Genomic DNA, 115343 nt, shown 5'->3' on the forward strand with positions numbered 1-115343 from the left:
GCTGGAAGAGCTCGGCCTGCTCGCGGACACGGTGCGGGTCGAGGTCGATCTCTACGGCTCGCTGGCGCTGACGGGGAAGGGGCATGCCTCCGATACCGCAGTGCTGCTGGGGTTGATGGACGAGACGCCGTCCGAGATTGATATCGACGCGGCGCCGGCGAAGATTGCGGCGGTGCACGAGACGGGGCAGATCGAACTGCTGGGCCGCCATTCCGTGCGCTTCGTCCCTGCGGATGATCTCCATTTTCACCAGCGTGAGCGACAGCCGTTCCACAGCAACGCAATGGCGCTGTCCGCTTTCGGGGCGGATGACGGCGTGCTGCTGCGGCGGTTCTACTATTCGGTGGGCGGCGGCTTCGTGCTGGATGAGGACGAGGCAGGCCGCAATGCGCCTGCGGGCGATGCCGCGCCGGTGCCCTATCCCTTTACCACCGGTGATGAACTGATCGCCATGGCGGGCGCGGCGGGCCTCACGATTGCCGAACTGATGCTAGCCAACGAGACGGCGCTGCGGCCTTTGGCGGAAGTGGAGCAGGGCCTCGATCTGATCGCCGATACGATGGCAGCCTGTATCGACCGCGGAACCTCGCAAGGCGGCGTGCTGCCCGGCGGTCTGCGCGTCAAGCGCCGCGCGCAGGGCATTGCGGCTGAACTTGTCGCGCGCCAGCAGGCGGCGCTGAGCGATCCGCTGGTAGTGCTCGACTGGATCAACCTCTGGGCCATGGCGGTCAACGAGGAGAATGCTGCGGGCGGCCGCGTGGTGACCGCGCCGACCAATGGCGCGGCAGGGATCATCCCGGCGGTGCTGCGCTACTACGAGCGCTGCTATCGCGGCGATCAGGCGGGGCGGCGCGTGTTCCTGCTGACGGCGGCGGCGATCGGCGCGCTCTACAAGCGCAATGCCTCGATCTCGGGCGCGGAAGTGGGCTGTCAGGGCGAGGTCGGTGTCGCCTGCTCGATGGCGGCGGCGGGGCTGACCGCGGTGCTGGGCGGCAGCAATGCGCAGATCGAGAATGCGGCGGAAATCGGGATGGAGCACAACCTCGGGCTCACGTGCGATCCGGTCGGTGGGCTTGTCCAGATCCCCTGCATCGAGCGCAATGCGATGGGCGCGGTCAAGGCCATCGATGCCTCGCGCCTCGCACTGCTGGGCGATGGCGAACATATGGTCAGCCTCGACAAGGTGATCGAGACGATGCGCCAGGCCGGGTTCGACATGCGCGACAAGTACAAGGAAACCTCGCAGGGCGGGCTCGCGGTGAACGTGGTGGAGTGCTGACGCCCCGACGTCAAATGCCTCTCCCCTCGCTCGTCATTGCGAGCGTAGCGAAGCAATCCAGAGCGGTTGTACCCAGCCGCTCTGGATTGCTTCGTCGCTACGCTCCTCGCAATGACGAAAGTTGTGTGTGAGGTCTAGGTCGACAGCCCCTTGCCTGCTTGATACGTTCTAGGACACGTGTTCAGGATCGGGGGGTGTCGACATGGGAGTTTCGCGGCGGATCGGGCTTTTGGGTGGACTGATTGCGGCAACATTGGCGCAGCCTGCTTCGGCCAAGGAAGCTGTCGACCTCATCCTCCACAAGGGCCAGGTGATCACCGTCGACCGCGCGTTCACGCTCAAGACGGCGGTGGCGGTGAAGGGCGAGCGGATCGTCGCGGTGGGCGGCGAGGAGCTGCTGGATGCCTATTCGGCGCCGAAGGTGATCGACCTTGCGGGCAAGACGCTGATGCCGGGCTTTATCGACACGCATCTGCACCCCAAGCCCGTTTCGCCCAACGACATCGCGGTGCAGGATGCCAAGAGCATCGCCGAAGTGCAGGCCATGCTGCGCGCCAAGGCGAAGGAGCTCGGGCCGGGCAAGTGGATCACCGGCTATGGCTGGCAGGAATCGAACTTTGCCGAAAAGCGCAATCTGAGCCGCGCCGATCTCGATGCCGCCGCGCCGAACAATCCGGTGGCGCTGCTGCGTGCGGGTTCGCACTCGGCGGCCTACAACACGGCGGCTTTCAGGATCGCCAAGGTGGACAAGTCCACGCCCGAGCCGGCGACGGGCCTGATTGAACGCGGGCCGGATGGGGAGCCGAGCGGGATCATCCGCGAGCGCATGGACGTCGTCTCGAAGTTCATTCCCGATCCGGGCTGGGAAGCGATGCGCGGGCCGACGATCACCTGGCTCAAGCAGATGCTCGCGCTCGGCATCACCAGCTTCCACGATGCCAGCGGCACGATCGACGACGAGCCGGTGGGCAAAGGCGGTACTGCAAGCAAGGACCTCGACCCGCTGTGGGGCGCTTCCAACATGACCTGGAAGCGCGCGCGCGAAGTCTACGCCACGATGGGCGCCGAGCTGCCGCGTATCACGATGTACATTATCCATCCGGGGGCGGAGCGCCTGAAGGCGTTTCCCTATCACACCGGTTATGGCGACAATCACCTGCGGCTCGGCGCGATCGGCGAGAACGCGGTGGATGGCGGCTTCACCGGGCCGACCGCGTGGCTGCTGGCGGACTACAAGGGCCAGCCGGGCTTCCGCGGCAAGGGGCGCTTCACCGATGCGGAACTGCAGGAACTGGTCGACAGCGCGGCAAAGCTGGGCTGGCAGATGGGCATCCACGCGATTGGCGATGCGGCCATCGTGCAAGCGGTGAAGGCCTATCACACCGCGCTGACGACGATCCCCGATCCCGCGCATGCCCCCAGTGACCGGCGCTGGTTCCTGGATCACTTCACCATCATGCCGCCCGACGAGACCATGGCGACGATGGCGCAGGATCATGTGATGATCTCGCAGCAGCCCAACTTCCTCTACAATCTCGATGACCGCTATGCCGCGCTGCTCGATGACTGGCGGCTTGCGCACAACAATGCCGTGGTGACGCCGGTGAGTAAGTTCGGCCTGTTCATGGCCTTTGCCAGCGACAATCTGCCCATCGGGCCGCTGGTCGGGCTCTATGCCGCGACGACGCGGAAAGGCCCGAGCGGGGTAGCGCGCGGGCCGGAGGAAGCGGTCAGCCGCGCCGAGGCGATCCGCATGTATACCGCGAACGGCGCGTACCTTTCCTGGGAGGAGAACGAGAAGGGCACGCTGGAGCCGGGCAAGCTGGCGGACATGATCGTGCTGCCGTTCGATCCGCTGACCGCGCCGGAGGAGAGCTTCCTCACCGGCAAGGTGGACATGACCTTCGTCGGCGGGAAGCTGGTCTTCCAGTGCGAGCGTAGTGGCAAAAAGGTCGCACTCGCCAAGTAATGGCCTGTGGATAAGTCGGGGGATACCGCCAATATTGCAGTCCTGCGGCAGATTCCGAGAACTGCCACGCAGATGCCTCTGAACATCGTCACCGGGGCGCCGAAACCCAAGGGCTTCGGAAAGCATTACGACGATGATCGGCAAGCTTCTACGTGGCGGTTTTCTGGCCGTGCTCAACCTCGCTTCGGGCATTTCCCTCTCGGCTTCACCCGGATCGTTCAGTCCCGCGACTTATGACGGAGAGCTGGAGCACGGCAGATATGTCGGGGCGCTGCAGCTGCAGGGCGAGGTGTTCCATGTTCAGGGGCTGGCGCTCGATCCCAAGCATGTCTGGGTGACCTCGGTCGATCACGCCGGGCAGCGGGCGTTCCTGCACCTGTTCGACCGGGCGAGCGGGCGCTTCCTGCGGCGGCTCGAACTGACCGACGGCGCGCGGTATCACCCCGGCGGGCTTTCGCTGTCGGGCGGTTCGCTGTGGGTGCCGGTGGCAGAACTGCGGCCGGACAGCTCGGCAGTGCTGGTGGAGATCGATGCCGAGACGCTGACGGTGCGCCGCCGGATCGCGGTGGCCGACCATATCGGCTGCGTCGCGGCGGACGGCACGAAGCTTGTCGCGGGCAATTGGGACAGCCGGCAGCTCTATACCTTCGATCTGGCACGCGGGACGAGGCCGGTTCAGGTCGTCGACAATCCATCGGGTACGCACTTCCAGGACATGAAGTTCGTGGACGGCAAACTGGTGGCGGGCGGCAATACCAGCTGGCTGGGGGGCACGCTCGACTGGATCGATCCCGCGACCATGCGGGTGACGCGTTCGCTCAAGGCGGGTTCGATCGGTCCGGTGCGTCCGTTCGGGCGCGGCGGGCCGGTGACGGGTGAGGGCATGGCCATCGAAGGCCGCGAGGTCTACGTGCTGCCGGAGGATGGGCCGAGCCGGGTGTTTCATTTCCGTTTGGACGCCTGAGGGTCCACGGCGGCTATCGCAATTTTCTATGGGTTTTCCGCAAAGGGTGCTTCCGGAGGCCATGCCGGTTGGATAGGCAGGGGCAAACGGCGCAAGGCCAAGAGAGGAGACCCATGCAGCCCCCCTATATTCTCGCCATCGATCAGGGCACCACGTCGAGCCGCTGCATTGTATTTGATTCCGCCGCCAAGCCGATTGCGGTGGCGCAGCGCGAATTTGCGCAGCACTATCCGGCCTCGGGCTGGGTCGAGCACGAGCTCGAGGATATCTGGCAGGACGTCGTCACCGTGCTGCGCGAGGCGGTCGGCAAGGCGGGAATCGACGTGGCGGACATTGCCGCCATCGGCATCACCAACCAGCGCGAGACCGTGGCGGTGTGGGACCGCGCGACCGGCAAGCCGATCCACCGCGCCATCGTGTGGCAGGACCGGCGCACGGCGGATACGTGCGCAAGGCTCAAGGCGGACGGGGCGGAGCCGCTGTTTGCGGCGAAGACGGGGCTGCTGCTCGATCCCTATTTTTCCGGCACCAAGCTGGCGTGGATCCTTGACGAGGTTGCGGGTGCACGGGCGGCGGCGGACCGCGGCGAGCTGGCGTTCGGGACCATCGACTGCTTCCTCCTGTCGCGGCTGACGCGGGGCAAGGTCCACGCGACCGATCCGACCAATGCCTCGCGCACGCTGATGTTCGATATCGGCAGGCAGCAGTGGGACGAGGAACTGCTGCGTCTGCTCCGCGTGCCCGCCTCGGTCCTGCCCGAAGTGCAGGACAATTCGTACATCTTTGGCGAGTGCGACCCGGCGATCCTAGGTCGCGCGATCCCGATTGCCGGCATGGCGGGGGACCAGCAGGCAGCGCTGTTCGGGCAGGCGTGCTTCCGTCCGGGCATGACCAAATCGACCTATGGCACCGGCGCCTTTGCGCTGATGAACATCGGGAACAAGCCGATCCCTTCCAAGAAGCGCATGCTGACGACGGTGGGCTACCGCCTGAATGGCGAGACGACTTATGCGCTTGAGGGAGCGATCTTCGTGGCGGGTGCGGCGGTCAAGTGGCTGCGCGATGGCCTCAAGATCATCACACACGCCTCGGACACGCATGACATGGCGGTGCGCGTGCCGGACAACCACGGCGTCTATATGGTCCCGGCCTTCGTGGGCCTCGGCGCGCCGCACTGGAATCCCGATGCGCGCGGACTGATCTGCGGTCTGACGCTGGATGCAGGCGCGGCGCATGTCGCCCGCGCCGCGCTGGAGTCGGTCGCCTACCAGACGTTCGACCTGATCAATGCCATGCGCGAGGACGCCAATCCGGGCGATGCCGCGCTGCGCATCGACGGCGGCATGGCGGCGAACGACTGGCTGGGGCAGTTCCTGTCCGATGTGCTGGTCGCACCGGTCGAGCGGCCCGTCAGTGTCGAGACCACGGCGCTGGGCGCGGCCTTCCTTGCGGGGCTGGCGACGGGCGTGTGGAGCGATCTCGCCGCCCTGGAGGCGACCTGGACGAGTGACCGCCGCTTCGAGCCGAAGATGAGCGCGGCGCTCCGCAGTGACCTCGTCGCCGGGTGGCACAAGGCGGTGGAGCGCGCGTTGCTCTGACTCCAAACCTGTCGTCATTCCCGCGAAGGCGGGAATCCAGAGCGACCTACGCTGTGCTTGCCGCTCTGGGCCCCCGCCTTCGCGGGGGTGACGAGGTTATGTTATCGAAAAAGCATTGCGGCCCGGGCCAGGTCCTCGGGGCGGTCTACGTCCAGCGCCAGTTCCGGCTCGAGCGCGACGGTCGGCGCCCCCTTTAGCCGGACCGCGCCGCCCCGGTCTCCGTCGAGCGCGGTGAGGGCCGCAAAATGCGCGAAGCCGAAAATGGCGGGCGGCATGGTGATGCCGTCTGCCGCAGTGGCGATGCGATCCCCGTCGAACCGGGCGACGAGTGCTGCGATATGCGAGGCAGGGATGAGCGGCATATCCGCCAGCGCGACCAGCGCCGCGCGGGCGCCGCTGACCTGTGCGGCGGCCATGCCAAGTGCGAGTGAGCGTGCCTGCGGGGCTCCGGACGGGGTCAGCGGCACGGTCTGGTAGCCGAGCGCCGCAAGATCCGGCACATCCGGTCCGATCACCGCAAAGCGCGCTGCAAAGGGCAGGGCGGCCAGCATCCCGGCGGCGTGGAGGGCAAGCGGCTTGCCGCCTAGCGGGGCGAGCAGTTTTGGAGCGCCGAACCGTGCTGATTGCCCGCCCGCCAGCAGCACCAGCGCGAGGCCGGCAAACCCGGCCTCAGTTGCGGGTGGGGACATGCGAGGCGGGATCGTGCCCCATCCGGCCCGGCGCACGGCCGCTCCAGCCCGGCATGCCCGCGCAGGCCTGATAGTCCTGCACAAGCTCGCCAACGATCGAGAGCGCCAGCGTGGCGGGATCGCGCGTCGCCGGGATCAGGCCGATGCCGCCGCGCAGCGCATCGAGGCTCGCCTGCGGCACGCCGATGGTGCGAAGGCCCGCAAGCCGGGCGCGGTGCGTGCGCGCGCTGCCGACAGCGCCGTGGTAGAACCCTTCCTGCGCGAGCGCGTGGGGCAGGAGCTGCTCTTCCCAATCGTGATCGTGGAACACGAAGACGAACGCCGTCCACGGATCGCCAACAAGGTCGGGAAGTGCGGTGCGGCTCGTGAGCGGCTGAACGCCCGGTTCGGCAGCGGCCAGACGGTCGCTTGCGGGCGCATAGGCCTCGACCGCAAGGCCGAAGGCCCGTGCGAGGCGCACTAGGGCGGTAAGGTCTTCGCCATGACCCAGCGCGACGAGGCGCAGCGGCGGGGCATAGGCGCGCTGGAAGCCGTGGAAGCCGGGCGTATCCGACAAAGCGGCGCCGCCTTCATTGAGGCGAAGCGCGGCAGCCTTGCGCTGATCGAGCCGTGCGAGGACCTGCGTGAGCACTGCGGGATCGGGGCGCGGGGTGAACAACAGGTCGATCCCGCCGCCGCAGGGCAGACGGATATCAAGATAGGGCGAGCCGATGCCGTAGCGAACGGTGCGGCCATGGCCCCGCGCCAGCACGTCCTGCGCTTCGGCGATGACGGCCGCCTCGACGCAGCCGCCCGAAAAGGAGCCGGCGCTGCGGCCATCCGCCAGCACCGCCATCTGCGCGCCAATCCCGCGCGAGGAGCCGCCTTCGATGCCGGTCAGCGTGACGAGCACGCCTTCCACGCCGTCCTCCGCGCGCTCGATCAGAAGGCGGAGGATGCTGCGATCGTCATGCGCGATCATTGCGTGGAACCCGGATATTGCAGGCGAAGCGAGGCGGGCGCCCGGCACTTGGCAATGGCGACATTGGCAAGACGCAGCCGTTCTGCCTTTAGCGAGACGCTGGTGAGCGCGAACTGGCGCTCATGGGCGACTTCCTCGCCGGTGAACGGCTTGGTGCCTGCCGGCACGCTCTTGCCGCCGAGCACGAAGACCACATAGTTCATTAGATCGGCGAGCTGCGCGTTATCCGTGATGCGGCTGTGCGCGACATTGGGCAGACGCAGCAGATAGGCGCGGCTTTCCGGCGTGCACATGAACCAGCCGACGCGGTCCTTGATCTCGGGCAGGTGGGCCGGGACGGTGGTGCCGCGAAGCCCATGACAGCCGGCGCAGTTCTCGATGAAATCGCTCTGCGCAAGTTCGGGGTCCGCCATCTTCGTGCGGATGTCGGCAGTCATTTCGGGCGAGTGATTATCGGGCTCGGCCGCGCGCAGCGTGCCGAGCGAAAGTGCGCCGAGCAGCGTGGCAGCGGCGAACAGGCCCATGCGCTTCTTCATACGCCCTTCCTTAGACCCGTTCGCCGCTCGCCGGAACCCCTGCCGTGCCCGCCGATCAGGCGGTGCCGACGAGAACCGCCGTCGAGCAGTGGTATTCCATGCTCGTCGTGCCGAAGCACCAGATCACATCGTTGTTAAGCTGCGGCACATAGAGCTGCGTCTCACGGTCGGTGCCGTCGCAATCGCACTTGTTGCAATAGGCCTTGCCGCAGCAATCGCGGTAGGCGATCAAGTAGGCGCGGCCGTCATCAGGATTGATGCAGGTGCCAACCCAAGAGACGGGCGAGTGCTCCGCGCCCGGCGGGCAGCGATTGAGCCCGCCGCCGCAGCACGAGCAGAGCGAGCCGTCGATCGCGCAATAGCGCCAGTAATCGCACTTGGTATCGTCCTTGCTCTGCGCATTGCGGGCGAAGGTGGTCTTCGCCTCGGGCGAGCGGTCCGGTTTCGCAGCGCTGGCGCGGCTGACCGGCAGGACCGGGAATACCGGCGCGGCGACCAGCGCGAGGCCGAGCCGGGCGAGAATGCCGCGGCGTGAGGTGCCGCCGGCAAAGCGGCGGAGCAGCTTCTCGCCCATGGCGTCGGGATTGAAGGTCTTCATGAGCTTGTCCCCTGTTGTGCGCTGGAACCGTGTTCTTGTGAGTGGATGAGGGCGATCAATTGACGACGGCCTTGAGCTTGCCGATGTAGTCCTGAACCGAGCGAATGCCCATTTCGTGGGCGATCACGAGGCTTTCGAGATGCTCGCGGCTGTTGACGAGGCCCTTCGAGAGGATCGTGCCGTGCTCGTCCATCAGGACGGCATAAGGCAGCTTCGCCACTTCGTAAGCCTGGCCGACTTCGGGGCCATTGATAAACGAATAGCCGCCAAGGCTGTGCTCCGCGATCATCTGGCGCTGCGCAGCAACGTCGTCATCGCCGATGAAGACGAGTTGCAGGCGCTCATCACGGGCGAAGGACTTCGCCACCGGAATGAGGTTCTTGCAGAGCGGGCAGGAGGGCGAGACGAACATGAGGAGGCGCAGCGGCACGCCGTGGAGGTGGCCACCGACCGTGGTCTCTGTGCCTTCGATCGTCGTGGCCGGGATCGCAGCGGCGGCGCTGCCGACAGCGGGGCCTGCGGACGTCGTCAAAGCACCGGCAGGGGCAACGCGCATGTGCAGGACGCCGACCTGACGGGCCAGCGCAAGCAACGCCACACCCAGCAGGAGGATCACGACCCAGGACAGGACCGTCGAGACGAGCAGGGCTTGCAACATTCGGTTACCTCCGCGAGGCGGCGAGCGGTGATGCCGCAAGCGCCCCGATGGCGTTGAAAAGCTGGACGATCACGAACATGGCCAAGCCGCCGGCCAGTGCGATGGCGAGATCGGCATAAGTGGACGCAGCGGCCGGCAAAAGGCGCGGGACAAGCAGCGCCGCAAGCAGCAAGTTGCGTGTAACAAGCAGCCAGCTGAGCGGCTGCCGCAGCTGCGAACGACCGCAGCCGCAATCGATCTCGCGCCGCCCCCGCATGATATTGATAGCCATGGCAGCGGCAAAAATCACCAGCAGCGCGATGGCGACCGCCGCAGCAAGGGCCTGTCCGCCCAGCAACAGGCCAAAGGCGACGGCAAGTTCAGCCGGAGCCAGCAGCATGGCTGCCGGACCGACGAGTGCGGCAGGCAGCAATCGGTAGTTTGCGATGACACCCGACAGAATCTCGCGGTGGCGCAGCTTGGCGAGGGCGGCCTGCAGGAAGACGAGGCCAACCCCCATCGCTCCCGCAAGACCGAGAACGCCAATGCCGGTTCCGCCAATCGCAGCCAGTGTCAAGGCGCTGCTGTCTGCCATCAGGGCTCCAGCGTCCGCAGCACGCCGCCAGCGGACTTCTCGAGCTTGAACTTCTCTTCGAAGGTCTTGGCATCGAGGATATGAAGCGTGCCGCTTTCACCCGAAAGGATGAGCTTGGCATTGGGTTCCTGCGTGACAGCGACGGCAGAGGCCGGATCTTCCAGCGGGATACGCTTCACGACCTTCTTGGCCGCGACATCGAGTTCCCACAGTTCGGTGCCGGATTCCTTGTGTGTCCAGTATTCGCCGGTGTGCATCAGCACGAAAGCGTGGCCGGTGCCTAGGTGATAGGCAAGGCCCTGCCGCGCACCAGGATACCAGTGTACATCGAGCGGCTTGGTATCAGCGGGCGAGACGCCGGCGGCGGCCTGGATCGAGAACGGCTCCGAAATTGTCGGCGTTGCGCCCAGCTTGGCGGTGTAGACCTGCCCGGTATAGGTCAGGAACACGGCGGTCTGCTTGGCACCGTCGTAGCCGAAGTTGTCGAAGATCGGATCGTTGGTGGCCGAGAAGAACGGGGCCGAACGCGTGATCTCCGGTTTGGCAGCGGCGGTCTTGACCGTGGCCAGAGATCCGTCCGAGCAGAGCGCCGAGAAACCGACGCCGGTGACCGGCATCAGGCTGGCGCAGCCGGGCAGCTCGATCTTCTTGACGAACTTGCCCTTGGCGAGATCGACGACGTTGACCGACGAGGCCGGATCGAGATTGTAGACGTAGGCCGTCTTGCCCTCGTCCGCGATCACGAAGTTGAACTTGCGCCCGCCAATCAGGATGCGGCCGGGAATGGCGATTTCGGTCTTGAGCTTGAGTGTGGCGGAGTCATAGACCGTGATCATGTCCTGCCGCGTGCCGCGCCAGCCCTTGGTCCAGATGCTTTCGGACACGTAATAGGCCTTGCCGGCCGGATCGATCGAGAGGTCCGACAGCGTGGAAGCCTCGACCATACCGAGCATCTTGCCGGTTTCGGTATCGTAGATCGAATTGCCGGGAACGACGAAGCCGCGCTCGACAAACACCCAGCTCGGCTTCGGTGCGGAGAGCGTTACGGCCTCAAGCTCCGGGTCCGGCTGCAGCGGATCGGCTGCGTGGGCGGCGGGAACGCTGCCGAGCAAAGCGAGTGCGGAGACAGCCGCGGCGGTATACCTGGCCCTAGCGGAGAGCGGAGACTTGCCCTGAACCTTCATCATCTTCATCTGGCCTGGCCCCTTCTGTCTGAAACGCCTGAACCCCATGCACTTTGTGCGCTTGCGAAGAAGATTTGACGAGCGTCCAGTTTTAGTCAAGCGCTTTGTAACGCCGATCGCGCGGTTCCGGTGGAGAGCTGCAAAAAAAGCGCGCCTCGGGTCAGGTGCGGGCCGCGATCTGCTGCTGGGTGATCGATTTCACCAGCGATACCATGGCCTCGGCGGCGATGGCGGTGATCTGCGGCATTTTTGCGGCCCAAGGCTTCTCGAATCCGAGGAACGGAGTCGTGCCTTCCATTGAGGCGCTGATGTAAAGCGCGACCGTGGCCACCTCGTCGGGTGCGAGCACGGGATTGAGCTCTGTCACCACTTCGCCGATGAAATCGTGCACGCGCTGATAGAAGACACGCACCCGATCCGCGACGAAGGTGTTGTGGTTGGCGAGCGCCCAAAGCTCGGTAAACAGGCGCGTGGTGCGCTTGCCGGCAATATCATCGAGGCACAGCTTCACGATCAGGCGGAGGCGGTCTTCCGGCGAGATTCCGGGCTGGCGGACCTGGCTTTCGAGCAGCTTGTCGTAGCTGTCGAGCAGCTCGTCCAGCATGATCTTGATGAGCATTTCCTTGCGCGGGAAATGATAGCTGACATTGCCGACCTTCATGCCGCTCTTGGTGGCGATGCGGCGGATGGTGAAGGCGCTGGCACCTTCCTCGATCAGCACGTCATGTGCGGCCTTGAGGATGGCATCGACGGTTTCGGTCCCGCGGGCATAAGTGCCGGGGCGAGGACCGGTGACCATGCCTTCATCGCCTGCGAAACCACCTTCGCGGTGTGCCTCGACTAGCGTGACGGTATTACGATCCATGGATCATGCGTAGCATGCGCGCCGGAACCTCACCAGAGCGCCCTTGCGGCAAATCGCTCTTGACGGAATCCTGAACTTTGTACAGACTTTGTTCAGGTTTTTTAAGTCTCTGAAAATAAACAATTATTACTCGGCTAAGCCTCTATCGATACCGCGTTGTATCCGGGGCATACAGGGCCCGATTTTCCCCGCATTCGCCGGTTTGGCGCGCATTTGCCGCCCCGGCTGCTCGAAAGGACCGCAATGGCGATCTCGCTGACCGTTAATCGCAAGCCCCGGACCGTGGATGTCGAATCCGACAAGCCGCTGCTCTGGGTGCTGCGCGAAGACCTCAATATGCCGGGCACCAAGTTCGGCTGCGGCGCCGGGCTCTGCGGCGCCTGCACGGTGATCCTGAATGGTGAGGCGGTGCGCTCTTGCCAGACGCCGCTGGCCGATGCCGCCGGCAAGGATATCGTGACGATCGAAGGCGTGACGGCCTCGCCGGTCGGCGCCAAGGTGGTCGAGGCGTGGACTGCGCTCGACGTGCCGCAGTGCGGCTATTGCCAGGCGGGGCAAATCATGTCCGCCACCGCGTTGCTGACCGCAACGCCCAAGCCTTCGGCGGACGAAGTGACCGCCGGGATGGCCGGCAACATCTGCCGCTGCGCCACGTATCTGAGGATACAGAAGGCCATCGCCGAAGCGAGCAAGGCCATTTCGGGAGCCGCCGCATGAACGCCGTTTCCGTCTCCCGCCGCTCGTTCATTGCCGCTTCGCTTGCCGGTGGGGCCGCGCTGACGTTCGAAGCGAAGCTCGCCTTCGCTGCCGCACCGGGCGGCGCCGAGCCCGCCATGCTGGGTGTGTTCGTGAGCATCGCGCCGGACAATTCGGTGACGATCCTCGCGAAGAACCCAGAGATCGGCCAGGGCGTGAAAACCATGCTGCCCATGCTGATCGCCGAGGAACTGGACGTTGCCTGGAGCCAGGTGAAAATCAAGCAGGCCGATGACAATGCGGCCGCGTATGGCCCGCAGTTTGCCGGCGGCAGCATGACGACGCCGCTCAACTGGCTCCCCGCGCGGCAGGCGGGTGCCGGTGCCCGCGCCATGCTGGTGTCCGCCGCAGCGCAGCAATGGGGCGTGCCTGCCGCAAGCCTGACGACGAGCGAGGGCAAGGTGCTGCACGCAGCGAGTGGCCGTTCGATCACCTATGCCGCGCTCGCGCCGGTTGCGGCGAAGGTCGCTGCGCCCGATCTCGAAAAGGTGCCGCTCAAGTCGCCCAAGGACTTCAGGATCGTCGGCAAGTCGATGAAGGGCGTCGATACGCCCGCCATCGTGAGCGGTGAGCCGTTGTTCGGCATCGATGCACATCCGGCAGGCATGCTCTATGCCGCGATGGTCAAGTGCCCGGTGATCAGCGGGACGCTCAAGAGCTTCGATGATGCCGCCGTCCGCAAGGAAAAGGGCGTGCTGGCCGTGGTGCCGGTCACCGATGGCGAGATCCCGGCGGGCAAGCACAATGCCGTGGCGATCGTCGGCGACAGCTGGTGGCGGGTCCACAAGGCGCGCGAGAAGCTGGCTGTGGAGTGGGATACGGCAGGCTTCGACGGCTATTCGACCGATGGGTACAGCGCCATGGCCAAAGCCCTGATGGGCGCGGCGCCGACGGCGGATCTGTTCAAGGCGGGCAATGCCGATGCGGCGCTGGCCAAGGCGGCGAAGGTGGTGACGGCGGACTATGCCTATCCGTTCCTCGCCCACGCCACGCTCGAGCCGCAGAACTGCACCGCGCTGTGGCATGCGGACGGCAAGCTTGAATTCTGGGCACCGACGCAGGATCCGGGCACGGCGCGCGGCGATATCGCCAAGGTGCTCGGCATCGATCCTGCCTCGATGACGATCCACATGACGCGTATCGGCGGCGGTTTTGGCCGGCGTTTGATGAGCGATTTCATGATCCTCACCGCCTGTGTGGCGAAGGCCGTACCGGGTCGTCCAGTCAAGCTGCTGTTCGATCGCACCGACGACATGCGCAACGATTACTACCGGCCGGGCGGATGGCACCGCATGACGGCAGGGCTTGATGCGAGCGGCGCGCTGGTGGCGCTGAAGGATCACTTCATCACTTTCGGCGCAGACGGGAAGCCGATGCGGGCTGCGGAAATGCGGGCGACCGAGTTTCCGGGGCCGGTGCTGCCCGATGTGCATTTCGGCATGTCTTTCCTCAAGACCAACCTCACCACGGGCTGGCTGCGCGCGCCGACCTCGAATGCGGTCTCCTTCGTGTTCCAGGGCTTTCTCGATGAAGTGGCCGAGGCGGCGGGGACGGATCTGCCCGAACTCATGCGCCGCACGCTGGGCGCCACGCGGCAACTTCCGCCGGAGCCCGATGATACGCCCTTCGACACTGGCCGCGCGCGCGGGGTGATCGATGCAGTGTGCAAGTTTGCCGGGTGGACCGGCAAGCGCTCGGCCCCGTCCGGAGCCAATGGGGGCAAGGGGCGCGGTTTCGGGTTCTACTTCAGCCACCGTGGCTACTTTGCCGAGGTGGTTGACCTCACCGTGACTGACGGCACGATCACGATCGACAAGGTCTGGGTTGCGGGTGACATCGGCAGTCAGGTGATCAATCCCCTGAATGCTGAGCACCAGATGCAGGGCGCGGTGATCGACGGCATCGCGCAGGCGATGGTGTGGCAGCCGATCGAGCAGAAAGCCGGCGCCGTGACGCAGGAAAACTTCGGCGATTTCCCGCTTCTCCGCATCAACCAGACGCCGGGCGAAGTTGCGATCACCTGGGTGGTGACCGACAATCCGCCTACCGGTCTAGGTGAACCGACGCTGCCGCCGGTGATCCCGGCGATTGCCAACGCGATCCGCGATGCGACCGGCAAGCGACTGCGCAGCCTGCCGCTCTCGCTGGCGTGATACCTCACTGATCGAGCCCCAAATCCGGGGCATCAAGAACCCCTCTCGCGTTGCGGGAGGGGTTTTTTCTGGCCACCCCAACCTTCGTCATTCCCGGGATGGCTGGAATCGAAAGCCGCGTGCGCCGTGTGCGGCGCTTTGGATATCCGCCCGCGCAGGACTGATGAAAAGGTGGCCAAAACAAAACCCCCCGCGGCCGAAACCGCGAGGGGCTGTCTGTTTGCTTCAATCTGGCCTGCGCCTCAGTAGCGATAGCCGATCTTGAGCCCGAAGAACTGCGGGCGGATGATGAACGTGCGGCTCGAACCGGAGCAGACCGAGACGGAGCAGAACGTGTTGCGGGTCAGCTGGCCACGCCGGTCGAAGGCGTTCTGGATGAACGCATCGATCGTCCAGTGCTCCTTCTTGACGCCGGCCGCAAAGTCGAAGCTGACAAAGCCCGGCGTATTGCCGAGGAAGTTGTTGTTTTCGACGTTGAGGTCCTGCGTGGCGCCTGTCTGATACAGGGCAGCTGCCTGGAAGTAGGTCTTGTAGTCGCCGATATCCGTGTCGTAGCGGATCGTGGTCGTGCCCTTGAACTTGGGCTGGCGTGGCAGGCGGGTGCCGTTTGCCGCGGCAACCGTCGGGGTGCCGAGGTTGGTACCGCCGTTGTTGTCGTTCACGATATTGCCGTCGGCATCGATGAAGGTGCCGAGCGAGCAAGTATCAAGCTGCGCGATCGTCTGCGCGGCGCGGTTTGCGACGAAGTTGCAGAAATCGCCCTTCAGCTTGCCATCGTTGAAGGCGCCGCTGGAGGTAATCGTCCACTTGCCGAGGCGCAGGTCGGCATCGAACTCGATACCCTTGACTTCGGCCTTGCCGGCGTTGCCGGTGTAGCCAGCGCCCTGGGCGCCCGCGACGACCACGCCGTACTGGATGTTGTTCCACTTCTCGAGGTAGATCGCGCCATTGAGGCGGAAAATGTTGTTCCACGTCGTCTTGAAACCAAGCTCGAAGTTGGTCAGCGTTTCCGACTTGAAGGCAGGAGCGGCCACGACCACCGACGGCTGCGTCGTGGTGGCGCGGATGCGCAGCGGACGGTTGTAGCCGCCGGGGCGGAAGCCGGTCGAGTAGTTGAAATAGACCAGCTTCTGGTCAGCAACCTGCCAGTCGACGACGACCTTGTGGGTCTCGCCCTTCTCACTGTAGCGGCCGATGCTTTCCGGATCGAGCCGGTTGGTGTTGCGGCATTCGAGCCGCGCACCCGTGAGCGGCAGCGGGCAGCCGACCGCGCCGGTGGGCGTGAAGATCGAAGGTGCGTTGAGCGCGGAGCTGGCCACGCCGGCGAAACCGGTGATCTGGTAATCGGTCCAGAAGTAGCGGATGCCGCCGGTCACCTTGATCGCCGGGGTGATGTTGTAGTGCGCTTCGGCGAAGGCTGCCGTATCGTGATAGAGCGTGTCGTTCTCGGTGATGTAGAACCCGTCGTCGCGCACGGCAGGCGTGCCGAGGATCATCGTGCCGCCCTGTGCTTCGGGAATGCCGAAACCTTCGAAGTTGCTATCGCCGCCGCCGGCTGCGGTGTAGCCGACGATCTTGTCAAGCCCGCGGATCGCGTAGAAGTCGTTCGTGTTGTTCTTCTGGCGCTGGTAGAACCCGCCCACCGTCACGTCGAACGGCCAGGACTTCGGTGTCGTCAGGCGCAGTTCCTGAGTGAACTTCCGTTGGCTGTTGTCGGCATGGTAGTACTGCGTCGGATTGAGCAGAGTGGTGCACTTGAGCGAGGCACCGCTGCCAGTGCAGCCCGCCTTGTCGAAGAACTGCAGATAGCTTTCATACCCCGGCCCGAAGCCGTCATAGGCCACGGTGTAGTAGGTATAGTCGTTGTTGATCTTGCGGTTGCGGTGATAGTAGCCCGTCGCCGAAACGAGATCGAAATCGCCGATATGGCCATGGATGGTGAGCGCGGCCTGATACCACTTGTCGTCGCTGCGGGTCAGATCATAATCGTGGACCTGAAGATCGCCGAGCCGCTGGTCGAAGCCGAAGTAGCCGTAGGAAATCTGACGCTGCGCGGTGATCGACGGCGTGATTTCCCAACCGTCAGCCACGTCCCACAGCATCGAGAGGCGGCCGCCGTATTCGTAGACGGGGTTGTAGTTGTCCTTGGCGATCGACGCGTTGTTGAGCGTGTACGTTGTCAGCGGATTGTCGTCGCCCAGGTTGAGCACCGCCGGCCGGCCATCGTTGAACTTGCCGTTGTTGGGCGTGTTGTCGATGTAGCCGCCTTCCTTGCGGTAGTAGCCCATCGCGCGGACGGCGAGCGTATCGCTCACGGGAATGTTGACGAAGCCCTTGAAGGTGCCGCCCATGTCACCCTTGCCGAACTTGTTGACTTCAGTGTCAACGCCCATTTCGAATGAGCCGATCTTGGGCTTGGCGGTGATGAAGCGCAACACGCCGGCGAGCGAACCGGCGCCGAACAGGGTGCCCTGCGGACCGGAAAGCGCCTCGATACGCTCCATGTCATAAACCTGGATGTCGGGGACTTCGGCGCCGGTGATGGGGATTTCGTCGAGGTAGTAGCCGACCGAAGCATAGGCGCCGCCGGCGGGAACGATACCGCGGAAATAGACCTCGCTGCGGCCCGGCCCGATGCCGGCGAACGAGACCGAGGGAAGCAGGGCGGCGTAATCGGCAAGACCCTTGACCTGCCGCTGCGCAAGGAAATCGGAGTTGAGTGCCTGGATTGCGATCGGCACCTTCTGCACGTTTTCCGACTTGCGCGTCGCGGTGACGATGATCTCGTCGAAACCGCCGGCCGGCTTGGTATCGTCAGCGGGAGCAGCCTGCGGCGCGAGCGCTTCCTGCGCAAACGCGGCGTGCGGCGCGGCAATGCCAGTAAGAATAGTAGATAGGCACAGCGCCCTCAGCGTGTGCGACCGGCGACCGGTTTTCTTTGTCATATCGTGTGTGGCTCCCTGGGTCGATACTCTGGTCTGCAAAAGCTCCTTCGTTCGTTCCTGCGAAGCGACTCGTGGCCGCAAAGCGCACTGCCGAAGCAGCGCAGTCACCGGGGTCTTCGCTTGCGAATTCGCATTATCGCGAAAAACCCTTGAGCCATGGACGCTTAGCGACCTCTGGCTGACCGTGCGCGAGCACGGCGTGAAAAATGCAAAATTGCCCCTGGATCGGCTCATTTCTTGACGCCTGTCCTAAAGGGCAAGATGCTACATTGTTGCCGAGAGTCAACATTCTTTTTCGCATTTGCAGCATGTCCCGGTCATCGGCGTTGCACCTGTGTCAAAACCTGCACATGATGCAGCATGTGCGAGGGCGGGAACTAACGATGGATATAGGAAACCCTGCCAGATCGGGACAGAGGCTCCCGGCGCAGGCAGCTTTGCGGGCGGCGCTCGATGCGGCGGCGACGCAGGTCGAGGCGAGGCCCGACTTCGCGCTTGCGGCAGCCGAAGAGGCGCTGCGTGCAGTACCCGGATTGCCGCCCGCACTGTTCGTCGCCGGCCAGGCGTTGCGGCGCCTGCGCCGCCCTGCAGAAGCCTGCGCACGGCTCATGCTGATCCCCGGCGGCCCACGCCGCCCTGCGATGGTGCTGTGGGAACACGCGCAGGCTGCGAGCGAGGCGGGGCGGAGCGACGAAGCAATTACCTCGCTTGAGGCGCTGACGCGCACGCAGCCGGGTGTTGCCAGCGGGTGGATCCTGCTCGCCTCCGAACTGCGCAAGGCGGGGCGCGAGGAAGATGCCTGGCGGGCCGACTTGTCCGCTGTGCACGCCGCTTCGCGCGATCCTGAATTGCTGGCCGCCGCTGCCGATATCAACGCGGGCAAGCTGGACGAAGCCGAGGCGAAGCTCGCTGCACGCGCCTCGCGCCTGCCGGACGATCCTGTCGGTACGCGCATGCAGGGCGAGCTGATGTGGCGGCGCGGCGACATGACCGAAGCGCTGAGGCTGGTGGAACGGGCGGTGACGCTCGCGCCCGGGTTCGATCTGGCGCGCGATTTCCTTGTGCGGCTGCTGATGCAGGTCAACCGCCTGCCAGATGCGCTTGTCCATGCCGAGATGCTGGCACGCAGTCCGGTCGCAGGTGCGGCGGCGGACCTCATTCTCTCCTCGGTGCTGGTCCGGCTCGGCGATCAGGACCGCGCGCGCACGATCTACGAGCGCATGCTCGAGGCACAGCCGGAGCAGCCGCTGCTGTGGCAGAACCTGGGCCACGTGCTCAAGACGCTGGGCGAGCAGGGCGAGGCGATCAAGGCCTACCGCACAGCTGTTACGCAGCAGCCTAGCCTGGGTGAAGCGTGGTGGAGCCTTGCCAACCTCAAGACTGTGAAGCTGGAAGGCGACGATATCGCACGCATGGAGGCCGCGCTGGCGGGGCTGACGGGCGAGGCGGGCCGCGACGAGGATGTGTTCCACCTCCATTTCTCGCTCGGCAAGGCTTACGAGGATGCGGGCGAAGTCGCGCGGTCGTTCGAGCACTACGACAAGGGCAACCGCCTGCGCCGTTCGCTGGTGCGCTATGATCCCGATCTGCTTGCGGCCGAGGCGGATGCAACTGCATCGACCTTTACCAGCGCCTTTATCGCCGGGATGGGGGAGGACGGCTGCCTGGCGGAGGATCCGATCTTCATCGTCGGCCTGCCGCGCTCTGGCTCCACGCTGGTCGAGCAGATCCTTTCCAGCCACAGCGCGATCGAAGGCACGATGGAGCTTTCGGAAATGATGGTGATTGCAGCGCGGCTGCAATCGCGCGTGGATGAAGGCGAGTTTGCGGATTTCGCGGCGATGGTGCGCTCGCTGGGGCCGGCCGAGCGCTTGCGTCTGGGCGAGGAGTACATCGAACGCACACGGGTGCACCGGAAGACGGACCGCCCGCGGTTTACCGACAAGATGCCCAACAACTGGCAACACGTCGGGCTGATCCGGCTGATCCTGCCGAACGCGAAGATCGTCGATGCGCGGCGGCATCCGATGTCGTGCTGTTTTTCGGGCTGGAAGCAGCATTTTGCGCGCGGGCAGACGTTCACGTACGATCTTGGCGAAATCGGGCGGTACTACTGCGACTATGTGAAGCTGATGGCGCATTACGACGCGGCCGCGCCGGGGGCGGTGCACCGGGTGATCTACGAGCGGATGGTGGCGGAGACCGAGCACGAAGTGCGGCGTCTGCTAGGCTATCTGGGGCTGCCGTTCGAGGAAAGCTGCCTCGAATTCCACCGCAACACGCGTGCGGTGCGCACGGCGAGTTCGGAGCAGGTGCGCCAGCCGATCTACACCGATGCGGTGGAGCACTGGAAGGCGTTTGCCGAGTGGCTCAGTCCGCTTGAAGCCGCGCTGGGCGACGTGGCCACCTGCTATCCCGAGGTGCCGGCGACGCTGCTGCCCTAGCGGAACGCCACCCGCACCCCGGCCCAGAGCGTGCGCGGGGTGCCGAGATCGATTGAGCCGCCCGAATTGCGCGTCACCACGGTCTCGTCGAACAGGTTCTCGCCGCGCAGCACTAGGCTGAACGGCCCAGCGATGGGCGCTTCGGCATAAGCATCGAGCGTGGTTGCGGCGGGCAGGATGTCTGTCTCCAGATCGTCCTCGAACTGCGCGCCGGTGTGCCGCACGGTGAGCGAAAGCGTGGTGCGCGGCGAGGGACGCCAGGCGGCGGTTGCACTGGCGGCATAGCGCGGTGTCTGCGAAGGGCGCTTGCCATCAAGCGCGGTGCCGGGGGCTTCGACCTTGGCGTCGGTATAGGCGAAGGAGCCGCTCAGCGAGAACGCGCCGAGCTTTGCTTCCGCGCCCAGTTCGATCCCTTTGGCGTGGACGGCATCGACGTTCTGCCGCTCGCGCACGTTGGGCGCGATGGTGACATTGGCGATGGCATGGCGGACCTTGTTGTCGAACGCCGTGGCCGAGAACGAGAGGCCAGGTGCGGGGCGCCAGTCAAGCCCGCCTTCGAACCCGCGCAGCTTCTCGTTTTGCAGTGCGGCGTTGGCGCGCGTGACGATGGGGAACACGGTGAAAGTGCGGTAAAGCTCGTTGAGAGTCGGCTGGCGCAGGCCGGTATAGGCCGATCCGCGCAGGGCGAGGCCGCCGCCGAGCTTGACCACCGCACCGCCGCGGAAGCTGCCGTCCCAGCCGGAGCGGTCCGGATAGAGCGTGGTCACGGTGTTTCCACCGAGCGGCGTTTGCTCGAACAGGCCATTGCGCACCGACCAGCGGTCCGCGCGCGCGCCAGCGGTGAGGATCACCGGGCCAAGGGTCCAGTCATCCTCGATGAACAGGCCGAGATCGCGGTTGGTGCCGCCCGCGCGGCGCTGGCCGCTGATCCTGCCGGCGGTGTAGACGTCCTCCTCGGTCTTCCCTTCGGCATAGCGCCAGTCTGCACCGAGCCGCAGGACATGCGCCTTGCCCACCGGTGGGCGCAGTTCGAACTTGCCGCCGATGCCGGTCGAGGGCGTGGCGCGCTGGTTGAGCGTGGGGAGGAAGTTGCGCGCGCTGATCACCACATTGTTGAAATCGCGGCTCTGCACATAGGCGAGGGCATCGAACTGCCACGCTCCGCGCCCGACGAGGCGCAGGCTGGCGTCCTGGCCGCTGGCGGCGGTGTCGGCTCCGGCAAAGCGGAGCATGCGCGCATCGTTGAAGGCGGCGACGCGGGCCTGCAGTTCGACAGTGCTGGTGAGCGGGGCGACCGCGCGCAAGCTGGTGGACCAGCTTTCATAGCGGGCACGCACGCTGGCGGGGACACGCTGGTCCACCGGCGTGGTCCAGAAGCCGCGGCCACGGTCCCATCGGCCCGAGGCGACCAGATACCCCGCGCCAAGCTTGGGTGCGAGCGTGGCGGAAACCTCCGTCTCGCCGCGATCATCGACGAGCGCACGCCCGCCGAACAGGCCAAGCTGGTCCGGGCCTGCGCTGGTCAGGTCGATGGTGCCAGCGACCGCACCCGCGCCGAACGCGCCTGAGCCGCCACCACGGGTGACGCGGGCTATTGCCAATCGCTCCGGCGCAAGCGCGGAGAGCGGGACGTAGCCGAAGAACGGATCAGCCATCGGCACGCCATCAAGCAGCAGCAGCGTGCGGCTCGTGGCATTGCCGCCGAGCGCGCGCAGTGTGATGCCCTGTGCGGAAGGATTGGATGCGCGGCTGTCCGAACGGCGGAACTGCTGGAAACCGGCAGCGGCGGAGAGCGCATCCTCGAGCCGGCCCGAGGCGGCGACGGCCAGCCGGTCACGGTCGATATCCTGAACATCGTAGGCGACAGCCGCCGGAGCAGCATCGAGCCCGCGCCCAGTCACGACGATCTGATCCGGCGCAGCCTCGTCAGCCAAGGCGAGCGACGGCAGGGCGATGCCGGCAAGCAACGGAAACAGGGCAGCATGGCGGAGGCAGGGTTGCACGAGGCTGTGGCTTTCGATGGGAATGGCGTGTGGGGGGCGTTGCCTTGGCAGGCCCGCCTGTCAAGTGCGCGGGCAGGCAGACGTTGTAACCGGTGAAAGGAACGCAGCGAACCTGCAGGCATTCCCCCCAGACCTTGTGAAGGTTTTTCCGATGTCCCGATCTCCGTCCCTTGTCCGCCGTCTTGCCGCGATTGCGCTGCTGCTGGGTCTTGTTGGTTCGGCAGTGCTTGCGGGCCACGCCTTGATCAGCACCGCCATGGCGAGCGCCCCTGCGGCTCCCCGCGTGGCCGCTGCTCCTGCCGCGCCCGTGCTGGTCGAGCTCTACCAGAGCGAGGGCTGCTCCAGCTGTCCGCCCGCCGAGGCTTGGCTCAATGGCCTTGCAGGCCGCCCCAACGTGATCCCCCTCGCGTTCGAGGTGACCTACTGGGACTATCTTGGCTGGAAGGACAGGTTCGCCAGCCCCGCCTATACCCAGCGCCAGCGCGATTTCGCGGCGCGTTCGCCAAGTCACGAGGTGGCGACTCCGCAGTTCTGGATCAACGGCCAGCAGAGTGTGAGCGGTGCCAACCCGCGCGCGGTGGAGGCCGCGATCGCTTCGGTCATGACCACCGCGCCGGTGCCGAGCGTTGGCGCTGGCAGCGTGACGATTGCGAAGGGCGCTGCTCCCGCGCGCCCGGCCGATGTCTGGCTGGTGCGCTATGATCCGCGCACGATCGAGGTGCCGATCAAGGCGGGTGAGAATGGCGGTCGCTCCCTGCCGCACAGGAACCTCGTGCGCGAACTTATCCGGCTTGGCACGTGGAGCGGCGCGGCAGTGCGCTTTGCCTATCCACCCGCGACCGGCGGGCTGCGCAGCGCGGTGTTCTTGCAGGATGGCCGTGGCGGCGCGGTGCTGAGCGCGGGGAGCGACGCGCGGTAGGTCTGCCAGGCTGGGGGAAGGTCGGACGGAAGACCGGCTATCGTCGGGCCAAGGAAATGTGCCTGCCCCTTGGCGGGCGGCTTGGGCAGGGTTGGTGCTGGCGGGCAAATAGCGCCCGCAAAGCAAAGAGGTCCTGCATGATCGAATTATCCGAGGCGTTCCCCGAGACGGGTATTGGCGAGGAGGCTGTGCTCGATCTGCTGGGGGCGGCGGCGATGGCGCGGGCCGCCGATCTCGCCGCGCCCGATGCGCTGGCGCATATGGACCCGCCTTCCGCTCCGGTGGCTGCGCGGATGGCCTATTTCGTCGCGCAGGCCAACCAGAACATGCTGCATCCGGCGACCAGCCCTTTCGCGACCCTGGTCGAGGCGCGCGTGCTGGAGTGGATCGCGCCGGCGTTCGGCATGGCTTGGGGCCAGTTCTGCAGCGGATCGACACTGGCCAACCTGACCGCGCTCTGGGCTGCACGTGAGGCGGGAGCGCGCACGGTGGTTGCATCGGCTGAGGCGCATATTTCGGTGCCCAAGGCGGCGCGGATCCTTGGTATGGACTATCACCCCGTGCCGGTTGGCGATGATGGCCGCCTGATCCGCGCGGCCCTGCCCGATCTTGCCGATGCGGCGCTGGTGTTGACGGCCGGGACAACCGGGCGCGGGGTGATCGATGATCTGACCCCGGTTCCCGCAAGGTGGCTTCATGTCGACGCGGCCTGGGCCGGGCCGCTGCAACTCACGTCCTATCGGGACCGGCTGGCGGGCATCGAAGCGGCGGACAGCATCGCAATCTCCGCGCACAAGTGGTTCTTCCAGCCCAAGGGCGCGGCGCTTGCTCTGTTCCGATCGGAGGCGGCGCGGGCCTCGATCACGCTCACCTCGTCGTACCTCGCGCGGCCCAACTGCGGGGTTGAAGGCACACGCAGCGCGGCGGCGCTGCCGCTGCTCGCGACCTTGCTGGCATGGGGCCGCGAGGGGCTGGCACAGCGGATCGAGCGTTGCATGGCGATCACCGAGGAGCTTGCGCAGCGTCTCGATGCCGATCCGCGCACGGTGCTGAAGCATTGGCCGGAAAGCGGGGTGCTCAATTGGCGCCCGGTGGAAAGAGATACCGGCGCCGTGATCGCCGCCCTTGATGGCACGAGTTCGGCCTTCACCATCGGCGAGACCGTGTGGGTGCGGCAGGTCGCGGCCAATCCACATGCCGATGTCGATGCGATCTGGGTGCGGATTTGCACAGCACTGGGCTGAGCGCGGCTGGAGTTTGACGAGTGCGGTGCGATGACGATGCTTACGTTCGGCTCTGAAAAGGGCTAGGCCTGTCGCCATGACACTGCTGCCCGGAACCGACTTTCTCGAAACGGAGCGGCTGATCCTGCGCCGCATGACCGAGGACGATCTCGCCTTCCTCATCGCCATACACGCCGATCCCGATGTGGCGCGCTATATCGGATCGGGTAACCCGCGCACACCCGCCGAGACCGAGCAGTGGTTGGCCGATGTGCTGCACGGTTATGTCCATGCCAGCCTCGGCCCCCTGCTGGTAACGCGCAAGGCCGATGGCAAGCGCCTCGGGCGATCCGGGCTGAGCGACGGCGTGCTCGAAGCGGACCCGCAGCCGGGGCACCTGCGCCGGATGTGGTTCTTCCGCACACATGTGCCGGAGGGGGTCGCGTTCGAGAAGCAGCCGGAGTTGGGCTATACTTTCGCCCGCGAGAACTGGGGGCAGGGCTATGCTTCGGAAGCCGCGCGCGCAGTCTGGACTTATGCGCAGGAGCATCTAGCCCATCCCGCGATCATGTCCGTGATCTACGCAGACAACGTGGCCTCGCGCTCCGTCGCGCTCAAGTTCGGCGTGCGCTACGCTGACGATGTCGACATGAACGGGCGCGTTTATCAGCGCTTTCTCTGGCCGGTATCTGCACCCCTCTGACGGAAAGGGGCCCATGCCGCGCTGGCGGCATGGGCCCCTTCCATTCGAGCGTTGGAGTGCTCGGGATCAGAACTTGGCGCCAAGCTCCACACCGATCATGCGGCGCGCGCCGGGCGAGATGAACGAACCGCCGAACTCGATCGCGGGGATCACTTCGGCGAGGTACTTCTTGTCGGTCGCGTTGTTGGCGAAGACCGCGATGCTGTAGCGATCGGTCTGCAGCGCGGCGCGCAGGTTGAGCACGCCGAAGGTGTTGCGGCGGGCGACGTCGTACTTCGCATCGCCGACAACGGCCGGGAGCTGCAGCGCGGAGATCGGCAGGAGGCCCGAGAACAGCGTCGGCGCGGTCTGGTTCTGCACGGTCGAGAACCAGGTCGGGCCGGTCACGCGGTAATCGGCACGGGCGATGAAGCGCACGCCATCGCTGATCGGCTGCTCGATCTCGGCGCCCAGGTTGATCGTGTAGTCGGCGGTATAGGGCGACTTGTTGCCGATGGTGTTCGGGCGCGCCGAGTTCTTCTTGATCTCGCTGTCGGTGTAATTGACCGAGCCGAACAGCTTGACCCCGCGCACGGGCTTGACCGCAACATTGAGCTCGACGCCCTTGAGATCGACCTTGTCGATGTTCGAGACGACGCGCAGCAGGCCGAAGCTGCCGACGAAGAACTCGAAGAACTGCATGCCGTGGACCTGGGTGTAGTAGCCAGCCAGATCAAACGTCAGCTTGCCATCGAGCAGGTTGCCCTTGAGGCCCGCTTCCCATGCGCTCGACCATTCCTTGCCGTACTGGTCGTTGATGTTCACGTTGGCGTTGATGAACTGCTTGAAGTTGGCGTTGACGACCGCAGCCGAGCCCTGATTGTTGAAGCCGCCCGATTTGAAGCCGATACCCCAGTTGGCATAGAGGTTGAGTTCCGGGATCGGCTTGTAGCTGAGCGTGACCTTGGGTTCGAACTGCTTGAAGGTCGCCGCCTTGTCGGTCACCGGACCGAAGGCCTGGCCGGGGTTGATCGGGCCGCCGGTGAAGGGATCGGTTGCGGTCGGCACGAGGCTCGAGGACCGGCGACGCTCGATGTCGTAGCGCAGGGCGACGCCCGCCTCGAACTTCTCCGAAGGCTTGTATTCGACGCTGCCGAATGCGGCGTAGACGTTGGTCTTGAACTTGTCGGCCAGCAGCAGCGAGGTGGGGTTGGCGCTGTCCGGCGCGTTGTAGAGCTGCTTGATCACGCCCTTGCCGGTGTCGGCGCCCAGGCTGACGCCGGTCGAGCGGTCAATGTGCAGATAATAGGCACCGATCTGCCAGGTGATCGGACCGCCGGGCTCGCCGATCAGGCGCCACTCGGTCGAAATGTCCTTCTGCGTACGGACCTGGTACTGCGTGCCATCGCAGGTCGTCGGGCTGTAGGGGCCGAAGGTCGAGCCATTGGCGGGTGCGAAGATGAAGGGCACCGGGATCGCGCCGATGAAGCCGGGCTGGTTGACCGGGAAGCCGGTGTTGGCAGCGGTGCTGGCGAAGCACGCATTGACTGCTGGCTGGGCCGCCGGGTTCACCGCGCTGATATAGCGGGCGAAGTCCGCCGAAGTGCCATCCGCGACGAGATCCTGATCGACGTTCGAGTAGAGCACCCAGCCGACCAGCTTGAGGCCATCGGCAAGCTGCTTGTCGAGCTTGGCCGAGAAATCGAAGCTGTTCTGATCATTGGTGGCGCGAATGTTCGGGTAGAAGCGGAACTCGTGCTGGTTGACGTTCTCGTAGAACTTCGGGTTCACCGCCGCAAAGTTGGGCAGGTGGAACGAGGCGTTGAACGGAAGCGAAGCACCGCGGAACTGGGCGTAGCGTGCCTTGAGATCGATCTGGGTGTCGGTGCCCTTGCCGATCAGCACGCGGCCATCGATCGACCAGTCTTCCTTGTCGGCGATGGTCTTGCTGCCATCGCGCTCGTTGCGCCAGAAACCGTCCGTCTTGTAGTAGGTGCCCGCGAGCACGAAGCCGGCGTTCTCGCCCAGCGGGCCGGCGATGTGTGCGGCGCCGTCGAAAGTGTTCTGCTCGGCATAAGAAGCGCGCACCGCGCCGGTCAGCGTGTCGGTGGGCTTGATCGTCTGGAGGACGATGGCGCCGGCCGCCGCGTTGCGGCCGTAGATTGCGCCCTGCGGGCCCTTCAGCAGTTCGACCTGCGAAAGCGTGCCCTGGCGCTGGTTGAGCTGCGCGGTGTTGGTCTTGAGAATGCCGTCGACGACGAGCGCGACCGAGCTTTCCGCGTCGCGTGCGCCGTTGATGCCGCGGATGTTGATCTGGGTGTCACCCGCCTCGGCGGTGCCGGTCACGATGGTGACGCCGGGGGTGAGGTTCGTGAAGTCCGCTGCGCGGGTCGAGCCGGTGTTGGCCAGCGTCGCTGCCGTCAGCACCGAGACCGAGGCCGGAACATCCTGCAGCCGCTCGTTCTGGCGGCGGGCGGTGACGATGATCGCGCCTTCCTCGGCGGGGGCTGGCGTGTCGGCAGCCTGCGCCTGCGGCTCGCTCTGCGCGAAGGCCGGAGTGGCGGCGAAGGCAAGGCCTGCGACGGAAGCCGAAAGGAGGCTGGCGGTGTTCAGCCATTGCGAGATGCGCATCGGTGGTACTCCCTGTCAGTATGATGGCCGTTTTCGGCTGCCGTGTTGTTGATCGTGCCCCCATGGCATTCACGGCTTGATAGGCGACATGGATATTGTATACAAATGCCATCGGTCAAGCCGATTGGTTGCAGAAATCTCGGGAGCCTAAATGTCGCGCGCCTCTGATCGTGCCTACAGCGCGATCCGGAACATGATTCTTTCTGGAGAGCTCCCCGCCGGCGCGCAGCTGGGCGAGGAAGCGCTCGCGGAAATGTGCGGGGTTTCCCGCACCCCGGTGCGCGAGGCGCTGCGCCGTCTGGAGGCTGATATGCTGGTCGGCCGCACCGATACGCAGCGCACGTTCGTGGCGGATTGGTCGATCGACGACGTGGCCGATGCCTTTGAATTGCGGGCGATGCTGGAAGCCCGCGCGGCACGGCGCGCGGCAGAGCGGATGACCGAGCCTGCGCTGGCCCGAATCAGGGCGGCGAATCGGACCCTTTCGGCAGCGATCCAGCATCCTTCACCAGACGTTGCCGGGTTCCTTGACGGGAACCGCGAGTTTCACGCGATCATCCTCGAAGTGGCGGGTTCGCGGCGTCTTGCTGCCCTCTTGGGCACGCTGATCGAGCAGCCTGTCGTGCTGCGCACTGCGCGGCAGTACTCTCGTGAGGAGCTGCGCCGCTCGCATGCCGAGCACGAGGAACTGACGGCCGCTTTTGCGCGGCGGGACGGGGCCTGGGCCGAGGCGATCATGACCAGCCATATCCTGCGCGCCTACCATGCCTACGCCGATGCGCACCGGGCCCGTCTCGATGCCGGAACGCAACAGGAAGCGGCCGAGTAAATGTATACAAATTCAATCGAAATGGTCGAAGTCAGCCCCCGCGACGGGCTGCAGAACGAGAAGGCCATGGTGAGCACAGCGGACAAGCTCGCGCTCATCGACCGGGCGCTTGCGGCCGGCGCGCGGCGGATCGAGGTGGCGAGCTTCGTGAACCCCAAGGCCGTGCCGCAGATGGCCGATGCCGAAGCGGTCTGCGCCGGGCTGCCGGTGCGCGGCGACGTGACCTACATCGGCCTCGTGATGAATGCGCGCGGTGCAGATCGCGCGCTGGCGACGGGGCGCATCGACCAGCTCGGCGCGGTCTCCGTGGCGACGGATACCTTTGCCATGGCCAACCAGGGCCAGACTTCGGACGGTTCGATCGAAGCCGCCAAGTGCATCATCAGTGCTGCGCGCGACGCAGGCAAATTCGGGCAGGTGACGATTGCCGCCGCGTTCGGCTGCCCGTTCGAGGGTGAAGTGTCCGAAGCGCGCGTGCTCGCCATGGCCGAAGCGCTCGCTGCCGCCGCGCCGGTCGAGATCGCGCTGGCGGACACGATCGGGGTCGCCAATCCGGCGCATGTGTCCCGGCTCGTGACGGCGGTACGCGAACTGGTCGCGCCGATCCCGGTACGCGTGCACTTCCACAACACGCGCGGCACCGGGCTCGCCAATGTCTGGGTAGCGGTAGAAGCCGGTGCGCGGACGATTGACGCTTCGATCGGCGGGCTGGGCGGCTGTCCTTTCGCGCCGGGTGCGGCGGGGAACGTTTCGACCGAAGACGTCGTTTATATGCTCGAGCGCGCCGGCGTGCGCACCGGGCTCGATCTTTCCGCGCTCATCAGCGCCAACCACTGGTTGGCCGAGGTGATGGGACGCACGCTGCCGGCCATGGTCTCAAGGGCGCCAGCATTTCCGAAACAGCTTCAAGAGGGATAGGGCATGGGTTACCGTCTGGGTGTCGACGTTGGCGGCACGTTTACCGATCTGCTGCTGTTCGACACGTCGAGCGGCGCATTCTGGCGGCACAAGACGCCGTCGACGCCGCATGACAGTTCCGAGGGCATCCTCAATGGCGTGACGGCGATCTGCGCCAAGGCCGGGATCACGACCGGGGATATCGATTACTTCCTCCACGGGACTACCGTGGCGACGAATGCCGTGCTCGAAGGCAAGGGTTCGCGCGTCGGCCTCGTGACGACCGAGGGCTATCGCCATATCCTCCAGATCGCGCGCAGCTTCGTGCCGGGCGGCCTTGCAGGCTGGATCATCTGGCCCAAGCCGCAGCCGCTGGCCGCGCTCGAAGACACCGTGACGGTCAAGGGCCGCATCGATGCCGAGGGCAACGAAGTGCGCCCGCTCGATGATGCCGATATCCGCACGCAGCTGGGCCTGCTCAAGGCGCAGGGCGTGGAGGCGGTGACGGTGAGCCTGATCAACGCCTATGTGAGCGGCGCGCATGAGGTGCGGGTGGGTGAACTTGCGGCAGAAATCCTCCCCGGCGTGCCGGTTTCGCTGAGCCATCAGGTCCTGCCCGAAATGCAGGAATACGAGCGTACGCTGACGACCGTCGCCAATGCGGCGGTGCGTCCGGTGGTGGGGCGCTATGTTTCCAACTTGCGTGACCGCCTTGCGGCTGAGGGCATGACCGGCAAGCTTTCGCTGCTGCGCTCTGACGGCGGGCTGATGTCTGCCCAGAAGGCTGAGGAGCATCCGGTCAACATCCTCATGTCCGGCCCTGCGGGCGGCGTGACCGGCGCGATCTGGGTCGGCCGCAATGCGGGGATCCGCAATATCCTGACCCTGGACGTCGGTGGCACCTCGACCGACGTGGCGCTGATCGAAAACCTCGAGCCGCGCCGCCAGCGCACGACCGAAGTGGGCCACCTTTCGGTGCGCGCCTCGGCGCTCGATGTGAAGACGGTGGGCGCGGGTGGCGGCTCGATTGCCTATGTTCCCGAACTGACCAAGGCTCTTCGGGTAGGCCCGCAATCGGCAGGCGCGGTGCCGGGGCCGGCGGCTTATGGCAAGGGCGGTGAGTTGCCGACCGTGACCGACGCCAATGTCGTGCTCGGCTATCTTCCCGAAAACTTGCTCGGCGGGACCTTCCGGCTTGACCGCGAAGCTTCGACCAAGGCCGTGCAGACCATTGCCGATGCACTGGGTATCGACCTGATGGCGGCAGCGCGCGGGATCATCGATATCGTCAACGAGAACATGTTCGGTGCGCTGCGCATGATCTCGGTGCAGCAGGGCTATGATCCGCGCCACTTCGCGCTGATGGGCTTCGGCGGGGCGGGGCCGCTGCATGTGAACGCAATTGCGCGGCTGCTGGGCGCATGGCCTGCGGTCTCGCCCGTTTCGCCGGGCGTGCTCTGCGCGCTGGGCGATGCGACAACGCGGATGCGCACCGAAACCGCGCGCAGCTTCTCGCGGCTTGCCACGCAGACCGAGGCGAGCGAACTGATCGCGATCCTTGCCGAGATGGCAGCTCAGACGCGCGGCGAGTTGCTCTCTGACGGCGTGCCCGAGGACGAGATCACCACGGAGTTCGAAGTCGACGTCCGCTATGCAGGGCAGGCCTTCGAAGTGCCGCTGACGATTTCGGCAGACGTGCTGGAGGCGGACGGCATTGCCGGCATTCTCGCGCGCTTCGATGCCGAGCATAAGCGCCTCTTTACGTTCAACATGGATACCCCGCACGAGATCGTGAACCTGCGCGCTGTGGCGCTGGGCCGCGCGCTCGATCTGCCGGCTGCCGAACTCCCCAAGGGCGATGGCAACCCGGCGGCAGCCAAGATGCGTGACCATACCTTGTGGATGGACGGGCGCGAACAGGCGGCGGTGATCTATGACCGCGCCCTGCTGCGCGCCGGGGATGTGATCCCGGGTCCGGCCATCGTCTGCGAGATGGACTCCACGACGCTTATCGAAAGCGGCTGCGTCGGCACGGTCGATGCTGTCGGCAACATCCTGATCAATCTGGCCTGAGGGAGCAAAAACCATGCCCGCAACCATCGTCCAGACGAACCCCGTCCCCTTCAACCGCGTTCCCATTGATCCGGTGACGCTCGACATCATCGAGAACGCGCTGCGCAACGCGCGCATCGAGATGGACGCAACGCTCGTACGCACTGCGATGTCGCCCGGCATCCGCGAGCAGGGGGACGCGTTCCCGCTGATCGCCGATCACACCGGCAAGATGATCGTCGGCCAGTTTGGCAGCTTCATCGGCGGCTTCCTCGACAACTTCGACGGCACGCTGGAAGACGGCGACATGATCTTCCTGTCCGACCCCTATTCTGTCGACGGCGCGATCAGCCACTCGAACGACTGGCTCGTGCTGCTGCCGGTGTTCAAGGAGGGGCGGCTGATCGCCTATACTTCGATGTTCGGCCACCAGAGCGACATCGGCGGCAAAGTCGTCGGCTCGATGCCAATCAACGCGCGTTCGATCTTCGAGGAAGGCGTGCGCATCCCGCCGGTGAAGATCTGGAAGAAGGGCGAATACAATGACGACCTGATGAAGCTCGTCATGCACCAGACGCGCAAGCCGGATTGGTGCCAGGCAGACCTCAACGCGCTGATCGCCGCCTGCCGCGTCGCCTCGCGCCGCGTGATCGAGATGGCCGAGCGTTTTGGCGATGACGTCTATGTCTCGGCCACGCAGGACCTGCTGGCCCGCAACCACCGCGCGATGCAGGCGCTGATCGGCATGGCGATTGCCGAGGAGCCGGTGAGCTTCGAGGACTACATCTGCGACGATGGCATGGGCTACGGCCCCTACAAGATCAAATGCACGATGTGGCGCGAAGATGGAAAGGTCGTGCTCGATTTTGCGGGCACCGATCCGCAGAGCCAGGCCTCGATCAACTTTTTCCTCAATGAAAACATGTTCAAGATGTTCTTCGGCATCTACATGATCATGGTCTTCGATCCGCAGATCCTGTTCAACGACGGGTTCTACGATCTGATCGATGTGCGCATTCCCGAAGGCAGCTTGCTCAAGCCGAAGTTCCCCGCAGCCCTTTCGGGTCGCACCCATGCGCTGGGGCGGATCTTCGACATTCTGGGCGGTTTGCTGGGCCAGAAGACTCCCGAGTTTCTCAATGCAGCCGGGTTCTCGTCTTCTCCGCACCTGTTCTATTCGGGCAACGACGCGCGTCCGGGCAAGAAGGGTGAGTGGTTCCAGCTGTTCCAGATCGGCTTTGGCGGCATTCCGGGCCGTCCGATGGGCGATGGGCCGGACGGCCACTCGCTGTGGCCGGGCTTCACCAACGTGCCCAACGAGTTCCTTGAACGCTACTTCCCGATGCGGATCGAGCGCTATGAATGCGCAGCGGACAGCGGCGGGGCGGGGCTCCACCGCGGCGGCAACGGCATCCATATGACCTACCGCTTCCTCAGCGCCGGCACGATCTCTATCCATGACGACCGCTGGTTCGTGCCGCCTTGGGGCGTGAACGGCGGCGAACCGGGCCAACGCGCGCGCAAGGTGCTCGAGCGCGCCGATGGCACGAGCGTTATCGTGGGCAACAAAGTCGAGGACGTCGAGGTTGAGGCGGGCGATCAGCTCCACTTCATCACCTGGGGCGGCGGCGGTTGGGGTGACCCGCTGGCGCGCGATCCGGCGCTGGTGGGGCTTGAGATCACGCAGGGCCTCGTGACCGCTGAAGGCGCGCGGGACTATGGCGTGGTCGCGAGCGCTGCGGGCGTTGTCGATGCGGCTGCAACTGAAGCGCTGCGGGCCGAGCTGCGCGCAGGCCGGGGCGAGCTGCCGTTGTTCAACTATGGCCCGGGTATCGAGGCGCTGCGCAGCGCCTGCGAAAGCGAAACGGGCCTTGCCGCGCCGATCCAGCCCGTATGGCCGCATCTCGAAGCGGCGGAGTAAATGTCGATGAGTGCAGGTGCATTGAACGACGTTCGCGTCGTCGAGCTGGGCCAATTGCTGGCGGGTCCGTTCTGCGGCCAGCTCTTGGGCGACATGGGCGCCGACGTGATCAAGGTCGAACCGCCGCACGTGAACGGAAAAGGCGGCGGCGACCCGATGCGCGATTGGGGCCAAGGCGCGGAGAAAGTGCAGTGGGAAGTGATCGCGCGCAACAAGCGCTCGGTTTCGGCCAACTTGCGCATTCCGGAAGGTCAGGCGCTGGTGCGGCGGCTGATCCGCGAGGCCGACGTGCTGATCGAGAACTTCAAGCCGGGCACACTTGAGAAGTGGGGCCTTGGCCCCGATGTGCTGCTGGCCGAGCAGCCGGGCCTCATCATCGCGCGCATGTCTGGCTATGGGCAGGACGGGCCCTATTCGGACCGTGCCGGCTTTGGCGGCATCGGTGAGGCGATGGGTGGCTGGCGCTATATCGTGGGTGAGCCGGATCGGCCGCCCAGCCGGATGGGCGTCTCCATCGGTGACACGCTGACAGCGACTTACGGGTGCATGGGCGTGCTGGCTGCGCTCCACGTGCGCGAAAAGACCGGCAAGGGGCAGGTGATCGATGCGGCGCTTTACGAAAGCGTGCTGCAGGTCATGGAAGGCCTCGTGCCGGAATACGACCGCATGGGCCTGATCCGCGAGCGTTCGGGTTCGATCCTCAAGGGCATTGCGCCGTCCAACGTCTATTCGTGCAAGGACGGCGAGTTCATGATCGGGGCGAACAAGGATTCGCTGTGGAAGCGGCTTGCCACAGTTATGGGGCAGCCAGAACTCGGCGATGATCCGCGCTTTGCGACGCATCTGGCGCGCGGCGCAAACCAGACCGAGATCGACAATCTGATCAACGACTGGACCCTGACCAAGACGGTCGATGAAGTCGATGCGCTGATGATCGAGGCTTCGATCCCGGCGGGCCGCGTCTACCGTGCGCCTGATATGCTCGCCGATCCGCACTTCGAGGCGCGCGGCGCGATCATCGAGGTGGAGACCGAGCGGTTTGGCGCACTCAAGATGCAGGGCGCGTTTCCCAAGCTTTCGGGCACGCCAAGCGGCGTGCGCCGTCCGGCCCCGGCGACGGTCGGCCAGCACAATGCCGAGATCTATGGCGGGCTGCTGGGGATGAGCGAGGCGGAACTGGCCGCGCTTGCCGCAGGCGGCGTGATCTGATGGCGCGGGGCGAGCCCGATCTTTCCGGCAACTACGCCGGGGCCTTTGACGGCTCGCTGCCGTTCGGCGCGCGCCCCGCAGTGATCGTGATCGACATGGTCGAAGCCTATCTGCAGCAAGGCTCGCCGCTTTATGCCGGGGTCGAGGATGCCGTGGCTAGCGCGGTGCGGCTTGTTGCGGCAGCGAGGGAATGCGGCGCGCCGGTGATTTTCACCAATGTGGAATACCAGCCCGGCGGCGCGGATGGCGGGGTGTTCTTCCGCAAGGTGCCCGCGCTCAAGGTGTTCGAGAAGGGTTCGCCGCTTGGTGCCTTCCCGGCGCAGTTGAGCCCTGTGGACGGCGATTTCGTAATTACCAAGCGCTATGCCTCGGCGTTCTTCGCAACGCATCTGGCAGCGACCCTGACTTCGCTCGGCGTCGATACGCTGGTGATCGCCGGAGTCTCGACCTCGGGCTGCGTGCGCGCCACCGCGCTCGATGCGTGCCAGAACGGTTTCCTGCCGTTCGTGGTGCGCGATGCCTGCGGGGACCGGCATACCGCGCCGCATGAGGCAAACCTGTTCGACCTTCAGGCCAAATATGCCGAAGTCGTCAGCGAAGCGCGCGCGCTCGAACTCATGGCGGCAACTGTCACGCGCTGACCGGCTCTGCCAGCGGGGCGAGCAACTGGGCCAAGGCTGCGCAGTCTTCGTCTTCCATCCGCGCGCCGAGTACGGTCTCGATGGCCTCGGCATAGATCGGCCACATCGCGGCCCGCATCGCGCGGCCTTCGATGGTGAGGTACAGCAGATAGCCGCGTGCATCTTCGGTGCAAGGCACGCGGGTCAAGAGGCGCGCCTTGACCATGCGATCGACGAGGCGGGACAAGGCATATTGCTCGGTCCCCAGCATGGCCTGCAAATCGCGCGGGCGCTGTGCACCGCGGCGCTCTATGGCCAGCAGCACATCGTACCATTCGGGCGGCGGCAGGCCGAGTGCGCGCAAGGTCGCGGCGCAGTGCTGGCTGGCGAGATCGGCTGCGCGGAGCAGGCGGGTCCACGCAAGCAAGGTGGTAGCGGCCGGCATGGCCATGGCGGGCAAGCCTTTCGATGCGGGTGCATGGGAAATTCCATGCCGATGCATCGAGAAAATGATGCGACTGCATGGGAATGTCCATGCAAGTGCAACTACTTAGCGTGGTCTCTAGCCGGGCTCGCCTTCCAGTTCCTGCGGTTCGGGGGCGGTGAGAATACGGTCGCGGGCGACGCGGGGATCGCCGGCTTCGACCTGCAGGGCGAGGCGTTCGCTGTCGCGCGCCCGGAACAGCGTTTCGGCCCGCGTGATCGCCTCGTTGCTGAGGCCGGCATTGTCGAGCGCGGCGCGGGCCATGGCGATGGCGGATTCGAAAGTTTCGCGCATGATCAGCGTGACGGGGGCATCGCGCAGCTTGATCACTGCGCGGCGATCGAAGGCGCGGACGAAGACGGCGGCGCGCGGGAAGGCTTCGTGGACAGCGGCAAGCATTGCCGCATCGAGCTGGTCCCCGTCGATGCAGAAAAGGATCATTTCGGCTTCGGCAGCGCCCGCCTGCCGGAGCATGTCGATCCGCGTGCCGTCGCCGAAATAGACCTTGGCACCGAAGGTGCCGGCAACGTCGATCATCTCGACATCGGTATCGATCAGCGTGACGGTGATGCCGCCCGCCTGCAGCACCTGACCCACGGCCTGCCCGAAGCGGCCGTAGCCGACGATCAGCGCATTCGCGCCGTCGTTGCTGGGGCCTTCGCGGGTGGCGGTCTTGGCCGTCGGCTCGGCGCGGAAGCGGCGGGTGGCCATCATCAGGAACGGTGTGGTCGCCATCGAGAGCGTGACGACCGCGCCGAACAGGCTGGCCGCTTCCGGGGCGATCAACAGGGCATGGCTCGCCTGTGTGAACAGCACAAAGCCGAATTCGCCGCCCTGACTGAGCAGCAGGCCGAGCGCGAGCGCGCCGCGCCACGGTACGCCGAACAGCCGCGCAAGGCCGAACATGACCGCGGCCTTCACCGTGATCAGCATCAGCGCCATCGAAATGACGAACAGCGGATCGCGCGCGATGGCGCCGAGATCGAGCATCATGCCAACCGCGAGGAAGAACAGGCCGAGCAGGATCGAGCGGAACGGCTCGACATCGGCTTCGAGTTCATGGCGGTAGGGGCTGTCGGCCAGCATGACCCCGGCGATGAAGGCGCCGAGCGCAGTCGAGAGGCCAAGCAGTTCCATCACCGCGCCAGCTGCCATCACAGTGAACAATGCGGCGACGATGAACATCTCGCGCTCACCCAGATTGCCGATCAGGCGGAACAGCGGGCGGATAAGGAAGCGCCCCGCCGCCACGAGGCCCGCGATGGCCGCCACCGTTTCGAGCGCGAGCAGCCAGCCCGGCGGGCCGCCGAGATCGGCCGGATTGCGGCTCAGCGCGGTGATGATCGTGATCAGCGGGATGATCGAGAGATCCTGGAACAGCAGGATCGAAAAGGCGCGCTCGCCAAAGCGGGTTTTGAGGCGCCCGGACGATTGCAGCATCGGCAGGACCTGCGCCGTGGACGACAGCGCCAGCGGCAGGCCCAGCGCGAGCGCGGCAGCGGAAGAGAAGCTGGTCGTCAGCATGATCGCCCCGGCAAGAGCCAGCCCGCAGATCGAAACCTGCAGCAGGCCGAACCCAAGGATATCGCGCTTCATCTTCCAGAGTTTGGAGGGATCGAGTTCCAGCCCGACGAGGAACAGCAGCAGCGTGATGCCAAGCTCGGCAAAGCCCAGCTTCTGCTCTGCATCGCCGACCATATTGAGCACGAATGGCCCCAGCATCGCGCCTGCGACCAGATAGCCCAAGGTCGCACCGAGGCCGAGGCGGCGGAACAGCAGCACGAAGGCCAGCGCGAAGCCGAGCAGCAGGAAACCGTCGTGCATGATCGAGGCGGGGTGGGGAGAGGTCACCCGCCGGTTGTCAGGCTTCGCGCTCTCAAGGTCAACAGTCCTTGCCGGACCTAGTCTATTGACATTGATGTAGACAGCGTGGTTCCTTGCCGTCCAGGACTACAAGGGAGATATCCATGTCTGTTGCCGGGAAGTATGAATGCGTGACCCGTTCGCCGATGGGCGATCAAACCTCGATCCTCACCGTCGATGTCGACGGAAGCAGCTTCAGCGGCAGCAATTCCGGGCCGATGGGCAATATGGAAATCACCGGTGGCACGGTTGATGGCAACACCATCAGCTGGTCGAGCAACATCACCGTGCCGATGCCGATGCAGCTCGATTGTACCGCGACGATCGACGGCGATGCCCTGACCGGTACTGTGACCGCAGGCATGTTCGGCAGCTTCCCGATGACCGGCAAGCGCATCGACTGAGAATGTCCGGGGGAGGGCGCTGTCCTCCCCCGCTTTCGCCTAGCGCGCGTGAATCCGCTTGAACGTGCCGGAGAACGCCAGCGCCGGCTCGCCGTCCGCAGTAATCAGGCCGCGCGCGAAGACCAGGCTGCGGCCAGCGCGGATCACTTCGCCGCGGGCTTCCAGCATCTGGCCCGCGCGCGCAGGACCCACGAATTCGGCATTGAAGGTGACGGTGACGCCGCTCATCTCCTCGCCCGTCGCGCTGGCGATCATGAACAGCGAGAAATCGCCGAACGTCATCATGCAGCCGCCGTGGATGCTGCCATGTGCGTTGCAGTTCTTCGCGCGCGGCCTGAAGCCGGTCACCACCCCTTGCTCGTCGCGGCGGACATAGAACGGGCCGACGTCATCCTCGAACGGATCGTTGCCCGCCCAGTGATACCATCCGGCCCAATCCGGATCGGTCGCGGGTTCCAGCTTTCCTGCAAATGGCGGCGTTTCGGTCGTCATGGGGTCGGTCTATCCGTAATGATGGCGTGCCTGCCCTAGGGAAAGAATTGGATTTCGGCCAGCATGAGCCGCCGGGACTGGATGGGTTTTGCGCGTGACAGCAAAGCGCTCCTGCCTTTCCTGATAGCCCACTGCGTAAACGTCCTGTGCCGGATTTGTGCTTTTCCGGTTGAATCGGCGGGATAAGTGTGATTCTGTCAAATTGATGAAACGCCGCAGCACTTCCCTCAAGTTACCGCGCGAAAGCATGACGCAGAGCTTTGCGCTCGTCGCGTTGCTGCTGCTGGGCGCGGTGGCGCTGGCAGGGCCGAGCGGCGTGCTGGCGTGGACAGAGAACGCCCGCCTGCTCGAACAGCGGCAGGCCGAGGTGAAGCAACTCCAGGCCGAGCGTGACCGGCTCCGCAACCGGGTCAATCTCCTCGATCCGCGCCATGCCGATCCCGATCTGGTCGGCGAATTGCTGCGGTCGGATCTCAACGTGGCGCATCCGGACGAGATCGTCATCCAGCGCAAGTAATGCCATAGGGCATCCCCAGCGCGATTCTCTCGGAGCACCACTGACCATGACCGCCCACCACGGACACGATGATGACGATCCGGTTGAGGACGGAAAGATCCCGGTTCCCGCGCATGTGCAAGATGCGATCCGCACGCTGATCCGCTGGTCGGGCGACGATCCGGAGCGCGAAGGCCTGCTCGATACGCCGCGCCGCGTGGCCCGCGCCTGGAAGGAATACTGCCAGGGCTATGCCGAGGATCCGGCGTCGCACCTCGCACGCCAGTTCGAGGAAGTGGGCGGCTACAACGAGCTGGTGCTGCTGAAGGACATTCCCTTCCAGTCACACTGCGAGCACCATATGGCGCCGATCATCGGCAAGGCGGCGATTGCCTATCTGCCGCGCGACAAGGTGGTGGGAATTTCCAAGCTGGCCCGCGTGCTCAACGCCTATGCGCGGCGGCTGCAGATCCAGGAACGGTTGACCGCCGAAGTGGCCACCTGCATCTGGGACAATCTCAAGCCCCACGGTGTGGCCGTGGTGATCGAAGCGCAGCACGGCTGCATGACCGGGCGCGGCGTGCGCACGCCGGGTGTGGGCATGGTGACGAGCCGCATGATGGGCACGTTCCTTGAAGACAATCGCAGCCGCAAGGAAGTGCTCAGTCTGATGGGCTACTGACATGCAAGGGATCGGCGGACATATGCGGGGATTTGTTAGACTGGCCGCCGTATCACTTGCGCTTGCCGCACCCGCCGCGTGGGCGGCACCGGCCATCCCGCCAGCGATCTACACCGATCCCCCCGCCGATCCGGCGCATCCGGCGCGGATGGAAGTGCTCCATATCCCGATCGGCGGGGTGGAGATCAACGGCGTGGCTTATCTGGCCGCCGGGGCCGGACCGCATCCGACGGTGGTGATCTGCCACGGCCTTCCGGGCAACGAGAAGAACCTCGATCTGGCCCAGGCGCTGCGGCGGCAGGGCTGGAATGCGATCACGTTCAACTATCGTGGTTCCTGGGGAAGCCCGGGCAATTTCCGTTTCTTCCAGAATCCGGAGGACGCCCGCGCTGTGCTGGCTTTCCTGCGGGTGCCCGCGAACGCCGCGCGCTTTGGCATCGACACCGCGCGGATGGCGATGGTCGGTCACTCGATGGGCGGGTGGGTTACGGCCATGGCCGGTTCGCAGGAACCGGATCTGCGCGGCCTAGTGCTGATTTCTGCCGCCGATTTCGGGTATGTCGGCCAGATGCCGGACTCGGAGCGGACCAAGCTGGTTGCTGACAACAGCGAAACGCTCAACAATTCGGTGCAGGCGCTCTCGGCCGAACTCGCGGCGCATGCCAGAGAGTGGGATTACGTGAACCGTGCCGAGGCACTGAAGGCCATGCCGCTGCTGGTGCTCACGTCGGACGATGGTCTTGCTCCGGACGGCGATGCGCTCGTTGCCGCCGTGCGCAAGGCGGGTGGCACCAGGGTCCAGGCCGCCCATGTCGCCACCGATCACGGCTGGTCCGACCACCGCATCGATCTTGAGGCGCGCGTGATCGGCTTCCTGGAGCCGCTGCTCGCGCCGGCCTGACTGGCGCACAGCAATCAAATATTACCAAGCAGTCGCTTTCTGCACATCGGACCATGCCCATCTTTCGTTTGGACCCGGCCATAACCGGGCCAAGGCAGGAGACAGGACAATGAGACGATGCACGCTTGCCGCCGCAGCGGCGGCAACTCTGGCGCCGGGTGCTCCGGCGCTGGCCATGGAACACAAGACCATCATCGATCATCCCGTGGGCACGATCGCGGCGGACTATTCGGGCACGAGCCGGGTTTCGCTGCAGCAGGTCGGCAGCGTGAGTGTCGGCGGACGACCGGAGACACTGCGCTGCCGCTGGACGGTCTCGCTGGTGGTGAAGCGGCAGGCACGGCTCGGTTCCGGGCAGGAGGCGCGGCGAACGCTGGCGCAATCCGATGTGGTGAAGGGGTCCGTGCCAGGCTGGTGCCCGCAGCGCGATCATGCGGCAGAGCGCTTCGCGGCGAAGCACCGCGACGACCTTCACGCCGCGCTGATGGCGCTGGCCGAGGCAGACAGGATGCGGGGGACGCCGCGCGAGGGCTAGAGCCGGGGCCGTGACAGTCCGGATAATGCTGAGGCTGGCCGGAGCTATCATGCTTCTGCCAGCCGGTGCGGCATGGGCGCAACCGCTTGAGGCCGGAGCGGAAGCGGCCAGCGATGATGTGCGCGCCGGCATCAGCTGGAGCGGCGGCCGGGCCTCGGCCTCTGCCGATGCGCGGCTTGATCTTGGCGCCATGGATACATCGCTGCGGCTGGCCACGTTGCGACGCGCGCCGCGTCATGCGGGCGCGGATCTCGTGGCAGATGTGGCCATCGGCCGCGACTGGACGCTCGGTCCGGTCATTCTCCGCACCGAGGCGGTGGGCCATGTCTTTGCCGGCGCATCCCAGAGCATGGACTTCGGCGAACTGGTCCTGGGCGTCCGGTACGGGCTTGGTCCGCTGCGCCTTGCCGCGACTGCGTGGTATGCGCCGCATCAGAGCACGATCGGCGGCGACAACCTGCATCTGCGTGCCGGTGCGGATGCGGGCCTTCCCGGCATGCCCATAACTCTGTTGGCGAGCATCGGCCATACGGCGGGGGGCGGGCATGGTCCCCGTGCTGCGCGGCTCCGTCCCGCGGGTGACTACACCGACTGGAAGCTTGGCGCAGAGTATGCGCGCTACCCGCTGAGCCTTGGGCTCGAGTATGTCGGGACGACGATTGCGGCGGGCGGGGCTGCCGCTGGTCCGTTTGCCGATCCATCTGGCGCAGGTGACCGGGTTGTCGCGCGGGTGCGCCTGTCGTTCTGAGGGGCCGGTTACTCTGAAATTGCATCGATCATTGTGCGAGTTTTGATAGCAAAACCCGATTACTGCGATGAACTTTACTCGCTTCCGGCTGAAAGCGTGTAGGCGTAGTTTTGTTCCATCGAATACGCGATGGAGTCATTCACCATGAACATGCAGACCGGCGATGCAGCGGGCGGTTGCCCAGTCCACAAGGACGCCGCGCGCGCCCTTCTGGGCCGTACCAACAAGGACTGGTGGCCCGAGGCGCTGCCGGTCGATATTCTCCATCAGGGCGGCGTTTCGCCCGATCCGACCGATCCCGGCTTCGATTATGCCGAAGCCTTCAAGGCGCTCGACTACGCAGCGCTCAAGGCCGATCTCACCGCGTTGATGACCGATAGCCAGCCATGGTGGCCGGCGGATTATGGGCACTACGGCCCGTTCTTCATCCGCATGGCGTGGCACGCGGCGGGCACCTATCGCACCGCTGACGGGCGCGGCGGCGCCAATAGCGGGCAGCAGCGGTTTGCCCCGCTCAATTCCTGGCCCGACAATGGCAACCTCGACAAGGCGCGGCGGCTGCTCTGGCCGATCAAGCGGAAGTACGGGAAGCACATCTCGTGGGCGGACCTTTTCGTGCTCGCGGGCAATGTCGCGATCGAATCGATGGGCGGGCCGGTGTTCGGCTTCGGCGGCGGCCGGGCCGACGTCTACGAGCCCGAGCGCGACATCTACTGGGGGCAGGAATCGAAGTGGGTCGATTCCGCCGAAACGCGCATCCAGCCTGACAAGGGCACGGAGCTCGAAGAACCGCTCGCTGCGATCCAGATGGGGCTGATCTATGTGAACCCCGAAGGACCGGGCGGGGTGCCCGATCCGCTGGCGTCCGCGCGCGACATCAAGATCACGTTCGCGCGCATGGCGATGGATCTGGAAGAAACCGCCGCACTCACCGCGGGCGGCCACACCTTCGGCAAGGCCCACGGCGCAGGTGATGCCGCGCTGGTCGGCCCGGCTCCGGAAGCGGCGGACATCACCGCGCAAGGGTTCGGTTGGCTGAGCACCCACGGCAGCGGCGTCGGCGGCGATGCGATTACCAGCGGCATCGAGGGCGCGTGGGTCAACACGCCGACGGAATGGTCGGGCAACTACTTCCGCCTGCTGCTCGACTATGACTACGAACTGGTCCGCTCGCCCGCAGGTGCGCACCAGTGGCAGCCGGTTGACCAGCGCGAGGAGGACATGGCGCCGGCGGCGGATGATCCGGCGCGGCGCGTGCCGACGATGATGACGACCGCCGATATGGCGCTCAAGATGGACCCCGAGTTCCGCGCGATTGCCGAGCGGTTCCGCCACGATCACGAAGCGTTCAAGGATGCCTTCGCGCGGGCCTGGTTCAAGCTGACCCACCGCGACATGGGGCCAAAGGCGCGCTACCTTGGCCCCGAAGTCCCGGCGGAAGATCTGATCTGGCAGGATCCGGTGCCGGCTGGCCGGATGCCGCTTGAAGGCGAGATCGCGGCGTTCAGGCAAGCGATCCTTGCATCGGGCCTGGCACCTGCGGCGCTGATCAAGGCGGCCTGGGCTTCGGCTTCGACCTATCGCCGCACCGATCACCGCGGCGGCGCCAACGGCGCGCGCATCCGCCTGGCCCCGCAAAAGGACTGGGCGGTGAACGATCCCGCAGAACTCGCCCAGGTCCTCGGCGTGATTGATAGCCTTCGCGGGAACCTCTCGTTGGCCGATGCCATCGTGCTGGCCGGCACGGCCGCTGTCGAAGCGGCGGCGAGGGCAGGCGGTTTCGATGGTGCGGTGCCCTTCACCGGCGGACGCGGCGACGCGAGCGCTGAATGGACCGATGCGGCAAGCTTTGCAGTGCTGGAGCCACGCGCCGATGGCTTCCGCAACTACCTCGCGGCAAAGCACTCGGTGAAGACGGAGGAACTGCTGATCGACCGGGCTTCGCTGCTGGGTCTGTCGGCGTCGGAAATGGCCGTGCTCGTGGCGGGTCTGCGGGTGCTGGGTGCAAACCAGGGTGGCAGCGACCTTGGGGTGTTCACCGACCGGGTGGGCGTGCTGAGCAACGACTTCTTCGTCAATCTGCTCGACATGGGCACTGTGTGGAGCGCGGTGGAAGGCAGCGGCGAGGAGCTCTTCACTGGCCGCGACCGCGCGACCGGCGAAGTGAATTGGCGGGCGAGCCGGGCCGATTCGGTGTTCGGATCGAACAGCCAGCTGCGCGCGGTGGCGGAAGTCTATGCCGAAGCGGGCGGCAACGCGAAGTTCCTGCGCGATTTCGTGAAGGTCTGGACCAAGGTGATGAACGCGGATCGCTTCGATCTGCCGTGATGGTTGAACCCGCCGGGCACATCGTGTGCCCGGCGGCTCAGTCCGCGAGGCTGCGCTTGAACAGCCGCTTGATCAGCCATGGTTCAAGCACCCGGCCGAGCAGCCAGAGGGCTGCGAAGATGCTGGCAAAGACATAGGCAGGCGTGGGCGAGAAGCCCTTCTTCTCCTCATCCCCGTCCTTTTTCTTGTCCCCGGCGCCCTTCGCGGCGTGCTTCTTCTCATCCTTGGGCTTTTCGGGAGCGGGCGCGCCGAGGAACTTGTCGACCGGGTTGAGCTGGATCTCGCCCTTCTTGTCCTTCTTGGCGTCGTCCTTCTTCCCCTTTTCCTCGGTCTTGGGCTTTTCGAGCGTGCCGAGGAAAACCGTGAGCTGGCCAACCGCGAGGAACAGCAGCGGGGCAAGGAAGCAATAGAGCAGCGCACGGCTGACGAGATGGTAGCGCAGCACAGCGCCTTCGCCCGCTGCCTCGATCCGCAGCGTGCCGGAATCGACGATCGACAGCGGATCCTGCGCCAGTTGATGCTTCTTGGTCACCCGAAGCGTTTCACCCATGCGGGCGTGGGTGGTTCCAGCATGGGCGAAGAGCGGATCGAGCCGCGCGAACGCCTCTTCCGCGCTCTGGCCGGCGGGAAGCGGAACTTCGCCGCGGATCTGCCAGATCCATGTGAGCAGCCGCCGGAGCGAGGCCTTTTCGGCAGGGGAGGGGCGGGCTTCCATCCCCGATACGCCGAGCGATGCCACGTGCTATTCCGCCGGGACCGCAGTGTGATCCACGAAGAACGGCTCGCGCGATCTGCGCTCCTTCCACGCTTTCAACCCTTCGGTGAACGGATAGAGCATCTGCTCGCGGATCGACATGCGGCGGCCGCCTTCCATGCCGAGCAGCTCTGCCTCACCATCGATGCAGGTGCCGAACATGCGGTCGATGAAGATGAAGGTGTTGGCGTAGTTGCTGCGGGTCGATTCAAAGTCCTGCGAATGATGCAGGCTGTGATGCTCGGTGGTGTTGAACGTCCAGCGCCACCAGCGCGGGCTGTTGAAGCGCACATTGATGTGCTGGTAGGCGCCCACCGACATGCCGATGGCACCCGCCAGCAAGAACGCGCGCGGCAGGAAATCGAACAGGCCGCCGATGCCGAGCCCGATCAGGAACAGCTCCACCGGATTGCCCACCGCGCCTTTATGAACGTTGAGCTGGGTGATGTAGTGGTGCACCGAGTGCGGCAGCCACAGCGGGTACCAGTTGTGCATCCCGCGATGCATCCAGTACTGGCCGAAATCGAAGATGAAGATGATCAGGAAAGCCTGCAAAAGCAGCGGCAATCCCGTAAACCACGCGAATTTTTCAAGATGCAGGCCGCCCTGGATCGCCTCGATCGCGACATCGCTGCCGATGTAGTTTTCCGCAAGATTCACCATGGTGGCCGATACGCCGACATAGAACAGGTCGGTCGCCAGTTCTTTCCAGGTGATCTGCCAGCTCTTGTGGCGCGGGTTGGTGAGTTCGAGGATCTGCAGGATTACGCGGAAGCCGATCCCGATACCGATCGCGGTCGATGCCTTCGCGATGGAATTCGGCGCATAGTACCAGAAAGCGATCATCCCGAAGAAGACGGCGGGCTGAAACCAGGTGAAGAACAGGCGCTTGAACGGCCCGCCCTCGACCTTGGGAATGTTGTCCCACCCGATCGTTACCGGCGACTGGGTGCCAACAATCCGTTTTCCGACTCGAATACCGTCCATCACGCGTCCCCATGGTGCGGTGCAGCGAGCGGGAGGATGGCAAATATTTGACGGTCGTCAAGCCCGTAGCATCGGCGCTTTAGGGCCAGTTCATGCCGCAGTGCCGCGCCGTATGCGCTGCACTGCGGCATGAGTATTACGATTTATTACGTCACAGGTTCTCGAGCACATACTCGGCCGAGGAAACCTTGAAGTCGCCCGGCGCTTCGACATGGATCTGCTCGACTGTGCCATCGTTGACGACCATGGCGAACCGCTGGCCGCGAATGCCGAGGCCGAAGCCGGTGCCATCCATCGTGAGGCCGAGCGCCTTGGCGAAATCGCCGTTGCCATCCGCCAGCATGGTGACGTCGGCCGAACCGGCGGCGGCGCCCCAGGCCTTCATCACGAAGGGATCGTTCACGGCGGTGCAGGCGATCTCGTCGATGCCCTTGGCGCGGATCTCGTCGGCCTTCTGCACAAAGCCGGGCAGGTGCTTGGCCGAGCAGGTGGGGGTGAAGGCGCCGGGGACCGAGAACAGCGCAACGCGCTTGCCGGCAAAGTATTCAGCGGACTGCACCGCATCGATGCCATCGGCAGTGGCTTTCACCAGCTTCACGTCAGGCAGCTTGTCTCCAACCGCAATCGTCATGGGCAAGGATCCTCTTTGTTGTGTTGATCTGTGCGTTGATGCGCATGGGCCGATATAGGCCCGGTATGTGACAGCGCAACCGCCGCCGGGATGGTAAGTCCGCTTCGCCGCGAGTCTTGAAGGACGGGTGAATCCCGAGCGCGCTTCCGGTTCCCGAAGTCGGGAGGCTTTGTGGGCAATTTTGGGACATGCGGCTGGACAGCCTTGCGCCGATCACCGCGGCGCTTGCGGAATATGGCGGCGAGGAGTTGGCGCAGGTGGCCGAGCATCCCATCCGGCGAATACGATCAGGTACCGCCCGAAGGTGATATAAAGACTTCTTTATATCCCCATTGCGCATTGGTGAGAGGCCCGCTAAGAGAGTGGCAATCCTGCCATCGTCTTGGCGGGCTTTTTCGTTTGATCTGCAATCTTGGAGACTGCCTCGTGGCCAGCGTGCTTGACGCCCGGAAAGACTATGTGATCGCCGATATCGGCCTTGCCGATTTCGGGCGCGCCGAAATCAGGATTGCCGAGACCGAAATGCCCGGCCTCATGGCCCTGCGCGAGGAGTTCGGCGCGTCGCAGCCGCTCAAGGGCGCGCGCATTACCGGCTCGCTCCACATGACGATCCAGACCGCCGTGCTGATCGAGACGCTGACTGCGCTCGGCGCCGAAGTGCGCTGGGCGACTTGCAACATCTTCTCGACGCAGGACCACGCCGCCGCCGCGATTGCCGCGTCGGGCGTGCCGGTCTTCGCGATCAAGGGCGAGAGCCTCGCCGAGTACTGGGACTATGTCGGTTCGATCTTCACTTGGGACGCCGAAACCCCGGGCCAGACTGCCAATATGATCCTCGACGATGGCGGCGATGCCACCATGTTCGCGCTGTGGGGCGCCCGCGTTGAGGCTGGCGAGACGCTGTTCGAGCCGAGCAACGCCGAAGAGATCGAGTTCGTCCGCGCGCTCAAGGCCTTCCTCAAGGCGAAGCCGGGCTACCTGACCGAGACGGTCAAGAACATCAAGGGCGTCTCGGAAGAGACCACCACGGGCGTCCACCGGCTCTATCAGATCGCCAAGGAAGGCAAGCTGCCGTTCCCCGCGATCAACGTGAACGATTCGGTGACCAAGTCGAAGTTCGACAACCTTTATGGCTGCAAGGAATCGCTGGTCGACGCGATCCGCCGCGCCACCGATGCCATGCTCGCCGGCAAGGTCGCCTGCGTTGCCGGCTTCGGCGATGTCGGCAAGGGTTCGGCCGCTTCGCTCCGCAACGGCGGCGCGCGTGTCATGGTCACCGAAATCGATCCGATCTGCGCGCTGCAGGCGGCGATGGAAGGCTATGAAGTCGTGACGATGGACGAGGCGGTCAAGCGCTGCGACATCTTCGTGACCGCAACCGGCAACGAGGATGTGATCACCGCCGATCACATGAAGGCGATGAAGCCGATGTCGATCGTGTGCAACATCGGCCACTTCGACAGCGAGATCCAGATTGCGGCGCTCGACAACTACAAGTGGACCGAAGTGAAGCCGGGCACTGACCTCGTCGAGTTCCCGGACGGCAAGCAGATCATCATTCTCGCCAAGGGCCGCCTGGTGAACCTGGGCTGCGCCACCGGCCACCCCAGCTTCGTGATGAGCGCGAGCTTCACCAACCAGACGCTGGCGCAGATCGAACTGTTCACCAACCCCGAGCAGTACAAGAACGACGTGTACGTGCTGCCCAAGCACCTCGACGAGAAGGTCGCGGCGCTGCACCTCGCCAAGCTTGGCGTGCAGCTCTCGAAGCTGAGCGAAAAGCAGGCGGCCTACATCGGCGTGCCTGAGCAGGGCCCGTTCAAGCCGGACCACTATCGCTACTAAGCTTCGCTGGAGGTCTGCGGCCTCCACTGGACGGAACGAGGCCCGCGCTGATGCGCGGGCCTTTTTCGTGCGCCCACCCCACAGCTTGTGGCCTGCCTGACATTGTAATTTGCCGCGCCGCACCCTAGCCAAGCAGGGATGGTCCTGCCGCCGTTTGCCCTTGTTCTTGTTGCGCTTGTCCTTGCGGCCTGGACGCTGGGAGCCGCGTGGGCGGTGCTGTCTGCCCGCGCGCGCCTCGCCCGGGCCGAAGCGACGCAGCGGCTGGCCCGCCGGCTTTCGCGCATGATCGAGGAAGCGCCCGCGCTGCCCCTGCTTGTGCGGGCGGACGGACGAATCGAGGGGCCCTCGCGGCTTGCGAGCTGGCTCGGCCTCGACGCAGTGCCCGGTTTCCTCAGCGAACTGGATGCCGGTGAAGTGGGGCTCGACGAAGTTCAGCTCTCGCAGCTCAGCGATGCGGTGCGCAAGGCGCAAAAGACCGGCGCGCCATTCGAGCTGGCGCTGAGCCCGCGCGGCGGCAAGCGCAGCCTTGGTGCGCGGGGCCATCTCGCCGATCCGCAGGTCTCCCCGGGCGGCGCGGCGCTGGTGTGGTTCTTCGACTTTACCGAAAGCGTGGCAGAGCTGCGCCGGTTGCGCGCCGAGGCCGCCTCTGCGCGGGCCGATTTTTCCGCGCTGGCAGGCCTGATCGAGGCGGCACCGCTGCCGATGTGGTTCCGCGGACCGGACATGGCGCTGCGGCTCGTCAACAGCGCCTATGTCAAGGCAGTCGGGGCCTCCAGCGCGGCGGATGTGGTCTCCGCAGGAACCGAACTGATCGAGCCGATCGATGGGGTGAGCGCGGCCAAGATCGCCCAGCAGGTCTTCAACCGCCGCCTCGCCGTCGAGCGGGTGGTCTCGGCGACCATCGGCGGGCAGCGCCGGTCGATCCGCGTTTCGGATCTCCCGTTGGGCGACGACGGGGTTGCCGGCTATGCGGTCGATACCGAGGAAATGGAGGAGTTGCAGCGCCAGTTCCGCCGCTTCCGCGAAGCGCAGCGCGAGATGCTCGATACGCTCTCGGCGGGGATCGCGCAGTTCGACGAGAAGCGCAATCTGGTCTTCGCCAACCAGCCGTTCCTGCGCATCTTCAGCGTGCCGCAGGCCTGGGTGGTCGATACGCCGCCGTTCGACCGCGTGCTCGACCGCATGCGCGACAGCGCGCGCCTGCCCGAAGTGCGCGACTTTCCGGAATGGCGGCGCGAGCGGCAGGGCTGGTTCCTTTCGCGCGAGCCGCGGGAGGAATCATGGCACCTCGGCGACGGCACTCATCTGCGCGTGATCGGTCAGCCGATGCCGGACGGCGGCCTCCTCATGATCTTCGAGGATCGCACCGAGCAGCTCCAGCTTTCCGCGACCCGCGATACCTTGCTGCGCACGCGCACGGCAACCTTCGACAATCTGTTTGAATCGCTGGCGGTGTTCGGCCCCGATGGCCGCCTGCAGCTGTGGAACCGGCGCTTTGCGAGCGAAATGGGGCTGGAGGAGGAATTTCTCGCCACGCATCCGCGCGCCGATGCGCTGCTCAGCCGGATGGCCAAGATGCTCAAGCGCCCCGCGCAAGTGAGCACGATTGGCCAGGTGATCCAGTCCGCATCGCTGGAGCGCAAGCAGCAGAGCGGGCGCATCCTGCTCGCCGATGGACGCTCGTTCGCGATCGCGGGCGTGCCGCTGCCCGATGGCAACGGGCTGCTCACCGTGCTCGACATAACCGATTCCGAGAAGGCCGAGGCGGCGCTGCGCGAACGCAATGCGGCGCTGGTCGAAGCGGATGCAGTCAAGACGCGCTTCATCGCCAACATGAGCTATGAATTCCGCACCCCGCTCACCTCGATCGGCGGGTTTGCCGAACTGCTGCAGAGCGGGATCGCAGGCGACCTCACCCCGCAGGCGCAGGAGTACGTGAGTGCAATCCTCACGTCGGTCGAGCGGCTTGGCGAGCAGATCGAGAATGTGCTCGATCTTTCGCAGAGCGAGGCGGGTACGCTGCCGCTGGCGGCCGAGCCGGTCGATCTGTTTCCGCTGCTGGGCGATGTGGTGCGCGAGCGGGCGGAGCGGCTGACCGAGGCCGGGATCACGCTCGACTTGCGGGGGAGTGCCGCCATCGGCAGCGCAACCGGTGACCGCAAGCGACTGCGGCGGCTGTTCGGCCAGCTGATCGACAATGCGATCACCGCGACCCCAAAGGGCGGGCGCATTCTTGTCGAAGCCTCGCGCCGAAAGGGCGGCAAGGCCGGGAAAGGTGCGCTGCAGGTGGTCGTCTCCGACAATGGGCAGGGGATGGACCCGGCGCAACTTGCCCGCGCGCTCGAAGGACTCAAGATCAGCGCTGACGGTCGTTCGGTCGAGCGGCGCGGCGGGGTCGGCCTGCCACTCGTTCGCCAGCTTGTCGCCGCGCATGGCGGTTCGTTCGAACTGCTTTCTGAAAAGGGTGAGGGAACCAGCGCCGTGGTGACGTTACCATAAGAGAATTTGGACCATGAGGGAATTTGGGCCGTGAAGGAGTTCTGGCCATGATCATACCGCTCCCGGACCTTTCCGCGACCGACGCACTCGCCCGCCGGATTGCCACGCTGCTGCATCCCGGCGATGTGATCGCGCTCAGCGGCGGGCTCGGCGCGGGCAAGACAACGCTTGCGCGCGCGATTATTGCGGCGCTTGGCTACCAGAGCGAAGTGCCCAGCCCCAGCTTCGCGATCATCGAGGTTTATGATCCCCCGGCGCTGCGGATGCGCGTGGTCCATGCCGATTTCTACCGGCTTGAAGACCCCGAGGAGGCAGCCGAACTCGGCCTCGACGACTACCGCGCCGATGCCGTGCTGATCGCGGAATGGCCTGAACACGCCGGCGGTTTCGCGCATGAACCGGCGTGTTTGTCGATAAGGCTGGAAATCCTTGAAAACGAGCGCGTCGCCATTGTCGAGGCGGGGCCGGATTGGCTAGAGCGCAGAGGATGGACGTGACCTCCACTGCAATGCAGGCCCCTGAAAGCGCTCTTCCCGAGGGCGCGCACCCGTTTCTTGCCGCCGCTGGCTGGGGCACTGCCGTGGTCGAGCCGATCCCCGGCGATGCTTCGGCGCGGCGCTATTTCCGTCTGCGACGTCCCGGCGCGACCGCCATGCTTATGCATGCGCCGCCGCCGGGTGAGGATCCCGAACCGTTTCTGCGTGCCGCGCGCTGGCTTGACGCCAACGGCATGCGCGCGCCGCAGATCTTTGCCGAGGATGCGGCAAAGGGATTCGTGCTGCTGCAGGATTTCGGCGAAGTGCGCATGCGCGAATACGTCGATGCCTGGCCGCAGGACGAGCGCGAGGTCTACACTCATGCGGTCGATGCGCTGCTGCAATTACACCGCCTGCCGCCCGGGCCATTCACGCTCTACTCGCTTGCCGAGTACCAGCGCGAGGCGCGGTTGTTCGTCGAATGGTATTGCCCGGTGCAGGGGCTTGGCGTCGATCATGCCGGTTGGACGCAGGCGTGGGAGCAAGTGCTCGGCCCGCTGTTATCGCGCCAGCGTCCGGGTGTGACGGTGCTGCGCGACTATCATGCCGAGAACATCATGCTTCATGGCGGGATCGACAAGCAGGGCCTGCTCGATTTCCAAGACGCGCTGGTCGGACACGCGGCCTACGATCTCGTATCGTTGCTGCAGGATGCCCGGCGCGATGTCGATCCGGCAATCGAGCAGGCCATGCTCGACCACTATATCGCGGTAAGCGGCGCGGACGCCCATTTTGCTGAGGACTATGCGCGGCTCGGCGCACAGCGCAATGCAAAGATCGTGGGCATTTTCGTACGGTTGTGGCGGCGCGATGGAAAGCCGCGCTACCTCGATTACATCCCGCGCGTATGGGGCCTGCTGGAGCGTGATCTGGCGCATCCGGTGCTGGCCCCTGTTGCGCGCTGGTTCGATGCCAACGTGCCGGCGGACCTGCGCGACCCGGCGAAGCGGCTTGGCGGGACATTCCCGGCATGACGAAGCTCGATCGTTCTTTGGCCAGCGATGTCGCGATGGTGCTCGCAGCCGGAATCGGCAAACGGATGCGTCCGCTGACTGCCACCCGGCCCAAACCGCTGGTTCGCGTCAATGGTCGTGCCCTGATCGACCACAGCCTCGACAAGCTGGTCGAAGCGGGAGTTTCGCGCGCGGTGGTCAACGTGCATTACCTGCCCGGGCAGATCGAGGCGCATCTTGCCCAGCGCAGCGCGCCTGCCTTCGCCGTTTCGGACGAGCGCGAGGCGCTGCTCGAGACGGGCGGCGGCATGGTCAAGGCGCTGCCGCTGATCGCTGCCGATCCGTTCTTCTGCCTCAATAGCGACAACGTTTGGCTTGATGGGCCGCAGAACGTGTTTGCGGCCTTGAGCGCGGCGTGGGATCCGGCGCAGATGGACGCGCTGCTGCTGCTCGTCAGCCACGCGCGGGCATTCAACTATACGGGGCGCGGTGATTTCCACCTTGATCCCTTGGGCCGAATCAGCCGCCGCAAGCCCGGCCGGGTGGCGCCGTTCATCTATACGGGCATTCAGATCGTCTCGCAGCGCTTGCTGCGCGATGCCCCGCAGGGGGCCTTTTCCACCGGTGTGTTGTGGGACCGCGCCATCGCGGAAGGGCGGCTCTATGGCATTTCGCACAACGGCCTCTGGTTCGAAGTCGGCGCGCCCGAGATGATCGCGCCGACCGAGGCCGCCTTGCAGCGTGGCTGAGCGAGGGCCCGGCGTCTATTCGATTGCCGCGCACCGCGGCTTTGCCGACGCACTCGTGGCGGGGCTCATCCCCCGTTATCGCGAGGAAGGCTTCGGCTTGGCGCGGCTGACTCTGCTGCTGCCAACCCGCCGCGCCGTGCGCATCGTGACCGAGGCTTTCATCCGTGCGAGCGGCGCAGAAGGCGGCGCTGGCGGCCTCCTGCTCCCGCGCATGGCAGTGGTGGGCGATCTCGATCTCGACGAGACGCTGGGGCCGCTGCTCGATCCGCTGGGTGAGGGCGCCGACCTGCCACCGGCGGCCGATCCCACCGCGCGGCTGCTGGCGCTGGCAGACATGCTCCGCAGCGATCCCGATACGCGCGCAACATCCGCGCCGGGGCTCTTGCGGCAGGCGCGTTCGCTGGCACAGGCGATGGACAGGCTCGCGGTCGAGGATGTCGCGCTGGAGGCGCTGCTCGACCCTGAAGTGGTCGGGCTGGTCGGCGAACTGGCGGAGCACTGGCGGCGAGGGACTGCGCAATTCGCCCGCATTCTGGCGCATTGGCAGGCCCGGTGCGAGGAGCGCGGTGAGATCGATGCGCCGGTGCGGCGGGGCCGCCTGCTGGCACATGTGGCCGAGCGTTGGCGGCGTGAGCCACCGCCTTTTCCGGTTGTGGCTGCGGGCGTGACATCGGCAGCGCCTGCGGTCGCGCGATTGCTACGGGTGGTTTCGGAATTGCCGCAAGGCGCGGTGATCCTGCCCGATCTCGATCTGGCATTGCCTGATGCAGTCTGGGACGCGCTGGGCGTAGCGGGCAATACCGAGCGGCCCGATGCGCCCGTCTTCGCGCGCGGCGATGTGACGACGCATCCGCAATATCACCTCAAGCTCCTGCTGGCGCGCATGGGAATTGCGCGCGGGGAAGTGCAGGCGTGGCACCGCTCCGGTCCGGCGGCCGCGCCACCTGCGCGCAGCCGGGCAATCTCGAACCTGTTCCTGCCGCCCGAGGCGAGCACGGTCTGGGCCGAGCTGCCCGCGGAAGCCCGGCGGCTTTCGGGCGTGCGCCTGATGGAGACCGCACACCCGGAAGAAGAGGCGCAAGCGGTTGCGGTGATGGTGCGGCAGGCCTTGGCCGAGCCGGAAAAGCGCGTGGCGGTGATCACGCCGGACCGCGATCTGGCGCAGCGGCTCGTCGCGCATCTGGAGCGCTGGGGGATCGCGGCAGACGACACGGCGGGCCGGCCACTATCGCAAATGCCGGCGGGGCGGCTGCTGCTCCAGCTCGCCGAGATTGCCGCGACCGCTGCGGCCCCGGTGCCGCTGCTGGCGCTGCTGGGCCATCCGCTGGTGCGGCGCGGCGAAGAGCGCGCGGCGTGGCTGGAGCGTGTGCGACAGCTCGATCTCGCGCTGCGCGGGCCGCGTCCGGGGCCGGGACTGGAGGCTGTGCGCAGCGCCGTGGCAGCGAGAGAGAAGGCCTACCCCGGCCTTGCTGCATGGTGGGACGAGGTAGCGGCCATTCTGGCGCCGCTGACGGACGATGCGGTGCCGCCTTCGCTGGCTCTTGGGCTCGATACCTTGGCCGAAGTGGCAGAGGCCCTGTGCGGTGCGGCGATCTGGGGTGAGGCCGACGGGCGCGCGCTGGCAGCTTTCATCGAACAATGGCGCGAGGCGGCGCAAGGCATCCCGCTGCCGGTGGAGCCAGCCGATCTGCACGCACTGCTAAGCGATGCGCTTGCCGAGATCGCAGTGCGCCCTCCCTATGGCGGCCATCCGCGCCTTTCCATTTACGGCTTGCTCGAAGCGCGGATGAGCCGGGCCGAGTTGGTGATCTGCGCCGGGATGACCGAGGGCAAATGGCCCGCTGCGCCCGCGCCCGATCCCCTGCTGGCACCCCCGGTGATGCGCGCGCTGGGCATTCCCGGCGCCGACTTCCGCATCGGGCTTGCTGCGCATGATCTGGCCGCAGCGCTGGGCGCGCCGGAAGTCGTGCTGAGCCATGCGGCGCGCGACGCGTCCGGGCCGGTAATCCCCTCGCGCTTCCTGCTGCGCTTCCGCGCGATGCTGGGGCGTGAGCTGGAGCGCGAGACGGAAGCGGTGCGCATTGCCCGCGCGCTCGACAAGGCTCCGGCTGCGTCAGCTTATCCGCAGCCCGAGCCCATGCCGAGCGCGGAGCAGCGCCGTGTCAGCATCGCCTCGACCGCGCTCGACCGGCTGCGGGGCGATCCCTACCAGTTCTATGCTCAGGCGATCATGGGCCTGCGCAGGCTCGATCCGCTCGATGCCGCGCCGACAGCGGCGTGGCGCGGCACGGTGGTGCACGCGGTGCTGCAGCAGTGGCACGATGGCGGCAGCACGCGCGGCGAACTCTTGCCGCTGGCCGAGCGCACTCTGGCCGACCTGAGCGCACACCCCTTCATGCGCGGGCTGTGGCGGCCCAGGCTGCTGGCGGCGCTGCAATGGGTGGAGGACCACAACGCCGAACTCGCCGTGCAGGGCCGGCAGCCGGTGCTGTGGGAGAAGACCGGTGCGACCGAGATCAAGGGCGTGACGATCCATGGCCGGGCAGACCGGATCGACCGCCTCGCCGATGGCACGTTGGCGGTGGTCGATTACAAGACGGGCAAGCCGCCATCGGGCAAGATGGTGCAGGAAGGCTATGCGCTGCAGCTTGGCCTTGTCGCGCTGATCGCCGAGCGCGGCGGGTTTGCAGCGCTGGGCGGCAAGGCGCATGGGTTCGAATACTGGTCGCTGCAGAAGAAGGTGGACACCTTCGGCTATTGCGAGGAGCCGGTGCCAGGCGGTCGCAAGATAACCGGCCTGCCGCGCGAGGAGTTTGTGGCGACGACGGAGGCCTTCCTGATCGAGGCCATCGACAAGTGGATTTTGGGCTCGGAACCCTTTACCGCGCGGCCCAATCCGGATCTGCCCGGCTATACCGACTATGACCAGCTGATGCGGCTCGAAGAGTGGCAGGGGCGGGGGGCGACGTCGGCATGAGCAAGGTCTATCCGCTTCAGGACAACCAGCGCCTTGCCGTGCAGCCCGAGCGGACGGTGTGGCTATCGGCCTCTGCCGGTACGGGCAAGACGCAGGTCCTGTCTGCACGGGTGCTGCGCTTGCTGCTGCAGGACGGGGTCTCGCCGGATCAGATCCTCTGCCTCACGTTTACCAAGGCGGGCGCCGCCGAAATGGCGACGCGCGTCAATGATGTGCTGGCGCGCTGGGTGCGGCTGCCGGAAATCGAATTGGCCGCAGAACTCAGGGCGATCGGCGCGTCCTATGGTCCGGCGGTGACCGCGCGCGCGCGCAGCCTGTTTGCCGCGGTGCTCGATTGCCCCGGTGGTGGCCTTAGGATCGAGACGATCCATGCGTTTTCGCAGTGGCTGCTCGGTGCGTTCCCGGCCGAGGCGGGACTCGTCCCCGGCACGCGCGCGATGGAGGACCGCGACCGCGATCTGCTGCTGCGCGAAGTGCTGGCGGACTTGCTGATCACCGCGCAGGAGCAGGGCGACGATGCGCTGTTCGCCGCGCTGGAGGACCTCAGCCTGCGCATGGGCGAGGATGCCGTGCCGGCGTTCCTGCTGCGCTGCGCCTCGGCCCACGCGCTGTGGGAAGGGCGGGGGGCATGGCAGCCGCCGCTGCGCCAGCGCATCAACCGGCTGCTGGGTCTGGATGCCGAGGAAGACGGTTCGGGGCTCGCCGCTCTGCTGCACGACGCGGCATTCGATGTTTCCGCCGTCGAAGTCTGCATGGAGGCCAACCAGCGCTGGGGGGCACGAACCGGCCTTGATGCCGCATCGATCATGCGCGATTGGCTGGAAGCAAGCCCGGCGGCGCGGATGGCCGGGCTCGATGATTTTGCCGGGCAGTTCCTGACCAAGGCTGGCACCGCGCGCTCGTCGAAGAACCTTGAAAAGCATGAGCCAGCATATGCCGACTATCAGGCGCGTGTGATCGCGGCGCTGGAGCCGGTGTTCGAGCGCCGCGCGCTGGTCGCACTCGCCGCGCGGCTCGATCCCGCGCTCACGCTGGGCCGGCGCTTTGCGCTGGCCTGGGCCGAGGCGAAGGCGCGCGAGGGCTTCATCGATTTCGATGACCAGATCCGCGCGGCGGCCGATCTGCTGACGAAGCAGGCTCCGGCGGAATGGATCCGCTACAAACTGGATCGCCGCTTCGATCACATACTGGTCGACGAAGCGCAGGATACCAACACCGCGCAATGGCGCATCGTGCTCGATGGTCTGGTCGGCGATTTCTTCAGCGGCGAAGGGCAGCGGGAAGATGTGAACCGCACGCTGTTCGTGGTCGGTGACTACAAGCAGGCGATCTTCGGCTTTCAAGGCACGAGCCCGGAGAACTTCGCTGCCGCGCGCGAACGGGTGAAGCGGCAGCTTGATGAGCTGGCCGAGGCCACGGCAGACCCGGCGAAGGCGCTGCTGCCGCTGGGGCTGGGCCGGTCCTATCGCACGGCGGCTTCGGTGCTTGCCTTCGTCGACCGCGCGATCCACGCGATCGGTCCGGATCGGTTCGGCCTGCCCGAAGCGCCCGAGGTGCATCGCGGGGACGAGGCGCGTCCGGGCCTTGTCACGCTTTGGCACACTGTCGGCGGCGCGGCTGACGACGACGATGACGCGCCGCCGGGCGAGGGCGATGAGGGCGCAGAGACCTGGCTCTCGCGGCCGGACCGGGTGATGGCCGACCAGATCGCGATGCAGGTACGCCGCTGGCTCGATACCGACTTTCCGCTGCACAAGGGCGGTCCGCGCCGGGCGACACCAGGCGATATCATGGTGCTGGTGCGGTCGCGCAAGGCGCTGGCGGGCCTCATTGTCGCACGGCTCCACGCGCGCGGGGTGCCGGTGGCGGGGGTCGACCGGTTGCGGCTCGGCGCGCCGCTGGCGGTGAAGGATCTGGTCGCCGCATTGCGCTTCTGCGCGCAGCCGCTTGACGACCTCAACCTCGCTTCACTTCTGGTTTCTCCGTTGGTGGGCTGGTCGCAGGACATGCTGCTGGAGCATGGCTACCGCGCCAAGGGCGTGCGTCTGTGGGATCACCTTCGGCAGACCGAGGGCCCCGCGACCTATCCGGCGCTGGAGCAGCTGCGCGGTGCGCTCGCCCGCGCCGATTTCGGCACGCCGGCGCAATTGCTGCACTGGCTGCTGGTGGGGCCGTGGCAGAGCCGCTGCAAGCTGGTGGCGCGGCTCGGCGAGGAAGCCAATGATCCCATCGATGAGCTGATCAATGCCGCCATGGCCTATGCGGGCGGCCAGACGCCGAGCCTTGTCGGCTTCCTGCAGTGGTTCGACGCGGGCGATGGCGAGCTGAAACGGGAGGCGGGCCAGAAGGCCGATCTTGTCCGCGTGATGACGGTGCATGGCTCGAAAGGCCTGGAGGCGCCGATCGTGATCCTGGCTGATGCGGCAGCCGATCCGGACAAGTCCATGCCGCGCGGGCTGGCGCTTGAAGAACTGGTGGTGGACGAGCGGCGCAAGGTGCCGCTGCCGCCCTTGCGCAAGGGCGAACAGGCGGGGCCGGTCCGCGAAGCCGCCGAAAAGGCGGCGGCAGACGAGCGGGAAGAGCACTGGCGCCTGCTCTATGTCGCCATGACCCGTGCCGAGGAAGCGCTGTTCATCGGCGGCGCGCTGGGCAGCAAGGCGAAGGAGCCGCCGCCGGAAAGCTGGTACGCGCAGCTTGCGCCGCTGTTTGGTGAGGAAGACGGTGTATGGCGCGACGATCCGATCTGGGGCGCCTCGCGTCAGTTGGGCGGGCTCGGCCCGCTCCCGGCGGCAATCGCTGCTGCGCCTCCGCCGGCTGAGCCGGACCAAGACCTGCCCGCCTGGCTTGCCGCGCCGCTCCCTACCGAGCCGCGCCCGCCGCGTCCGCTCGCGCCATCTGGGCTGGGCGAGGCGGGCGAAGCCTCCGATCCGCCTTCGCCGCCGGGGCCTGCCGCCCGAATGGCGGCGCGGCGCGGCACGCTGCTGCACAAGCTGATCGAACGCCTGCCGGAACTGCCCCCTGAAGCCCGCGCGGGGGCCGCGCGAAAGTGGCTTTCGCGCATGGCCGCCGATTTCGACGACGATGCGCGCGAAGCCATGGCGGCGGCGGCGCTGCGCGTGCTGGGCGAACCTGCCTGGGCCGAAGTGTTCGGCGCCGGATCGCTCGCGGAAGTGCCGATTGCCGCTGTCGTCGGCGAGCGGGTGGTAAGCGGTACGCTCGACCGGTTGCTGCTGGCAGAGACCCACGTTCGCGTCGTCGATTTCAAGACCGACCGCCGCCCGCCGGAGGGCATAGCCGAGGTGCCGCTTGCCAGCCTGCGCCAGATGGCTGCCTATGTTGCTGCGCTGGAGGTGATCTATCCGGGGCGCCGCGTGGAAGCCGCTTTGCTTTACACGCACACGCCCCGGCTGATCGTGATCCCGCCCGAGGTGATCACGGCGCACAAGCCTGCCCTTCAGGCCGCGCAGGAAAGCTTTTAGCGCTGTTTTCTTGCGCAGCGCGCCAGACCGCTTACATACCGCACCAACCCCAAGGAGTTTCCTGATATGGCCACCAAAGCCGTTACCGATGCCAGCTTCGCCGCCGATGTGCTCGGCTCTGACAAGCCCGTTCTCGTCGATTTCTGGGCGGACTGGTGCGGCCCCTGCAAGATGATCGCGCCTGCTCTGGAAGAGATTTCAGAAGAATTGGCCGACAAGGTTTCCATCGTGAAGATGGACATCATGGAAAACACCGGTGTTCCCGGCGAGATCGGCGTGCAGTCGATCCCGCTGATGGTGCTGTTCAAGGACGGCAAGCCGGTTGCCCAGAAGCTCGGTGCCGCGCCGAAGAGCCAGCTCAAGGGCTGGCTGGAGAGCGTTCTTTAAGACACCGGGTTGGCAAGGCGCGAGCGGGGTGCAAGACTGTACGTCTGCACCCCTGCTCCCGGAGCCTCACCTTGATGCCGACCCTTCCTGATCGCCGCTTTGCCGTTTTGCTTGCGGCCGGCCTGCTTGCTTCTGCCGCGCCGCTGACCGCACAGGCCGCGCCTGATGGCGAAAACGCTGCGATTGCCCGCATCATCGATGAAGGCATGAACCGCAGCGAGGCGATGACCACCGCCTCCGCGCTGATGGACCGCATAGGGCCGCGCCTCACCAATTCCGAGAACCATCGCAAGGCGGAGAGCTGGGCGATGGAGCAGATGCGCAAGCAGGGACTTGCCAATATCCATGTCGAGCCGTTCGATTTCGGGCTCGGATGGAATCTCGACAGCTATTCGGTGGCGATGGTCAGCCCGCGCGTGCTGCCGCTCACCGCCATACCGGTCGCTTGGTCGCCGGCCACTGCCGGAACCGTGCGCGCGTCGGTCGTGATCGCGCCGATGTCGCGCGAGGAGCACTTTGCCGAGTGGAAGGGCAAGCTGGCCGGCAAGATCGTGCTGGTTTCGCTGCCCGGGCAGACGAGCGAGAGCAAGGGGCCGGTCTTCCAGCGCTATACCGACGCAGAGATTGCCGAGCTCGATACCTATACCAAACCGGCGTTCGATCCTGACGCGACGGCGCTGCAAGTCCGCAATCGCCGTTTTCTGGGCAAGCTCGCCGCATTCCTCAAGGCCGAGGGCGCAGTGGCGCTGGTCAAGATGAGCTACCGCGATGGCAAGCTGATCCACGGCGAGGGCTATGATTTCCAGCCCGGCGATACTCTTGCGGTTCCGGCGATCGAACTGGCGCAAGAGGACTATCGCAGGCTCGTGCGCCTCGCCAAGACGGGCGCAGCGCCTGAGATCGCGATTTCCGTGGCGGCCCGCTACGACGAAAGCAACTTGCGCGCAGAGAACGTGGTGGCCGAAATCCCCGGCAGCGATCCCAAGGCCGGCTATGTCATGGCTGGTGCGCATTTCGACAGCTGGATCGCGGGTGACGGCGCCAATGACAACGGCGCGGGCAGCGTGACGGTGCTCGAGGCCGCGCGCCTGATTGCCAAGCTCGGCGTGAAGCCGAAGCGCACGATCCGCTTCGTGCTGTGGAGCGGCGAAGAGCAGGGCCTGCTGGGCAGCCGCGCCTATATCGAGCAGCACCTTGCGACCCGCCCGGTCGATCCCGCGCTCAAGGGCATCGATTCCTATGCGGCATGGCGCAATGCCTTCCCGATCACGCCGAAGCCGGAATACAGCCAGCTCAAGGCCTATTTCAACATGGACAACGGCTCGGGCCGGTTCCGGGGCATCTACAGCGAGGGCAATCTCGGCGCTGAAAAGCTGCTCAAGGAATGGCTCAGCCCGTTTGACATGCTGGGTGCGGACAAGCTGGTGGTGAGCAAGACCGGCGGCACCGACCATGTGTTCATGCAGGCGATCGGGCTGCCGGGCTACCAGTTCATCCAGGACCCGCTGGATTACGACAGCCGCGTCCACCACTCCAACCTCGATACCGTGGACCACATGCGCGCCGACGACATGCGGCAGGCGGCGGTGGTCATGGCGGGCATGCTGTGGCAGGCCGCCAACAGCGACAAGGAACTGCCGCGCGCCGTGCTGCCGAGCCAGCCTGCGCCGACTGATCCGTTCAAGGTGCGTGATCCCTCGCAGTAAGCGCCTAGTCGGCGGCGCTGCTGCGCTTCACAAACTCTTCGAACAGCGCGGGTGAAGAGGCTGCAAACAGGCCTTTTTGCCCGTGCTGGTCGGTGCGGTAGGGTGAGCCGTCCGGCCGCGCGGCCATGCCGCCCGCTTCGTTGACGAAGAGCACGCCGGCCGCGTGGTCCCACGGTAGGGTCCTCTCGAACACCGAGATATCGTTCACGCCCAGCACGAGGCGGGGATACTGTTCGGCCGCGCAGCGCGGGATATCGACAAGCGTGTACCATGGCGCGATCCGAGCCTGTACGGCGGCGCGCTGGGCGGAATCGAGGAACACGGTGCTGATGGCGGCGATGGGCGGCGTCTGGCCGGTGGGCCGGGCCGTGATGCGTTCGCCGTTTACGAGGGCACCCGTGCCCAGATGCGCGATGCATAGCCGGTCTTGCAGCGGATCGTAAATCCACCCGCTTTGCGTCACGCCGCCATCGCTAAGCGCAAGAATGATGCCGAAGGGCGGCTTGCCGGCGGCGAAATTGTTGGTGCCATCCACCGGATCGATAATCCAGCACAGCCCGCTATCGAGCCGCGCGGAAAGTGCAGGATCGGCATGAACCGCTTCCTCGCCGACAATCGCGGCCTCGGGCATGATCGCGGCAAGACCCTCTGCCAGCATGACTTCCGCTTCGGTATCGGCAATCGTCACCATGTCGTTTGCCGCCTTGGCGATGACTTCATGCGCGGCGAGCGTCTGATAGCGCGGCAGGATCGCTTCGGCGGCAACGCGCCGCATCAGCGCGGCAACGGCGGTGTCCAGTGCAGCGCTCATGAGCGGTAATCGGCGTTGATCGCGATGTAGCCGTGAGTGAGATCGCACGTCCACACGGTGGCACGGCCTTCGCCGAGGCCGAGATCGACCTCGATGGTGATCTCCTGCCCCTTGAGATGCGCGGCGACGGGTGCCTCGTCGTAATCAGCGAGCGGCTGGCCCTCGCGCGCGGCCCAGGTGCCACCGAAGCCGATCGAGAGGCGGTCGCGGTCCGCTGGTTCGCCCGCCTTGCCGACCGCCATGACTACGCGGCCCCAATTGGCATCCTCGCCAGCAATCGCGGTCTTCACCAGCGGCGAATTGGCAATGGCGAGGCCGACGCGGCGCGCGCTTTCGTCGCTCACCGCGCCGCTGACGGTGACTGCGATGAACTTCTGCGCGCCTTCTCCATCACGCACCACAAGGTGTGCGAGCTGGCGGCAGACATCGTGGAGCGCGGCGGCAAAGGCATTGGCGCCGGGGCTGTCTGCCGAGGCGAGCGGAGTATTGCCCGCAGCGCCGGTGGCGAAGGCCAGCACGGTGTCGCTGGTCGAGGTGTCGCTGTCGACCGTGATGCAGGAGAACGTGCGCCGGTTGGCATCCGACAGGCAGGCCTGCAGGAAAGCGGGATCAACCGCCGCATCGGTGAAGACATAGCCCAACATCGTCGCCATATCGGGCGCGATCATGCCCGAGCCCTTGATGATGGCGCTGAGCGTAACCTTGACGTCGCCGACCATGGCCGTGGCAGTCGCGCCCTTGGCGAACGTATCGGTGGTGCCGATGGTGTTGGCAGCCTCTTCCCACGAGCAGGGCTGAGCGCGCAGCGCAGCCTCGATGCCCGCACGGGCCTTTTCCTTGGGCAGCGGCACGCCGATCACGCCGGTAGAGGAAACGAACACCTCCTCACGCGCGCAGCCGAGGTGGCCTGCGACTTGCTCCATGATCGCCTCGACCGCCTCGCGCCCGCGGTATCCGGTGAAGGCATTGGAATTGCCGGCATTGACCACCAGCGCCCGCGCGCGGCCCTGCGCGACGTTCTGGCGGCCGAGTTCGACTTCTGACGAGCAGCAGACATTGCGGGTGAACACACCGGCAACTGCGGTGCCCTCGGCCAGCTCCACGAACGTCAGATCGCAGCGACCCCAGTCCTTGTACCCGGCGCGGGCGATGCGCGGAGTGGCACCGGCGATGGCCGGAAGCGCGGGGAAGGGCTGAGCGAGGGGAGAGCGATCATGGGCCATAGCTGCGGCCCTAGCGCGGGCGGCGGCGCGCTTCAATCGCTGTGGCAAGCGGCGCGGCTTGCAATAATTCTTCGCCGTGGAGGTGGACCTTCGCGGCAAATCGCCCTATCTGCGCCGATGATGCGGCTCCTGCTCGTCCTTCTTGCCCTTCTTTCCGGCCTCTCGCTTTCCGAGGTGGGGTTTTCTACTGCGCGTTCGGAAGTCGTGGGTGCGGCGGCTGGCACGGTGTTCGTGGCCAGTCAGGAGCGCAAGGCTGAAACGGGTCTCAGCAAGGCACAGCGGCCTGCGTGCGAACAGCGCACAATCCGCACTATGGTGCTCCCGGCTCTCGCGTTCATCCACGCGATCAGCATCAGCATCTGGGACCGTCCGCGCGAATAGCGCGCCGCGTTCGATACCAATCCCGCTCCGCCAACGCGCGGACGCCTGACCTGCGCGGCCATTTCGCGCACCCCATTTCACAACAGGAATCCAGCCATGCTCGGCAGCATTGCCAAGGCCATCTTCGGGTCGTCCAACGATCGCTACGTCAAGTCGCTCGACAAGATCGTGCGCGCCATCGCCGCTTATGAGCCCGAGATGCAGGCGCTCAGCGATGAGGAACTGCAGGGCCAGACGGCCAAGCTGCGCGCGCAGCTCGAAGCCGGCAAGACGCTCGACGACATTCTCCCCGAAGCCTTTGCCACCTGCCGCGAGGCTTCGCGCCGCGTGCTGGGCATGCGCCACTTCGATGTGCAGATGATCGGCGGCATCGTGCTCCACCGCGGCGAGATCGCGGAAATGCGCACGGGCGAGGGCAAGACGCTCGTGGCGACGCTCGCCTCCTACCTCAACGCGATCGAGGGCAAGGGCGTCCACGTCGTCACCGTCAACGACTATCTCGCCAAGCGCGACGCGGAATGGATGGGCCAGATCCACAAGTTCCTCGGCCTCACCGTCGGCGTGATCGTGCCCAATATGAACGAGTACGAGCGACGGCAGGCCTATGAGGCCGATATCACCTACGCCACCAACAACGAGCTCGGCTTCGATTACCTGCGCGACAACATGAAGCACGAGCGCAGCCAGATGGTGCACCGCCCGTTCAATTTCGCCGTCGTCGATGAGGTGGACTCTATCCTGATCGACGAAGCGCGCACGCCGCTGATCATTTCCGGCCCGACCGACGACAAGAGCGAGCTTTATGTCTCGGTCGATGCGGTGGTGAAGCAGATCGATCCTTCGCTCTACGAGGCGGACGAGAAGACCAAGAACATCTCGCTGACGGAAGACGGGGTCGAGTGGGTCGAGCGCAGGCTGGAGGACGCCGGGCTGCTGGTCGGCTCGAACCTCTATGACGTCGAGAATACCATGGTGGTCCACCACCTTGATCAGGCGCTCAAGGCCAATGTCATGTTCAAACGTGACATCGACTACATCGTGAAGGACGACAAGGTCGTCATCATCGACGAGTTCACCGGCCGCATGATGGACGGGCGGCGCTGGTCGAACGGTCTGCACCAGGCGGTGGAAGCCAAGGAAGGCGTGCAGATCGAGCCCGAGAACCAGACGATGGCCTCTATCACCTTCCAGAACTACTTCCGCATGTATCCCAAGCTTTCGGGCATGACCGGCACCGCCGCCACCGAGGCGCCGGAATTCTTCGACATCTACAAGATGAACGTCGTCACCATTCCGACCAACGTGCCGGTGCAGCGCCGTGACGAGGAAGACGAGTTCTACAAGAACACGGCTGACAAATTCCAGGCCATCGCGAAGCTGATCCGCGAGCGTTACGAGAGCGGACAGCCGGTGCTCGTCGGCACGGTCTCGATTGAAAAGTCGGAAATGCTGTCTGAATTCCTCAATAAGGAAGGTGTGAAGCACAACGTGCTCAATGCGCGCTTCCACGAGATGGAGGCCCATATCGTGGCGCAGGCCGGACGGCTCGGTGCGGTGACGATCGCCACCAACATGGCCGGGCGCGGCACCGACATCCAGCTCGGCGGCAATTCCGAGTTCCGCATCGAGGATGAGCTGCGCGATGTGCCCGAGGGGCCGGAGCGCGAGGCGGGGATTGCCCGGATCAAGGCAGAAGTCGCCGAGGAAAAGGCCAAGGTGCTCGCCGCTGGCGGCCTTTGCGTGATCGGCACGGAACGGCACGAAAGCCGCCGCATCGACAACCAGTTGCGCGGCCGTTCGGGCCGTCAGGGCGATCCGGGTCTCTCGAAGTTCTACCTTTGCCTCGAGGACGACCTGCTGCGCATCTTCGGGCCGGACACGCTGTTTTCCCGCATGATGAACTCCAACCTTGCCGACGGCGAGGCGATCGGGTCGCGCTGGCTCTCCAAGGCGATCGAGACCGCGCAGAAGAAGGTCGAGGCGCGCAACTACGACGTGCGTAAGCAGGTTGTCGAATACGACAACGTGATGAATGACCAGCGCAAGGTGATCTACGAGCAGCGCGCCGACATCATGGACGCCGAGGCGGTGGATGATGTCGTGCTCGACATGCGTCAGGACACGATCAACGCCGTCGTCGCCGACGCCTGCCCGCCGGGGTCCTATCCCGAGCAGTGGAATGTTGCCAGCCTCGCAGAGCGCGTGGACCACGTGCTGGGTCTTGAATTGCCGCTCGATGCCTGGCTTGAGGAAGAAGGCCTGGAGCCCGAAACCATCGAGGAGCGTATCACTGCGCTTGCCGAGGCGAAGATGGCGGCCAAGCTGGAAACCGTCGATCCGGCATCGTGGCGCAATCTCGAGAAGTCGGTGCTGCTCGAGCGGCTCGACCACCACTGGAAGGAGCATCTGGCAACGCTCGACGCGCTGCGCCAGGTGGTGTTCCTGCGCGCCTATGCGCAAAAGACGCCGATCAACGAATACAAGCAGGAAGCCTTCGGTCTGTTCGAGAAGATGCTCGAAGTGATCCGCGAGGATGTGACCCGCATTCTCATGACGAGCGAAATCCGCATGGGGCCGCCTGAAGACTTCCAGCTGCCTGAACTGCCCGATTTCCTGACCAGCCATCTCGACCCGTTGACCGGCGACGACGATGCCCGTGCGGTGCCGACTGGACAGCTGTTCGGTACCTTCACGCCGCCGATGGCAGGCTCGGGCGCGCCTGCACCCGCAGGGACGGACCCCTATGCCGGGATGGACATCAGCCGCAATGCGCCCTGTCCGTGCGGTTCAGGCCAGAAGTACAAGCACTGCCACGGTACGCTGGCCTGACCGGGCGCACTTCCATCACGCGAGCACCTTCGTGTGATGGAAAAGAAGCCTGATCCAAAGACCTGTTATCGGACGATTTTGATCCGATGGGGGTATGGCTCATTCCGGGTGATGGATGGCCCGGATGCGCCTTTGAAGGCGTGTTCGGGCCATATTGGGCTGCGAGCCGAGTCGATCCGAACATTGTTCCGCTTTGGCGCAGCTTGGGAAAAATTGGATTTAAAACAGCATCTTGGCGATGCCCTAAAGCGTTTGACTCGCAGTCTCGCCGCTTGCTACGCGGAACTGAACCAGAACAGTGGGGCCGCGACGACCGCAGCAGGGAAGATTGGGGCCTCGATGACGGACGAGGGTGCGAGGGCCGGTAGACGAAGGGCAGGACCACAATGCGGTCTCTGGCTCACGTTGGCCTTTGCCGCATCGATCGGGAGCGGGCTGGTCGGCCTGCCCTCCAGCGCGCTCGCGCAAGTCAGTACACCATCGATTGCCGGACCGAGCCGGGATGAACTGGGCGGCATAACCCGTGCCCCGTCGGTGCAGGCTCCGCGTCTTACCGTGTCCGGCGGGATCGAACGATCGGGCTGCCCGCTTGCCGATCCGCAGTTCGCGAAAATCACCACGACGATCAGCGCCGTAACGTTCAACGGGCTCAAGGGCGCGACAGCGGCCGAGATGGAAGCGGCGTGGAAGCCGCTCGCAGGAACGCCGCAGCCGATTTCGGTGCTGTGCGAGATCCGTGACGCGGCGGCGACGATCCTCAGGAGCAAGGGCTACCTTGCGGCGGTGCAGGTACCCGTCCAGCGGATCGAGAACGGTGAAGTGCGCCTCGAGGTGCTCTATGCCCGGATCACCGCGATCCGCGCGCGGGGGGAGACACGCGGGGCCGAACGCAAGTTGATGGCCTATCTCGGCAGGCTGACCCGGGACGACATTTTCGATCGCAACAAGGCCGAGCGCTATCTGCTGCTGGCGCGCGATCTGCCAGGTTACAACGTGCAGCTCACGCTCCGCCCGGCCGGAACGGCTCCGGGTGATCTCCTTGGTGAAGTAACCGTTCTTCGCCAAGCATTTGCCGCCGATTTCTCAGTACAGAACCTCGCTTCTGCGGCAACCGGGCGGTGGGGCGGCCAGTTGCGCGCACAGGCTTTCGGCATCACCGGTGCAGGCGATGCGACAACGCTTTCCTACTACACCACCTCGGATTTCCGCGAGCAGCGCATCCTGCAGGCCAGCCATGAGTTCCGCCCCGGCAGCGAGGGCCTTCTTGTCGGTGCGTCGCTGACCTACGCTTGGACGAGGCCGGATCTGGGGCAGGCAACCGGCGGTGCTCCGCTGCAGGCGACGACGCTGCTTGCCAGCCTCTACGCCCGCTATCCGCTCGTCCGTTCGCAGGCCGGCGATGTCTGGCTGGGCGGCGGCTTCGATCTGCTCGATCAGGATACGACCCTTATTCTGCCGCTCAGCCGCGACCGGTTGCGGGTGCTCTGGGCCCGGCTCGACTTTGACCGGATGGACCTGACCCGGGCCGAACCGGCCTGGCGGATCGATGGATCGCTGGAAGTCCGGCAAGGGCTGGCGGGTCTTGGTGCTTCGCTCTCCTGCCTCGGCGTCGCCTGTGGCAGCCAGGTGCCAACAAGCCGGTTCGACGCGTCGCCAGCGGCAACCGTAGTGCGCGCTGAGGTCGAGTACGAACGCGCGCTCGGCCGGTTCTCGCTCGTGGTTCATCCACGCGGACAGTATGCCTTCCGAAAAGTGCTTGGTTTCGAAGCCTTTGCGCCGGGAAACTATACCGTTGGGCGCGGTTATGATCCGGGAGCGATCACCGGCGATAGCGGGGTCGGTCTGTCGACCGAACTGCGCGGACCGCACCTTTCGATCGGTCGCGGCAACGGGCCGTTGGTGCAGCCGTTTGTTTTCGCCGATGCGGCATGGGCGTGGGATCGCGGCGCCGGCAAGCCCCAGCGCCTGAGTTCGCTTGGCGGCGGGGTGCGGGCTGAACTCGGCAATCGCTTCCGGCTCGATGCCAGTCTGGCGGTCCCACTTGACCGGGCAGGATTCATCGGCCGCAAGCCGGCGCCAAGGCTGCTGGTGTCGCTCACCACCCGTCTCGTGCCCTGGGGAGGCCGCTGATGCGCCTGAGGTTTGCCAGCGCTCCATCCCTGCTGGCCATGGCGGCCATGCTGACCGCCGCGCCGATGGCGGCCCGTGCGCAATCGTTCAACGCGACTGGGACGATCGTCGCCGGTCTGGGCGACATTTCCGTGGCTCCGGGCACCACCACGGTTGCGACGGACTCGCCCAATGTGGTGATCAACTGGTCACCGAGCGACACGGCCAGCGGCGGCGGGCCGATCGATTTCCAGTCCGCAGGGACCAGCGCGCTGTTTTCCAACCGGGACGCGACTTCGCTGACGGTGCTCAACCGGATCCTGCCCAAGGATCTGACCCGCCCGATCACGTTCAATGGGACAGTGACATCCCAGCTGATCGATCTCGCCACGGGCGCGGCGAGCCGGGGCGGGACGGTGTTCTTCTACAGCCCCGGCGGCATGCTGGTGTCTGCGACGGGCGTCTTCAACGTCGGCAATCTCGTGCTGACCACGTCTGATCTGAACTTCGATGCAGCCACCGGCGTTTTCGGAAATGCAGGCACCTACAAGTTCTTGCCCGCCAATGCTGGCAGCCGGGTTGAAATCCAGAAGGGCGCACGGATCACTGCCGGACCGAACAACGCCTACGTCGCGCTCATTGCGCCGCAAGTGATCAATTCGGGCTTGATCAACGTCGATGGCTCGGCGGTGATCGTGGCGGCGGACGCATCGACGATTACCTTCCGGCCCAATGGCCTGTTCGATATCCAGATCGACCAGGGCACGAGCACGACCGGCGAAGTCGTGACCAACGACGGTGCGATCACCGGGCCGGTGGCGAATGCCAACGCAGTCCACCGCGTCTACATGGTCGCCGTGCCCAAGAACGATGCCATCACCATGGCGATCAAGGGCGGCAGCGCGCTTGGCTTCGATGTGGCGGGGGCCGCAAATGTCGACGGCAATGCCATCGTGCTGTCTGCCGGATACAACATCGCGAACGGCCTCATCGATACCGTGCGCGCCAAGGCGAGTGCGGCTGTTCCGGCTGCGCTCGAAATCGGTGCGATCACCGCGACTTCGCAGGTAACCGGCAAAGCCACCGGTCAGGCCTCGCTGGTGGTCGATGGCGGCAATGCCGCGAGCTTTGCGTCCAATCTCTCGCTGTCAGGGGTGCAGGATCCCGCAGCGGCCTCCAACGACGGCGCCTTCATTTCGGTCGGCGGCATTGGCTCTACCCTCGATGTGACAGGTAATCTGGAACTGACGGCGCTCGACGCGGGGCAGGTTACGGGAAGTTTCTCGACCGACAGCGGCAATGCGGTGATCACTGTCGATCAGGGCAGCCTTACTGTTGGCGGCGCTGCCTCGATCAGCAGTGCGCGCGCTCCTCTCGTCGAAGTCGATACGCTTGCCGGCAGCGCCGCGCTAACCGCCCGAGGCGGCGCAGTAGTCAATATCGGCAGCGATCTCTCGATCAATGCCAACGGGATCGGCAAGAGCACCGACGCCGCCTCAAACCTGGGTCCCAATTCGGCAAAGGGCGGTGCGGCGCAGCTTTCGCTCGAAGGCGGATCGAACGTCACCGTTGGCCGCGATCTTGTGCTCGATGCCTCGGGAGCGGGGGGTAGCGCTTTCCTCAACGACTTTGCCGGTGCGAATGGCGCCGGCGGACAAGCCATCATCGAGGGCAAGGCGAACGGGGGCGTGCTCGAGGTCACCGGCGTGACCACGCTCGATGCGCGCGGCATCGGCGGCATTGGCCAGCGCTGCATTGCCTGCACGGTCGAGGGCGGCACGGGTTCAGGCGGCAATGCCAGCATCCTGGCTGCTGCGGGTACGAATTTCCGGTTCGGCGATGTCGTCACGGTCGATGCCACGGGCCAGGGCGGTGCGGCAGCGGCTACCTTCGGCAAGGATGGCGGCGCCGGTCTGGGTGGAACCGCGGCGGTCCGCTCTACAGGTGGTGCGGTCACATTCGTGCAGAGCCTTGATGTTCTGGCCGATGGTCGGGGCGGTGCGGGCGCGACTGTCAATTCGGTCCTTTCGGGCGCGACCGGTTCTGGCGGAACGGGCGGCAGCGGCATCGGTGGTACAGCAAGCATTGCGGCAGGCGATACTCTGACCCTTGGCGCTGGCGGCAGCATCGGGATCGCCGGGGCAACTTCGATATCGGCAGCCGGCACGGGTGGTGATGGCGGAAATGGCGGTGCAGGCAATGGCGGCACCGCAGCACTCACGGCGCGCAATGGAACGGCCAATGGCACCGGTCTCTCCGTAAAGGCCAATGGCACCGGCGGATCGGGCGGCAACGGCGGCATTGGCGGCGCAGGAACCGGCGGCAGCGCCGATGTGATCGGTTTCGCGGCCCTTGAAGGCGGTGCGACCCTGAGCTTTGGCGATACCCTGATCGACGCGCGGGGACGTGGCGGCGCGGGCGGTGCGCCCACCTTGTTCCCGGACGATGGCGGCGCGGGCGGCAGCGGCACGGGCGGGCAGGCGCGCGCGCTGGCTCAGGCCGGAAACGCCAATCTCGCGCTTGCCGGCACCACCGTGACGGCAAATGGCATCGGTGGCAGTGGCGGCACGGGTGGGAGTTCGATCAGCGGCGGTCCGGGTGGCACTGGCGGGTCTGGCGGCAATGGTCGCGGCGGTTCGGCAACGCTGGGTGTGATCGCCGGACCGGCTGCTGGTGCGTCCACCGGTTCTGCCAGTTTTGCCGCGTCCGGCGTTTCCGCGAACGGGATCGGCGGGGCAGGCGGCGCGGGCGGGATCGGCCAATCAGCGTCAATCGACGGCAATGGCGGAAATGCGGCGGGCGGAACCACGACCATCACGGCCGAGGCGGGTGTCCTCAACCTGAGCGGCTCGATCCTGGGCCAGGCCGATGCCACAGGCGGCAACAGCGGGTTCAGCACCGGCGGCAATGCGCAAGTTGGCGGCACCGCCGATGCTGGCGATCTGCGCGGGGTCCGGCTGCTGATCGGGACTGGAAAGATCTCCGGCCAGACCATGACGCTCAGCGCCAATGCGACAGGTGGCACGGGGGCGACTGCAGGAACGGCGTCCATTCTGGGCCATCCGCTGAGCTGGCTGCTGGGCGGCGGCTCGATCAATGCCGGCAGCCTCAGCTTCAACAGCTCGGGCACGGCGGCCGCGGGAGCACCGGCCTCGACCATCGCGCTGACGGGCGGCAATTCCGTGCTGACCGGCGATTTCACGTTCAATACACCGGCTGACCTTACCGCTACGCTCGACGGGGCTGATATCTCCACAGTGTCCGCCACGATCTCGGCCGGGAACTGGTTGCCCGGTGCTGCCCCCGCTGGCACCGTCGGCACGCTTTCGGGCACGACAGCGGTCAGCCTGACTACCGGCGGGGACCTGTTTGCACATATGTCGGCACGCAGCGGCGGCGCGCTTACGGTCTCCGCGCCGGGCCTTGTTCGCCTCGATGATCTGACGTCGCTCGGCGCTGTCGGCGTAGCTGCGGGCACGACCGTTTCACTCGGTGCGATCCGTTCCGGAGGGGACGCGACGGTCGATGCGCCGGGCAACATCAGTGTGGGCAATGTTTCCGCCGTTGGCGCGGCCCTGCTCACATCGGGCGCGGCGTTGACGACCGGTGCGGTGACGGCGGGGCAGCGGGTTGCCCTCAGCGGCGCGACGTCGGTTGCAGCGGGCGGTGCTATCCAGGCCGGTGACAGCGTGCAACTCGTTTCGGACGGGACAGTGAGCGCATCGTCCGTTTCGGCGGGGCTGGTCAGCCCTTCCGCCCTATCTGGCGCGACTTACGGGATTACGGTGCGCGGCCTCGATGGCGTAACGCTCGGCAATCTGGCTGCTGCGCGCGATATCGTGCTGCTGTCCCCCCGGGCGATCACCACGGGTTCGCTGGCCGGGCGGGAGATCGTTGCCCTTGGCGGCGGGGCGCAATCGCTCGGGGCGATCACCGCACCGGGACGCGTGCTGCTGGCCGACTACGAGATGTTCGGCATCGGCGGCAATCCGCTCAGCGACTATAATCTTGATGCGGTGCTGACCGCACAGCCTCTGCCAGCAGGCGCAACGATCACGGTGACGGGCGCGATCAACGCCGGTGCGCTGACGGCGGTGTCGCTTGGCGACGTCTCGGTCAGGAACGTGACGACGAAGCGAGCGCTTCCGGCGAGCGGCGCGATCACTCTGCAAGCGGGCGGGGCACTGGCCGCCGGAGCGCTTGTTGCTGACAACCGGATCGACCTGACATCCGGCACGACCATGGACGTCACCTCGGCGAATGCGGGTGATTCCCTGTCGCTCGATTCGGTCGGTGCGCTCACGGCGGGCAATCTTGCCGGTGGTGCGGGCGTCAACGTGAAGGGCGGCGCGGCTGTCATCGTGGCGGGCTCGGTCAATGCTACCGGCGGTTCGATCTCGGTGAATGCAGTTGGCAATCTGACCGGCGGAGCGATGTCATCTACGGGTACGATCACGCTCGGCAGCAACGGTGGCAGCATTGCTGTGGGCGATCTCGATGCCGGCAGCACTATCCTCATCGGTGCAGCAGGTGATCTGCGGACCGGGAACGTCAGCGCGAAGGGTATCCTTGTCGATGCGGGCGGCACGGTGCGGCTCGGCGGATTGTGGCAATCGCCTTCGATCGAACTGCGCGCCAGCGATCTCGATATGCCGGCAGGGTCTGGCCTCAACGCGGGCATTTCGGGCACGATCACGCTTGTCTCGCGTAATGCGGCGGGCTTGCGGATCGGCGATGGGCTTGATGGCAGCGTGGTGCCGACCAGCGGCTTCACCATCGACAACGCCGAATGGAGCCGGATCAACAGCGGTTCGCTCAGCGTGTTTGCGCCGGATATCGCCGGGCCGGTGGATATCCTGATTGGCAAGCTGGACGTGACCGGCCCCGATGCGGGCAGCACCATCGATGATCCGCTCGGCTCCATGCAATTCAGGACCGGCGGGTCGGTGGCCGGTGCACCGAGCGGGACGATCCGCGTTGCCGGGGCGCTCAAGGCCGCCGGCTTCCGGGCGAGCAATGCGCTGGTGTTCCGCACCGGCCAGTTCCAGCTCGCGTCCGATACCGGCAGCCTCACCGTGCTGGGCAAGGGCGACACGGCGACCGGCACGCTGCAGATCGAGGCGCGGGATATCCACGTGGCGGCAACGCCGCTCCTGGCGCAGCTTGCCGCCGATCCGTTCTTCTCCGGGGTCGAACCTGCGCTCGACAATGTGAGCGCGGGGAGCAGCGGGCCTGTGCTCAGGGCCGGGGCGCTTGATTTCACCGTGGGCCGCAGTTTCTACATCCAGCGCACGGGAAGCGGCTTCGATCCGCTGGGGTTTGAGGAACCGCTCGACGGCTTCGAGGTCACATCGGCAGGCGCAAGCCCGATTGCGGTGATCATCAATGGCACCTTCCGCAGCGCTACCGGCCTCATTGGCGGGCCGCAGGCGTGGTTGCAGTTCAAGCAGAGCGGTTTCAATTTCTCGGGCTTCACGGCCGATAGCCGCCTCAATGGTTGCCTGCTCACGGCGGCGACGTGCGGTCTCGACAGCCGCGGCCTGCCCGATCCCGGCATTCGCACCGTGATCGAGGGTATCGGCACGCCCGCAATCGGTGATACGCCGCCCGATCCGGAAGGGCCGCAGCCGAAGGTCCAGTCGGCCATCCTGCCGCCGCCATTGCTGCTCCCCATCCAGCCTGATGCGCTGCCCGGCCAGGTCGACGAAGCGATTGCCGGTAGCGGCAATCCGGCGCTGATTGGTGGCTCCCTAACCGAGGGGGGCCGGCCGTGAAGCGTGTGATCGGCTTGCTCGCCTCGCTGGCTGCGGCCGCGGGTGCTTTGGTCCCCGTCGATCTTGCTGCGCGCGAGGTGCCGATCTCGGTCCGCAGCACCTTCCGGCTCGGCTCTGCGGGGGTGATCTGCAGCGCACAGTTCGCTCCGCGTGATCCGCGCCTCAGCGGCATGTTCGACCGCGGCTATACGATTTCATGCCGCGATGCCGCCGGACCGGTGGGGACGCTCATTGCCGTGCGGCATGCCTTCCCGATCGACGCCGCGCCCTTGGCCGGCGTTCCCGCCTCGGCGGGGCTCCAGCGCGCGTGCGGTGCGCCGGGGGGCGCGGTGATTGAGGCGCTCGGCAATGCCAAGGCGATGATCTGCCGCGATCCGGCCAGCGGGCTTGACTATCGGCGCTATGCCCTGGTGCGCGGGGATACCAGCTATTTCGTCGAAGGCCTTGCCGCCTACGATGCAGCGCTGCGCCTTGCGCTGGCCAGCGTGGTGCTGAACAAGGCGATGCCGGGCGAGATCAAGGTGGCCACCACCGAAGTCACCGACGCGGCGGCCTTCGCGCGGCTGCAGGCGGGCCTGCTCGATCCGCTGGGGGTGCGCGGGGAAGGGTATCTGCGCAACAACGGTAGCAGCTTTGCCGAATCCGCCGCGTTCTTCGAAGTCCTCGCGGAGAAGGCGCGGAGCCGCAGAGGCGAGCAGGCCGAGATGGCCGAGGCGCTCGCCAACGAGGGGCTCCAGCAGTCCAATCTTGGCAATTTCGATACGGCTGCACGCCTGTTCGGCGAAAGCGAACGGGCGCAGCTTGCGGGCGATGGCCTTGGCCAGCGGCTGCTGCGCAACTATCGCGCGCTCGATCAGCTCAACCAGCGCCGCCCCGATGCATCGGCGGCCGAGCTGGCAAGGCCCGTCGATCCGGTCAACGCCGTGTTCAACAGCACGAAGCTGGCGGATGGCGAGATCAATCTGCCGTTGTCGGACGCGATCAACCGCGAAGGTAGCGCTGCCCGCCGCATGGGCACGCCCGATCCTTCGCTCACGCGCGCGGAAAAGGCCGAGATTCTGGATGGACAGGCCATCGCCATCGCCGCCACCGCCGCACGCATGGCGGGCCGCACCGATGATGCCGCCGCCGGTTTCGCCAAGGCGCGCGAGCGGCTCGGGGCGGTGCGCGGCGGCCAGGTTGCCTCGATCATCTGGCTTTCGGCCGAGATCGATATCGAGATGGCCGGGATTGCCGGGGCAGCCGGGCGAAGGAGCGAAGCCGATGCCGGCTTTGACCGCGCGATTGCCGCGCTGGAGGCTACGTATCCGGCTTCGCCGGCGGTGCTTTCGGCCAAGGCGCGCAAGGCGGCTTTCCTGCTTGCGGCTGGTGATCGCGCAGCGGCTGCCAAGCTGTTCGGCGCGGTGGTCGAGGAAAGCGCAGCGGTTCCGGATAGCGGCACTACTTTGCGCGATCTGTTGGCGCCCTACTTCGCCTTGCTGGCGGGCGAGGGGGGCGAACCCTCTGCCCGCGCCTCCGCCGCTTTTGCCGCCGCGCAAGTGCTCGAACGCCCCGGCGTTGCCCAGACCCAGGCGATCCTCGCGCGCCAACTCGCCAAAGGCAACGATGCGGCTGCGGCATTGTTCCGCCTGTCTCTCGCCCGCAGCCGCGATATCGCGCGTGCAGAGGGCGAGGTCGCGCGGCTCGGCGCGCTTGGCAATCCCGGTGCCGCCGAAATGGCCGAGCTCGGTTCGCAGCAGGGAACGCTGGCGGCCCTGCGGCGCGAACAGACCGAAATCCTCGCCAAGTTGGCCGCATATCCGCGCTACACCGCGCTTGCGCCCAAGCGCGTGTCGCTGGCCGAACTGCAGGCCGCGCTCAAATCCGGCGAGGCCTACTTCAAGCTCGTGGCGGTCGGGCAGGACCTCTACGGCCTCTACGCGACAGCCGGATCGGCGCGTCTCTATGCCGTGCCGCTGACACGCAGCGAGATGGCGCGTGACGTGCAGAATATCCGGAACAGCATCGTCACCATCGAGAACGGCAAGGCGGTCAATCGGCCCTTCGATCTTGATCGGTCGCGCGGCCTTTACAAGGCGCTGTTCGGCCCGGTCGATGCGGAGCTGGGCGGGGTGCGCCACCTCGTATTCGAGCCTGATGCGGCGATGCTCCAGTTGCCGCCCGCTGTGCTGGTGACGGCGGACGCTGGGATCGCGGCCTACAAGGCCCGCACGGTCGATATCGATGCCGATGCCTTCGATTTTACCGGTATCGCGTGGTTCGGGCGGGGGCGCGCCATTTCCATCGCCGTCAGTCCGCGCGCTTTCCTTGATCTCAGAGCCCTTACGCCCTCCACCGCGCGGCGGCCCTATCTGGGGCTGGGCAGCAACGCCGCCCCGCAGCAGCGACCGGTCACTGCCGTGGCGGACAGCTGCGATTGGCCACTGGCGGTCTGGCAGCGTCCGGTAAAGCCCGATGAATTGCTGTTTGCGGCCAAGGCGCTCGGCAGCATGAGCGTGGTGAAAACGGGCGGCAGCTTCACCGACACCGGCCTCCTCGACGATCCGTCGCTTGATCAGTACCGCGTGCTCCATTTTGCAACGCACGGCCTCGTTTCCGCGCCGCGCAAGGATTGCCCGGCCCGCCCGGCGCTGGTGACGAGCTTTGCCGCCAAGGGCTCGGACGGGTTGCTGAGTTTCCGCGAGATTTTCGATCTCAAGCTAGATGCCGATCTCGTGATCCTCTCGGCCTGCGATACGGCTGGCATGGCCACTGTCGCCGCGAGCCGCGAGGCTGGCGTGACGACCGGCGGCAACTATGCGCTTGATGGACTCGTGCGCGCCTTTACCGGCGCGGGGGCCCGCGCGGTGATTGCCAGCCATTGGCCGGTGCCCGATGATTTCAACGCGACCCGGCGGCTGATCGGCGGTCTCATTGCAGGCAAGGCCGGAGATTCGGTTGGCGATGCGCTGGCCGGAGCCGAGGCGGCCCTGATGGATGATCCGCAGACCTCGCACCCGTTCTACTGGGCTGCCTTCGTCGTGGTGGGCGACGCTGCCAAGCCTGCTGTGGCCGCGGCAACACCGCGCTGAGCGATCATCCGGGGGTAACGGCTTTAGGGGCTGGACCAAATCCCTTCGCTGTTGCACAATGAACTTGTGAGATGAGGTCATGCCTGCGAGTCATGGCTTTGCTCATCAGGACCGGTTCGGGCCGCCATGGCCTTCGCAAAGAGGAGATCGCCGCAACCATTGTCTTGATGACCGCATGGGAGAGTCCGGATGGAACCTGTGTTTCGATCCGGCGCCGACGGAGCAACCCCCCAGGAAACTCTCAGGCACCAGGAACCGTGTGGTCTTGACACTCTGGAGAGTGATGGCGCGGCGGGCTCAATGCCCTGGCGCAGCCATCCGCCGACGGAGAAAGCCGTAGTGTAGGGTCATGTGCAGCACGCGCGTGATACCGAAACGGTCAAGCTCTCAGGCACAAGCGACAGAGATGGGGAAATGAACGCCGCACTGGTCCTTACGGGCCGGTTGAGACTCATTTCACTCATCATGGAGCACAGCTCATGTCGCATTTTGCGGTTATCGGCGCCGGTATTACCGGCATTACCACGGCTTACGCGCTGCTTGAACGCGGCCATCACGTCACTGTCATCGATCGGCAGCCCCTTCCGGCCATGGAAACCTCGTTCGCCAATGGCGGGCAGCTTTCGGCCAGCAATGCCGAGGTGTGGAATTCGGTTGGCACCGTGTTCAAGGGCCTGCGCTGGATGGCGCGGCGCGATGCCCCGCTGCTGTTCAACCCGCGTCCGGGCTGGCACAAGTTCTCGTGGATTGCCGAATTTCTCGGTGCGATCCCCCGGCACGATGTCAACACGATGGAAACGGTGCGGCTTGCAATCGAGGCGCGCAAGTACCTGTTCGATCTTGCAGAACGCGAAGGTATCGATTTCGACTGCGAGAAGCGCGGCATCCTCCATATCTACCGCAACGCCGCCAGCTTTGCCGATGTTGCGCGCACCAACGAGCTAGTCCGTGCCGGCGGGCTGGACCGCTTTCAGGTGACACCTGAGGAAATGCGCCGGATCGATCCCACGGTGACCGGTGACTACTGCGGCGGATACTTCACGCCCTCCGACGCGACCGGCGATATTTGCAAGTTCACCCGCGGCCTTGCCGCCGCGTGCGAGCGCAAGGGCGCGGTGCTCCAGCTTGATCGCGCGGTGCAGGCGATTGCCGTCCATGAGCGCGGCGTCACCATCCGCACCGCCAGCCTGACCGATGCACGGGTCGAGGATGTCGGCCATTTCGACGGGCTGGTGATCTGCGCCGGGGTAGGCAGCCGCCGCCTTGCCGCGATGATCGGGGACCGGGTCAATATCTATCCGGTCAAGGGCTATTCGATCACTGTCATGCTGCGCGACGAGGCGAGTCAGGCGGCAGCGCCGTGGGTCAGCCTGCTTGATGAGGACGCCAAGATCGTCACCTCGCGGCTTGGCAAGGACCGCTTCCGCGTTGCCGGCACAGCCGAATTCAATGGCGAGAACCGCGATATCCGCGCCGACCGCATCGCGCCGCTGGTGCAGTGGGTGCGCCAGCTCTTCCCCGGTGTCGGCGTCGGTGAAGTCCTGCCCTGGGCCGGGCTGCGGCCCATGCTGCCCGACATGATGCCGCGCGTTGGCGCCGGACGGCGTTCGCGCGTGTTCTACAACACCGGCCACGGCCATCTGGGCTGGACGCTGAGCGCGGTGACGGCCCAGATGGTGGCCGCCACCATCGATCAGTCGCTCGAGACCGAAGCCGCGCTTCGCGTGGCCTGAGGCGAGCGGACCTAAGTAGAAAACCGCATGCGCGGCCCGGTGATCCTGCTTGCCTAAAAGGCAGGGTTACCGGGCCGTTCTTCCTTGTGAGCAGGGATCATCCGATCCTGAGCAGGGAACACGCGCCATGCTGGTCAAGCACGCTGCTGTAGACAAGGCCAATCCGTGGGGTTCTGCGCCAAGCAGGCCGGTGATCATTGCCGCCTACCGCCGCGGCATATTGCGGGCGAAGGTTGCCTTGAGCGACCTGACCTGCCGCTCGGCGCGCATTGATTCGATGGACGCCGTAAAGCCCGGCATGCTGGTGTGGATCACGCTGCCGGGCCTTGAAGCCCGCCCTGCCACTGTTGATTGGACGAGCGGCTTCACTGCCGGCCTGCGCTTCGAGGCACCGCTGCACCCGGCCGTGCTCGACGCGATCCTTGATGGCCGGATCGGCTCGGTCCATTGACCTTGCGCGTTGGCCGATCCCGTTCGGCCAACCTTCCATCGGCGCGAAATGCGGGTTCGCTCCCTCCTGACCCTAGCTATCCGGGGACAGGGCCAACATTCCCACGCGGGCGAGCTGCTGCAAGCCGAGGTTGACATCGATCTCTGAAGACAAGCCCATGCGGCGGGCATCGGCTGCGATCTCGGCTGCGGTGCGGGTGCCGTCCATCAGGGCCATCAGGCGGCGCGGTGCGTCGTCGGTCAGATGGACGACGCGGTGGTCCATCGTGACGAGGTTGGGCACCTCATGCGCAAGCAGGGCGCGTACCAGCGCGCTGACCACGGGCCGTTCGCCCGGTAGCAATGCGCCGGGAAACGGTAGTGAATGGGGTTCGATGATCCCCTGGTTGATCAATTCGAGAATGGCGGCTGCGTGGTCCTCCGAAGCTGCAAGGTCGGCCAGTGGAAACCGCGCCGGCGCAATGCGCACCAGCTTTTCAAGAAAATCGGCGAGGACGGGATCATCAAGCTGGAAGCTGCCGGCACTTGATGTGAATTCGCTTTCGCTGGTCCGTCGCAGGCTGTCCGGCACACCCGCCAGAAGCGTGCCGAGCCATGCAGGATCGGGAACGCGGGCCGGATGCCGCTCGGGGCGCACGAAGAGCGATTGGTGAAAGAAACAGACTTCGTCGTTGTCGCGGCGCTGCGCACGCCGCACGGTCTCACGATCGTCGACCTGTTCGCCCGGAAAGCCGTGAAACAGTCCGCCGGGCTGCGCTTCTGTAAGGTAGGCCAGATTGTGGGCCGCTGCCTCTTCCGCCACCGTCTGCAGCGCTTTGGGATCGTAGACCGGGCCGAGTTCGTCGTGGAACAGGGTGTGGCGGTCCTTGCCGACAGTCAGCCGCGCCGCTCGGCGCAACGCTGCCTGAGAGACCGAATCATCGTCGCGCGGTTGGCCGAACGCGTTCAGCACCTCGATCGCACGGTCGATCCGCGCTTCCGGATCGTTCACGCCCTCGAGTTCGAACAGCAGCATGTCCCGCAGGGCCATGCGCAAGTGCCCGCCGGGCAGCGCGTTGTAACTGATGAAGACAATGCCCTGCGGCGACAGCACACGGTCGATCAACGCCAGCGTAGCCTGCTGGACATGGGGTGGCACCCACGCATACAGGCCATGCGCAATCACGTAGTCGAACGGCCCCTCCATCGAACCGGCTGCTTCGAGGATATCAGTGGTTTCGATCCGCACATTGGCCAGCCCGGCCGAGGCTATCAAGGCCTGACCGTGCGCAACCGCACTCGCGGCAAGGTCGAACGAAACGAACTGCGCCCCGGGATAGGCGGCTGCCATTGCCAGCACGTTGAGCCCATCGCCGCCGGCAATCTCCAGCACGCGCGCACTGCGCGGATCAGCTGCGTCGAGACCATGCAACCGAGCGATCGCGGCCAGATGTTCAGGCGTGGTGGTGCGGTAAACCGCTGATGGATAATGAACCCTGTCGTAACTCGTCGTGCGGTCATCCAAGGTCTGGTCTCTCGCTATTGCGCAAAGTTTGCGTCCAACTAATAATGCGGCTGCAAACACCGGAGGCAAAATGCCGCTTATTCTCGCCGTGCGCAAGTATCCGGGGACACAACCGCCAGCCCCGCTGCAACTGGAGTGCGGAGAGGCGAGCGTGGGGCGCGGTGCAGGAGCGGACCTCCTGCTCGAGGATCTCTCGGTCTCGCGCCGACATTGCACCATTGCCGGTGAAGGTCTGGCCTGGCGGATTACCGATACCAGCACAGGGGGGACCCTGATCAACGGGCACCGGCTTGCTGCGCCGCACATGCTGCGCCATGGCGATGTGATCGGCGTGGGCGGCTGCGAGATCGTGGCGATGCTGCAGGATGCCAGCCAGTCCGCCCCCGCTCCTGCCGCGCGAGACAGCTGGGGCCGGTCGGCCAGCGCAGCACCGATTTCCGCGCCGTCTGGTTCGGCCGCTCCCATTCCCACTGGGTGGAGCGCCGCACCATCGACTTCCCCGGCAGCTGCCCTCCCGCTGCAGGCAGGCGATGCTGTGGGTGTGCTGCTTCAGGCCGCCGGGCTTTCGCGCGCGCAGGTGACTGCGCCCGACGCGCAAGTGCTGGCTGCATGTGGGGCGCTGCTGCGTGCCGTGGTGGGAAGTTTTGCGGCGCAGGCGCAGGATCGGGCGAAAGCGCGGGCCGATCTGGGCATAGCGGCAGAAACCGATCCACCCCTGCCGCCCGAGGCGATGTTGCAGCGCTTGCTGGCGCTTCCTCCGGCAGAGGCGCAGGCGCGCGTTACGGCTATGGCAGGCGCGATCGACGCGCATCAGCGTGCTCTGCATGGCGCCTTGCAGACAAGCCTGCATCATGCGCTCGACCAGTTCGCGCCGGCCTCGATCAAGACGAGCGCGCGCAGCGAGGCCGAAGCGTGGCGTGCCTACGTGCAGGCGTTCGGTGCGAAAGACGGCTTCGTCGAAGTGTTCGCCAAAGCCTTTGCGCAGCGTTACGCGGCTGCGGTCAAAGGCTGAACGCCTTTTCCAGCGGGACCTGCCTTACTGGGTTGTGGTCGCCGGAGAACCGCCAGCTGCAGCATTGGGCTGAGAATCGACGAACTTGTACCAGACGATCTGGACCTTCCAGCCGTTGGCCTTGGCTTTCGCTTCGAACGCGGCCTTGCCGCCCGCGCTGACGAGATCGCTTAGCGCATCTTTGGTGAAGCCGCCTGAACCGGTAATCAACACAACGCCCGCCCAACCGGGCTGCGCGTTGGCATCGGCGCTCATGCGATAGGTATCATCGCCGGGCAAGCGCTGGATGGCTGATCCGACAGCGCCCTGGAATTCCGCTCTGGTCAGCGTGATCGGCGTGATGACATTCGATTTTTCGATCGAGTAGAGCGCAAAATCGCCCGAGATGCCTGCCAACGAGAAATCGGTGATGACCTTCGCGCCGACCTGGCCCGGATAGTAGCTTTCCGGCGGCAGGGTATCGAGTTCGTACTCGGGCTGCTTGCGCGTGATGTGAATGGGCGGGCCGGCGCGGAACTTGTTGAGTTCGTCGAGAACCGGGCAGAAACTGTCGTCGATCCGCGCAATCCCGGTGAAATCGCTGCCGGCTTCCACACCCAGGCTCTTTGCGGCCTGGATGATGCCGTTTTCGGCATCGAGTGGCGCGCCGGCGACACCCGACCCGGTGAAGGAAACGCCCGCCCCGTCGCGATTGACGTCGACCGTCATCCACGAGCAGGGGATCGACGGCAGCGCGGTCTGAACCGCTGCGTCGATCTTTTCGATAGGCACATTGGAAGCTGCCGGAGCGCCGCTGGCGGCTTCAGGCACAGGTGCCTTCGACCCGCCACTCATCGTCATGTAGCCGATCCCGCCCAGCAGCGTGATCGCCAAAAGCGCCCCGCCGCCGATGAGCACGGGCTTGGGTGGCAGGCTGGGTCCGGAACCCGAAGGCTTCGTTGCGCCGGTCGCGCCGGCAGTCTTGCCGCCGCCCGGCGCTGCCGAGCGCTTTGGCGCCTTGCCCGACATGGCCTGATCCAGCGCAGTGATCACCGCATCCATCGACCGCAGCCGCTTTTGCGAATCGGCGACCAGCATCTGGTCCACCACCTTGCGGACGCGCGGCGGAATCGAGCTTGTGTCGATACCGTTCCGGCGCTTCATGATGGCTTCGGCAGGCAGGCCGCCAAGATCGGGTTTGCGCCCCTGCGCAAGGGCGAGGATCACCAGCCCGAGCGAGTAGACATCGGACCACGGGCCGATCTGCTTGTCGAAATCGCCCAGTTGCTCCGGGGCGACATAGCTGGGCTTGCCGGCAAAGCCATCGCCGATGATCGTCTTGGAGCCCGGATCGGTTTCCTTCACGATGCCGAAATCGATGATCTTGGGCCGGTCCAGCCGGTCGCTATCGAGAATCACGTTGTCGGGCGAGATATCGCGGTGGACGACGCCGAGCTCGTGAGCCTCGCGCAAGCCTTCGGCGAGCCTGCGCAGCAGCTCTGCGAGCTCATCCTCCGTCAGCGTCGATTTGCCGACGATATCGGACAGGTTTTGCCCGCTGATGAAGCCGGTCGCGATGTAGTAGAAGCCCAGCTCCGGCTCCATCGCATAGCCGCGATAGCGCACCACGGCCGGATGCGAGAGCTCCGTCAGTGCCTGCGCTTCCTTGCGGAACATCGCCATCACTTTGGGATCGGCGGACAGCTCCGGCAGGATGGTCTTGATCGCGACGCGCTCGCCGCTCGCGATGTTCACGCCTTCAAACACTTCACCCATGCCGCCGCGGGCCAGGAAGCGTTTGATCTCGAACATGTGGTTGAGAACGGTGCCGATTTCGAGCGAAGCCTGCTTGCCGCTTGCAGGACGCACGGGGGCAGGGGGCGCTGGTGCTGCCGGTTGCGCCGAAACCGGGATCGGTGCCATCAGCGGGGTGCCGAACGCGGGCGCCGCGCCGGAAGGCGGTTCCGAAGCCGCCGCGAAAACCGTTCCTTCTTCCTGTTCGTCTGATGTGCTTGCCGGATCGAGGTTCGGGCCGCCACCCTGCGCTTCGCCCGCTCCGCCCGGCGCCGGGGGAGAAGCGGAAGGCTGAAAGACCGTTTCGTCTCTTTCGTCGCTCACGTCAGTTCTCCGCTCCGCCGAATTGGACCAAGGTCACTTCTGCGGTGGCCACGCCCACTACCGTTATGTTGTCTGGCGCGCCCAGTTCATGGCAGCGCGCAATCATCTGTCTGGCTGCCTCTTCAAATGGCTGACTGGCAAGTGCGTCCTGCATGGCGGCTTCCCCCATCACGCCATAGAGGCCGTCGCTGCACAGGATCAACAGATCCTCATCGCACAGCGTTTCGATCATCGTATCGACATTGAGCGGACGGGCCACGCCGACCGCGCGCGTGAGCACGTTGCGCAATGGGTGAGTCGCGGCGGCGACTTCGTCGATCACGCCGTGGTCCACCAGGTCCTGCACCTGGCTATGATCGCGGGTCAGCCGATAGAGGCGGCGATCGCGCAGCAGATAGGCGCGGCTATCCCCCACCCATGCCACGCCGAAACGCTTGTCGCGCACGGCAAGAGCCACCGCTGTCGAACCCATCTGCTTGCCGACACGCTCGGATTCTTCGAGGATGCGCTCGTTGGCCTCGGTCAGCGCGCTGCGGATCGCTTCAAGCAGATCCTCCATGCCTTCGACGGCAGGAACGGCGGCAATCGCCTCCACAACCTGGCTCGAAGCCCAGTCGCCGCGTTCGAGGCCGCCCATTCCATCTGCCACCAGCCAGACGCGCGATCCGTCCGCAACGAGGTAGCTGTCTTCGTTATGCTTCCGAACTGCACCGGTATCGGTCGCCGCCCAAGATTCCGTGCGAAATGGTATCACCGGTTCGCGCTCCCCGACTGTCTCGACAAAGGTCATAGACTGGCGCCTCCATTCTCGGCAACAATAACCGCCTGACGAGGAAGTCGGGATTTATTGTCTCGGATAATGCGCCTTGTCCGATCTCAGCGCGGGACGAAGCTATGCAACAGGCCCAGGTGAATTCCTACGATCCCCGCCAATGGGCTGCTGCATGGTCGCCTGCTGCGGCAGAGGGGCTCAGCGCTGCGCGGCAGGGCTTGGCGCGGCGCCGCGTGCTGGCCTTGGGGCTTGGCGCCGGGGTCTTTTCGGCTGGCGCGGTTGCAGCATTCCTCGTGCGGCCGAGGCTGGCGGGCCCGGTTCCGGGCGCAGACAGCACTCTGGCGGCCGAGTCGTCCGAGGCGGCAGGCACGCTGCGACGCGCGATGCTGCTTTCCGGATCGGGCGAATTGCAGACAGCGCTCCAGCGCTTTGGCCTGTCCGCCCAGATGGCGGGCGATGTGGCGCGCGAGGCAAGCCCTGCACTTGCCGCGCAGGGCGAGATTCGTGCGATGCTCGAAATGGCCCGCGCCGGTGATGCGCTGACCTTCGTGCGGCTGCAGGCATCCAACCCCGACAGCTCCGGGGCCATTGTCAAACTGGGCGCGGATGGAAAACTGGAAACCACCCGCATCGCGGCGCAGGTCAGTGATCGGATCGTCGTCATGCACGGGATCATGGACGGAGACAGCTTCTACACTTCGGCTGTCGGGATCGGCGTGCCCAATTCCTTGATCTCCCCGTTTGCCAAGGCTCTGGCCTTCGATTTCGACTTTCAGCGCGAAGTCGCGGCGGGCGATGCGTTCGAACTGGCCTATTCGCAGCCCACCAATGCCTCGGGCCAGACGATGGGCGCGCCCGAACTACTCTATGCCTCGCTCACCACGCAAACCCGCTCGGCCGCTGTCTATCGCTTCCAGCCGGACAAAGTCGGCGAAGTGCAGTGGTTCGATGCGAGCGGCAGGACGGTCGCCCGTTCGCTGATGCGCACACCGGTGGACGGCGCGCGCGTCACATCAAAGTTCGGCATGCGCATCCACCCCATCGAAGGGTATCAGAAAATGCATGGGGGCATCGATTTCGCTGCGCCAATCGGCACGCCGATCTACGCTTCGGGTTCCGGCATTCTGGAATTCTGCGGACCCAAGGGTCCGAATGGCAACTTCATCAAGATCCTGCATGATAATGGCTGGGAGACCCTCTATCTCCACATGAACCGCTTTGCTGCAGGCATGGCGCAGGGCGTGCGCGTGGCGCAGGGGCAGCAGATCGGCGAGGTGGGGACGACCGGCCATTCGACTGGCCCGCATCTGCACTACGAAGTGCATATCGCTGGCGAAAAGGTCGATCCGCTCGGCGTGCAGCCGGACAACAGCGCGAGCAAGACACTCACCGGACCGCAGCTTGAAACGTTCGAGCAGGTGCGCGATTCGATCGATGTCAGCCGCGCGCAAAGGTCCGTTTGAATCGAGGTGTGTCAGCCTTTTCGGGCTGTTGCAGGTTCGGCGGTTGGCCAGATGATCGTCACCACCAGGAGCGCAATCAGCACCACCACCGCGGCGATGCTGGCATTGAGGCCTTCCGGGCCGCCGCCCCACAGCTCGGCGCCGCGCAGATCGATGTTGATCAGCGTGCCAAACGTGCCGGCTCCCGGATTGGGGTAGAGGCCGAACAGCAGTTCTTCCGCCGAATTCCAGCCGAAATGGATCATCCATGCCATCAGGAACGAGCCTGACCGGGCATAGGCAAATCCGAACAGCAATCCGCCGAGCAGCATGGTCACGAAGGACATGGGATCGCTCGCCGCTGCTACGAAGTGCAGGGCCGCAAATGTGATGGCTGCCACGATCACCGCAGGCGTTCGTCCCCAGCGGCGGGACAAGTCGGCCTGCAGCCAGCCCCGGAAAGTCAATTCCTCAGCGCCGCTCTGCAACAGAAGAAGTGCCGCTTCCAGCAGCAGCAGAGCAATCCCCTGCGGTGCCGGTGGGCCTTCGCTGGCTGTTCCCGCGATCGCGCACAGCGCAACCGAGAGAGCAAAGCCGACGACGCCCATGGCCAGTCCGGTGCCGCCCAGCAGTGCAGGAGTGCGGCCCATCGGCAGGGGCAGGCGCCAGAAACGGATCGCCAGCAGCGCAAGCAGGCCCATCGGCGTGAACGTGGCCAGCGTGAAAGCGCCTTCCAGCAGCGCGCCGGGCAGTTCGGATATAGAGGGGTCTGCCAGCAGGATGCCGAAGATCGCAGGAACGCCCAGCAGCAGTGCGAGGGTCAATGCAACCACGGCGGTCAACGAAGCCAGTCCGGCCACAGGATGGTTGGCCAGATCTGAACTCCCTTGAAAAGGTTCCGCTTTCGCCATGGCCCTCTCCGTACGCAATGTTGTTCTGAACCGAATGCGTCGCGGTTCCTTGCTGCGGGTGATCGCACAAATCACGCGGCGAACAAGAACAATTCAGTCCGGGCGGGAATGCCCCTCTCAACCTTGGCCCATCATCGGGCGGTTCGTGTGCCGATTGGGGATCGCGACAAGGTTGTCTGCGTGCTGGTTAAGGTTTATGAATGTTTAGTTGATTCGAGTTTGGTTCAAAATAGGGGATGACTGCGATGGTCCGCGTTTCCATTGCCACTCTCACGGCAGCCTTCGCGCTGACTGGTGTTCAACCTGCGCTGGGACAGAGTGCGCCGGTCAGCCAGTCCGAAATCCATTGCTTTGTCTCCGGATGTGACGAGGCAGCTGAAGCCCCTGCACCTCAGGCCAATGCCAGCGCTGATGCGGCTGGGGGCGATGATCCGTGCATGACGACCGGGGTTTGCCCGGCGGGCGAAACCAAGGGCTTCCATCTCTCCGGTGCCGTACCCGCAAAATCTGCTGCGACCCGTCCGAATGCCCCGGCTTCGAGCCGGCCGAGCTATGTAAACACGAGCTCGACGGCAAGGATGGGCGGGGCTGGCCGTCGCACGACCCAGGCGCTTCCTGCAACGCGCCGCGCGCTCGACATGCGGCTCTCGTTCGAAAAGAGCTCGGCCGAACTGACGACCGACGCGCGCCAGCAGGCCGACGTCTTCGCGCGTGAGCTGATGGGCGCTGCGGGCAGCCGCCAGTTCGTCATCGAAGGGCACACCGACAGCAAGGGCCCTGCCGCCTTCAACCGGTCGCTTTCGCGGGCACGTGCCCAGTCCGTGGTCGAGTATCTGGTGAGCAAGGGCGTGCCGCAGAGCAAGTTGCGTGCAGTCGGCTATGGCTCGGACCATCCGCGTGATGGCACGGCCGCTGCCGATCCGAGCAATCGCCGCGTGGAGATCGTGCGGTATTGAAGGCTCACGGGGCCGGTCGTTGCTAGCCTGGGTGTTAGGCGCGCCCTCGTGTTCGATCGGCGGGGCTCAAGTCAACATCAGGGGGTAGTATGCCTGCCATACTGACTGCTGCTGAAAGCTCCCGCATCTCGTGGGTCAGCGAAGCGATCGATGCCGATGGTCAGGAAACGCTATCGACGTTTCAGCAGATCAAGGCCTTTCTGACGGAAAAGCGTTCCCTTGTGAGGGAGTTGCGCGAAAAGGTAGAGGCCGACTTTGGTGCCAAGCCGGCCGGGATCAAGGTCTTGCTGACCGTGATCAAGGGAGCTTTGGGCGGCGCGATCGCGGGTTTCGCGTTCAAGGGGCTCGGAACTGCGGTTGCCAGCTTTTTCGGTCTTGCTGCAGGCGCTGAAGTGGTCGCCTTGATCCTCTTTCTTGTGGGATTTTATCTCCTTTTCACGTCAATCTTTGAGTTGCCCAAACTTATCCACGCATTGCGAGAGGCCGCGCTGGCTGGCGATCTGTCCTAGCTTGTCGCTCACTGCCGAACGGTTTGTCCGGCGGGGATACAATCGCAGCGCGTCCGGTTCTTCAGCCGCCCACGATCACCGTGAAGCACCCGAGCACGATGTTGCCGCCATGCGCGGTCAGATCGCCGATGCGCGCTTGCGGCATGCTGCCGGTGATGACGGTGGCGCTTCCCTTCACGATCGTATCCGGCGGCCCGACACAAACGGCCATGTCCGAAACCCGCGCAGCAGGGAGTGAACCGATCAGGACGGTGGGCTGTCCCGGCGCCGAGATCGGCCCGCCGACATGGGGTACGACGCCCGTAACCATGGGGCATACATGCATGTCGGTAAGTCGTGCAGCGGGCGGCATAAGTTACCCCGATCCGAATTCAAGCTGCATGATAGTAGCAGTTGTGTGCGGCCGATTCAAAAAAAAGTGGAGTGCGCGCGCGAAAGCTGTAAGTTTGTTTTGGGCTTGGGGAATGTTGAGGGTGGCACGTGCTCATTGACGATGAACGACGGGCTGCGGTGCTGGCGCCGATCAATGATTCGGTGGGGTCCGATGGTCGTAGCGACGAGGGCGATGCGGCCGATCTGCTTCGCGAGATCCGCTCGCAGCGCAAGGCGATAGTCCGAATCGAGCAAACGGCGGCGATGACCGACGACGATGTCGTCCTTCCGCCGGGCGCCTGGGACTGGGAAACGCTGGCCGAAAACGCGCTGGATTATCTGGCGGAGCACGGCAAGGATCTCGAACCGATGAGCGTGGTGGTCGAGGCCGCGGCGCGCAGCGAGGGGCTTGGCGATCTTGCAGCGGCGATGGTTCTGCTGGCCGATCTTGTCGAAGCATTCTGGGACGACGGGCTCTATCCTGCCGAGGACGAGGACGGGCTCGAGACGCGCTTTCAGCCCTTGTCCGGGCTTTCCGGCGGCAGCAACGATCGCGATGGCGCGCTCATTCAGCCGCTGCGCAACCTAGTGATCGCGCGCACCGGCGAGGGGGACCTGCGCTACCTTGACAAGGTCCGCGCCGACCTTGCCATGGCTGCATCGCAAGGGCTTACCGGCGAGGCGAAGACGGCGCGGCTCGATGAGGCGAGTACGCTGACTCGCGGGATCGAATCGCACGCCCGGCGTCTTTCGGGCGAAGTGCTGGCACGTCAGGCACGGCTCGCCGGGGAAGCCGAGGATGGCTGGCGGCGCGCGATCGGGTTTATCATCGACCGGACCAAGCCGCAGATGCCCGCCGCATCGAAGCTCGGTGATGAGCTTCGCGCCTTGCGCCAATGGTTGCTGACGATGGCGCCTACGCAGGCCGCCGAAGATGCGCCGGCAGGGCAGGCGGAAGCGGGCGCGGTCGCTGTAGCAGGTGAGGGCGGCGGCGCCCCGCAGGCGGGCGGTTTTGTCGCCGGCAAGATTACGCGCCGCGAGGATGCACTCAAGGCGGTTGCGGCTGCGGCAGATTACTTTCGGCAACATGAACCACTTTCACCGCTCGGTGAAACGCTACGCGAGGTTGACCGAAGGGCGCGCATGAGTCTTCATGACTTCCTGACGGAACTTATTCCAGACGATTCGGCGCGGCAGGATTTCTACTGGCGCTCTGGTATCAAGCCGCCGTCGGATGAAGAAGAGTCTTAAGACGAGAACTGAGAGGCAGCTCCGTCTTGGAGCAACGGGCTGGTAGTGCGGCGCGTGCGTAATCTAGGGAGATCGACATGGCTGACTCGGTACATGACAAGCTCAAGCGCGTGCGCAAGCCGCGGGTCCACATAACTTACGATGTGGAAACCGAAGGCGCCCAAGAGGTCAAGGAATTGCCCTTCGTCGTCGGCGTGATGGGTGATTTTTCGGGCGACTCCGCTGTCGCCAAGAAGAGCCTCAAGGAACGCAAGTTCGTCGACCTCAAGAAGGACAAGTTCGATCAGGTTCTCGCCAAGATCGAACCCGGCGTGAAGATGAAGGTCGAGAACACGCTCGAAAAGAATGGCAAGGAATTCGAAGTCAACCTCAAGTTCAGCTCGATGGACGACTTCGAGCCGGAAAAGATCGTCGAGCAGGTGGAGCCGCTGCGCAAGCTGATGGAAACCCGCAACCGGCTGCGCGATCTCATGGCCAAGGCTGACAGCTCGGAAGAGCTCGAAAACCTCCTCGAACAGATTCTCGGCGATCAGGACAAGCTGAGCCAACTCTCTGCCCAGCTTGGCAGCAGCGACAAGCCCTCGGAGTAAGGCAATGGCAGAAATGGAAACCCAAGGCGGCGCGGCCGTCAGCACCGAGACCGTAAACGCGCCAGCCAGCTTGCTGGACGAAGCGATTGCCGTCACCAAGCAGACCGAGCCGACACGGGTCGAGGAACTGATGCGCACGCTCGCCGAAGAGGCGATGAGCGGTACGGTGCAGTTCAACAAGAACCTCACCGTTACGCTGCGCGATGCAATTGCCAAGATCGACGCGCAGATTTCCGAACAGCTCGCCGCGATCATGCATGCGGAGAAGTTCAAGAAGCTCGAGGGCAGCTGGCGCGGTCTGCACTATCTGGTCAAGAACTCGGAAATCAGCACCTCGCTGCGGGTGCAGATGCTGAACGTCACCAAGAAGGAGATCTCCAACGATCTCGCCAAGGCGACGGACTTCGACCAGTCCACACTGTTCAAGAAGGTCTACGAGGAACAGTTCGGCATGGCAGGCGGCGAGCCGTTCGGCGCGCTGGTCGGCGATTTCTACTTCGGCAAGCATCCCGACGACATCGAACTGCTCACGAACATCTCGAGCGTCGCGGCTGCGGGCTTCACGCCGTTCATTTCGGCGGCGGATGCCAATCTGTTCAGCATGGACAGCTTCAAGGAGCTCTCCAAGCCGATGGACATGAAGCAGATGTTCGAAACGGCCGACTACCAGAAGTGGAATGGCTTCCGGCAGACCGACGACTCGCGCTTCGTCACGTTGACGATGCCGCGCGTGCTCGCCCGCCTGCCTTATGGCCGCGACACCAAGAAGGTCGAGGCGTTCGAGTACGAGGAAGCGCCGCGCGATGCGAACGGTGCGCCCAAGGCAATGGATCACGATGACTATTGCTGGATGAACGCGGCCTATGCGCTGGCGGCGCGGATGACCGATGCGTTTTCCCAGTATGGCTGGTGCACCGCGATCCGCGGAGCAGAGGGCGGCGGCAAGGTTTCCAATCTGCCGACCCACGTGTTCCAGTCCGATGACGGCGATCTCGATACGCAGTGCCCCACCGAGATCGGCATCACGGACCGGCGCGAGAAGGAACTGTCCGACCTCGGCTTCCTGCCGCTCTGCCACTACAAGAATACCGATTATTCGGTGTTCTTCGGTGCGCAGACTACGCAGAAGCCGAAGGCTTATGACCGGCCCGAGGCAACGGCGAATGCCGCGATCTCGGCGCGCCTGCCCTACATCATGGCGACCAGCCGGTTCGCACACTACCTGAAGGTGATGGCGCGCGACAAGATCGGCTCGTTCATGGAGGCCAGCGACTGCGAGACCTGGCTGAACCGCTGGATCATGAACTACGTCAATGCGACAGAAGGTGCCGGGCAGGAATCGCGGGCCAAGTACCCGCTTCGCGAAGCGCGGGTCGAGGTGAAGGAAGTGCCGGGAGCACCCGGTTCCTACAGCGCCGTGGCACACCTGCGGCCGTGGCTGCAGTTTGAGGAACTGTCGACCTCGATGCGCCTGGTTGCCCGCATCCCGTCCGCGTCCTGATACGCGGCAGAACCAATGGCGTCGTCGCCAGCCAGGGCCGCAGTGCCTGACGCGGAGACGGCGCCAGCGGCCCAGTCGGCAGCAAGGGTTCACTCCGATCCGGGTGCGGTGCGCGCGCGTGCGAATGCACTGATCGCCCGGATCGATGGTGACCTTGGCCGACAACTTGATGCGATCCTGCATCATCCGGCGTTCAAGAAGCTTGAGGCCCTGTGGCGCGGGGTCAAATGGCTGATCGACGATGTCGACGATCCAGCCGTCTGTATCCGCATCCTCGATGTGCGCTGGACCGAGATATCCCGCGACCTCGAACGGGCGCTCGACTTCGATCAGAGCAGCATCTTCGATCTGGTCTACAGCCAGGAGTTCGGCATGCCGGGCGGGCGGCCTTATGGCATGGTCGTTGTCGATCACGCCGTGTCGCACCGGCTCGGTCGCGGCAGCAAGGTCGATGACATCGAAGTGCTCGAGGGGCTGATGGGTGTTGCTGCGGCGGCATTCACGCCTGTCGTGTTTGGCGTCGATCCGTCGATGCTTGCGCTCGACCAACTCGATGAGATCGATCTGCGGCAGGAACTTGGCGCGACATTCGCCGATCCGCAGTTCGCGCGCTGGAACCGTATGCGCTTGCGGCCGGACAGCCGCTTTCTGGCCGGAGTCGTCACGCGCGTACTTGTTCGCCGTCCACATCGCGGACGGGATCATCCCAGGCTCGGCTTCGTCTATGACGAGAAGGTGGCGGATACGCGCGACCTTCTGTGGCTCCATGGCGGCTTTGCCCTGGCCCACGTGGCGCTGCGCGCGCAGGCCAAGAACCGCTGGCCGGCGGCGATCCGCGGCACCGTGCCACCGGGCGAGGGGGGGCTGGTCAATGGCCCGGTCCGCCACTTCCTGCCGAGCGACGAGCCCGGGTTCGTTGTCCGCTATCCCGTGGAAGCTGCCGTTTCGGAAGGTCAGGAAGTGGTCCTGAATGACAATGGCCTTCTCGCGCTGCGGCAGATGCACCTGACTGGCAATGTCGCCTTCATGAATCTGCCCAGCCTGCACCGCCCACCCGATTACGATGGCGAGGCAGCGCGCATGAATGCCAAGATGGGCGGCATGCTCAACTATGTGCTGTGCGTTGCGCGATTTGCCCATTACGTGAAGGTGATCGCACGCGACTGGGTGGGGAAATACAATGATGCGGCCGAGTGCGAGCGCCTGTTGCAGCGCTGGTTGCAGAGCTTTGTCACGGCCAATGATGATGCGAGCCCGGAAATGCGCGTCCGCTATCCCTTGCGCGAGGGGCGCGTGAGCGTTGCCGAATTGCCCGGCAAGCCCGGCTGCTATGGCTGCGACATCTATTTGCGCCCGCATTATCAACTGGATCAGATCACGTCCGAGTTTCGCCTCACCACGGTAATCGGCACTGAAGGAGCTGGCTGATGGCGCTCACGATCACCCAGTCGCTGATCGATCGGCTGATCGATGATGATCCCAACGGATCGGCCGACCACTATGAAACCGAGGATGAGGCCATCGCCCGGTACAAGGTGGCGCTGCGGCGCGATCTGGAAAGTCTGCTCAACACGACGCGGCCGTGGCTGCCGGTGCTGGAACGCTATCCGGGGCTGGAGCGCACCATTGTCACCTATGGCATGCCCGATCTTTCCACCGAGGATATGTCTGTGCCGGCCGTGCGCGAACGCGTCAGGCGTGTGATCGCGCAGGCCATTCGCGAGCACGAGCCGCGCCTGTCTTCGATCGACATCGAGATGGAACAAGGGCCAACCTCGCGCGGGATGCGCCTTCGCATCACGGCGGTGCTGACCGTACTGCAGGGTGAGGAGCCGGTGACGTACGAGGCTTCCGTGCGCCCGGGCGACCGTGCAATTGAAGTGAAGCTCTCCGCATGATCGATGATCTGATTGCCTATTATCAGCGCGAACTTGATTATCTCAAACGCAACGCCGGTGCGTTTGCCGAAGCCTATCCCCGCTATGCCGCGCGTCTGCGCATCAGCCGCGATGCGATCGAAGATCCCCACGTCAACCGCCTGATCGAGTCGGTTGCGTTTCTCAACGCACGGCTGCGGCACAAGCTCGATGAGGACTACTCCGAGCTTTCCGATGCCTTGCTGCTCACGCTCTATCCGCACCTGATCCAGCCGCTGCCCTCGCTTATGGTGGTGCGTCTTGAGCCTGAGGCGGAGCTGGCCGAACCCTCCGCGGTGCCCGAAGGCACGATCATTACCACCGAGGCGCTGGATGGCGTGGCCTGCCAGTTCCGGCTGTGCAGCGATACCCGGCTGCTGCCTCTGCGCATTGCCGAAGCCTCCATGGTGGGGCCGCCGTTCGATGCACCGGTCACGGTCCCCGGCGCGCGCGGCATGCTGCGGCTCGTGTTCGAGACGACCAAGCCCGAGGTCGATCTGGCCGCGCTCGATATCGAGAATCTGCGGTTGTTCATCAAGAGCGATGGCCGCCGAGCGCAGATCCTGCTTGAGCAGCTTGGCGCCAACTTGCTGGGCGGCGGTGTGGCAACCGGGCCGAGCGACCCCAATGCCACGCTGCTCGGGCAGGACTGTGTGACCCTGCTGGGCCTCGATGAAGCGGGCCTGTTGCTGCCGCAGACGACAACTGCCCGCAAGTCCTACGGCCTGTTGCAGGAGCACTTCGCCTATCCGCAGAAGCACCTGTTTTTCCGGATTTCCGGGCTTGATCGCCGGTTGCTGGTCGCGACCGGCAACCGCTTCGAGATATACCTGTTTTTCGACCGGGTGGCCGCCGAACTGGAGCGCGTGGTGCGCGCCGATGATTTCGAACTGCACGCCGTGCCTGCACTCAACTTGTTCCCGGTGGAGGCGGAGCCGATCCACCTTGACCACACCTCGGTCGAATACCGGATCGTGCCGGATGCCAGGGCCGAGGATGCACTCGAGGTGCATTCGGTTACCCGGGTGATCCTGCAGACGGCCAATGGGGAACGGATCGAGGCGCCTTCGCTCTATTCCTTCGAGCCGGGCACCAATGCATCGAACACCTCGTACCACGCGGTCTCGCGCCGCTCGAGCTTCAGCAAAGGCGGCGGGGACGATGTCTTCCTGACCATAGCGGATCTCGCGGCAAAGCTGCATGCCGACGATACGACCGTGGTGAACACGTCGATTCTGGCCACCAATCGCGAACTGCCGGCACGGCTGCCGTTTGGCGGCGGGCGGCCGTGGCTCGATGTTGCGGGTACGATCAATGGCCTTGTCGGCGCCAGCGCGCTGACCAAGCCTACTCCGACACGGCGGCCGACGCGTGGTTCTGCCGCGCATTGGAAGCTGATCGGCCAACTCTCGCTCAATTACCTCTCGCTGGTGGGCAATGATCGTTCAGCGCAGGCCCTGCGCGAGGTTCTGGCGATCTACGACACGGGCAACACGCCCGACAGCGAGTATCTGCGCGAACGGCTTATCGGCATCTCCGCGGAGCCCGGTGTTGCCCGTCTGCGCTTTCGCGGGCACGCCGCGATGTGCTCTGGTATCGATGTGACGCTGGTGATCGATGACGAGCGGCTTTCGGGATCGGGATCCTTCCTGCTCTGTGCGGTGATCGAGCGCTTCCTCGCCGGTGCCTGTGCGCTCAACAGCTTCGTCCGCGTGACAGCGCGGCTGCAGCGCGAGACGGGGGCGTGGAAGACCTGGCCTCCGCGCGTCGGCGACCGGCCGCTGGTGTGATGAAGAGGCAAGGCGCCGACATGGGCGAAGCGCTCCGATGATCGCTGTCGGGACCCTGCTCGAGCGCCTGCGGCGCTCGAACTTCGTGCAGGCGGTGCGGCAGGCGCACGTCTGGGCCTGGCTGAACGGCAACGAATCCGAACTCGGCCGGGATGCGCCGCCTGCGGCTGAACCGACGCGGCTTTCCGCGTCCGACCGCATGCATATGCCGGTGACGGATATCGCCCGCACCGACCATTGGTCCGAAGGTCCCGAAGCAGCCCGGAGCGGTCCGACAGGCACATCGGACAAGCGCCTCAGCATCGTGGCCAACGTGATGGGCTTTGCCGGCGCAACACCGGCGCTGCCGCAAGCCTACAGCGAGTTGCAGTTGCAGCGGCGGCGCGCGCGCGATTTTGCCTTTTCCCACTTTCTCGCGCTGTTCGATCACCGCACGCTGTCATTCTTCTGGCGCATTGCGGAAAAGTACTCCTGGCCGCTTATGGCCGAGCGGGGTGCCCGGCAGAAGACATCGGACAAGGACGCGAAGGACGACATCCAGCGCGCGCTCGTCACGCTGGCCGGAGTGGCCAGCGATGGCGCGCGCAACCGACTTGATGTCCCGGATGCAGCGCTGGTCACGCTCGTCGGCCATCTGGCGGATGCCCGGCGCAGTGCCGCCAGCGTGCAGACCGTGCTTCAGGTCCTGACCGGTCTGCCGCTTCGCCTTATCGAGGGAACGCCGACCTGGATGGCCGTACCCTTGTCGGAGCAGACCCGGATCGGCGGTCCTTTTGCGGGCTTTGCCCGGCTTGGTGAGGGGCCAGGGGCGGAGGGCGCCGGCGCGAGCGCGGCCGCGATGATCGGCTCCAACGTTCTCGATGCGCAGCATCATTTCGTCGTCGAGGTGGGGCCGCTTTCATGGAGCAGGGTGCAGGAGTTTTGTTGCCATCCGGGAAATCGGCGCAAGATCGCCCAGATCTGCGCATTGGCGGCAGGCATCGAGCAGCGGCCTTCGTTGCGGCTGCTGGTCGCGACATCCGCGATCCCCGAATTGCGTCTCGGGGCGAGCGATGAGCCGGCCATGCTGGGCTGGACGACATGGCTGGGATCGCCGGTGCGAGCGAACGGAATTGCCGATGATTGCTTGATTCCGATCGATTCGGCTGCGCTTTCCGGAGGGTAAGCGTAGTCAAGGTTACGCTTACCATTACAATTATTGTCGCATCTCGTTGCTGTTGTCATTGTTCCTAAATGATCCGGTCCTTGGTGGATCGATGCATATTCGGTTGACGCTGCCAAATTGACGGGCATTGTGTCGGCGTCTGGAAGTATGGTGATGGTCAGACTCGGACTCGCAAGGGTTTCGAGAGACACGAACAGGAACAGCCAATCCGGTAAATCCGGACTCTCCAGCGGTTCGGGCCGGAAAGACACCAGGAACCCTCGAGCGATTCGTTGTGGGCGTGGTGAGGGAGGGGCAGAAACGTGGAGTTGAATCTCAAGAGTCTGATCGGGAAGCTGGATGATACCTGTCGGCAGGCGCTGGAGGCTGCTGCCGGCCTCGCACTGTCGCGGACGAATTACGACATCGAGATCGAGCATTGGCTCAACCGGCTGCTGGAGCGGCAAACCTCTGACGTGGCGGTGATCGCCAGCCACTTCGAAGTGGATATCGGTCGGCTTGCGCAAGACATCAACCGCCAGATCGACGGGTTCAAGTCTGGCAATGGCCGCTCGCCGGCGATTGCGCCGAACCTCGTCAAGCTGATCCGCGAGGCGTGGCTGGTCTGTTCGCTCGAGTATGGCGCCGGGCAGATCCGTTCGGGCCATCTGCTGCTCGCACTGCTGACGACCACCGATCTGTCGAGCATTGCGCGCGATGCCAGCTCGCACTTCGCCAAAATCCCGGCAGAAACCCTGCGCGCGGCCTTTGCCGCGATTACCGCGAGCTCGGAAGAGGCTGTCGCGGCGACGACGGCACCAGCCACGGGCAGCGGCAAGTCGGCTTCGCCGGTTCAGGCCGGGGCACCCGGCGGTGAGGCGCTGGCGAAATTCTGCATCGACCTCACGCAGCAGGCGGCGGACGGGAAGATCGATCCGATTTTCGGGCGCGATCCCGAAATTCGCCAGATCATCGATATTCTTACCAGGCGGCGGCAGAACAATCCGATCCTCACGGGCGAGGCCGGTGTTGGCAAGACCGCCGTGGTCGAGGGCTTTGCGCTTCGCATCATTCAGGGTGACGTGCCCGAGAACCTGCGCAACATTCGTCTGCTCTCGCTCGATCTTGGCCTGCTGCAGGCAGGTGCAGGGATCAAGGGCGAGTTTGAGAACCGGCTGAAATCGGTGATCGAGGAGGTCAAGAAGAGCCCGATCCCGATCATCATGTTCATCGACGAGGCGCACACGCTGATCGGCGCTGGTGGGGCTGAAGGGCAGAACGATGCTGCCAACCTGCTCAAACCCGCGCTGGCACGCGGTGAAATGCGCACGATCGCGGCGACGACCTGGGCGGAATACAAGAAGTATTTCGAGAAGGATCCTGCGCTGACCCGCCGTTTCCAGGTGGTGAAGGTCGAGGAGCCGAGCGAGGCGCTGGCTGTCGCCATGTTGCGCGGGCTGGTTCCCGTGCTGGAGAAGCACCACGGCGTTGCCATTCTGGGTGAGGCGCTGGAGGCAGCGTCAGGCCTCTCGCACCGCTATATCAGCGGGCGGCAACTGCCGGACAAGGCGATCTCGCTGCTCGATACGGCGTGTGCCCGTGTCGGCATCAGCCAGGTCGCCACGCCGGCCGCCGTGGAGGACCTGGAACGGCAGCTAGGTTTGCTTGATTCCGAAGTGCGGATGCTTGAGCGTGAGGGCAAGGCGGGCGCTGACGTCACAGCCAAGCTTGCGGAGAAATCCGCCGAGCGCGAGAAGATCGAGGCCGACAAGGCCGAGCGGACAGAGGCCTGGCAGGCCGAGCTTGAAGCGGTGAAGGCCGTGGCGGCAGCGCGTGCGGTTGCAGCGGATGCCGTTGATGGCACGCCCGAGGCGGAGGCCGCGATTGCCGCGCTGCGAGAGGCTCAGGCGAAGCTGGCAGAGCTTCAGGGCGAAACGCCGATGATCCACGACGTTGTGGATTACAATGCCGTGGCAGAGGTGCTGGCAGGCTGGACCGGGATTCCCGTCGGCCGCATGGTCAACGACGAGATCCGCTCGGTGCTCAGCGTTGCCGAAAAGCTGGCGGAGCGTATCAAGGGGCAGCCCTATGCGCTCGAGATGATCGCGCAGACCGTGAAGACGGCGCGCGCAGGCCTCGCCGATCCGCGCAAGCCGCTTGGCATATTCCTTTTCTGCGGCACATCCGGTGTCGGCAAGACCGAGACCGCGCTAGCGCTTGCCGAGCTGCTTTATGGCGGCGAGCAGAACGTCACCGTGATCAACATGAGCGAGTTCAAGGAGGAGCATAAGGTCTCCACGCTCGTCGGCGCGGCCCCGGGGTACGTGGGGTATGGCGAAGGCGGGGTGCTGACCGAGGCGGTGCGGCGCAAGCCCTATTCGGTGATCCTGCTCGACGAGATGGAAAAGGCGCATCCCGGTGTGCAGGATGTGTTTTACCAGGTGTTCGACAAGGGCATGATGAAGGACGGTCAGGGCCGCGATATCGATTTCAAGAACACCCTGATCATCATGACCTCGAACGCGGGCACCGACACGATCGAGGATCTGTGCCGTGCCAAGGGCAAGGACGAGATGCCGGGGCCCGAGGAACTGGCCCAGGAATTGCGCCCGTCGCTGCTTGAGTACTTCAAGCCCGCGTTCCTCGGCCGCGTGGTCACCGTGCCGTTCTTCCCGCTCGAACCGGAAATCCTGCGGGAGATCGTGGTCATCAATCTCAATCGGATCCGGCGCCGGGTTACTTCGAGTTATGGTGCTGAATTCACGTGGGATGATGCACTTCTCGACCGTCTCGTCGCGCGCTGCACCGAAGTTGAAAGCGGTGCTCGCAACATCGAGAACATCCTCAAGCGCGGGTTGCTTGCGGACCTCGCCGGACAATTGCTGGAGCTCCGCGCCGAAGGTAAGGATGTCAGCAAAGTTGAAGTTACTGAAGGTGAAGGTTTGGATTACGCATTCAAGATTACGTGATAGTAGTAGTGTCATCGGGGAATACACCCGAACAGGAAGTCAATCGGAAGGAGGCTAATCATGGCTATTTATCTCAAGTTTGACAGCATCAAGGGTGGTGCTACCGACAAGGCGTTCAAGGACCAGATCGAACTGTCGAGCTTTCAGTGGGGCGCCGGCGTTGGCGTTGGCAGCCCGCGCGGTGGCAATCGCACCTCGAGCGAACCGAGCGTCTCGGAAATCACGGCATCCAAGGTCCTCGACAAGTCCTCGGAAGGCCTGTTCAAGGCTCTCCTCAAGGGCGAACCGGTGGGCAAGGGAACGGTCTCGTTCACTGCGGCGAGCAAGGGCGAGTCGGTCGCCTATCTGACGCTGGAACTGGAAGACGTGATCATCTCGGGCTTCTCGGTGTCGAGCGGTGGCGATGTGCCTTCGGAAAGCCTGTCGCTCAACTTCACGAAGTTCGACTGGTGCTACACCGATCGCGATGGAAAGCAGACCGGCAGCCCGACCCACCTGGTGTACAACCTCGCCGAAAACTCAGTCGGCTGATCTGGCTCCGTTCAACAGGTGGTCCTGGTCGGGGCCGCCTGTTGAACGGGACCGGTATTCTGCCGCAGGCCAGCGATGGGTAAACACCTTCTCAATCTTCGCGTCCTTGCTGATGCGGCGATCAACGATTACTCGCTTCTGGGTTTCGAGGGGCGTGAGGAGATCTCGCAGCCGTTCGATTATCGGCTCGAACTCGTCACGAATGCCTCGCCGAACCTTTCGCAATGGATTGGCAAACTCGCCGAGTTTGATATCGACCCGGGCATGGGCAATGCGCGGGTCTTTGCCGGGCGCATCTATGCGGCACGCCGCGTTGTCGATGGTGACGTGGGGCGTATCTTCGTCTCGGTCCGGCCCGCGTACCACGCCTTGTCATACGCCAAAGCCACACAGTTCATTCAGGACAAGAGCAGCAAAGATATCTTCGAGGCGATGTGCACCGATGTGACCGGACTGGTGAAGACCGTCTCGTTGCAGCCTGCTCCGCCCAAGCGCGGCTATGCGGTGCGCTACGACGAAAGCGAGATCGATTTCCTTGCGCGGCTGCTCGCGCAGGACGGCATCATGTATTTCTTCGCATACGATCGCAACTCGGGGCCGTTCCGCCACAAGATGATCGTGACCAACAAAACGGCCGATTACCTCGAGATCGACGGCAGCCCGCTGGAATTCGTCAGCAACAGTCCCATCGGTCATGTCGACGTTCTGGAGAGCTGTTTTTCGGCTTTGCCCAGCAAATCGAAGCATGTGTCGTTCAATGTGAACAAGCTGGATAGCCCGTTTACCTCGCAGTCGACCACCAGCCTTCAGTGGGGCGCTGTCTACACCCACGAGCATGAGACGATCGGGTTCGAGGCGTTGAATGCGCAGGATATCTCGAGCCGCGCGGGGGCAACCGATGAACATCACGACCAAGCTGCGAGCTTCATCGAGGGAAGCTCTTTCGAGCACAGCATAACGGCCGGCGGTCGGGCCGAACTCAAGGGAGCGGACGGTCTGGCGCCGAGCTGGGTGGTGTTTACCACAGTTGTGCATTCGGCGCGCGATCCATGGATGTTCGGCGACGACCAGCAGGCCACATATCGCAATCGGTTCAGCGCGATCGCATCCTCGCAGCGATATCGCCCTCCGGTGAATGTGCCGCAGCGGCTGGCACCCGGGCCGCTTCTAGGGGTTGTTGCTTTTGATGGCGCCACGGCGGGCGAGATCAAGGTCGACAAGGAATGGCGCGTACCGGTCGCGATTTCCAATTCAAGGAATGATGGCAAGTTCGACCCGGTGGTTTGGCTGCCGGTGCAGCAGCAATGGTCGCATTCCACGCATGGCGCACAGTTCTTTCCGCGCATCGGCGCGCGCGTGATTGTCGATTTTCTCTATGGCAATCCTGACCTGCCGATCATTACCGGCTGCATGTATACCCCATCGCAGGCCTATCCGTTCGATCCGGCCAGCAAGGTGACACAGTCGGGCTGGCGGTCTGTTACCGAGAAGAATGGCGGGATCAAGCAGGAGCTCTATTTCGAGGACAAGAGCGGCTCGGAGGAAATCAAGCTCTACACCGGGCGTGATTACCGCCGTGAGATCGATCAGGACGATTGGGGCACGGTAAAGCGCGACCAGACCCTTGAAGTGCAGCGCGATCGCGTGCGCAAGGTCAAAGGCAAGGAAACGGTGGACGTCGATCAGACGCGAACCATCACCGTCCAGCAGAAAAACCTTTTGGAATCAAAGGCCGAGATTCAGCTTAAGGTCGGAAGTTCGACCATCACGCTCAAGCCGGACGGGATTGAGATCAAGGCGCTGAAAATCACGATCAAGGCCGAGACCAAGGTGGAGATGCAAGGCGGGGCGCAATTCTCGATTTCCGGGCCCTTGGGCGAGGTCAAGGCCGATGGCATTCTGACCGTCAAGGGCGGCATGGTGATGATCAACTGATGTCGAGTTCACCCATCTCAATTCCGCTGCGCTTTCAGCGAGCCGAACTTGAGGCCAAGGCAGACCTGGAGCCTGAAGGGCGCGCCATGCTCGCCGAGATCGGCCACCCCGAACAGCTGGTGCAAGCCCTCATCGATAGTGGCAATGCGCGGGATGCGATCCATTCGCTCGTTTTGATCCTGCCGCACCGGCATGCGGTGTGGTGGGGCTGCATGGCCGCAAGAATCCTGCCGAACCTTGATGCACGTCGTGCTGATCTGGCCGCGTTGGTTGCGGCCGAGCGCTGGGTGCAATCTGGCAGTGCCGCCGATGCGGAAGCTGCCGGGGAGGCTGCGGAAGCCACCAACCGCGATTTTGCGCCATCATGGGTGGCGACGGCAGCATTCTGGTCGGGCCGGTCGATCGCTCCGCGCGGATTGCAGGCAGTGCCACCTGCTCCTCACCTTGCCGGCGTGGCGACGCGCATCGCCCTCAAGTTGCTGGCAACGGACCCGGCCCTGCAAGGCCGGATCGGGTTTGCCGATTTCCTGCCGCTGGGCATGGCATTGCTTGCCGGTGGCAACGGGGTGGATGCGCAGGCGGCCTTGCGTGATCGCGTGGCTCAATTGCCGCCTCCAGGGCGATAAGCCATGTGGACTTTGATCGTATCGCGCCTGAATGATCCGCCAGGCAGCTACCTCGACAAACGCCAGCTCGATGCGGGGCAGCTCATCGTGGGGCGGAGCAAGAAATCCGCCGATCTTGTGCTGCCTGACGAGCAGGGCTTCGTCTCGCGCGAGCACTGCGTGATCGCGGCGCTGGGGATCGACCTGTTCGTCACGGATACCAGCAAGAACGGCGTTGCGCTCAACACGCCGGGGCAGCGGATCCTTCCGGCCCAACCCGTGGCGATCCGCCCCGGTGACCGCCTCATCATCAATGACTTCGTCATTGCCGTGAGCACGCCCGAGGCAGCACGGACGATGTCCATGACGCCGCCGCCAATGGCACCGTTGCCGCAGGCCAGCACCGCAGGGGACGATATCTGGGGCGCTGGTGAGGCCAATCCGTTTCTGGGAGACATGGGCGGCAGCAAGTTTGGCGATGGCGGCTTGAACTTCGGCAGCGAGGTCCATGATTTTCTCGCGGGGCCGGGCGGACTGGGCGGCAGTCCCGCCGCACCGCCGCCGCCGGATCCGCTTCCCCCGATGGGCAACTTCGGCTTTGGTGAGCCATTCGGTCAGGCCTACGAGGCGCGGCCGATCATGGCCGAAGTCGATCCGTTTTCCAGCAGCCTGGCTATCCCCGATGACTGGGCCAATCCGGGCAACGGCGTCGGGGATGGCTTGCCGATCCCGGATTTCGCGTTTTCTCCGCAAGGGGGCCGCCCGCCGCCGCCGCCTCCTCTTTCCCCCATCGAGCCGGGTGTCTCGAATCCCTTCGCGGGCCTCGATGCGCCGTTCGGCGCGCTTCCGCCGCTGGGCGAGGAATCGCAGCCCGAGGCGCCTTTTGCTCCGATCGCTGCGCCTCCCCCGCCTGCTGTTTCACCGCCGCCGCCATCGGCACCTGCCGGCCCAAGTGGTTCCGCAAACTGGGCAGCCTTTTACGAAGGGGCCGGGTTCAGCCCGGAAGAGCTCAAGCTGCCACCGGACGCGATGTTCCGCCTCGGGGTGTTCTACCGGCAGGTGCTGCTCGCGTTGTGCGACATTCTGCAGGATCGCGCGACGTTCAAGGATGAGTTCCGGGTGGAGCGCACCCAGATGAGCGGCGGCCGCAACAACCCGCTCAAGCACTTGCCGGCGTTCGAGGCGGCAAAGGTGGTGCTGGGCAATCCGCTGCCGGGCTTCATGGACGGAGAGGAGGCGCTGCGCACCGCCTTCGAGGATATCAAGCGGCATCAGATGGCCATGCTGGCGGGCGTGCAGAATGCGCTGACCACGGTCTTCTCCCGGCTTTCGCCGGCCGAGATGGAAAAGCTGGTGGCCGCTGCCGAAGGCGACAAGAAGGGTCTTTTTTCGCGGCGCACAGATCGATGGTCGATCTATGTCACGATCTATGAGAACCTCCGCAAGGACGCGACGTCGAATGCGAATGGAGTCATGGGTTCGGCCTTTCGCGAAGGCTACGAGAAGTTCACGAAGTCTGTACGGTGAGACGCCGCGAAGGGGGTAGGATCGCGTGACGTGGGAAAACAAGCCGGTGTGGTCGGAGGGCATGTTTCTCCGGCCGCAGCACTTCCAGCAGTACGAACGTTTCGCGGGCGCACAGCTGGAAGCGCGGATCGCGCCGCTGGTCGCGCATGGCTATGGCGTGCTGCAGATCGAGCTCGGCGAAGGGGCGCTCAAGACCGGTAAACTGATGATCAACCGCTGTTCTGGCGTGTTCGAGGACGGCACGCCGTTTCGCATTCCGGAGCAAGCGGCGGCGCCGATGCCGCTGGAAATCATGCGCGATGTGCGCGACGAGGTTGTGCACTTGTGCATCCCGGAAAGCCGCGCGGGCGTGGCCGATGTCGCGCTGGACCGCAGCGCACAGACCGAAACGCGTTTCGTCGCCGAAGAGTTCGAGGCGGTCGATACGATCTATGGCGGCAGTTCGCGGGTGCCGATCAACGTCGGGCGTCTGCAACTTTCGCTGCGGACCGAATCCGAAGGGTTGGACGGCTATACGACCCTGCCGATCGCGCGCGTGATCGAACGCCGCGCGGATGACAGCATCATGCTCGATGCAGGCTTCATTCCGTGCTGCGCGGCGGTCTCTGCCAGTCCGGTACTGAGCGGCTTCATGAGCGAGCTGGAAGGCATGCTGCACCAGCGGGCCGAGGCGATTGCAGGACGCTTGGGTACGCCCGGCGCCAAGGCCGTGGCCGACATCACCGATTTTCTCTGGCTGATGGTGGCCAACCGGAGCGAGGCGATGCTCAAGCATCTCTCTGCCATGCCGGTGATCCATCCCGCCGATTTCTACGGCATGTTGTGCGCCCTTGCGGGCGAACTTTCGACCTTCACGCAGACATCGAACCGGCCGCAGTTCATGCCGCTCTACGCCCACCGCCAGCAGCGCGTGTGCTTTGATGCGGTGATTGCCGATCTTCGCCGGTCGTTGAGCATGGTGATCGATCCGATCGCAAGGGCCATCCCGCTCGTGCCGCGCGGGTTCGGCATTCAGGTCGGGCAGATCGAGGATCGTTCGCTCTTTACCTCCGCCACGTTCCTGCTGGCCGTTCGCGCCGGTGTGGATACCGAGCAATTGCGCGCGGGCATGCCGCGGCTCACGAAGATCGGGTCGGTCGAGCATATCCGCGATCTGGTCAATCGCCACCTTCCGGGGGCAGACCTGTTCCCGATGGCGGCGGAACCGCGCCAGATCCCGTTCCGGGCCAACACGGTCTATTTCACCATCAACACCCGCCATGAACAGTGGCAGGCTGTACGTACATCCGGGGCCGTCGCGCTGCATGTGGCGGGCGAAATCCCGGGGCTTGAGCTCGAAATGTGGGCTATCCGAGGACAACAGCAATGAGCGGTGAAGACGGCGACGACGCAACCGTTTTCCGGCCAGGCGGACAACCTTCCGCTACGCCGCCGGCACAAGGTGTGCCGCAGGCCTCACCACCCGGCCGTCCGGTCACGCCTGCTGGCGCACCTGCAACGCCTCCTCCACAGGGCTGGGGCGCGCCGCCTGCATCGCCGCCGACACCCACCGGCATGCCGCCGCAAGGCGGCGGACGCATCGAATTCGCGCCCGGCGAGCCGGTGCTGCACGGGCCGGAACCTGTCGTGGCGGCTGCAGGCCGCCTGATCCTGCTGGCCAATCACATCAAGGGCCTGGCCGTCGGGCCGGACCTTGAATCGCTGCGCCGGACAACCGTCGCGGAGCTGGATGCCTTCATCAAGCGCGCCCGTGCCCTGGGACTGGAGCCCAAGTCGGTGCAGCTAGCGCACTACATCCTGTGCGCGTTCATCGATGATGCGGTGATGTCCACGCCATGGGGCGGGGCGAGCCAGTGGTCCACCCAGAGCTTGCTGGTCGTCTATCACAAGGACGCGCGCGGTGGTGACCGCATGTTCCAGTTTGCCGAACAGATGGAGCGCGATCCCAGCAGCGAACCGCGCCTCATCGAACTGCTATACCAGTGCCTCGCACTCGGCTTCGAGGGACGTGCCGCACTTGATCCTCGCGGACAGAACCTGCTGACACAGCGGCGGGCGGGACTTGCCGCGCTGGTGCAGCGCCAGCGCGCAGCCCCTACCGGCGAGATTTCGCCCCAGTGGCGCGGCGCCACCGCCGCGTCCGGCCGGTTCAGCGCAGTGATCCCGCTCTGGGCTGTGCTTGCCGGGCTCGGCGTGCTCGGGCTGATGATCTTTGCCGCCCTGCTGCTGCACTTGTCGAGCCGCGCGACCTCGGCGATCGAGGCTGTCGACCGCGCGGTCGGCAAGGCGACCGTCGCGCCGCCACCGCCGCCGCCCGCACAGGCCGAAACGCCGCTCTATGAGAAGTTTCAGGATATCCTCCGCCCGGATGTGGCTGCCGGACGGCTTGAACTGACGCGCGAGGGCAACGAGATCGTGATCCGGCTCCATAACCAGGGCTTGTTCGGTTCGGCGCAGGCCGATGCTTCCAGTTCGTGGAGCGATACCTTCGATCACCTTGCGCAGGCTGCGAACCTGACCAAGGGCCCGATCAAGGTGGAGGGCCATACCGACGATCAGGCGATCCATTCGTTGCAGTTCCCGTCCAATCAGGAACTGTCGGAAGCACGGGCGCGGTCCGTCGCGCAGGCGATCGAAGGGGCAGGGCTGACGGACGCTTCCCGGATGTCCATCGCCGGTTTCGGATCGACCCAGCCGATCGGTGACAATGCCACCGACGAGGGTCGCACGCGCAATCGCCGCGTCGAACTGCGCGTCGGCAACGATATCAACTGGCGGTAAGGAGACTGCGGTCATGAAAGCGCTGTTTCGCAATCGCTGGTTCTGGCGCGTGGTTGGCGCGCTGGCGATCGGCCTGCTGATTTTCTTTGTCGGTCCGCTGGTTTCCATTGCGGGCTTCCGGCCGTTCGGTTGGTGGCCGGTGGCACTGTTCTTTGCTCTGCTTCCGCTGATCGTGGTGGGCGCGTTGTGGCTGCTGGCCCGAAGGGGTGAGAAGGCCAAGAACGCCGAGATGATGGAGGCGCTCAAGCCTGATCCCGGCGCCACCGATCGCGACGAGATTGCCGCCAAGCTCTCCGAAGCGCTCGATATGCTCAAGTCGACAAAAGTCGGCACGCGCGGCGCCTATGCCTATCAGCTGCCCTGGTATGCGATCATCGGTCCATCAGGCGCGGGCAAGACCACTGCCTTGCTCAATTGCGGGCTGGATTTTCCGACCGCTGTCGCGGGTGAATACCGCGCCTTGCGGGGGCAGCCCAAGACGCCGAACTGCGACTGGTGGTTCACCGACGAAGCGGTGCTGATCGACACCGCCGGCCGGTATGTCACGCAGGACGACGATGCGAGCGCGGATGCCGCGGGTTGGAAGTCGTTTCTGGAGCTCTTGCAGAAGCACCGTCCGCTCCAGCCGTTGAACGGCGTGATCGTGGCGGTGCCGGCACCCGATTTCGTTGATCCTGCGAAAATGGCGGAACACGCCCGCCACATCCGCGCGCGGCTCGCTGAAATCGGCAAGGAACTGGGGTTGAACCTGCCGGTCTACCTGCTGGTGACCAAGGCCGATCTCCTCGCCGGCTTCCGCGAATACTTCCGATCGAGCACCGATAGCGAGGCCGAACAGGTGTTCGGTGCAACCGCCATCGGCGACACACTGGACAACGCCTCGGTCATGCAGGGCTTCGAAGGCCTCGTCAATTCGGTCGCCGCCAAGGTGGTCGAGCGGATGCAGAACGAGCCGCAGATGCACCTCAGGGCCCAGATCGCAAGCTTCCCCTCGCAGCTTGCCTCGCTGCAGGAGCCGATTGCCCGCCTGCTCGATGCGCTTGGCCAGAAGAGCCGCTTCGACGATGCCGCCCGGGTGCGCGGGGTGTACTTTGCGTCTTCAGTGCAGACCGGCAATCCCGTCGACCGGATCCTGATGAGCGTGGGCGCCCCCACGACCCATTCGGCTTATGCGGTGGGCACAGGGCGCAGCTATTTCCTCAAGCGGTTCTTCTCTGACCTGCTGATCCCTGAACAGGGTCTCGCGGGCCGGAACCCGCTGGCAGAGAAGCGGTCCGCCCGCAATTATAGCTTTGCCGTCGCGGCATCTGTTGCGCTGCTCGTGGTGTGCTGCGGGATCTGGACCTGGGGCTATTTCCGCAATCTCGCCCTGATCGACCGCGTGTTCGCCACCGCCGAAGCCTATGGCAATGTGCGGGCCAACGGCGGCGGCGGCGTGGACGAGGATGTCGCCGCGCTCGGCATACTGGGCAGCGCGACGAGCGATATGGCCGCAGCGAGCGACTTCGGGCTCGGGCTGGGGCAGGGCGGGCGGCTTTCCGCCGAACTCGGCGGCATCTATGGCCGCGATCTCAAGCGGCGGCTCACCCCGATCCTCGTCGGCCTGGCGGAGCAGCGCCTGACGGCGGACACGAGCAATCCCAGCGCGCTCTACGACGATCTCAAATCCTATCTGATCCTCGGCGGCCAGGGGCCTGCCATGGGCGAACACGTTGTCGCCTGGGTGCAGCCCGCATGGCTCGCGCGCGGGGGCGGCAATGCCGACAGCCAGGCGGGGGAACTCGCCCGGCACACCAAGGCCATGTTCGACGGCAACTTCGCGCCGCAGACCATCGACGCGGCCCGGGTCGAAACCGCGCGAACGGTGCTGCGCGCGCAGCCGGCGGCGGTTCGCGTCTATGGCCGCCTCAAGAGCAAGGCCATGGAGCAGGGTGCGGGGATGTGGACCGCGCGCGACAATGCCGGACCGCGCCCCGAGGTGTTTTTCGAGATGAGCGGCGGTTTCGCGACCGGCGCTGGCGTGCCCTCGCTGTTCACGCGCAGTGGCTATGACAAGATCTTCGTGCCGATCGTCGCCAAGGGTGCGTCGCTGCTTGAGGAGGAAAAGTGGGTTGTCGGCGATACCGGCACCGCCAAGATGTCGGCGGCTGAACTGGTCGGGCTGAAGGCCGATCTCGAACGGCTCTACTTTGCCGAATTTCTTGATCGCTGGCAGTCCTTCATGTCGTCCATCAAGGTCAAGCCGGTCAACTCGCTGGGCGAGAACGTGCAGCGCCTGCGTGATGGCGGCGGCCCGCTCTCGCCGATCAAGCCGCTGCTCGTCGCCATCGCCAAGGTCACCGACATGACCCCGAGCGCGGCTGTCGCGCAGGCATCCGGCAGATTGGCGGATGCAATTGGCCAGTCCGTGGGTCTCAGCGGGGCAAGCGGCGCCATGCCGGCAGGCGCTGCCGGCGGGCGGCAGCCGGTGGTCGATGCCTTCCTGCAACTGCGCATGTTCGTGGGCAAGGGCGATGGCGCTCCGCTCGATGCCTGGCTGCAATCGATGAACCAGCTAGCCGACAAGCTGAACGTGATCGCGGTCTTGCCCGGTGGCGGCGGGGAGACGGGCTCGCAGCAGAGCATGGATGCCAAGGCGGCGATCCTGCAGCTTGACCAGACAGGCAATTCGATGCCCGCGCCGGCGTCCATCTGGGCCAAGGCCGTAGCGAGCGACGCCAATGTGGCGCTGGGCGGAGCCCGCCTTGCGCAGATGGGCGCAGCGATGAGCGGCAGCTTTGGCGAGGCCTGCGCCAACGGCCTGGCGCGCGCCTACCCGGTGATGCCCGGATCGGCGAGCGATCTTGCCGTGCCGGACTTCGCGCGGTTCTTCGCGCCGCAAGGCCTGTTCGCAAACTTCGTGAACACCGAACTCAGCGGCTATCTGGATCGAACACCGCCCAACTGGAGCCCCAAGGCCAATGCCAGCGAGATCGGACTGACCGCCTCCACGGTCAGCGCGATGCAGGCAGCGGACACCGTGACGCACATGTTCTTCGGGGCGGACCCGACGAACCCGCATTTGTCCTATCAGATAGAGCCGGTGGCTTTATCAGGTGCGGACAACGTGACCTTGCAGATCGATGGCCAAACCTTGCGCTACGATGGCAAGATGGCGGTGCCGATGTCGTTCGACTGGCCCGGCGCCGGGGGGGCTTCCGTCATCTTTGCCATAACGGGAGGAGCCCCCGCACAGCGGACCTGGAACGGCCCTTGGGCCGTTTTTCGTATGGCGAAAGTGGCCGCGATCAAAGCTGGTGCCTCGCCGGTTATCGGGGAGGGCAGTCTGACCCAGGGCGGCGCGCGCTTCGATTTCCGCATCCGCACGCTGGCGGGTGCCAATCCGTTTGTGGTCGATCCGTTCGTGAAGGTCGGTTGCCCCTCGATCAGTGCACCATCGGGGGCGAAACCGGCGCTTTAGGTGCGGCCGGGATGCTTGTGTCTTGAAGCTTTCGCGCGCTGACCAACGCCAGAACAGGCACAGCGCGGGCTGATCGGAGGAGAGGCGGCGGTGGCATTGGTTCCCGGACAGCGGATTTCAAGCGGTGGATGTATCAGCCGCCTCAATTGGGTCGGTGCGCGGGCGCCGGCATTGATCGAGCAAGCACTGGGCTACCAGAAGGGGCGCCTCTCGCTTGGCTATGCCATCGGGCTGCTGATCGAGCCGATCCGGGCCAACCACGTCGAGTTCGGTGGATTGACGCTGCGCTCAGGCGGTCGTGAGGGCGCACCGCTGAAGGATCCCGAGCAAGACCAGCTACGGGTGAGAGTGCATACACGTATGTTGCAGGAATACGGCTCCAACAGCGTGGCGAGAATGCTGGAGGACTTGGCCAGGGACCCGCGCAACCTCACGGGCAGCGAGCGGATCGTGAAGATCTACCCGGTGATCGAGCACAAGGGCGACAACCCGAAAGAAGAGTATCCGATGGGCGGTGGCGGCCCGCAGTTCATTCTGACCGGACGGCACGACTTCCTGATCGCGGCGGTCGTCTCGGGCGATTGCATCGCCGCCACGGCAGCGGGCTGGAGTGTCTCGGTGGCAGAGAACGCGCCTTACGCTGGACGGGAGCGCCTGGCGAAGTACCTGACGACCGCGACGATCTGATCGTCAGCGCGATTCCAGTGCACGAATGATCGGCACCATCGAGTGCGGGTGCGGCGCGATCGAAGCGACCCGGATTGTCTGCACCTCGGCACCGACATGGCGGCCAACCTGGCTGACCGGATCCCATTCCCCGCGAAAGTTCTGAATGGGTGAGAATGCCGCGTCGTTGCTGGCCGCAGCTGCCATGTTGAGAAGGTTGGTAAAGCCCAGGGTGCTCACACTCAGCACGCCGCCCCCGATGCCGCCGATCGCGCTGACCAGCGGATTGGATGACATCTGATTGAGCAGGTTCAGCACGCCGGGTGCGTTGAAGGTCATCCCCGGCACCTCGCAGATGGCCGCGACAAGCTGCACGAACGCACCGCCCAGCGAATGGCCGGTCAACCACAAGTTCGGGAACGACACCTTCATGCGAGAGGTGAAATCGACCGCCGTGTTGAGTTTCATCGCAAAAGCATTGAGGCTCAGCCCGATGCCGCCGGCATCAGCGATCACCCAATCCTGCCAGTTTGCCGATCCGCGGAACGAGATTACCGGAGGCCGGCCTCGCTGCGTGGGCACATAAAGCCCGGCGAGAAAGTTGCCGTCTTCCATGCGCCTTTGCAACGTCCACTCACCGGTCATCGCCGAGGTCGATCCGTAGATATCCTGCGCCATCCGCGCGAGTGTCAGGTTAAGCGATTCCGGCATTCTCACGTCTCCATACCGCGCAGCAGCGCAGCGTCGTCACTTGGTAGTCAGGTTCAGTGCAATTACTTTTGTGCCACCGCCACCGGCGTCAGCATCGTCTTCCCGCCATCGCCCACCAAGAAGTAGGCGCCCCAGTAATAGGGGTGCGAATAGCGGCGCGTGTCGATCATCTGGACCTGCGCCACGCGCAGGGACTTCGCCATGCCGGCGGTGCGGCCTTCGCTGTAGAACCGGGCCATCAGCTCATCGGTTTCCTTGAGCACCGGCACGGCCCAGAAGGTGGCAAGCACGGCGCGCGCGCGCGCAGTGATGAACGAGCGGACCAGACCATCGAGCGCCGGCGAAGAGCTTTCGACACCCGCCTTGAGCGCGGTCTGCGTGCTGGCACCTGCGCCGGTGTCGCACGCGGAGAGCACGACAAGGTTGGCGTTGAGGTTGAGCTTGGCCACTTCGTCGAACGAGAGCATCCCGTCCGAGAGTACCTGCCCGTTTGCCGAAGGGGCGGCGAGCGTCGTCAGCAGGGCGGGGGGCAGGTGCAGCCGGCACTGCGGCAGGTCCACTTGCGTTTCCGGCAGGCCGTGGGTGGCAAAATGGAGAACCTGATACTGGTCGAGCTGCGCCCCGCCAGTGCCGTTGAGCAGGTTCGTATCCGTGAATGCACCGCGGATGATCTCCGGCGGATTGTCGGCGCCCAGCGCGGCGGCTGCAAGTCCGATCTCGCGCGAGCTGATCGGGGTGATCTGGCCGAGATACCGCGCCCAGGTGCCATAAGAGATCGAGCAATCGAACGGCATCTTGCTATCTGCCGCCATGGCGGTTGCCGCTTCGGGCATGGCATTCTCGCCGATGCCAAGGAACTTCCCCGGTGCGTTCGACGGGGTAACTTCCTTGCGCGTGCGCAGGAACGCACGCGGGGAAAGCGCGATATCGGATTCGGTGGTGCGCGAAAGGAAGGCCACCTTCGAGTAATCGCCCTTTGCGCGCTGGCCCTCATAGACTGCGGCCGAGGCTGGATCGCTCACCAGAACCGCGAGAGGAAGCTGGCGCAGCTTGCCTGCCGGGTTGTAATTGATGCGCTGTGCGGCAGCAACGGCGCTGGCCGCAGGGCCGGTGATTGCCTGGAAGAGCTTCGAAGCCTTGCTGACCTGGAACGGCCGGATTGTCCGGGTCGCTTCGTCGACGCGCGCGCTTGTCAGAACGGCATCGGCAAGCTTCTCGGTCTTGGCGGCGCCGCCATCGACCATGTAGATCCAGGTCTTGTCCTTTGCGATGACGATCCCGGCCATCTCGTTCTTGAGCAGCGCGATTTTGAGGTAAACCTCACCGGGGGCAAGCGCCTCGCGGATTTCGGCGATTGTGGCGGCTTCGTCCTGAAGAGCACCGATGCGGTTGTCCGAAAGCAGCTGACTGTTGATGCTTTCGCGCTCGTTTTCAGCGCCCTGCCGCTCCTTTTCGAGCGCATCGAACTCTGGCCCGGACGTGACCCCGATATTCGCGATCTCGGTCCGGAGACGAACCAACTGACGATTGAGCAAGGCACTCTTGCGCAGGAGCCCGGCGATCTTGTCGTCGGCGGAAATGACCTTCTGTAGCTGCGTGTATTCGCGTGCGATGGCGGGTTCACCGACCATCTGCATGGCACTGAAGAATTCTTCGTCCCGCGTGGGCGAGGCGTCCGCCTTGGTCAGCAGCACGAAGTACCGCTCCAGCGCCGCGAGCGAGACATAGCCTGTGCCGGTCAGCTGTGGCAGCGATTCCACGGCCGCGCGGTAGTTGGCCAGCACTTGCTGCGGGCTGATGGACGGATCCCGCGAGGCGATGCTGGCGCGTTCCAGCCGCGTATCCGCGAGCAGCGGCGCGTTCTGGAAGGTGTCGCTGACGGGCTTCGCATCCGGGAACAGGCACCCGCCACCAGTCACGCTGCCACTGAGGGCGTTCACCGCGCAGTTGAGATGGACCAGCGCCTGGCTCGCCGCACCGGGTCCGCCGCGGCGCATCAGGATACGGGCGCGCTGGCGCTCTACCATGGTCCGCAGCCAGACGATATTGTCGGGCGCATAGCGCGCCACCACAATCTGTGCGGCCTTGACTGCGATCTTGAGCGCCTGGTCGGCCTCATCGATCCGGTTAGAACCAAGGTAGGCCGTGCTTAGCGCATTGAAGCGCTGGGCCTCGAGCAGCGACCGGGTCAGCTGGTTCTGATCGCTGAGTTCGGATTGCAGGTTGTAACCCGAGCGGGCCGACTCATCGTTCAGGCGGCTGAGCGTGATCGGATCATCCAGCGTGCCATCGGTCTTCTTGTTCTGCGTCAGCGCTGCGATCGCATCGGACCAGGCATGCTGGTTGATCAGGTCGAGCCCCTTGTAGATGCTGACTTGCAGCATCTGCTGGTCACGCCGGGGCGAGGGCGGGGCC

85 protein-coding genes and 1 riboswitch (1 of these 86 running past the window's edge) are annotated in these 115343 nt (G+C 65.1%); of the genes, 59 read left to right on the forward strand and 26 right to left on the reverse strand.

What is annotated here, in order from left to right:
- Position 1 precedes the first annotated feature (1 nt).
- The 4 genes from Q0071_RS01070 to glpK all read left to right on the forward strand — a co-directional run bounded on the left by Q0071_RS01070 (position 2) and on the right by glpK (position 5810).
- On the forward strand, positions 2-1279 hold the full coding sequence (locus Q0071_RS01070; protein ID WP_298164321.1) for an L-serine ammonia-lyase: 1278 nt from the start codon (positions 2-4) through the stop codon (positions 1277-1279).
- Positions 1280-1481: 202 nt separating this feature from the next.
- Positions 1482-3248 (forward strand): amidohydrolase, encoded by a 1767-nt coding sequence (locus Q0071_RS01075; protein ID WP_298164323.1) that lies wholly within the window; start codon positions 1482-1484, stop codon positions 3246-3248.
- Positions 3249-3381: 133 nt separating this feature from the next.
- Positions 3382-4212, forward strand: a complete 831-nt coding sequence (locus tag Q0071_RS01080) for a DUF6454 family protein (protein ID WP_298164325.1) — start codon at positions 3382-3384, stop codon at positions 4210-4212.
- A 113-nt stretch (positions 4213-4325) separates the two neighbouring features.
- Positions 4326-5810, forward strand: a complete 1485-nt coding sequence (gene glpK / locus Q0071_RS01085; RefSeq protein WP_298164327.1) for a glycerol kinase GlpK — start codon at positions 4326-4328, stop codon at positions 5808-5810.
- A 101-nt stretch (positions 5811-5911) separates the two neighbouring features.
- Here the strand turns inward: glpK and Q0071_RS01090 are convergent, their stop codons facing one another.
- The 8 genes from Q0071_RS01090 to Q0071_RS01125 all read right to left on the reverse strand — a co-directional run bounded on the left by Q0071_RS01090 (position 5912) and on the right by Q0071_RS01125 (position 11875).
- Positions 5912-6499 carry a nucleotidyltransferase family protein gene (locus Q0071_RS01090; RefSeq protein ID WP_298164329.1) on the reverse strand — a complete coding sequence of 196 codons (588 nt, stop codon included), beginning with the start codon at positions 6497-6499 and terminating at the stop codon, positions 5912-5914.
- Positions 6480-7460 carry an XdhC family protein gene (locus Q0071_RS01095; protein WP_298164331.1) on the reverse strand — a complete coding sequence of 327 codons (981 nt, stop codon included), beginning with the start codon at positions 7458-7460 and terminating at the stop codon, positions 6480-6482. The genes Q0071_RS01090 and Q0071_RS01095 overlap by 20 nt, the downstream gene beginning before the upstream one ends.
- A complete protein-coding gene (locus Q0071_RS01100; protein WP_298164334.1) occupies positions 7457-7996 on the reverse strand; it encodes a cytochrome C in 540 nt (179 codons plus the stop codon). Before Q0071_RS01100 ends, Q0071_RS01095 begins: the two co-directional genes overlap by 4 nt.
- Before the next feature lie 55 nt (positions 7997-8051).
- A complete protein-coding gene (locus tag Q0071_RS01105; protein WP_298164335.1) occupies positions 8052-8594 on the reverse strand; it encodes a methylamine dehydrogenase light chain in 543 nt (180 codons plus the stop codon).
- Between the two features lie 55 nt (positions 8595-8649).
- Complete coding sequence (locus Q0071_RS01110; protein WP_298164337.1) at positions 8650-9252, reverse strand: methylamine utilization protein MauD; 603 nt, start codon at positions 9250-9252, stop codon at positions 8650-8652.
- Between the two features lie 4 nt (positions 9253-9256).
- Positions 9257-9826 (reverse strand): MauE/DoxX family redox-associated membrane protein, encoded by a 570-nt coding sequence (locus Q0071_RS01115; RefSeq protein ID WP_298164340.1) that lies wholly within the window; start codon positions 9824-9826, stop codon positions 9257-9259.
- On the reverse strand, positions 9826-11019 hold the full coding sequence (locus Q0071_RS01120; protein ID WP_298164342.1) for an amine dehydrogenase large subunit: 1194 nt from the start codon (positions 11017-11019) through the stop codon (positions 9826-9828). The genes Q0071_RS01115 and Q0071_RS01120 overlap by 1 nt, the downstream gene beginning before the upstream one ends.
- A 151-nt stretch (positions 11020-11170) precedes the next feature.
- On the reverse strand, positions 11171-11875 hold the full coding sequence (locus tag Q0071_RS01125) for a TetR family transcriptional regulator C-terminal domain-containing protein (RefSeq protein WP_298164344.1): 705 nt from the start codon (positions 11873-11875) through the stop codon (positions 11171-11173).
- Between the two features lie 243 nt (positions 11876-12118).
- On the opposite strand from Q0071_RS01125, the gene Q0071_RS01130 reads away from it, so the two are divergent.
- Both Q0071_RS01130 and Q0071_RS01135 read left to right on the forward strand, forming a co-directional pair.
- Positions 12119-12592, forward strand: coding sequence for a (2Fe-2S)-binding protein (locus Q0071_RS01130; RefSeq protein WP_298164347.1), 474 nt, complete (start codon positions 12119-12121; stop codon positions 12590-12592).
- On the forward strand, positions 12589-14784 hold the full coding sequence (locus Q0071_RS01135) for a molybdopterin cofactor-binding domain-containing protein (protein WP_298164349.1): 2196 nt from the start codon (positions 12589-12591) through the stop codon (positions 14782-14784). Before Q0071_RS01130 ends, Q0071_RS01135 begins: the two co-directional genes overlap by 4 nt.
- A 242-nt stretch (positions 14785-15026) precedes the next feature.
- Here Q0071_RS01135 and Q0071_RS01140 read toward each other — a convergent pair whose 3' ends face one another.
- Positions 15027-17729 carry a TonB-dependent receptor gene (locus Q0071_RS01140; RefSeq protein WP_298164351.1) on the reverse strand — a complete coding sequence of 901 codons (2703 nt, stop codon included), beginning with the start codon at positions 17727-17729 and terminating at the stop codon, positions 15027-15029.
- Between the two features lie 383 nt (positions 17730-18112).
- Between Q0071_RS01140 and Q0071_RS01145 the strand changes: the two genes are divergently transcribed.
- Positions 18113-20173, forward strand: coding sequence for a tetratricopeptide repeat-containing sulfotransferase family protein (locus Q0071_RS01145; RefSeq protein ID WP_298164354.1), 2061 nt, complete (start codon positions 18113-18115; stop codon positions 20171-20173).
- On the opposite strand, the gene Q0071_RS01150 is transcribed toward Q0071_RS01145, so the two are convergent.
- The gene (locus tag Q0071_RS01150) at positions 20170-22176 is read right to left on the reverse strand and encodes a TonB-dependent receptor (RefSeq protein WP_298164356.1); all 2007 of its coding nucleotides are present in this window, start codon (positions 22174-22176) and stop codon (positions 20170-20172) included. The genes Q0071_RS01145 and Q0071_RS01150 overlap by 4 nt on opposite strands.
- 151 nt (positions 22177-22327) lie before the next feature.
- Between Q0071_RS01150 and Q0071_RS01155 the strand changes: the two genes are divergently transcribed.
- The 3 genes from Q0071_RS01155 (at position 22328) to Q0071_RS01165 (ending at position 25021) form a co-directional block, all read left to right on the forward strand.
- Entirely contained in the window at positions 22328-23095 is a 768-nt protein-coding gene (locus tag Q0071_RS01155) for a thioredoxin family protein (RefSeq protein WP_298164358.1), read from the forward strand.
- A gap of 137 nt (positions 23096-23232) precedes the next feature.
- Positions 23233-24339: a pyridoxal-dependent decarboxylase gene (locus Q0071_RS01160; RefSeq protein WP_298164360.1), complete on the forward strand. Its 1107-nt coding sequence runs from the start codon at positions 23233-23235 to the stop codon at positions 24337-24339.
- Between the two features lie 76 nt (positions 24340-24415).
- Entirely contained in the window at positions 24416-25021 is a 606-nt protein-coding gene (locus Q0071_RS01165) for a GNAT family N-acetyltransferase (RefSeq protein ID WP_298164363.1), read from the forward strand.
- A 66-nt stretch (positions 25022-25087) separates the two neighbouring features.
- Here Q0071_RS01165 and Q0071_RS01170 read toward each other — a convergent pair whose 3' ends face one another.
- The gene (locus Q0071_RS01170) at positions 25088-27631 is read right to left on the reverse strand and encodes a TonB-dependent receptor (protein ID WP_298164365.1); all 2544 of its coding nucleotides are present in this window, start codon (positions 27629-27631) and stop codon (positions 25088-25090) included.
- A 151-nt stretch (positions 27632-27782) separates the two neighbouring features.
- Here Q0071_RS01170 and Q0071_RS01175 point away from each other — a divergent pair, with 151 nt between their 5' ends.
- The 6 genes from Q0071_RS01175 to Q0071_RS01200 are packed head-to-tail and all read left to right on the forward strand — an operon-like array spanning position 27783 to position 35180.
- Entirely contained in the window at positions 27783-28460 is a 678-nt protein-coding gene (locus Q0071_RS01175) for a GntR family transcriptional regulator (protein WP_298164367.1), read from the forward strand.
- Positions 28461-29378, forward strand: coding sequence for a hydroxymethylglutaryl-CoA lyase (locus tag Q0071_RS01180; RefSeq protein WP_298164369.1), 918 nt, complete (start codon positions 28461-28463; stop codon positions 29376-29378).
- Between the two features lie 3 nt (positions 29379-29381).
- The gene (locus Q0071_RS01185) at positions 29382-31430 is read left to right on the forward strand and encodes a hydantoinase/oxoprolinase family protein (protein WP_298164370.1); all 2049 of its coding nucleotides are present in this window, start codon (positions 29382-29384) and stop codon (positions 31428-31430) included.
- 13 nt (positions 31431-31443) lie between these two features.
- The gene (locus Q0071_RS01190; protein ID WP_298164372.1) at positions 31444-33330 is read left to right on the forward strand and encodes a hydantoinase B/oxoprolinase family protein; all 1887 of its coding nucleotides are present in this window, start codon (positions 31444-31446) and stop codon (positions 33328-33330) included.
- On the forward strand, positions 33331-34539 hold the full coding sequence (locus Q0071_RS01195; protein WP_298164373.1) for a CoA transferase: 1209 nt from the start codon (positions 33331-33333) through the stop codon (positions 34537-34539).
- Entirely contained in the window at positions 34539-35180 is a 642-nt protein-coding gene (locus Q0071_RS01200; protein ID WP_298164374.1) for an N-carbamoylsarcosine amidohydrolase, read from the forward strand. Before Q0071_RS01195 ends, Q0071_RS01200 begins: the two co-directional genes overlap by 1 nt.
- On the opposite strand, the gene Q0071_RS01205 is transcribed toward Q0071_RS01200, so the two are convergent.
- Together Q0071_RS01205 and Q0071_RS01210 are read right to left on the reverse strand one after the other, a co-directional pair.
- The gene (locus Q0071_RS01205) at positions 35170-35604 is read right to left on the reverse strand and encodes a MarR family winged helix-turn-helix transcriptional regulator (RefSeq protein ID WP_298164375.1); all 435 of its coding nucleotides are present in this window, start codon (positions 35602-35604) and stop codon (positions 35170-35172) included. The two genes, Q0071_RS01200 and Q0071_RS01205, sit on opposite strands and share 11 nt — an antisense overlap.
- Before the next feature lie 117 nt (positions 35605-35721).
- Positions 35722-37467, reverse strand: coding sequence for a cation:proton antiporter (locus Q0071_RS01210; protein WP_298164505.1), 1746 nt, complete (start codon positions 37465-37467; stop codon positions 35722-35724).
- 143 nt (positions 37468-37610) lie between these two features.
- Here Q0071_RS01210 and Q0071_RS01215 point away from each other — a divergent pair, with 143 nt between their 5' ends.
- Positions 37611-37910: a hypothetical protein gene (locus tag Q0071_RS01215; RefSeq protein ID WP_298164377.1), complete on the forward strand. Its 300-nt coding sequence runs from the start codon at positions 37611-37613 to the stop codon at positions 37908-37910.
- Positions 37911-37949: 39 nt separating this feature from the next.
- Here Q0071_RS01215 and Q0071_RS01220 read toward each other — a convergent pair whose 3' ends face one another.
- Positions 37950-38402, reverse strand: coding sequence for a PaaI family thioesterase (locus Q0071_RS01220; RefSeq protein WP_298164379.1), 453 nt, complete (start codon positions 38400-38402; stop codon positions 37950-37952).
- A gap of 205 nt (positions 38403-38607) precedes the next feature.
- On the opposite strand from Q0071_RS01220, the gene Q0071_RS01225 reads away from it, so the two are divergent.
- From Q0071_RS01225 to katG, 6 genes are all read left to right on the forward strand, one after another.
- A complete protein-coding gene (locus tag Q0071_RS01225; protein WP_298164382.1) occupies positions 38608-38919 on the forward strand; it encodes a septum formation initiator family protein in 312 nt (103 codons plus the stop codon).
- A 46-nt stretch (positions 38920-38965) separates the two neighbouring features.
- Complete coding sequence (gene folE / locus Q0071_RS01230; RefSeq protein WP_298164385.1) at positions 38966-39580, forward strand: GTP cyclohydrolase I FolE; 615 nt, start codon at positions 38966-38968, stop codon at positions 39578-39580.
- A gap of 22 nt (positions 39581-39602) precedes the next feature.
- Complete coding sequence (locus Q0071_RS01235; RefSeq protein WP_298164387.1) at positions 39603-40481, forward strand: alpha/beta fold hydrolase; 879 nt, start codon at positions 39603-39605, stop codon at positions 40479-40481.
- A 109-nt stretch (positions 40482-40590) separates the two neighbouring features.
- Positions 40591-41016, forward strand: a complete 426-nt coding sequence (locus Q0071_RS01240; RefSeq protein WP_298164389.1) for a hypothetical protein — start codon at positions 40591-40593, stop codon at positions 41014-41016.
- A gap of 49 nt (positions 41017-41065) precedes the next feature.
- Positions 41066-41764: a TorF family putative porin gene (locus Q0071_RS01245; RefSeq protein ID WP_298164391.1), complete on the forward strand. Its 699-nt coding sequence runs from the start codon at positions 41066-41068 to the stop codon at positions 41762-41764.
- Positions 41765-41908: 144 nt separating this feature from the next.
- Positions 41909-44092, forward strand: coding sequence for a catalase/peroxidase HPI (gene katG, locus Q0071_RS01250; protein WP_298164393.1), 2184 nt, complete (start codon positions 41909-41911; stop codon positions 44090-44092).
- Between the two features lie 37 nt (positions 44093-44129).
- Here the strand turns inward: katG and Q0071_RS01255 are convergent, their stop codons facing one another.
- The 3 genes from Q0071_RS01255 to Q0071_RS01265 all read right to left on the reverse strand — a co-directional run bounded on the left by Q0071_RS01255 (position 44130) and on the right by Q0071_RS01265 (position 46464).
- Complete coding sequence (locus Q0071_RS01255; protein WP_298164396.1) at positions 44130-44831, reverse strand: hypothetical protein; 702 nt, start codon at positions 44829-44831, stop codon at positions 44130-44132.
- Positions 44832-44834: 3 nt separating this feature from the next.
- Positions 44835-45833 carry a sterol desaturase family protein gene (locus Q0071_RS01260; RefSeq protein ID WP_298164398.1) on the reverse strand — a complete coding sequence of 333 codons (999 nt, stop codon included), beginning with the start codon at positions 45831-45833 and terminating at the stop codon, positions 44835-44837.
- A gap of 151 nt (positions 45834-45984) precedes the next feature.
- Positions 45985-46464 carry a peroxiredoxin gene (locus Q0071_RS01265; RefSeq protein ID WP_298164401.1) on the reverse strand — a complete coding sequence of 160 codons (480 nt, stop codon included), beginning with the start codon at positions 46462-46464 and terminating at the stop codon, positions 45985-45987.
- 426 nt (positions 46465-46890) lie between these two features.
- Here Q0071_RS01265 and ahcY point away from each other — a divergent pair, with 426 nt between their 5' ends.
- The 9 genes from ahcY to Q0071_RS01310 all read left to right on the forward strand — a co-directional run bounded on the left by ahcY (position 46891) and on the right by Q0071_RS01310 (position 61595).
- The gene (gene ahcY, locus Q0071_RS01270; protein WP_298164405.1) at positions 46891-48309 is read left to right on the forward strand and encodes an adenosylhomocysteinase; all 1419 of its coding nucleotides are present in this window, start codon (positions 46891-46893) and stop codon (positions 48307-48309) included.
- Positions 48310-48447: 138 nt separating this feature from the next.
- On the forward strand, positions 48448-50808 hold the full coding sequence (locus Q0071_RS01275) for a PAS domain-containing sensor histidine kinase (protein WP_298164408.1): 2361 nt from the start codon (positions 48448-48450) through the stop codon (positions 50806-50808).
- 47 nt (positions 50809-50855) lie between these two features.
- Positions 50856-51305, forward strand: coding sequence for a tRNA (adenosine(37)-N6)-threonylcarbamoyltransferase complex ATPase subunit type 1 TsaE (gene tsaE / locus Q0071_RS01280; protein WP_298164411.1), 450 nt, complete (start codon positions 50856-50858; stop codon positions 51303-51305).
- An 11-nt stretch (positions 51306-51316) separates the two neighbouring features.
- Positions 51317-52318: a phosphotransferase gene (locus tag Q0071_RS01285; protein WP_298164508.1), complete on the forward strand. Its 1002-nt coding sequence runs from the start codon at positions 51317-51319 to the stop codon at positions 52316-52318.
- A complete protein-coding gene (locus Q0071_RS01290) occupies positions 52315-53046 on the forward strand; it encodes a nucleotidyltransferase family protein (protein ID WP_298164414.1) in 732 nt (243 codons plus the stop codon). The genes Q0071_RS01285 and Q0071_RS01290 overlap by 4 nt, the downstream gene beginning before the upstream one ends.
- Positions 53039-56023, forward strand: coding sequence for a double-strand break repair protein AddB (gene addB, locus Q0071_RS01295; protein ID WP_298164417.1), 2985 nt, complete (start codon positions 53039-53041; stop codon positions 56021-56023). Before Q0071_RS01290 ends, addB begins: the two co-directional genes overlap by 8 nt.
- The gene (gene addA, locus Q0071_RS01300) at positions 56020-59502 is read left to right on the forward strand and encodes a double-strand break repair helicase AddA (protein WP_298164420.1); all 3483 of its coding nucleotides are present in this window, start codon (positions 56020-56022) and stop codon (positions 59500-59502) included. The genes addB and addA overlap by 4 nt, the downstream gene beginning before the upstream one ends.
- 66 nt (positions 59503-59568) lie before the next feature.
- Complete coding sequence (trxA, locus tag Q0071_RS01305) at positions 59569-59889, forward strand: thioredoxin (protein ID WP_298164423.1); 321 nt, start codon at positions 59569-59571, stop codon at positions 59887-59889.
- A 74-nt stretch (positions 59890-59963) separates the two neighbouring features.
- Positions 59964-61595, forward strand: a complete 1632-nt coding sequence (locus tag Q0071_RS01310) for a M20/M25/M40 family metallo-hydrolase (RefSeq protein WP_298164425.1) — start codon at positions 59964-59966, stop codon at positions 61593-61595.
- Positions 61596-61599: 4 nt separating this feature from the next.
- Here the strand turns inward: Q0071_RS01310 and Q0071_RS01315 are convergent, their stop codons facing one another.
- On the reverse strand, positions 61600-62406 hold the full coding sequence (locus Q0071_RS01315; protein WP_298164427.1) for an inositol monophosphatase family protein: 807 nt from the start codon (positions 62404-62406) through the stop codon (positions 61600-61602).
- Positions 62403-63629, reverse strand: a complete 1227-nt coding sequence (argJ, locus tag Q0071_RS01320) for a bifunctional glutamate N-acetyltransferase/amino-acid acetyltransferase ArgJ (protein WP_298164429.1) — start codon at positions 63627-63629, stop codon at positions 62403-62405. The genes Q0071_RS01315 and argJ overlap by 4 nt, the downstream gene beginning before the upstream one ends.
- A 117-nt stretch (positions 63630-63746) precedes the next feature.
- On the opposite strand from argJ, the gene Q0071_RS01325 reads away from it, so the two are divergent.
- The 7 genes from Q0071_RS01325 (at position 63747) to Q0071_RS01355 (ending at position 79977) form a co-directional block, all read left to right on the forward strand.
- Complete coding sequence (locus tag Q0071_RS01325) at positions 63747-64010, forward strand: hypothetical protein (RefSeq protein ID WP_298164431.1); 264 nt, start codon at positions 63747-63749, stop codon at positions 64008-64010.
- Positions 64011-64106: 96 nt separating this feature from the next.
- The gene (gene secA / locus Q0071_RS01330; RefSeq protein ID WP_298164434.1) at positions 64107-66839 is read left to right on the forward strand and encodes a preprotein translocase subunit SecA; all 2733 of its coding nucleotides are present in this window, start codon (positions 64107-64109) and stop codon (positions 66837-66839) included.
- A 405-nt stretch (positions 66840-67244) separates the two neighbouring features.
- Positions 67245-68969, forward strand: coding sequence for a ShlB/FhaC/HecB family hemolysin secretion/activation protein (locus Q0071_RS01335; RefSeq protein ID WP_298164436.1), 1725 nt, complete (start codon positions 67245-67247; stop codon positions 68967-68969).
- On the forward strand, positions 68969-74722 hold the full coding sequence (locus Q0071_RS01340; protein ID WP_298164438.1) for a hypothetical protein: 5754 nt from the start codon (positions 68969-68971) through the stop codon (positions 74720-74722). Before Q0071_RS01335 ends, Q0071_RS01340 begins: the two co-directional genes overlap by 1 nt.
- Positions 74719-77793: a CHAT domain-containing protein gene (locus Q0071_RS01345; RefSeq protein ID WP_298164440.1), complete on the forward strand. Its 3075-nt coding sequence runs from the start codon at positions 74719-74721 to the stop codon at positions 77791-77793. Before Q0071_RS01340 ends, Q0071_RS01345 begins: the two co-directional genes overlap by 4 nt.
- Before the next feature lie 166 nt (positions 77794-77959).
- Positions 77960-78061, forward strand: a riboswitch (glycine riboswitch).
- A 211-nt stretch (positions 78062-78272) separates the two neighbouring features.
- Positions 78273-79526 carry a D-amino acid dehydrogenase gene (locus tag Q0071_RS01350; protein ID WP_298164442.1) on the forward strand — a complete coding sequence of 418 codons (1254 nt, stop codon included), beginning with the start codon at positions 78273-78275 and terminating at the stop codon, positions 79524-79526.
- A gap of 127 nt (positions 79527-79653) precedes the next feature.
- Positions 79654-79977, forward strand: a complete 324-nt coding sequence (locus tag Q0071_RS01355) for a PilZ domain-containing protein (protein ID WP_298164444.1) — start codon at positions 79654-79656, stop codon at positions 79975-79977.
- Positions 79978-80049: 72 nt separating this feature from the next.
- Here the strand turns inward: Q0071_RS01355 and Q0071_RS01360 are convergent, their stop codons facing one another.
- Entirely contained in the window at positions 80050-81480 is a 1431-nt protein-coding gene (locus Q0071_RS01360; protein WP_298164446.1) for a methyltransferase domain-containing protein, read from the reverse strand.
- A gap of 70 nt (positions 81481-81550) precedes the next feature.
- Here Q0071_RS01360 and Q0071_RS01365 point away from each other — a divergent pair, with 70 nt between their 5' ends.
- Positions 81551-82492: an FHA domain-containing protein gene (locus Q0071_RS01365; RefSeq protein ID WP_298164449.1), complete on the forward strand. Its 942-nt coding sequence runs from the start codon at positions 81551-81553 to the stop codon at positions 82490-82492.
- A gap of 24 nt (positions 82493-82516) precedes the next feature.
- On the opposite strand, the gene Q0071_RS01370 is transcribed toward Q0071_RS01365, so the two are convergent.
- Both Q0071_RS01370 and Q0071_RS01375 read right to left on the reverse strand, forming a co-directional pair.
- Complete coding sequence (locus Q0071_RS01370) at positions 82517-84589, reverse strand: serine/threonine-protein kinase (protein WP_298164450.1); 2073 nt, start codon at positions 84587-84589, stop codon at positions 82517-82519.
- 1 nt (position 84590) lies between these two features.
- Positions 84591-85379 carry a protein phosphatase 2C domain-containing protein gene (locus Q0071_RS01375; RefSeq protein ID WP_298164452.1) on the reverse strand — a complete coding sequence of 263 codons (789 nt, stop codon included), beginning with the start codon at positions 85377-85379 and terminating at the stop codon, positions 84591-84593.
- Positions 85380-85483: 104 nt separating this feature from the next.
- Between Q0071_RS01375 and Q0071_RS01380 the strand changes: the two genes are divergently transcribed.
- A complete protein-coding gene (locus tag Q0071_RS01380) occupies positions 85484-86824 on the forward strand; it encodes a M23 family metallopeptidase (protein WP_298164454.1) in 1341 nt (446 codons plus the stop codon).
- Between the two features lie 11 nt (positions 86825-86835).
- Here Q0071_RS01380 and Q0071_RS01385 read toward each other — a convergent pair whose 3' ends face one another.
- Complete coding sequence (locus tag Q0071_RS01385) at positions 86836-87636, reverse strand: type II CAAX endopeptidase family protein (RefSeq protein ID WP_298164511.1); 801 nt, start codon at positions 87634-87636, stop codon at positions 86836-86838.
- 314 nt (positions 87637-87950) lie between these two features.
- On the opposite strand from Q0071_RS01385, the gene Q0071_RS01390 reads away from it, so the two are divergent.
- Entirely contained in the window at positions 87951-88670 is a 720-nt protein-coding gene (locus Q0071_RS01390) for an OmpA family protein (RefSeq protein ID WP_298164456.1), read from the forward strand.
- A gap of 89 nt (positions 88671-88759) precedes the next feature.
- Positions 88760-89179 carry a hypothetical protein gene (locus Q0071_RS01395; RefSeq protein WP_298164458.1) on the forward strand — a complete coding sequence of 140 codons (420 nt, stop codon included), beginning with the start codon at positions 88760-88762 and terminating at the stop codon, positions 89177-89179.
- Between the two features lie 61 nt (positions 89180-89240).
- Here Q0071_RS01395 and Q0071_RS01400 read toward each other — a convergent pair whose 3' ends face one another.
- The gene (locus Q0071_RS01400; RefSeq protein WP_298164460.1) at positions 89241-89489 is read right to left on the reverse strand and encodes a PAAR domain-containing protein; all 249 of its coding nucleotides are present in this window, start codon (positions 89487-89489) and stop codon (positions 89241-89243) included.
- Positions 89490-89659: 170 nt separating this feature from the next.
- On the opposite strand from Q0071_RS01400, the gene Q0071_RS01405 reads away from it, so the two are divergent.
- The 16 genes from Q0071_RS01405 (at position 89660) to Q0071_RS01480 (ending at position 112238) form a co-directional block, all read left to right on the forward strand.
- Positions 89660-90802: a type VI secretion system ImpA family N-terminal domain-containing protein gene (locus tag Q0071_RS01405; RefSeq protein ID WP_298164462.1), complete on the forward strand. Its 1143-nt coding sequence runs from the start codon at positions 89660-89662 to the stop codon at positions 90800-90802.
- 77 nt (positions 90803-90879) lie between these two features.
- Positions 90880-91392 (forward strand): type VI secretion system contractile sheath small subunit, encoded by a 513-nt coding sequence (tssB, locus tag Q0071_RS01410; RefSeq protein WP_298164464.1) that lies wholly within the window; start codon positions 90880-90882, stop codon positions 91390-91392.
- 13 nt (positions 91393-91405) lie between these two features.
- Positions 91406-92893 (forward strand): type VI secretion system contractile sheath large subunit, encoded by a 1488-nt coding sequence (gene tssC, locus Q0071_RS01415; protein ID WP_298164466.1) that lies wholly within the window; start codon positions 91406-91408, stop codon positions 92891-92893.
- A gap of 42 nt (positions 92894-92935) precedes the next feature.
- Positions 92936-94321 carry a type VI secretion system contractile sheath large subunit gene (gene tssC, locus Q0071_RS01420; RefSeq protein ID WP_298164468.1) on the forward strand — a complete coding sequence of 462 codons (1386 nt, stop codon included), beginning with the start codon at positions 92936-92938 and terminating at the stop codon, positions 94319-94321.
- On the forward strand, positions 94321-94791 hold the full coding sequence (tssE, locus tag Q0071_RS01425) for a type VI secretion system baseplate subunit TssE (protein ID WP_298164470.1): 471 nt from the start codon (positions 94321-94323) through the stop codon (positions 94789-94791). The genes tssC (Q0071_RS01420) and tssE overlap by 1 nt, the downstream gene beginning before the upstream one ends.
- Entirely contained in the window at positions 94788-96599 is a 1812-nt protein-coding gene (tssF, locus tag Q0071_RS01430; protein WP_298164472.1) for a type VI secretion system baseplate subunit TssF, read from the forward strand. Before tssE ends, tssF begins: the two co-directional genes overlap by 4 nt.
- A gap of 37 nt (positions 96600-96636) precedes the next feature.
- Positions 96637-97764 (forward strand): type VI secretion system baseplate subunit TssG, encoded by a 1128-nt coding sequence (tssG, locus tag Q0071_RS01435; RefSeq protein WP_298164474.1) that lies wholly within the window; start codon positions 96637-96639, stop codon positions 97762-97764.
- Positions 97765-98066: 302 nt separating this feature from the next.
- Complete coding sequence (gene tssH / locus Q0071_RS01440; RefSeq protein ID WP_298164476.1) at positions 98067-100712, forward strand: type VI secretion system ATPase TssH; 2646 nt, start codon at positions 98067-98069, stop codon at positions 100710-100712.
- Between the two features lie 60 nt (positions 100713-100772).
- On the forward strand, positions 100773-101243 hold the full coding sequence (locus Q0071_RS01445; RefSeq protein WP_298164477.1) for a type VI secretion system tube protein Hcp: 471 nt from the start codon (positions 100773-100775) through the stop codon (positions 101241-101243).
- A gap of 75 nt (positions 101244-101318) precedes the next feature.
- Entirely contained in the window at positions 101319-103178 is a 1860-nt protein-coding gene (gene tssI, locus Q0071_RS01450; RefSeq protein ID WP_298164480.1) for a type VI secretion system tip protein TssI/VgrG, read from the forward strand.
- Positions 103178-103804: a hypothetical protein gene (locus Q0071_RS01455; protein ID WP_298164482.1), complete on the forward strand. Its 627-nt coding sequence runs from the start codon at positions 103178-103180 to the stop codon at positions 103802-103804. Before tssI ends, Q0071_RS01455 begins: the two co-directional genes overlap by 1 nt.
- A 3-nt stretch (positions 103805-103807) precedes the next feature.
- Positions 103808-105310 (forward strand): type VI secretion system-associated FHA domain protein TagH, encoded by a 1503-nt coding sequence (tagH, locus tag Q0071_RS01460; protein ID WP_298164484.1) that lies wholly within the window; start codon positions 103808-103810, stop codon positions 105308-105310.
- A 25-nt stretch (positions 105311-105335) separates the two neighbouring features.
- Positions 105336-106679, forward strand: a complete 1344-nt coding sequence (gene tssK, locus Q0071_RS01465; protein WP_298164486.1) for a type VI secretion system baseplate subunit TssK — start codon at positions 105336-105338, stop codon at positions 106677-106679.
- Positions 106676-108091, forward strand: coding sequence for a type IVB secretion system protein IcmH/DotU (gene icmH, locus Q0071_RS01470; protein WP_298164488.1), 1416 nt, complete (start codon positions 106676-106678; stop codon positions 108089-108091). Before tssK ends, icmH begins: the two co-directional genes overlap by 4 nt.
- Positions 108092-108104: 13 nt before the next feature.
- Entirely contained in the window at positions 108105-111551 is a 3447-nt protein-coding gene (tssM, locus tag Q0071_RS01475) for a type VI secretion system membrane subunit TssM (RefSeq protein WP_298164491.1), read from the forward strand.
- Between the two features lie 90 nt (positions 111552-111641).
- The gene (locus tag Q0071_RS01480) at positions 111642-112238 is read left to right on the forward strand and encodes a hypothetical protein (protein ID WP_298164493.1); all 597 of its coding nucleotides are present in this window, start codon (positions 111642-111644) and stop codon (positions 112236-112238) included.
- A 3-nt stretch (positions 112239-112241) separates the two neighbouring features.
- Here Q0071_RS01480 and Q0071_RS01485 read toward each other — a convergent pair whose 3' ends face one another.
- Positions 112242-112928: a hypothetical protein gene (locus Q0071_RS01485; protein WP_298164496.1), complete on the reverse strand. Its 687-nt coding sequence runs from the start codon at positions 112926-112928 to the stop codon at positions 112242-112244.
- Between the two features lie 62 nt (positions 112929-112990).
- On the reverse strand, positions 112991-115343 hold the 3' portion of the coding sequence (locus Q0071_RS01490; protein WP_298164499.1) for a CHAT domain-containing protein. It continues 818 nt past the right edge of the window; 2353 of the gene's 3171 nt are visible here — the last part of the coding sequence; its start codon lies off the right edge, out of view; its stop codon occupies positions 112991-112993.

The organism is Novosphingobium sp., from assembly GCF_027486195.1.
Lineage (GTDB): Bacteria > Pseudomonadota > Alphaproteobacteria > Sphingomonadales > Sphingomonadaceae > Novosphingobium.

Bases quoted from the DNA above. Each gene is read 5' to 3' on its own strand.
- Q0071_RS01180 (WP_298164369.1), top strand. From the start codon at position 28,461: ATGTATACAAATTCAATCGAAATGGTCGAAGTCAGCCCCCGCGACGGG.
- folE (WP_298164385.1), top strand. From the start codon at position 38,966: ATGACCGCCCACCACGGACACGATGATGACGATCCGGTTGAGGACGGA.
- Q0071_RS01205 (WP_298164375.1), bottom strand. From the start codon at position 35,604: ATGCCGGCCGCTACCACCTTGCTTGCGTGGACCCGCCTGCTCCGCGCA.
- Q0071_RS01115 (WP_298164340.1), bottom strand. From the start codon at position 9,826: ATGGCAGACAGCAGCGCCTTGACACTGGCTGCGATTGGCGGAACCGGC.
- Q0071_RS01155 (WP_298164358.1), top strand. From the start codon at position 22,328: ATGTCCCGATCTCCGTCCCTTGTCCGCCGTCTTGCCGCGATTGCGCTG.
- Q0071_RS01170 (WP_298164365.1), bottom strand. From the start codon at position 27,631: ATGCGCATCTCGCAATGGCTGAACACCGCCAGCCTCCTTTCGGCTTCC.
- Q0071_RS01235 (WP_298164387.1), top strand. From the start codon at position 39,603: ATGCGGGGATTTGTTAGACTGGCCGCCGTATCACTTGCGCTTGCCGCA.
- Q0071_RS01090 (WP_298164329.1), bottom strand. From the start codon at position 6,499: ATGTCCCCACCCGCAACTGAGGCCGGGTTTGCCGGCCTCGCGCTGGTG.
- Q0071_RS01125 (WP_298164344.1), bottom strand. From the start codon at position 11,875: ATGGATCGTAATACCGTCACGCTAGTCGAGGCACACCGCGAAGGTGGT.
- Q0071_RS01190 (WP_298164372.1), top strand. From the start codon at position 31,444: ATGCCCGCAACCATCGTCCAGACGAACCCCGTCCCCTTCAACCGCGTT.
- tsaE (WP_298164411.1), top strand. From the start codon at position 50,856: ATGATCATACCGCTCCCGGACCTTTCCGCGACCGACGCACTCGCCCGC.
- tssC (WP_298164466.1), top strand. From the start codon at position 91,406: ATGGAAACCCAAGGCGGCGCGGCCGTCAGCACCGAGACCGTAAACGCG.
- addA (WP_298164420.1), top strand. From the start codon at position 56,020: ATGAGCAAGGTCTATCCGCTTCAGGACAACCAGCGCCTTGCCGTGCAG.
- Q0071_RS01240 (WP_298164389.1), top strand. From the start codon at position 40,591: ATGAGACGATGCACGCTTGCCGCCGCAGCGGCGGCAACTCTGGCGCCG.
- Q0071_RS01310 (WP_298164425.1), top strand. From the start codon at position 59,964: ATGCCGACCCTTCCTGATCGCCGCTTTGCCGTTTTGCTTGCGGCCGGC.
- Q0071_RS01100 (WP_298164334.1), bottom strand. From the start codon at position 7,996: ATGAAGAAGCGCATGGGCCTGTTCGCCGCTGCCACGCTGCTCGGCGCA.
- Q0071_RS01225 (WP_298164382.1), top strand. From the start codon at position 38,608: ATGAAACGCCGCAGCACTTCCCTCAAGTTACCGCGCGAAAGCATGACG.
- tssI (WP_298164480.1), top strand. From the start codon at position 101,319: ATGGGTAAACACCTTCTCAATCTTCGCGTCCTTGCTGATGCGGCGATC.
- Q0071_RS01140 (WP_298164351.1), bottom strand. From the start codon at position 17,729: ATGACAAAGAAAACCGGTCGCCGGTCGCACACGCTGAGGGCGCTGTGC.
- Q0071_RS01445 (WP_298164477.1), top strand. From the start codon at position 100,773: ATGGCTATTTATCTCAAGTTTGACAGCATCAAGGGTGGTGCTACCGAC.
- Q0071_RS01375 (WP_298164452.1), bottom strand. From the start codon at position 85,379: ATGACCTTTGTCGAGACAGTCGGGGAGCGCGAACCGGTGATACCATTT.
- Q0071_RS01285 (WP_298164508.1), top strand. From the start codon at position 51,317: ATGCAGGCCCCTGAAAGCGCTCTTCCCGAGGGCGCGCACCCGTTTCTT.
- glpK (WP_298164327.1), top strand. From the start codon at position 4,326: ATGCAGCCCCCCTATATTCTCGCCATCGATCAGGGCACCACGTCGAGC.
- Q0071_RS01245 (WP_298164391.1), top strand. From the start codon at position 41,066: ATGCTTCTGCCAGCCGGTGCGGCATGGGCGCAACCGCTTGAGGCCGGA.
- Q0071_RS01455 (WP_298164482.1), top strand. From the start codon at position 103,178: ATGTCGAGTTCACCCATCTCAATTCCGCTGCGCTTTCAGCGAGCCGAA.
- Q0071_RS01175 (WP_298164367.1), top strand. From the start codon at position 27,783: ATGTCGCGCGCCTCTGATCGTGCCTACAGCGCGATCCGGAACATGATT.
- Q0071_RS01365 (WP_298164449.1), top strand. From the start codon at position 81,551: ATGCCGCTTATTCTCGCCGTGCGCAAGTATCCGGGGACACAACCGCCA.
- Q0071_RS01275 (WP_298164408.1), top strand. From the start codon at position 48,448: ATGGTCCTGCCGCCGTTTGCCCTTGTTCTTGTTGCGCTTGTCCTTGCG.
- Q0071_RS01395 (WP_298164458.1), top strand. From the start codon at position 88,760: ATGCCTGCCATACTGACTGCTGCTGAAAGCTCCCGCATCTCGTGGGTC.
- icmH (WP_298164488.1), top strand. From the start codon at position 106,676: ATGAGCGGTGAAGACGGCGACGACGCAACCGTTTTCCGGCCAGGCGGA.
- trxA (WP_298164423.1), top strand. From the start codon at position 59,569: ATGGCCACCAAAGCCGTTACCGATGCCAGCTTCGCCGCCGATGTGCTC.
- Q0071_RS01200 (WP_298164374.1), top strand. From the start codon at position 34,539: ATGGCGCGGGGCGAGCCCGATCTTTCCGGCAACTACGCCGGGGCCTTT.
- tagH (WP_298164484.1), top strand. From the start codon at position 103,808: ATGTGGACTTTGATCGTATCGCGCCTGAATGATCCGCCAGGCAGCTAC.
- argJ (WP_298164429.1), bottom strand. From the start codon at position 63,629: ATGGCCCATGATCGCTCTCCCCTCGCTCAGCCCTTCCCCGCGCTTCCG.
- Q0071_RS01350 (WP_298164442.1), top strand. From the start codon at position 78,273: ATGTCGCATTTTGCGGTTATCGGCGCCGGTATTACCGGCATTACCACG.
- Q0071_RS01400 (WP_298164460.1), bottom strand. From the start codon at position 89,489: ATGGTTACGGGCGTCGTACCCCATGTCGGCGGGCCGATCTCGGCGCCG.
- Q0071_RS01485 (WP_298164496.1), bottom strand. From the start codon at position 112,928: ATGCCGGAATCGCTTAACCTGACACTCGCGCGGATGGCGCAGGATATC.
- Q0071_RS01355 (WP_298164444.1), top strand. From the start codon at position 79,654: ATGCTGGTCAAGCACGCTGCTGTAGACAAGGCCAATCCGTGGGGTTCT.
- Q0071_RS01390 (WP_298164456.1), top strand. From the start codon at position 87,951: ATGACTGCGATGGTCCGCGTTTCCATTGCCACTCTCACGGCAGCCTTC.
- Q0071_RS01195 (WP_298164373.1), top strand. From the start codon at position 33,331: ATGTCGATGAGTGCAGGTGCATTGAACGACGTTCGCGTCGTCGAGCTG.
- Q0071_RS01105 (WP_298164335.1), bottom strand. From the start codon at position 8,594: ATGAAGACCTTCAATCCCGACGCCATGGGCGAGAAGCTGCTCCGCCGC.
- Q0071_RS01215 (WP_298164377.1), top strand. From the start codon at position 37,611: ATGTCTGTTGCCGGGAAGTATGAATGCGTGACCCGTTCGCCGATGGGC.
- Q0071_RS01130 (WP_298164347.1), top strand. From the start codon at position 12,119: ATGGCGATCTCGCTGACCGTTAATCGCAAGCCCCGGACCGTGGATGTC.
- Q0071_RS01080 (WP_298164325.1), top strand. From the start codon at position 3,382: ATGATCGGCAAGCTTCTACGTGGCGGTTTTCTGGCCGTGCTCAACCTC.
- Q0071_RS01380 (WP_298164454.1), top strand. From the start codon at position 85,484: ATGCAACAGGCCCAGGTGAATTCCTACGATCCCCGCCAATGGGCTGCT.
- Q0071_RS01340 (WP_298164438.1), top strand. From the start codon at position 68,969: ATGCGCCTGAGGTTTGCCAGCGCTCCATCCCTGCTGGCCATGGCGGCC.
- Q0071_RS01290 (WP_298164414.1), top strand. From the start codon at position 52,315: ATGACGAAGCTCGATCGTTCTTTGGCCAGCGATGTCGCGATGGTGCTC.
- Q0071_RS01220 (WP_298164379.1), bottom strand. From the start codon at position 38,402: ATGACGACCGAAACGCCGCCATTTGCAGGAAAGCTGGAACCCGCGACC.
- Q0071_RS01135 (WP_298164349.1), top strand. From the start codon at position 12,589: ATGAACGCCGTTTCCGTCTCCCGCCGCTCGTTCATTGCCGCTTCGCTT.
- Q0071_RS01325 (WP_298164431.1), top strand. From the start codon at position 63,747: ATGATGCGGCTCCTGCTCGTCCTTCTTGCCCTTCTTTCCGGCCTCTCG.
- Q0071_RS01120 (WP_298164342.1), bottom strand. From the start codon at position 11,019: ATGAAGATGATGAAGGTTCAGGGCAAGTCTCCGCTCTCCGCTAGGGCC.
- secA (WP_298164434.1), top strand. From the start codon at position 64,107: ATGCTCGGCAGCATTGCCAAGGCCATCTTCGGGTCGTCCAACGATCGC.
- tssE (WP_298164470.1), top strand. From the start codon at position 94,321: ATGGCGCTCACGATCACCCAGTCGCTGATCGATCGGCTGATCGATGAT.
- Q0071_RS01095 (WP_298164331.1), bottom strand. From the start codon at position 7,460: ATGATCGCGCATGACGATCGCAGCATCCTCCGCCTTCTGATCGAGCGC.
- Q0071_RS01265 (WP_298164401.1), bottom strand. From the start codon at position 46,464: ATGACGATTGCGGTTGGAGACAAGCTGCCTGACGTGAAGCTGGTGAAA.
- Q0071_RS01110 (WP_298164337.1), bottom strand. From the start codon at position 9,252: ATGTTGCAAGCCCTGCTCGTCTCGACGGTCCTGTCCTGGGTCGTGATC.
- tssF (WP_298164472.1), top strand. From the start codon at position 94,788: ATGATCGATGATCTGATTGCCTATTATCAGCGCGAACTTGATTATCTC.
- Q0071_RS01260 (WP_298164398.1), bottom strand. From the start codon at position 45,833: ATGGACGGTATTCGAGTCGGAAAACGGATTGTTGGCACCCAGTCGCCG.
- Q0071_RS01210 (WP_298164505.1), bottom strand. From the start codon at position 37,467: ATGCACGACGGTTTCCTGCTGCTCGGCTTCGCGCTGGCCTTCGTGCTG.
- Q0071_RS01315 (WP_298164427.1), bottom strand. From the start codon at position 62,406: ATGAGCGCTGCACTGGACACCGCCGTTGCCGCGCTGATGCGGCGCGTT.
- Q0071_RS01075 (WP_298164323.1), top strand. From the start codon at position 1,482: ATGGGAGTTTCGCGGCGGATCGGGCTTTTGGGTGGACTGATTGCGGCA.
- tssG (WP_298164474.1), top strand. From the start codon at position 96,637: ATGATCGCTGTCGGGACCCTGCTCGAGCGCCTGCGGCGCTCGAACTTC.
- tssB (WP_298164464.1), top strand. From the start codon at position 90,880: ATGGCTGACTCGGTACATGACAAGCTCAAGCGCGTGCGCAAGCCGCGG.
- katG (WP_298164393.1), top strand. From the start codon at position 41,909: ATGAACATGCAGACCGGCGATGCAGCGGGCGGTTGCCCAGTCCACAAG.
- tssM (WP_298164491.1), top strand. From the start codon at position 108,105: ATGAAAGCGCTGTTTCGCAATCGCTGGTTCTGGCGCGTGGTTGGCGCG.
- Q0071_RS01185 (WP_298164370.1), top strand. From the start codon at position 29,382: ATGGGTTACCGTCTGGGTGTCGACGTTGGCGGCACGTTTACCGATCTG.
- Q0071_RS01145 (WP_298164354.1), top strand. From the start codon at position 18,113: ATGGATATAGGAAACCCTGCCAGATCGGGACAGAGGCTCCCGGCGCAG.
- Q0071_RS01160 (WP_298164360.1), top strand. From the start codon at position 23,233: ATGATCGAATTATCCGAGGCGTTCCCCGAGACGGGTATTGGCGAGGAG.
- Q0071_RS01165 (WP_298164363.1), top strand. From the start codon at position 24,416: ATGACACTGCTGCCCGGAACCGACTTTCTCGAAACGGAGCGGCTGATC.